Origin of the sequence: Pseudomonas sp. PA-7-1E, from assembly GCF_021605325.1 — a bacterium.
Classification (GTDB): domain Bacteria; phylum Pseudomonadota; class Gammaproteobacteria; order Pseudomonadales; family Pseudomonadaceae; genus Aquipseudomonas; species Aquipseudomonas fluorescens_BV.
On sequence record NZ_WKFA01000024.1, the window covers coordinates 1 to 81,104 of the forward strand.

Genomic DNA, 81,104 nt, shown 5'->3' on the forward strand with positions numbered 1-81,104 from the left:
AATGCAACCCCTGCGTCGCTGCGCTCCGACTGCCCGGCCGGATGGCCGTGGAACAGGTGGCCAGATGGCCGTGGAATGCCTGGCCAGATGAGAGCGGACTGGGTGGCCGGATGGCGTGGAATCCGCAACTAGAGCTGTTGGTCTTGGTTTTTGGCGTCACTGGGTTATTGTTGATCGCCTGGTTTATTCACCATCAATACGAGCTAAAGTCGCGTAGGCATGTAAAAAAACAACATGTTTCTGGCCAGCAGCGTGAAGCTCAGAGCCGCTGACTGTCCCTTCACCCGTGCCAGCCTTTACGGCTGGCTTCAGCATCCGGTTTTCAATGGACTGCAAGGTTTTCCCGAGCCCACTGCTCAGCAGTGGTGACAGGAATCGATTGTTGCTCGTTGAACGTGGCCGCCTTAGGCCAGGCCACACCTTTGCCTTGTGCGAATACAGCACGGTACTTCTTGATGTGGTGCGTGGGGTCTTTTTCCAGTGCCTGCATGAGATAGTCAACCGTCCACACGTTGCGTTTGAACGGGCGATCCAGAACGCGTTCCAGCATGCTCGCAACCTGCCCATACGTGACGGTGTCGCCGGCGAGATAGACAATCTGATTGCGCATGCGCGGTTCGAAGAACACGATTTGCGCTGTCAGCGTACCGATGTCGTCCGGTGTCGTGAGCGTCACGCTGTTCTCGAGGCTGCCCAGGGCGTTCACTGTGTTGTTGTCGAAGTCGACGACCTCGAACACCGGCTCGAACAGGAAGCTGGTGAACATGCCTGTCGAGATGATGACCCATTCAGTGTTGTCCTGGGCGCGCAGCAACTCACGCACATCCAGTTGGGCATCGAACAGATCCTGGGGGCTGCCCCGGCCAATCACTTCGAAATCCACGCCAAACTGCCAGGGGAAGTAGCGCTTCACGCCGGATTTGAGTGCGGCGGTTGCCAGCTTCATCGGGGTTTCTCGGCCCGCGATCATGCCCGCGCAGCCGATCACGGTATCGAAGCGTGCGAAGACCTTGGCAAGTTGATCGATTGAGTCGTTCACCAGATCTGCGGCGACCATCTGGATGCCCAGGCTGCGCAGCTCATCGATGTCTGCCTTTTTCTCGGGCGCTTGAGTGTTGATGGTCGATTCCCTGAGTAATACGCTGATGGTGGAACCGGGCGCGCGTTTGGCCTCCCGCGCCAGGTTGCGCAAAACCGGCAGGCCGAGTTCGCCGGCACCTAGAACGAGGATCGATTGAGGGGGAAGTGGGGTCATTTCAGGCATGATTTCTCCGCAGACCTGTTGGCGATAAGATGAGCCCATGCTGGCACGATTCGGCAGCGCTCATAAGAAGGCACACGTGTGATACCAGGGGTAGAAATGACCGATCAGGAAACGCTCAGCCAGGCAGAAGTTATCTGCCAGTCGCTCAGGGAGGAGGACGATGGCGTCAGGCGTGAAGTCCTTGCTCATGCCGGTAGCCGCTGGGCATTGGGCATCCTGCATGCCCTGGGTGTGTACGGTGCAATGCGTCATGCCGAGATAAAACGACAGATGACGGGTGTGACTCAGCGCATGTTGACCAAGACGCTTCGTGCCATGGAGCGCGATGGTTTGTTGGTTCGGCGCGAGTTCGGTGAAATTCCTCCCCGCGTCGAGTACGAGCTGACGCCGCTGGGCAGGGAGCTTTTGATTCGCATGTCGCCTATCTGGACCTGGGTGGTGGAAAACGTGGAGGACTTTCGCAAGGCTCGGCGTATTTTCGACAGTCAGGAAGGCAAAAAACCGGCATGGCAGGTTCCCACACCGGTTCCCGATGCGCCTCGGTAAGCGCTACTTCTCGATGAAGGCTTTGCAAGTGTATGCCTCGATCCATCCCTAGCTGTACGGGGCGCAGCGCGCCATAACCCCCTACTGTCGCAGGCACATCACCCCCGCTTGGATGCCGCGCCATGATCATGTCTACCAGCCTGTTATCAGCTTTCGTGCTGTTCGCTTTTGTCTCTTCGATCACCCCTGGGCCCAACAACACCATGTTGCTGGCCTCAGGCGTGAATTTCGGCTTTCGCCGTTCGATGCCCCATGCGCTGGGGATCAGCATCGGCTTCATGCTGTTGGTGATTTGTGTGGGGATTGGCTTGGGCGAGGTGTTCAAGCTGTTCCCGTGGGCCTACACGCTGTTGCGTTATGTCGGCGCCGCGTATTTGTTGTATCTGGCGTGGAAGATTGCCAATGCCGGCGGCATGTCTGATAACCCGGATGAACATGGCAAGCCGATGACCTTCCTCGGTGCGGCGGCCTTCCAGTGGGTCAACCCCAAGGCGTGGATCATGGCGCTGGGGGCGATCACTACCTACACGCCGGCCGAGGGTTATGTCACCAATGTGCTGGTGATCGCCCTGGTGTTTGCGGTGGTCAATTTGCCGAGCGTGTGTGTATGGGTGGGGTGTGGCAGCGGCTTGCGCAACTTGCTGCGTAAGCCGCGCTGGTTGCGGTTGTTCAACTGGTCCATGGCCGGGCTGTTGGTGCTGTCGCTGTATCCGATGCTGTTTGTGGGCTGAGGTGGCGTAGGTAACGCGTTGATTGTCAGGCCGTCATCGCAGCATAGGTATCTACATAACTTCGGCACGACGCTAAATCTGTGGCGAGGGAGCTTGCTCCCGCGACGGCCTGGCAGCCGACACAGATATAACTGACGCGCCGCGATCCAATGTGGGAGCTGGCTTGCCTGCGATGACCATAGGTATCTACACAGCTTTGCAAAGCACCCGTAGCAGCCGACGGTAACCACGATGCGAAGCGAGTCGCTCTTGATCTGCTTTTGATCTTAGGCGCCCCGTCAAACCACGCTGGCCGGAATCAAAAGTGAGCCGCTGTAAAAGCGGAACCCTAAGTGGCCGCTACCGCAGGAATGGATATGTACACGGTCCAACTGAGTTGACCGTCAGGCCGTCATCGCAGGCAAGCCAGCTCCCACATTTAGGTCTCGGGGCGTCAGGTAGATCACCGTCGGTTGGCAGGCCGTCACGGGAGCAAGCTCCCTCGCCACGATGCGGGATTAGACCGGCGAGATGGTCGCCAACATGCCGATGCCAATGGTCAATACCAAAAAGCCGAACAGGAAAATTGCCATCTTGGTCATAAGGCCTCCGAGGGGAAGGGGACGACAGGAGTGTCGGGATGGGGCTATTGTCCGCCTCAAGCGGTTTTCAATACAGGCGCAGATCGAAAAGAAAAAACCGTATCAGATCACCGCGCAGCGCCTGGGCCGTGGCTTTTCAAGCGAACAGTTTTTATCAAGATCAGTGCAATGGCCGCTGCCAGCCTCGAGCGTCACCTGAGACAGGCACTGCATTTGCCCCTAAGATAGCCCCCACTGCACAACAATAAGCGTGGGCCGACCCTCGATGGAAAGACGCCAGTTCAGCGGTGGCATGCAAGGCAAGAACCTGCGCTACCTCAGTGATAATCCCCAGCAATCGACGTCGGTCACCCGTGTCGGTTTTTTGCTGCTCGAACACTTCTCCTTGCCGGCCTTTACCCAGACCCTCGACACGCTGGTGACCGCCAACCTGTTGCGCCCTGATCTGTTCGCTACGCGCACTTTCGGGTGGGGCGAGGGCGAAGTCATCAGCGACTTGGGCCTGATCATTCGCCCGGATGCGAACCTGATGCTGGCGAGCTTGCAGGACTTGGACCTGTTGGTGATCTGCGGTGGTTTTCGCACCGAACTCAAGGCCAGCGAGCCATTTATCCAATGGCTGCGCAGTGCGGGTGAAGCGGGCGTGCGCCTCGCCGGTTTGTGGAACGGCTCGTGGTTCCTCGGGCGTGCGGGGCTGTTGCAGGGTTACCGCTGCGCCATCCATCCCGAACATCGGCCGGCACTGGCCGAAGTGTCCAAGGCGGCGCAGGTCACCAGCGAACCCTATGTGATCGACCGCGACCGCCTCACCGCGTCCAGCCCCTCGGGGGCTTTCCATATGGCCCTGGACTGGATCAAGAGCCTGCATGGCAAAGCCTTGGTCGAAGGCATCGAAGATATTCTGGCGTTCGAAGAATCGCGCTACCGCCGCATCAAACCCACCGAAAACATGTGTGTCAGCGCGCCGCTGCGCGAGGTGGTGAAGTTGATGGACGCCAACCTCGAAGAACCCCTGGAACTCGATCAACTCGCCGTCTACGCCGGCCGTTCCCGCCGTCAGCTGGAGCGTCTGTTCAAAGAACAGCTGGGCACCACGCCGCAACGCTACTACATGGAACTGCGCGTCACTGAAGCGCGACGCCTGTTGCAGCACACCGAGTTGTCACAGGTGGATGTGCTGGTGGCGTGCGGGTTTGTCTCGCCGAGCCATTTCAGCAAATGCTACAGCGCGTATTTCGGCTATCGCCCCTCCAAGGAGAAGCGGTTGGTCAAGTAGCCTGGCGGGCTTAGAAAGATTTTCAAAAGGAGTGGCAATGGATATCACGCTTTTGGATCGTTATCGCGGCAGCCTACTTGGGCTGGCGTGTGGCGATGCGGTAGGGACGACGGTTGAATTCATGCCCCGCGGCAGCTTTTCTCCCGTGACGGATATGCTAGGCGGCGGACCGTTTAGCCTCAAGCCTGGCCAATGGACTGACGATACCTCCATGGCTCTGTGTCTGGCCGAAAGCCTGTTGCGCAAAGGCGGTTTTGACGCGATGGACCAGATGGGACGTTATCTGAATTGGTGGAAGTGGGGTTACTTGAGTTCTACCGGAGAGTGCTTTGATATCGGCATGACGGTTCGCGAAGCGTTGGAGCAATTTCAGCAAAGTGGCAACGCTTTTGCGGGCTCAACGCATCCGTATTCGGCCGGCAATGGTTCAATGATGCGTCTCGCACCTGTCGTGTTGTTTTACTTTCCAGATAGGGCGGACATCCACCTGTTTGCCGAGCAAAGCTCGCGAACTACGCATGCCGCGCATGAGGCTATCGAGTGCTGCCTGCTGCTGGCCGAGGCTATCAGCAATGCCCTGAGCGGCGTGCCAAAGAAACAGGTGCTGAGTTTTTCCCACACCGCGCTGTCGGCTCCTAAGGTCAAGGCTATCGCCTCTGGCGACTATCGCGATAAAACCTCTGCTCAAATCGTTGGCTCAGGTTATGCGGTGGCTTCGCTGGAGGCCGCATTCTGGTGTTTCGATCAGACCTCCAACTTTGCTGAAGCGATACTGGCCGCCGCCAACCTTGGGGATGACGCAGACACTACTGCCGCAATCGTTGGGCAACTGGCGGGGGCGTATTACGGCGTCCAGGCTATCCCTGTCGGTTGGTTGAACAAGCTATGGATGCGCGATGAAATCCAAGAAACGGCTGATGCGTTATTCAGCACTTCGCGCCTACCACAGTAAGGTTCAGAAACGATCCAGCCGATAAGGCTGTAGTTCTGGCACCCGCTCACCCGCGGCAAGCTGCCCAACCCTCTCGGCCGTCACCGCCGCTTGTGTCAGTCCCAAATGCTGGTGACCAAATGCAAGCAGCACTTTGCCCTCGCACACCCGGTCAATGATCGGCAGCGAGTCGGGCAGGGAAGGGCGAAACCCCATCCAGGGCGTGGCTTCGCTGTCGCTCAAGTCGTGTTGGAACAGCCCTTTGCTCAACCGGTGCAACTGCCAGGCCCGTTGCATATTGGCTGGGCGGTCGAGGCCGGCGAATTCGACCGTGCCGGCCAGGCGCAGGCCGCCGGTCATGGGCGTCATGATGAATTTGCGCTCCAGTGAAGTGACCGCGAAGGGCAGGCGCTGTTGTTCGTGGGGCAGCATCAGGTGGTAACCGCGTTCGGTGTCCAGCGGCACTTGTTTGCCGGTGAGAGCTGCGGTGAGTTTGGCCGAGTGGGCACCGCAGGCAATCAGCACTTGCTGCGCTGTCAGTACGCCTTGGTCGGTCATCAGGGAAACGCCACTACCCTCCAGGCGTCCGTCCAGAACGCGCTGCTGAAGAAATTGCACCCCCTCAGCCTTGGCCGCGTTCACCAGTTCGCCAACCACCGTGTACGGGTCCAGAAAGTGTCCGGTAGCGGGGAAGAACAACCCGCCTTGTATAGCGTCGCTCAGTTGCGGCGCAGCCTTGCGCACCGCATCGCCGCTCCAGAAGTCCACTGCGACACCTTGCTGGGTCATGCGGTGCTGCACTGCATCCAGTGCAGCGCGGGATTCGGCGCGCTCATACACCAATAGCGAACCTTCTTCACGCAGCAATTGCGTTTGACCCATCGATTGCAGCAAGCGCTGCCATGCGCCCAGGCTGCCTTCGTTCAGCGCGCGAAGGCCTGCCACGGTGCGCTGGTAACGCGCTGGCCGCAGGTTGAGCAACAGGCGGATAAACCAGGGCAGGGCGCGGGGCAGGTAGGTCCAGTCCAGGCGCAGCGGGCCCATGGGGTCCAGGAGCATGGCGGGCAAGCGCTTGAGGATCGACAGGTCGGCGATGGGAAACACCTGTTCCGTCGCCAGGTGGCCGGCGTTGCCGTAGGAGGCGCCCATGCCGGGTGCCTGCGCGTCTACCACGACGACTCGCCGGCCTTGGCGTGCCAACTGCAAGGCGCAGGCGACGCCGATAATGCCGGCGCCGACCACCACGAGGTCTGCTTGCTTGGGATCGGCCATGATTATGCTTCTCGCTGGCCGTCGAGCAGGCGCCGCAACCGCAGCGGGTTGTCGTGCTGCAGCGCGGTGGGAAGTAAGGTGTCCGGGAAGTCCTGGTAACACACCGGGCGCAGGAACCGCAAAATCGCCGCCGTGCCCACCGACGTACTGCGCGCATCCGAAGTCGCCGGAAAGGGCCCGCCATGCACCATGGCGTCGCACACTTCTACGCCAGTCGGCCAGCCGTTCACCAGCAGGCGCCCAGCCTTGCGCTCCAGCACCGGCAGCAATGCCCGCGCCTGTGGCAGGTCGTCGTCATCGATGTGCAGGGTGGCGGTGAGTTGACCTTCCAGGTGCTCGGACACCTGGCGCATTTGCTCGACATCACGGCACTGCACCACCAGCGAGGCGGCGCCGAATACTTCGGCTTGCAGGTGTTGATTGTTCAGGAACGCCTCGGCCTGGGTCACGAACAGATGGGCCTGGCCCTGGTTCGGCCCGGTCGCTGGCAAGCCCTTGGCGGCGATGTGAGCGTGCTGGGCCAGGGTCTTCAGGCCGGTTTCGTAAGCGCTGAAGATGCCCGGTGTGAGCATGGTCTGGGACGGGCAACGCGAGAGCCGCTCACTGGCAGACTGAATAAAACGGTCCAGAGCGGCGCCTTGCAGGGCAATCATCAGGCCAGGGTTGGTACAGAACTGGCCGGCGCCTTGGGTCAGCGACGCGACGAATCCTTCGGCCAAGGCTTCGCTCCGAGCTTCAAGCGCAGCAGGAAACAGGTACACCGGGTTGATCGAGCTCATTTCTGCGTACACTGGGATCGGCTCCGGGCGTGCCTGCGCCGCTTGGCACAGGGCAATACCGCCACTGCGCGACCCCGTGAAGCCCACAGCCCGGATGCGCGGGTCGCGCACCAATGCGATACCCATCTCGTTACCCGCACCATAGAGCAGTGAAAACACACCCTCCGGCAAGCCACAATCTTTGACCGCCCGGGCGATGGCGCGGCCCACCAGCTCGCTGGTGCCGGGGTGCGCGTTATGCGCCTTGACGATCACCGGGCAACCGGCGGCAAGGGCCGATGCGGTATCGCCGCCCGCCACGGAGAAGGCCAGGGGGAAGTTGCTGGCACCGAACACGGCTACCGGGCCCAGGGCGATATGGCGCTGGCGCAGGTCGGCACGGGGCAGGGGTTGGCGCTGGGGCTGTGCGGTATCGACGCGCACGTCGAGCCATTCGCCCAGGCGCACGGTGCGGGCAAAAGCGCGCAGTTGCCCGCAGGTACGGCCGCGTTCACCTTCAATGCGTGCGCGAGGCAACCCGGTTTCGGCGCAGGCGCGTTCGATCAACTCATCGCCCAAGGCTTCGATGTGGCTGGCGATGGTTTCAAGCAACGCGGCGCGATCTGCCAAGGTGGTTTCGCGGTAAGCGTCGAACGCGGCCCACGCCAGTGCGCAGGCCTGGTCGACGTGCTGCTCATCCCCGCAAGCGTAGGCGGGTTCCAGTGGGGTGTTGGTAGCGGGGTTGATCGCCCGGATCGCATCGCGATGGCCGCAAACCGATTGCTGACCGATCAGCATCTTGCCTGTCAGAGTCATGGTGAAATCCTGGTAAACAAAAGAGGTGTTGTAGGAGCGAGCTTATGTGGCGAGCAAGCTTGCTTGCGCTGGGGTGCGAAGCGCCCCCAATAAAAGCCGGAGACTGCTGCGCAGTCAGCGGGAGCAAGCTCCCTCGCCACAGCAAGCTCGCTCCTACACAAAATCAAACGACGTTCTGTTCGGCCGACCAGTTGGCATACCACTGGCGGAACAGCGCGTACTGCTGCTCGGCATACCGGCGCTGGGCAGCGCTGAGCTCGTCGGTTTCGTTGAAGTGCAGGGCGTAACCCTGGTTGCCGTTGAGCACCATCAAATGCTTGTAATACAGCACCAGGTCGCAGCCCTCGTCGAACGATGACAACACCGCCAGTGCAGCTTCCAGTTCGCGGGCCTGGCGACGCGCCTTGGCATCGCCCTTGGCGGCCTTTTTGCTCAGGGCCACCAGTTGCAGCACCTCGCGGGGCAGTGCATTGCCGATGCCGGTGATAGCGCCGGTGGCGTTGCAGTTGACGAAGCCGTGTACCACCTGGGTGTCGACGCCGACCATCAGGGTCACATCATCATCCTGGGAGGTGATGTTTTCGGCGGCGTAGCGCAGGTCGGCGGCGCCGCCGAACTCCTTGAAGCCGATCAGGTTCGGGTGTTCGCGGCGCAGTTCGAAGAACAGGTCGGCGCGGGTGGCGAAACCATAGTAGGGGCTGTTGTAGATCACCGCCGGCAGGTTGGGGGCGGCGTTGAGGATTGCTGCAAAGTGGGCCTTTTGCGCAGTGACCGAAGCCCCTCGGGACAGCACGCGGGGAATCACCATCAAACCATCGGCGCCGACTTTGGCGGCATGGGCTGCGTGGGATACGGCTTCACGGCTGTTCACCGCCCCCGTACCGACGATGGTCGGCACACCCGCAGCCACCAGGCGCGCCACGCCTTCCTGGCGCTGGGCCTCGGTGAGCAGCGGCCAGTCGCCCATGGAACCGCAATACACCACGGCACTCATGCCGATATCGATCAGCTCGCGGCCCTTGGCCACCAGTGCGTCGAAGTCCGGTTGGCGCTCGGCGGTGCAAGGGGTCATCAGGGCGGGCATGCAGCCGGTGAAGATGTTGTCGCTCATGGTGCTAACTCCGGTTTCAGTTGAATGAATAATGGGCTCAGATGCCCCAGGCAAACGGGTCTTGTTCGTCGATCAGCAAAGTGCTGTCGGCGGTCATGTAGGCGCGGCCGGTGATGAATGGGCGTACGCGTTCGCCGTCCCATTCATAGCGGCCTAGGAACTGGCTGCCGGTGATGCTGGCTTGTACCCAGGGTTCTCCGGCGGCCAGTTTTGCGTCGGCGGCCAGGCAGGCGAGCTTGGCGCTGGTGCCGGTGCCGCAGGGGGAGCGGTCATAGGCTTTGCCGGGGCACATTACGAAGTTGCGGCTGTCGGCGTGGGCGTCGTCGGCGAACAGTTCGATATGGTCGATCAGCGCACCGTCTGCGCCACGGATGCCTTGGGCTTCGAGGGCTTTGAGCATGGCCCAGGTGTAGTCGGTCAGGGCCTCCACGTTGTCCATCTGCAACTCATGGCCGTGGTCCGACACCAGGAAGAACCAGTTGCCGCCCCAGGCGATGTCGCCCAGCACCACGCCATGCCCAGGCACTTCAACCGGCACCTGCTTGCGGTAGCGGTAAGCGGGTACATTGCGCAGGGTCACGCTGCCGTCGTCGTGCAAGGTGGCCGCGACCGGGCCGACCGGCGTGTCAAGGCTGTGCACGCCCGGTTGGATCAGCCCCAGGTGGTGCAGCGAGGCAACCAGGCCGATGGTGCCGTGGCCGCACATGCCGAGGTAGCCGGCGTTGTTGAAGAAGATCACCCCGCAGGTCGCCCCCGGCGTGACTGGCGCACAGTACAGCGCGCCTACCAGTACATCGTTGCCCCGTGGCTCCAGCAGGCAGGCGCGGCGCCATTGATCGTGGTGGGTGCGCAGGTGCTCCAGTTGCTCGGCGATCGAGGCACCGACCAGTTCGGGAAAGCCGCTCATGACCAGGCGTGTAGGTTCACCGCCGGTGTGTGAGTCAATCACATGCAGCCGTTTCATAAGGCGCTCCATCAGTGGGTAGTCGGGGATAGTGGGGCGCTGTAGTGCGCGTCGCTGACGGCTTCGCTTTCGTCCTCTTCCTGCTCCAGGCGTACCCAGTGGGCGGGTACGCCGGTGGCGGCGCCCCAGTAGTAAATGCCCAGGGCGCAGGCCGCCACCACCAGGGTGTCAAACGGGTGGCTGATCACCCCGATACCGCCAAAGCTGCCGAGTTTGGAGAGCAGGATGGTCACGGCGTAGAAGCCGATCAGCCAGGCCGAGGAGCGTACTTGTTGCTTGAGGTTCAGGTGCGCGGTCGGCACCCAGCGCGCGCACAGCAGGTACACCGCAAACATTAGAATTTGCAGGCCCAGCAGCCAGGACACGGTGTTCCAGCCCGACCAGTACACGATCAACGCAGCGATGATGAATGACAGCGGGCCCAGCACCGCCATGCCCTTGACCCGAAACGGGCGCGCCATGTCCGGTGCATTGCGGCGCAGGGCGGCGACTGTCACCGGGGCCACGGCATAACTGAGGATCAGGGCGGCGGACACCACGTTGATCAGCGCTTCCCAGGACGGGAACGGCAAGGTCCAGAACACCGACAGGCCAAAGGTCAGCCACAGCGCCGGGCGCGGGATGCCGGACTTCTCATCGATGCGCGTGAATATCTTGAAAAAGGTGCCGGTCTGCGCCCATCCATACACCACGCGCGGGGTGGCGTTCATGTAGATGTTGCCGCAGCCGCTGGGGGAGATCACTGCATCGGCCACCACCAGGTAGGCCAGCCAGCCCACGCCCAGCGCCAGGGCGATATCGCGATAGGGCAGGGCCAGTTCCTTGCTGATGCCGGCCCAGCCATTGGCGAGCATTTCGGTAGGTACGCCGCCGAGGAACGCGGTTTGCAGCAGCACATAGATGGCCGTAGACAACAATACCGAGAGGATCAAGGCGATGGGGATGGTGCGCTGTGGGTTTTTCACTTCGCTGGCCACCGAAATGATCGGCGTCAGGCCCAGGTAGGCAAAGATCACCCCGCCTGCCGACACGGCCATCTCGATGCCCGACAAGCCGAACGGTGCAAAGCCATGCACCTGGAAGTTCTCCGGCTTGAAGAAGGTGAACAGCACGCCGATCACCAGCAACGGCACGATGAACTTGAATACGCTCACCAAGTTATTGGCGATGGCAAAGGTCTTCACGCTGCGGTAATTGAGCACAAAGAACAGGCACAGCAAGGCAAATTGCACCAGCCAGCCCAGGGTGGTGGGGTCGCTGGAGCCGGCCTTGGTCAGCTCTGGAAACCAGGCTGCCGCATATTGACGCGAGGCGACCACTTCAATCGCCACCAGGCTGGAAAACGCGATCAGCGTGATAAAGCCCATCAGGTAGCCCAGCAGCGGGCCATGGGAATACACCGGGTAGCGCACCACGCCGCCAGCGCGGGGTAGGGCGGCGCCCAGTTCGCAGTAGACAATGCCCAGCAACAGCACGGCGAAACCGCCCAGCAGCCAGGAAAAAATCCCCGCCGGGCCTGCGATGGCAGACACGTGACTGGCGGCGAACAACCAACCCGATCCGAAGATGGCTCCCAACCCGATAAAGGTGAGGTCCATCAGTGACAGCTGTTTCTTGAACTTGCCTTGGCCTGACATAGCGGCGCCTTCTTGTGAGTTATTGGATAGGCATGCAGTGGCGCTATCCTGAACCCATCAGGCAGGCTGACGATTGATGTTTTGCGCAGGGATGGATGACGAATTCAGCACAATTTGCCGCGCTCGACAGCGCTCGTTCCATGGCGCAATCTGCTGGCTGTCGACGAATAAAAGGGCAGATAAAGTCATGTTGCAGAGCGCGTTCGCGAGCCTTTTCCAGGGCAGCCGACCCCACAACATCGAGCAGCTATTGAGCGGGGTAGAGCAGTTGCTGCCGATGCTTGATGTACTGCCCAACGCCGCGATTTTCATCAAGGACATCGACGCTCGCTACGTGCTCGCCAACCGCACCCTGGTGCAACGCTGCGGCCTCAAGCACCTGCAACCGCTGCTGGGCAAGACCAGCGCCGAAGTGTTTCCCGCACAATTGGGCCCCGGCTATACCGAACAGGACCGTCGTGTGCTGAGGCAGGGCCTGGTGTTGGAAGATCAACTCGAATTGCACCTCTACGGCACCCGCGAACCCGGCTGGTGCCTGACCCACAAGTGGCCGCTGTACAACCAACTCGGCGCGATCATTGGCCTGGCCGGAATTTCGGTGGACTTGCAGTCTGCCAGCGAAACCCACCCGGCCTATCAGCGCCTGGCGGCGGTGGACGAACACATCCGCAGCCACTTCAACCGCCGCGTCACCCTGGGGGAATTGACCCGCATCGCCGGGATTTCCGTGGCGCAACTGGAGCGCTACTGCAAGCGCGTCTTTCACCTCACCCCCCGGCAAATGATCCAGAAAGTCCGGCTGGAACACGCCCGGCGGTTGTTGCATACCGAGCTGCCGATTACCGAGGTGGCGCTGCAATGCGGCTACACCGATCACAGCGCGTTTACCCGGCAGTTCAAATCTTCAACCGGGTTCACCCCGAGGCAGTACCGGCAAGCGACGCAAGGCGGCGGGCCAGATGAAAATCTAATGTGGGAGGGGGCTTGCCCCCGATAGCAGTGTGTCAGTCAGGATATTTTTATCTGATCCACCGCCATCGGGGGCAGGCACCCTCCCACATTTGGATGAAGTCAAGTCGATGCAACGAATGCCGCCCACGCCCCTCATATGCTTACACCGACCCTTTTCACCACGACAGGTACCGAGCTTATGACCGCGGCGAACAACGATCATGTGAACTGGCTGGTGCAACATTCCATGCTCCACGCAGCGCGGCAGCGGGCCAAGCTGTATTCGGGGCAAGGCCGCCTGTGGCAGCAGCCTTATGCACAGACCCGGCCGCGTGACGCTTCGGCCTTGTCGTCGGTGTGGTTCACGGCCTACCCCGCGTCGATTGTCACCCGCGAAGGCGGCACCGTGCTGGAGGCGCTGGGGGACGAAACCCTGTGGCATACCCTGTCGAAGATCGGCATCCAGGGCATTCACAACGGCCCGCTGAAGAAGTCCGGTGGTTTGTCTGGCACCGAGCACACCCCGACCATCGACGGCAATTTCGACCGCATCAGCTTCGACATCGACCCGCAACTGGGCACCGAGGCACAATTGCAGGCCTTGACGCGCATGGCTGCCGCGCACAATGCGGTGATCATCGACGATGTGATCCCGTCGCACACCGGCAAGGGCGCGGACTTTCGCCTGGCAGAAATGGCCTATGAGGACTATCCCGGCCTGTACCACATGGTCGAAATCCGCGAGGAAGACTGGCCGTTGCTGCCCGACGTGGCTGCCGGACGCGATGCACAAAACCTCAGCCCCTCCCAGGTAGACGCACTGCGCGACAAGCACTACATCGTCGGCCAATTGCAGCGGGTGATTTTCTTCGAGCCCGGCGTCAAAGAAACCGACTGGAGCGCCACCCCGGTGGTGCTCGGCGTAGATGGCAAGCCGCGGCGCTGGGTGTACCTGCATTACTTCAAGGAAGGCCAGCCGTCGCTCAACTGGCTCGACCCTTCGTTTGCTGCGCAGCAGATGATCATCGGTGATGCGCTGCACGCCATTGATGTGATGGGCGCGAAAATCCTGCGCCTGGATGCCAATGGCTTTCTCGGCGTGGAGCGCAAGCTCGATGGCACGGCCTGGTCCGAAAGCCATCCGCTGTCGATCACCGGCAATCAGTTACTCGGCGGCGCCATTCGCAAGGCGGGCGGGTTCAGTTTTCAGGAACTCAACCTCACCGTGGACGACATCGCGTCCATGTCCCACGGCGGCGCTGACCTGTCTTATGACTTCATCACCCGGCCGGCCTACCAGCATGCATTGCTGATGGGCGACACCGAGTTCCTGCGTCTGATGCTGCGCCAGATGCACAGCCTCGGCATCGACCCCGGCTCGCTGATTCACGCGCTACAGAACCACGATGAACTGACCCTGGAGCTGGTGCACTTCTGGACGCTGCACGCCCATGACAGCTTCCTGTTCCAGGGCCAGACCTTCCCCGGCAACATCCTGCGCGAGCATATCCGCGAACAGATGTACGAACGCCTGACCGGTGAGCATGCGCCGTATAACCTCAAGTTCGTGACCAACGGCGTGTCCTGCACCACCGCCAGCATCATCACCGCAGCCCTGGGTATTCGTGACCTGGAGGCGATCACCCCGGCGGATATCCAGCAGATTCGCCAGATCCATTTGCTGCTGGTGATGTACAACGCCATGCAACCTGGGGTGTTTGCCTTGTCCGGCTGGGACCTGGTGGGCGCGCTGCCGTTGGCGGCCGAAGAGGTGGCGCATTTGATGGCCGATGGCGACACACGCTGGATTCACCGTGGCGCCTATGATCTGGTAGACCTGAACCCCGACGCCGAACTGTCAGCTGGGCAAATGCCGCGCTCCAAAAGCCTGTATGGCAGCCTGAACAGCCAACTGCAGGACCCGGAGTCCTTTGCCTCCCAACTGCAAAAAATCCTCGCCGTACGCCGCGCCTACGACATCGCCGCCAGCCGCCAGATCCTGGTGCCGGACGTCGAGCATCCAGGCTTGCTGATCATGGTGCACGAACTACCGGCGGGTAAGGGCACGCAAATCACTGCGCTGAACTTTGGCGCCACGCCGATCACCGAAACCCTGCACCTGCCCAACATCGCACCGGGGCCGGTGGTGGATATCATCAATGAGCGGGTGGAAGGCGATTTGACCGAGGAGGGCGCGTTCACGATTACGTTGGACGCGTATGAAGGGTTGGCGTTGCGGGTGGTGAGCAGCACGCCGATGTAAAGGCGACGAAACGGTAACTGTGGCGAGGGAGCTTGCTCCCGTTGGACTGCGTAGCAGTCCCAGCCTTTTTGAACAAAAGAGCGGGGCGGCTTCGCGCCCCAACGGGAGCAAGCTCCCTCGCCACAGGTCAGTGTTTGTTGGCTAACAGCGCCGTGCCACGCGATCAGTGGTGCTTGTTCTTGTGCTTATGCTTGTTGCCTTTGTGCTTGCCGCCACCCGAACGATGACCGCTCTCGTCATCCGCCAGGTTGTTACCCAGCGCGCCACCGGCTGCGCCACCCACGCCGGCGCCGATGGTTGAACCGGTGGTGCCGCCCAGGCGATTGCCAATCAGCGAACCGCCTGCCGAGCCCAAACCTCCGCCAATCGCCGCTTCGGTCTTGTTGCCCTTCTGCGCACCCACTGCACTCCCGGCTGCGCCCCCCACGCCGGCGCCGATGGCCGCACCTGTCGAGCCACCAAGCTGCTGGCCCACCACGTTGCCCAATACACCGCCGACACCGCCTCCCAGCGCCGCCGTACCATCTCCAGCGGCCAGGGCCCCTTGGGAGATCAGAATGCCCAATGCCAGGGCCGGGAATGTCATTTTCATTTTTTTGTACCTCAAGGGCTGTCTCAGGCGCTCACGGGGTAAAGCACGCCTGGCATTTTGATTAGAGCACACGCCATAACACTTGGGCTTGGGTGATCGCCCCTTGCACAAGAAAATTTTTTTCAGCCCTCTTGAATTCCTTTTACGCGTCCATAAATTTTTGATCACGCGATGCCGAATCCGGGTCGCGTACTAAATCACTTGGAGAAACTCAGGAGATTTTAAAATGGCTACTACCCTGTCGTTGGCCCCACTGTTCCGTCAATCGGTGGGCTTTGATCGCTTCAATGACCTGTTCGAGTCGGCGCTGCGCAGCGAGGCTCCGAATTCCTATCCACCTCACAACGTGGAAAAGCACGGTGACGACGCGTACCGCATCGTGATCGCCGTGGCTGGCCTGACCGAGGAGGATCTGGATATCCAGGTCGAGAGGGGTGTATTGACGGTTTCCGGCGGAAAACGCGAAACCGACGATAAGGTCGCTTACCTGCACCAGGGCATTGCCCAACGTGCGTTCCGGTTGTCGTTCCGCTTGGCCGACCATATCGAAGTACGTGGCGCATCCCTGACCAACGGTTTGCTCAACATCGACCTGCTGCGTGAAGTGCCTGAAGAGGCCAAGCCAAAACGCATCATGATTGGTGGTGAGGCCAAACCCGAGCTGCGTCAGGTCAGCTTGCAGTAAAACAATCGGCGGTAAAAAGGCGCTCTACGGAGCGCCTTTTTTGTGCGCGCCGCAAACGCAGGCCGGCTAAGCCTGGGTATTGGGTGCAAACAACTGCCTGGCCTCGGCAAAACACTTCTCTGCAATGACCGAGCGCGGTTCGGTCTTGCGCATCACCATGCCCAGGGGCGCAAGGACGCTGGCATCCGGCAGGTGGATAAACGCCAGGTTCTCGATGGGGCTTTCCAGACCGCTGTCCAACGGCATGATCGCGCAACAGAAGCCTTCGTGGATGGCCTGGAACAGTTGAAAGGTGGAGTCGCTTTCCAGAATCGGCTGGGGATCGAGACCGCGGCTGCGGAAACTCAAGTCGATGGATTTTCGGTAGTGCATGCCATTGCTGATCATCCCAAGGGGCAGTTCGGCGGCTTCTTCCCAGCTCATCTGTGTGCCTTCGAAGTGGAAGTGGCGGGTGTCGTACAGCAGGCCGACGCGGGTTTCGCCCAGCTCGAAAAACTCCAGGTAATTGGGGCTGACGTGGTCCAGGTAGCACACGCCCAGGTCCAGTTGGTTGGTGCCCAAGGCTTCGATGATTTTGTCCGAACTCATGGAGGTGAGGCTGAACTTGAGTTCCGGGAAGCTGTGGGACAAGCCCTGGATAAAGCTGATCGGGTTGAAGCCGCTCAGGGGCACCAGGCCCAGGCGGAGGTTACCGACCAACTGGCCGCGGCACGCAGCGGCTTCGGCGAACAGGCCGTCGTGGGCGGCGAGCAGGGTCCTGGCCCAGGCCAATACGCGTTCGCCGGCCTGGGTGAAACCTTCGAAGCGTTGGCCGCGGGTTACCAGCTCCAGGCCCAGTTCCTCCTCCAGGTTGCGCAGGCGCATCGACAGGGTGGGCTGGGTGATGTTGCAGCGCGCGGCGGCCTGACCGAAATGGCGGGTCTGCTCCAGCGCGATCAGGAATTTAAGCTGCTTGATGTCCATGAAGGCACCTGCCTGGAAATAAGTGAACGGTCATGATTGGCGCAAGTGCCTGAAACCCACGGGGTGGAGCCGATGATCGCATTGTAACGACCGCCACGTCCAAGTGCCCTTGCCACCGTGCGGCTGCATTGTTCCATTTTTGAGATGGAGCGGCCCGTTTCAGCCACTACCTAACCCTGAACGCGATGCTTAAGGTGGTCCCACTGTTTTTTGGATGGGCCAACGTCTACACCCAGGCCGTGCCGCACTATCAGCTTCTCATCGAGAGCTACATCAAGGCTCAGGAAGTGGCAAACAACCACGAAGTACTAGACTCACAGCGCAAGTAAATACGCTGGGGTCTTTTGCGGCGAGCCCATGTTGGGCGCTGCCTTTTTATCAGGAGTATGAAGATGTCTACACCTTACGTTCGCTTGGACAAAGACAACGCCGCTGTGCTGTTGGTCGACCATCAGGCCGGCTTACTGTCATTGGTCCGCGACATTGACCCGGACAAATTCAAGAACAACGTGCTGGCCCTGGCTGACCTGGCCAAGTACTTCAAGTTGCCGACGATCCTGACCACCAGTTTCGAAACCGGCCCCAATGGCCCGCTGGTGCCCGAGCTCAAGGCACTGTTCCCGGATGCGCCGTACATTGCGCGCCCAGGCCAGATCAATGCCTGGGACAACGAAGACTTCGTCAAGGCCATCAAGGCCACCGGCAAGAAGCAATTGATCATTGCCGGCGTCGTGACCGAAGTGTGCGTGGCGTTCCCGGCGCTGTCGGCCCTGGCCGAAGGCTTTGAAGTGTTTGTGGTCACCGACGCCTCCGGCACTTTCAACGAACTGACCCAACAGTCCGCCTGGGCCCGCATGTCGGCCAACGGCGCGCAACTGATGACCTGGTTTGGCCTGGCCTGTGAGCTGCACCGCGACTGGCGCAACGACATCGAGGGCTTGGGGACGTTGTTCTCCAACCACATTCCGGACTACCGCAACCTGTTCACCAGCTACAACGCGTTGACTGAAGGCAAGTAAGCCTGATGGAAGGCGGCCGCTAGCCGTGGGGGGAGCGGTAGAACGCCTATTTCCCTGACACCCCTAGGTCCAAATGTGGGAGCTGGCTTGCCTGCGATGGCGGCATTGCGCCTGGCACCTATTTATCTGACACCGCGCGATCCAGCTGTGGGTGTCAAGTAAATAGGCGTTGGCTGTCAGACCGTCATCGCAGGCAAGCCAGCTCCCACAGTTGGATGGCGCAGCTTCAATGGGATCAGCTTCGACCGTCACGGGAGCAAGATCAGTACCGCTAGAGGGATGACAACACTGTAGTCGTATTTTGTTACTAACCCATGCCCTAAAAATACAGCGCTGTGGCGGCAAAGCGGGACAAAACACCCCCTCGCCATTCAATTTTCATAAAAATGTAACAACCCTGCTTCACAGTTCGGGAGCCCGTCACCACAACGAGTTCCTTTTAATGAAAAGCTTGATGAAGTCCGCAGCACTCGCCGTTACGGTATCCCTGTGTGCCTCCTCCTTGACCTTCGCCGCCGAAAACGTGCGCCTCACCGGCTCCGGCGCCAGCTTCCCTGCACCGATCTACCTCACCTGGTTCAAGGATTTCAGCAAGAAGACCGCTGGCGTCACCGTGGATTACCAGTCCAAGGGCAGCGGCGCAGGTGTGCAGGACTTCCTGAATAAAACCGTCGACTTCGCCGCCAGTGACTCGGCCATGAAAGACGAAGACATCGCCAAGGTCGCCGAAGGCGTGCAGTTGCTGCCAATGACTGCCGGTGAAATCGTGCTGGCCTATAACCTGCCGGGCAATCCCAAGGGCCTCAAGCTGCCACGCGATGTTTACTCCAACATCTTCCTGGGCAAGATCACCAAGTGGAACGACCCACAGATCGTCGCCGCCAACCCGGACCTGAAACTCACCGACACGCCGATCACCGTGGTGGTGCGCGCAGACTCCAGCGGCACCACGGCGGTATTCACCAAGCACCTGGCGACCATCAACCCTGAATTCAAAACGGCACTGGGGGAGGGCAACACCGTCAACTGGCCGGCCAGCGACAAATTCATCAAGTCGCCCAAGAACGATGGTGTGACCGCCACCGTACGCCAGACCCCAGGCGCGATTGGCTACATCGAGTACGGTTTCGCCAAACTGGCCAAGGTTGACTTCGCCCAGTTGCAGAACAAGGCCGGCCAGTACGTGGTGCCGAACGCCGAAAGCGGCGCCGAGGCCCTGGCCGCAGTGAAGATGCCGGAAAGCCTGGTGGCCTGGTTGCCTGACCCGGACGGTGCCAAGTCTTACCCGATCACCTCTTACACCTGGATGATTTTCCGCAAGGACAACGGCAACCCTGCCAAGGCCAAGGCCATGCGCGAAATGGTTGAGTACAGCCTGACCGAGGGGCAGAAAATCGCCGACTCCATGGGCTACATCCCGCTGCCGCCATCGGTGGTCGAGCAGGTTCGCAAGGCATCCGCCAACATTCAGTAACACCCGTGAGGCCGCTCTCGGTGTGGGCTGTTTGCCGCGCCGGGGGCGTTTCCCCCCTGTTCCGGAATTAGCCAATGAACAAACCTTTCGTCGTACCGGTTAACCGGGATTCTGCCTGCCAACCTCCCTCGGCCAAAGACTTCCTGGTCGATCGCACCTTCCGTGGGCTCGCGCGAATCGGGGTGGTACTGATTCTGGCGTTGGTCGCAGCCTTGGTATTCGAGGTGGGACGCAAGGCCTTGCCGGGCATGGAAAAGCACGGGTTCGATGTGCTTTTTGGCAGTGTCTGGGACGTTAACCAGGGCAAGTACGGGATCTTGCCGGCCATTTGGGGCACGCTCTACAGCGCTTTCATCGCGCTGATGATTGCAGGCTTTTTCGGTGTCAGCATGGCGATTTTCCTGACTCAGGATTTTCTGCCGGCCAAGCTGGCGGCTGTGTTTCGCACCATCGTTGAACTGCTCGCGGCTATCCCCAGCGTGGTGTACGGCCTGTGGGGCATCTACGTGGTGATCCCGGCCATTCGGCCACTGACCACCTGGTTGAACAGCGAACTGGGTTGGATACCGTTTTTCGGCACGTCCCTGAGCGGGCCGGGGTTGCTGCCTGCGGCGCTGGTGTTGGCCATCATGATTCTGCCGACGATTGCCGCCGTATCCCAGGACGCGCTCACCAGCGTGCCGATGAAGACCAAGCAGGCCGCCTACGGCATGGGCACCACCCATTGGGAGGCGATTCTCAAGGTGATGGTGCCATCCGCCGCCACCGGTATTTTCGGCTCCCTGGTACTCGGCCTCGGCCGTGCGCTGGGCGAAACCATGGCGCTGGCGATGCTGGTGGGCAACGTCAACAACATTTCCCTCTCGCTGTTCGCGCCGGCCAATACCTTGGCAGCCTTGTTGGCGCTGAACTTCCCCGAAGCCGGGCCCAACGAGGTGGAGGTATTGATGTACGCCGCTCTCGTCTTGATGTTCATCACGCTGCTGGTGAATGTCATCGGTTCCATGATCATGCTCTACGCCCAACGGGGTAACCGATGATGACGAATCTCACATCCCCTATCACCGCTGTGCCGAGCCTGCAGCGCAAGTTCGAAGGCCGCGCCTTGCGCAGTCTGGTGTTGACCACATTGGTATGGTTTGGCGCGCTGCTGGCCAGTGTGCCGCTGATTTCCGTGCTCTACATGCTGATCACCCGTGGCGGCGCACGCCTGAGCCTGGAGGTGTTCACCGAACTGCCGCCCACCGGCTTCGAAACAGGCGGCGGTTTCGGCAACGCCATGGCCGGCACCTTTGTGATGGTCGGTATCGCTGCGGCGATTGCGGTGCCGGTCGGCATCATGGCCGCGATCTTCCTGGCCGAACTGGGGCCGGACAGCAAATTGGCCAACGCTGCACGCTTTGCCGCCAAGATGCTCACCGGCTTGCCTTCGATCCTGGCCGGCGTGTTTGCCTATGCCTTGGTGGTGATGACCACCGGCACCTACTCGGCACCGGCCGGCGGCGTGGCCCTGGCGGTACTGATGCTGCCCATCGTGGTGCTGACGGCTGAAGAGTCGATGCGCATGGTGCCCAAGATCATGAAGGACGCCGCCTATGGCATGGGCTGCACCCGCTCCCAAGTGATCTGGAAGATCATCTTGCCGACCGGCCTGCCAGCGATCCTCACCGGCGTAATGCTTGCAGTGGCACGTGCCGCAGGCGAAACCGCGCCGTTGTTGTTCACCGCGCTGTTCAGCAACTACTGGATCTACCACGACGGCGACTTGGCGGTGATGAACCCCACGGCCTCCCTTGCAGTGTTGATCTACAACTTTTCCGGCATGCCCTTCGACAACCAGCTGGAGCTCGCCTGGGCGGCCTCGTTGGTGTTGGTGATGATCGTGCTGGTCGTGAATATTGTGAGCCGTATCTTCGGCAAGCCTAAGTATTAAGAACGGGAGCATCTGAATCTTGAACGTCTCAACTGCGCAAATAGCCGCTCCGTTTGTTACCCAATCGCCTGTGGTCATGGACTGCAAGCTGGACAGGATTTTCTACGGCAACTTCATGGCAGTGCGTGACAGCCATGTGCCGATCGAGAAAAACAAGATCACCGGTTTCATCGGCCCGTCCGGCTGCGGCAAAAGTACGGTACTGCGCAGCCTCAACCGAATGAACGACCTGGTGAAGGGCTTTCGCTTCGAGGGCCACGTGCATTTCCTGGGTCAGGACGTATATGGCAAGGGTGTAGACCCGGTGGTGGTGCGCCGTTACATCGGTATGGTGTTCCAGCAGCCGAACCCGTTTTCCATGAGCATCTTCGACAACGTCGCCTTCGGCCTGCGCTTGAACCGCTACAAAGGCGACCTGGGCGACCGCGTCAAGCACGCCCTGCAAGGCGCTGCGCTGTGGGATGAAGTCAAGGACAAGCTCAAGGTCAGCGGCCTGTCGCTTTCCGGTGGACAGCAGCAACGGCTGTGTATTGCCCGTGCGATTGCCACCGAGCCGGAAGTGCTGTTGCTCGATGAGCCTTGCTCGGCACTCGACCCGATTGCGACTCGCCGGGTAGAGGAACTGATGGTGGAACTGAAGAAGGATTACACCATCGCCCTGGTCACCCACAACATGCAGCAGGCGATCCGCGTGGCGGACACCACGGCGTTTTTCTCGGTGGATATTTCCCAGGGCACGCGTACCGGCTACCTGGTGGAAATGGGCCCGACCGCGCAGATTTTTGGCAGCCCGCGTGAACAGATGACCGAGGATTACATCAGCGGCAAATTCAGCTGAGTAACTCCATGTTCGATAGAAACCACACGTGCGCCACCGTCAGCCCAGGAACGCCAATGTCTGCAACGCATCGTCTTGATTTGTCAGCGATTGAACGCGCGCTCCGCAAAGTGCAGAGCCGCTTTGCCCAGCTCAGCACGCAATTTACCGAGCCGCGCGACCCCTTGACCGACGAAGTGCTGCACAACGTGCTTGAAGGCTATGCGCTGGTTGACGACTATGTCGCACGGGGCGTTGACCTGTTTGACCTTCATCATCTGGACCTGATGCTGGAGATCAACGCCACGGTGCTCTGCGGTAGCGACCCGGCGCGCCGCGTGGAATACGCCCAGCACCTGGCCGCCACCGAGGAGCACTTCTTCAACAACGTTGAAGGCGGTATCAAGGACTTGTTCAATTGGTACTGCGCGTATCGCAGTGAATCGGTGTGGAAGCGTGCGGCCGGTGTGTATGTGCGCATTCTCAGCAAGCCCCAGTTGTTTATCGAAGGCAACAACCGCAGTGGCTCGCTGATCGTCAGTTATCTGCTGATGCGTGCCGGGTTGCCACCGTTCGTGCTGACGCTGGAAAATGCCGAGGGTTACTTCAATCCTTCCTCGGTCATCCGTAACTCGGCCAAACATGGCGTCAAGGCGTTGTATGAATTGCCCAAGATCAAGAAAAAGTACGCCGCCTTCCTGGAGGAACAGGCCCCGGATCCCAAGGCGTTTTTCTTGAGCGACGTACCACAGCCTATTTATCAGGGAGGCCATTAATGCGCCGGTATCCGACACTCGCCAGCCGAGCCGTGCAAGCCATCCAGCAGGCGTTTCTCACGCGTGCCGCCAAGCGACCGCGTGTACGCATCTCCTTTGATATCGACGACACGCTGGCTTGCCAACTTGACCACGCTGATGTCGAGAGCAGTTGGCTGCCGGCCTGCGCTCATCGCTGGTGGGGAGAGCCGCTGCGTATCGGTACCCGTTCGCTGACGCGGGAGCTGCGACGCCAGGGTTGCAGTATCTGGGTCTACACCTCATCGGGCAGGGCGCCTTCCTACATCAGGCGTTGGCTGATGCTGTACGGCATTCGTGTCGACGGCGTAGTAAACAGCGTGCGGCATAACCACGCCCTCACGGTGCATGGGCTGTCGAACACCCCCTCGAAATTTCCGCCGGCCTTCGACATTGATTTGCACGTGGATGATTCCGAGGGTGTGCGCCTTGAAGGTAACGACCACGGCTTTCGCGTGGTGGTGGTCGATCCGCAGGATGAGCACTGGGCGCAACGAGTGCTTGAAGCCGTCGCGGGCGTGCAGGCGCAACTGGCCCGGCAGCAATTACCCAGGTTCAAGCAGCCTGTCTGCCAAGGTGCTGAGGTTTATTCTTCCTGAGTTCCAGAGAAACCTGAACTTCTTGAGCCCTTATTGCAGTTCACAACTTGCTATAAGGGTTTGATTTTCTTTGACTCGCCAGTCACGAACAACACAGAACTTCACCTCTTGTTCGACAAACAGCGCTTATGGCGCTTTTGTCGTCTATCTCCCCAAGTACATACCCTTGTCATCCGATAGTCGGTCACTTTAACGCGGCACTTCTAGGCTAGTGTTGACGAGCTTCCTTAATGGTCAACCTCGATATTAAGCAACGAAGCAGCCTGAACAGAATGCACAACAACAACTTCAATGCATATTGTTTAGCCCGACGCATCAGGTATTACCGTTGACTTTCGGTGTTGATCGCTGGGCTCAAGGAGTACTGACATGGCTATATTCGATTACAAGGGGCAAGATGCCCGCGTCCTGATTTCAGATGCCTGGACCCTCGCCACTTACACCAGTGGTGTCGCGACCGTCGGCGCGCTCTACAACATTCCGGGGCTTGTGCTGGGCGAGGGCAACACCTTCGCGCTGCCCAAGGGCTGGCGTGAGATCGGCGCGAGCGAACTGCAGGTTGATAGCAGCCACACCGACATCACTGGAAGTTTTACCGGCGACGGCGTCTTTGGTTCTCAAGCCAGAGTGTTTGGTCAATACGATGACAGCGGCCAATTAGTCAAAATGGGTTTTTCCATTGCCGGCACCAACTCGCCAATTGATCTGCTGGGTTGGCCGGCGATGATCGATAACTCTTATATCAACGGCTATGACTACCTGCTCAATTCAATCAAGGATTACGCCACCGACCATAACCTGAGCGGTAAAGATGTTCTGGTAACCGGCTACAGCCAAGGTGGCTCCGTTACCAACAGCATGTATATCGGCAAGGACACTTTGGCCGACGGTTTTTTCAAGGATTCGGACTACTTTGGCATGGAGTCGCCCAAGTCCAGCAACAGCGACGGCATCTTCAACTTCGGTTTTGAAAACGATGTGGTCCACCGTCTCACGGGGCAAGAGACCGACGTGGGTAGCGCAATCATCGACGCGCTTCAAGGCAGTGACGCCAGTTACACCTCGACCACCGATAACATCGTGCTGTTCGACACGATCTACGCGCTGCCTACCTGGCCCAATGGTCCGTTCTCGATTGCCAACCTGTCAGGGTGGGCCGCGCACCTGGAAGGCATTTTCATCAACCCTATCCAGCGTATCGCCCAATCGACGTTCTACGATTACATCGAACGCGACAGCACCATCATCATCAGTAACCTCGACGCCATCAGCCGCAGCTTTACCTGGGTCGGCGACAAACAGACCGCCACCTCCAACCACTACGGCACACCGGCCTTCCTGCTGGGCACCGACAGTTCGGACAAGCTGCAGGACGGTCGCAGCGATGACTTCCTGGATGGGTTCAAGGGCGACGACAGTTTCCGCGTGAGTACCGGTACCGATATCGTCGCCGGCGGTGAAGGCAACGATAAAGTCTTCCTCAAAGGCACCGCATCTTCCTACGAAGCGGTGAAACTCAACGATGGCACGTTGTTCTTGAACGACAGCAGCGGCCAATACGGCCTGAAGGAATTGCACGGCGTAGAACACGTGGAGTTCGAAACCGGCCTGGCCAACAGCCTCGGCCATGTGCCCGTGTTCGGCGGGCTCTTCGGTGGCATCGGCGAGGCCCTCACGCCGGCCTATACGGTGACCAGTGGCAAACTCGACTTCGAAGGCCTGTTCGGCGCCGATAAGGCGTATGCCAAATCCATCGAAGGCAGCCAGCTGGCCGACACCCTCAAAGGCACCGCCGCTCGCGACCTGATATTCGGCCAGAACGGCAATGACCGGCTCGACGGTGGCGCCGGCAATGACCTGCTGCACGGCGGTGAGGGCAACGACACACTGCTGGGCGGCACCGGTAACGACGCGCTGTATGGCGCCAACGGCAATGACGTCTTGATCGGCGGGCAGGGTAATGACCAACTCAGCGGTGGCGTGGGCAGCGACCTGTTTGTTTTCGACCAGCGCGGGTTCGGTCACGACGTGATCAGTGACTTCAACATTCATCAGAATGGGAAAGACCTGCTGGTGTTCGCCAAGTCGCTGTTTGCCAGCGCCGATGCTGTGCTCGGTGCGACTACCCAGCACGGCAGTGACAGCGTGATTCTGGGGGGGGACAGCAGTGTCACCCTGGTGGGGTTCAATGCGGCGCAGTTGAGTGCAGAGATGATCAGCGTGGTTTGATGCCGGATCGGTAAAGCCGGTGATAAAACCTCACAGGATCGTTGATGCTGTGGGGTTTTTTCTTGCTTATCGCTTTATAGCAATCTGTCAGTGCGAGAGGCAGCATCAGGTTTGTATTTGGTTGAGATCCAGATCTCGCAGTATTGCGCTTTCTTTACTTGCTGGTAGCCATCATGTGTTTGCTTCGCATGACTACGGCTCGATCAGGTCGTAATCGCTCCACGCTGCTTGGGCAATCCAATCCAGGTGCGATGCCCGTACGAAGGCTTTCTTCGAGGACTTCTTGCAGCATCAACAACTCCTCACGCTGCACTTTTAGCGTGGCTTCGATGTGCTGTATCTCCTCCAGGCGTACATTGATCTGTTCCAGAGTGAGGGATTTGGAGCAGCTACCGTCATGAAGGAAGAGGCCACGAATGGTGTCGAGGGAAAACCCCAACCTTTGCGCATGGATCACGACTTCCAAGCGTTTAATGGTGGTTTCGCTGTAATAGCGATAGTTGTTCACGTCACGCGTGGGAGCGTCCAGCAGGCCTTGCTCCTCGTAGTAGCGTATTGCTGAAGCAGCAAGGCCTGTGCGTCGCGAAATCTCGCCGATCTTCATTTTTTGCTTGACCTTCAAGTTGACTTTAATCCGCAGTATAAGCCGGAGCGCAATCCTGAAGGTATTCGGATTGGGCTGGATAAAGACCGTTGACCTACGTGGAATATGAAGAATGAGCAAAATAACCGAGTTACTGAATTGGCGTTATGCGACGAAAAGTTATGACCCGTCCAAGACCGTGCCGGCTGAAAAGCTGGAGCGAATTCTGGAAGCGGTACGACTGACGGCGACCTCGAGCGGCCTCCAGCCATTTGAATTGCTGGTGGTGACTAATCCGCACATTCGCGAAAAGATCAAGGCGGTCAGCTGGAATCAGTCCCAGGTGACCGACTGCTCTCATTTACTGGTGTTCGCCGCCTGGGATGACATAACGCCTGAGCGCGTCAACATGATGTTCGACCTGACCAATACTGTACGAGCTACTGTCAACCAGGGGTGGGAAGATTACCGTCAAATGCTCCTCGGCATAGTCGCCGAGTGTGGGCAGGAGGCCAATTATCAAGCGGCTGCGCGCCAAGCCTATATTGGACTAGGCTCGGCTTTAATCGCCGCGGCGTCCGAGCAAGTCGACGCAACGCCCATGGAAGGCTTCGATCCCTCGGCTGTCGATGAGATTCTGGGACTGGGGGCCAGGCATCTGCGCAGTGTGGTGCTCCTGCCGTTGGGGTATCGGGCAGCAGAGTCTGACTGGCTGGTAAACCTGAAAAAAGTACGGCGGTCTCGCGAAAACTTCGTCACTGAAATCAACTAGGGAGACCGTGCAGCCGCCCCACATTGCGGCAGTAGTGGGGTGGCGCTTCATGCGCCGAACGGATTGGGTTCGGTCGGCAGGACGCCGCTGATGAGAATTGCGGAACAGAAAAGATAAGGGCCTGCCCAGGTTTCCCTGGCAAGCCCTTGATATCTATGGTGCCCGAACCCGGAATCGAACCGGGACGCCCTTACGAGCGGGGGATTTTAAGTCCCATGCGTCTACCAGTTTCGCCATTCGGGCGGTAGCGCGGTGTAACAGGGTTGGGAATATATAGATCCAGCCGCTTCAGCGCAACCTCCCAGCCGGTTTTCCCGCATAAAGATGCGCAGAAAAAAACGTGACAGATCAGTGATCTACATGGCCTTTGTACCAAGTCCTGATGAACGCTTGCAACCCAGGAACAAGCCCCATAAATGACAGTCATAGCGATATGCCATTTCGGCATTTCGCAGGGAGTCGTTTGATGCTCAGTATCCGTAAGCAGGCTTGGATCATGGCCGCAGGTGTAGCGGGGTTGTTGGGCACTGGCGCGTTCAGCTCGGCGCAGGCGGGGAGGGCGGTGCAGTGGGGCGAATTTAGTGCGTCGTCTTCAGACAAGTTGACGGCCGGCTCGATGGACGTGGGCGGTGCCTATGTGTTGAAGCCGTCGGGTGTTTCCGTGGGGGATGTCGAGGCGCTGCAGGCTGGGCAAAAACAGAGTCAAAGCGAACTGCAAAGCTTGAAAAGCAAAGTGGAGGGCCAAGAGCGTGCGTTTGATGAGTTCAAGCGCAAGGACGGTTCGAGTGCCAGTAGCAGTGACAGTCAGCTATCGAGTCTCAAGCGTACGGTGGATGAGCAGAAGAGCACGATAGAGCGGCAGAAAAGCGAGATCGACGGTCTCAAGCGCAGCCTGGATGATTTGAAGCGCAGCGTGGAGACCTTGAGCAGCAAGGTGAAGTGACAGCACTGATGCTGTGGGCAATATAGGGCAACTGTGGGAGCTGGCTTGCCTGCGATAGCGATGTGTCAGTCACAGGTATGAACCTGTTACACCATCGCAGGCAAGCCAGCTCCCACATTGACCGTGTCGGCCTTCAGTCAATCAGTGCCAGCAAGTCGGTGACCCCCACGTCCACACCCGCCTGGCTCAGCAGTGTCGTCACCTGGCCGCAGTGATGAGTCTGGTGGTTGAAAAAGTGCACCAGCAAACCGAAGAAGGGTTTCTCGGCGGCCACGCCGCGCATGTTGTGATAACGCAGGCGTTGGTCGAGGTGGGGCTCTTGCAGGCTGTGGGCCCAATCGATGATGAGTTGATCCAGCCAGGCGCGATGGGCCGCTAGTTCGGCAAGACTGGCGAAGGCCAGTTGCTTGAGGTCGCCGGGCGTGGCAACCCCGTTCAGCGGCGCCAAGGCCGCAAAGTTGGCCGGGTGTTCGGCGAAGCGCTTGAGCCAGACGGTGTCACCCAGCATCAGGTGGTTCAAGGTGCCGAAGATCGAACCGAAAAACGCTTGGCGGTCCAGGGTCAACTGCGCGTGCGTCAGGGCGGCGGCGGCGTCGTAGACCTTGCGGTTCATCCATTGGTTATAGGTGGCCATCAGCGCAATGTGCTCGATGCGGTTCACCGCGGTTCTCCCTTCTTGGCGTGATGGCGCCATCATAAAGCTTGCCCGCCCGACGGTCATGGTGTTCCATCGCGGGAGGACTATGTTTGATCAATGCCACTATTGCGCCCCGGAGGGCGACACCATGAATACCAGCGATCTACTGGAACAACTGTTGCGTGCAGGGCAGCAAGGCGGCGGGGCTTCGGGCGGCGGCCTGGGCGGGTTGCTTGGAGGGTTGTTGAAGGGCGCCGGCACCGGCAATGCGTCTGCGGCGGGTGGCGGTTTGGGTGGTTTATTAGGTGGCCTGGGCGGCTTGTTGGGCGGCGCTCCGGCAGGTGGTACTACCCAGACGCGCAGCGGCGGTGGGATGAACTACGCGGCGCTGGCGTCCCTGGGGATGGCGGCCTTCCAGGCGTATCAAGCCTGGCAACGCCAACAGGCTTCGGCACCGCAGCAAGCTATCCAGACCGTTGACCAGCTTGAAGGGCCTGAAGCCGAAGCCCATAGCCACGGCGTACTGCGTGCGTTGATCGCGGCGGCCAAGGCCGATGGCAAAATCGATGCGCAAGAGCAGCAGATGATTTCTGCCGAGATCGGCCGTCATACCGACGACCCACAGCTGCAGCAGTGGCTCGACGCCGAAGTCGCCAAGCCCCTGGATGCCGCCGATTTTGCCGAGTATGCCAATGACCCCGCACTCGCTGCGGAGATTTACCTGGCGAGCGTGATGCTGGTCAATGATCAGCAGGACGCCGAGCGCAATTACCTCGACGACCTGGCCGGTCAGTTGCAAATCGATCCGCAATTGCAGCTGCATCTGGAGCAGCAGGCCAAAGCCTAGAACCTCAGCGTCGCCCCAGTGGTCAGCCACTGGGCGCGATCGCCAATCAGGCTGCGCCCAACCAGCAGGTCCACGTCAACAAATTCACCAATGTGCAAACGTGGCCCAGCCTGCCAGGCCTGTTCGCCGCCTTCCTGGCCATACCGCTCGCCAATCAGCGTGAGCTTCTCTGCCAACTGATATTCGAACCCCGTGCCCCAGGTCAGGCGATGTTGTTGATCACCGTCGTTGTAGGCGTGGCTCCAGCCGGCGTTCAGGTTCAGGCGCAAGGCATCCAGGGGTTGCCATGTCAGGGGGATGTTCAGGTCTGCGCCGTCAAGCCCGTGATGGCGGTCCAGCGCGACATGCGCCCCGACAGCAATCGCCAGTTCCAAGCCCAAGTCTTGCCGTGACAGCACCTGCACCTTGGCTTGCGGGCTGATCTGCGTCTCGCCTTTGCCTGCATCCACGGCCCGTGACAACGCGGCGCCCCATTGCACGGCTGGCATGGCGCTGAACGTGCAGGCGGGCGACAAGGTGCTGTTATGGGTACTGCCCGCGTGCCGCTGGGCGCTGTACCAGGCGTCGACATTGCATTCACCCGGCGTGTTGATCGCGCCGTCGTCAACCACATAAGCGCCGCCTGCGGCTTGCGCTTTTGAAATCAACGCGGCCACCAAGACAAGGCCCAGGGTCATGCCGATAAAGATCAGGTTGCGCTGCAATGCACGGCGCTTTGCTGGCGGCAGTAACAGCAGGGTGTGGCGAGAGTGGCGTGCGCGATATTTGGCAAACCCGTCGCGGCGTGCCGGCGTGTGTTTTTTGTGCATGATGCACCTCGCTTGAGTTCAGCTTTCTACGGTCAGCACCGAAATGCCGCTGGCTTTGGCCTGGCAAACCAGCTCTGAGGTATCGTCACCGCCCGGCAGGGCAATGATCAGATCGGGGCGGCTGTCGGCCAGCATGAAGTGATTGCGCTGGCGTTCCGCCTGTTTGCCATGGCGCTGCCAATTGGGTGGATAACGCACTACGTCGATACCGATTTCCCGGGCCCATTCCTCGATCTCGCTGCCCAGGAACTGGTTGCCGCCGTGGATCAGTACCTGCACCGGGCGCAGGCGGTGGTAAGCGTCCAGCACATGGCGGGACTTTTTGGTGTCGGCGTAATGACGACCTGCACAGATCAACACGCGCATGAGCAAATCCTTGTATTGCACGCAGGCGACCGGGCGGCCGCCTGCGTTTGAACGGCGGGGAGGGTCAGTACCACTGTTTGAAGCGGCGGATGTAGATCGTCTTCATCAGTTGGGCGACGCAGCAGTAAGCCAGCAAGGTGCCCACCAGCCATGGGAAGTACGCCAGCGGCAGCGGTTGCAGGCCCACCAGGGTGCCCAGCGGTGAGAACGGCACGTAGATGCCCAGGGCGATCACGATGCAGGTCATCATCAACACCGGCCAGGCGGCCGTGCTCTGGAAGAACGGGATCTTGCGGGTGCGCAGCATATGCACCACCAGGGTTTGCGAGAGCAGCCCTTCGATAAACCAGCCGGACTGGAACAGCGTCTGCATTTCCACACTGTTGGCCGAGAACACGTACCACATCAGCGCAAAGGTGGTGATGTCGAAGATCGACGAGGTCGGCCCGATCCAGATCATGAAGCGTCCGATGTTTTTCGCATCCCACTTGCGTGGCTTGGCCAGGTATTCCTTGTCCATCTTGTCCCAAGGCAGGGCCAGTTGGGAGATGTCGTACATTAGGTTCTGCAGCAGCAGATGGATCGCCAGCATCGGCATGAACGGGATGAACGCACTGGCCACCAGCACCGAGAACACGTTGCCGAAGTTGGAGCTGGCAGTCATGTTCAGGTACTTCATGATATTGCCGAAGGTTTCGCGGCCCTTGAGCACGCCTTCTTCCAGCACCATCAGGCTCTTTTCCAGCAGGATGATGTCGGCCGATTCCTTGGCGATGTCGGTGCCGCTGTCCACCGAAATACCCACATCGGCATCCCGCAGCGCAGGTGCATCGTTGATACCGTCACCGAGGAAGCCGACGGTGTGACCGTTGGTTTGCAGCGCCTTGAGCACGCGGGATTTTTGCAGCGGCGTGAGCTTGGCGAATACGGTGCGCTCTTCTACGCGGCGCAGCAGGGTGGCGTCGTCCATGGCTTCGATTTCCACGCCCAGCAGCGGCTGGCCGGGTTCCAGGCCAACCTGGCGGCAGATCTTGCTGGTGACCACGGCGTTGTCGCCGGTCAACACCTTGATCGCCACACCAATCTGTTGCAGCGCCGCAATGGCCGGGCCTGCGGTTTCCTTCGGTGGGTCCAGGAAGGTCAGGAAGCCCTGGATCATCAGGTTGCGTTCGTCGCTGGTGGTGTACTGCTGGCGTGCCAGCGCTTTAGGAATATTGCGGGTCGCTACCACCAGCACGCGGAAACCGTCTTCGTTGTAATCATTGGCGAGCGCCAGTAGCGCTTCACGACGGCGGTCATCCAGGGGCAAGGCTTCGCCGGCCTCCATGACATGGGTAGAAATGCTCAGCATCTCTTCCACCGCGCCCTTGCATACCAGCAACTGGTCACCGGCGGCATCCTTGACCACGATCGACAGGCGACGACGGACAAAGTCGAACGGCAATTCATCGACCTTGCTGTAGGCAAACGGCACCTGGAACTTGGGGTTTTGTTCCGAGAACTGCACCACCGCCTGGTCCATCAGGTTTTTCATGCCGCTCTGGTGAAAGCTGTTGAGCCAGGCCAGGGACAGCACGGCGTCATCGCGCTGGCCAAAGGCATTGACGTGATGCTCGAGGATGATCTTGTCCTGGGTGAGGGTGCCGGTCTTGTCGGTGCACAGCACGTCCATCGAACCGAAGTTCTGGATCGCATTGAGGCGCTTGACCACCACTTTGCGCTTGGCCATGGCCGTAGCACCCTTGGCCAGGTTGGCGCTGACGATCATCGGCAGCATTTCCGGGGTAAGGCCGACGGCTACCGCCAGGGCAAACAGGAAGGCATCGCCCCAATCGCCCTTGGAGAAGCCATTGAGGAAAAACACGATGGGTACCATCACCAGCATGAAGCGGATCAGCAGCCAGCTGACACTGTTCACGCCCCGGTCGAAGGCGGTTTGCACCCGCGAGCCGACAATAGCCTTGGCCAGGGAGCCAAAGTAAGTGCGCGGCCCTGTTGCCACCACCACTGCTTTGGCGCGGCCGCTGACCACGTTGGTGCCCATGAAGCAGATGTTCGGCAAGTCCAGCAGGTTGCCCTGGTCGGCGGCCAGGGTAGAGGCGGACTTTTGCGTGACATCGCCCAGGGTGTCGTACTTCTCCACCGGCAAGGCTTCGCCGGTCAGCACGGCCTGGCTGATAAACAGGTCGCGGGACTCGATCAGGCGGATATCCGCGGGGATCATGTCGCCGGCTGACAGCTGCACGATGTCGCCGGCCACCAGGTCGCGCATCGGCACTTCGCGCAAGACCGGCTGGGCGCCAACCTGCTCGCGGCGCAGCACGGTGGCGGTGGTGCGTACCATGGCCTTGAGGGCTTCTGCGGATTTGGCCGAGCGGTGTTCTTGCCAGAAACGCAGCAGGCTGCTGAGCAACACCATGGTCATGATGATGATGACTTTGGTCAGGTCGACTTCTTCACCTGCCTGAAGTGGCAACCAATAGTCGGTGACAAAGCTGATACCGCCCAGGGTCAACAGCACGTAGATGAAGGGGTTGTTCAGTGCCTGCAGGAACTGGACGATAGCGTGTGGCGGCTTGTCATGGGCCACTTCGTTATAGCCTTCGCGTTGCAGGCGCGCCGAGGCGTCCAGTTCGGTCAGGCCGTCCTGGGTGGCGCGTACATTGGCGAGGGTGGCCGCCAGGCCATTGTGGGCTTCGCGGGCGGCACGCATCGACAGCCTGGTGTCGGGGGCGGTGCCATTTTTCTTGTGCAGAGGCGTGTTTTTTACGGCGCTCATTGTCTGTACTCCTGTCGCCAATTCTCGACAAAACATACCCACTACTTACCTGCAGACAGGCGAGCGAAAGCATGCCGAGCCGCGGACTTCGCGATCGGTTCAAATAAAGTATTCACATAACTTCTGAAGGGCCCGCTAACAGCACGTTAGTTAACTAGCGTGCAGCAGGCTACTACTGGACGTGTTCATAAAGAACTCCAGGGTCATCAATAAGAAAGTTGCTGTTTCCAGCGAGGTCAGGCGGCGCGAGTACTCAGGTAGAAACCGAGCATCAAGCGCGCTTGCGCCAGGCAGGAAACCTGGGGTCTCTGCGGGTCTTGAGGGTCGGCATGATCCCAGTGCTGCACCAGGTGGCCGCTTTCAGGGCAGATACGCCAGTGCGCCAGCGGCGGGGCTGGGCGCACTTGAGGGGAGGGTGTGACAAAGGTCGAGCGGGTTGGCGAAAAGCCCGCCGGCGCTCGGCACAGCTTGGCGCGCAGGGCTGCGACCAGTGTGCGCGTATCAGGCAAAACAAGGAGTTGGAAGGTCATAACACACCTCGGGACCGGACGGGCGACCGGTGAGGCAGTTACGGTGGAGCATCAAGCTCTAGCGCAGCTTACCGGACCTGGAACGCGAGTCCTGTCATATTCTGGGTTTGGCGCCCGATGCCCGCAAAGGCGGTGCTCGGACAGCGACTAGATACTGTGTCCATTGGCTTCTTTTGTGAGGTTTAAAAAAGGCCCCAGTTGCGGGCACGGGCAATCTACTCAGGGCGTCAGTGAATGTCAACGTATGATTAATTAAATTAACCAGTGTTCAGAGTTTGTTCAGACAAGAGGCGCGCGTAAGTTGTGGATTGAATAACTTCATACACCTTGCGCGGCGAGGAGTGCCAGATAGATCAATACTAAACCGCAGGCCGCATAACTCGCACGCTGCCAAGTCGGTGATGCGTTCTTGCGTAGCAGGTTCACCAAGGCGGCGGTAAGAAAACACGAGAGTACCGACGCCAGCATGAAGCCGGCAAAAAACATCAGGGTCTGCCCGTGACTGGGGGTGGTGCCGACAATCCCCGACAGTGCGCTGCCCAAGGCGCCCCAGTAGACGATGTTTTTCGGATTAGCCAAGGAAATCGCCGCGCCCACCGCCAACGCATTTTTGCCTGAGCTGGCAGGGGCATTGTCCATTGCCGGTAGCTGCCAGGCATCAATCAGGCTGCGAATGCCCAGCCAGGCCAGGTACAGCGCGCAGACGATTGTAAGTGGAACCCGCACTGCATCATGCTGGATCAGCAGTGCGATACCGGTGAGGCCAATCACGGCCCAGACGGCGTCGCCCACCAGTGAGCCGAACTGCACCAGCAACGCCGGCGTGAAGCCATGGAGCAAGCCGCGGCGCAGAGTCTCTGCCAGCACGGCGCCAGGGGAAAGGCAAAATACAAAACCGAATACCAGCGCATAGACAAAGATCGACAGCATGCTCAGTTCCTTTCGAGAAAGTGCCAGAGCATACGTCAGTCCGAGAGAGGGATACCACGCCCTCTGTAGGAACGCCCGCGATGGCGGCGCGTCAGCGACTGAATCTTCAACTGAACCACCGCTATCGCAGGCAAGCCAGCTCCCACACTGGCCGTGTATTGCCCACAGAATCAGCGCCCCCTGTAGGAGCGAGCTTGCTCGCGAAAAGCGTCAACGATAACGCGCGTTTCCTGAATGACCGCGGTGCCTATGAGTTTTTCGCGAGCAAGCTTGCTCCTACACAGGCTGCGGCGTTGAGGCAATGCGGTGGAGTTCAGCCTTCAATTCATCCGGCGATAGACGTGCAAAGGGCAGCGCAAAAAACGCCTCGCAGCGTGCGGTGATAATGTCGAGGGTGGCCTTGAATGCAGCCTCTACTTGCGCCTCGTCACCCTGCACTTCGGAAGGGTCCTCCAGGCCCCAATGCGTCTTCACCGCTGGGCCGAAATATACGGGGCACGCTTCACCGGCTGCTTTATCGCACACGGTGATGACCACATCCGGCGGGCTGTCTTGAAAGGCCTCATTGCCCTTGCTGTACAAACCTTCGATGCTGATGCCCGCCGCCTGCAGCGTGCTCAGGCTACGGGGCAAGACCTGGCCCTTGGGAAAACTGCCGGCGCTGATCGCTTCAAAGCCCGGCGGCGCCAGGTGGTTGAACATCGCTTCGGACAAGATGCTGCGGCAGCTGTTGGCGGTACACATGAACAGCACTTTCATTGCAGTCTCCATTAGACGCTCAGGCGCAAGGCGAGGGCGGCGAGGGTGATCAGCAGGACGGGCAGGGTCAGCACGATCCCGACCTTGAAGTAGTAACCCCAGGTGATGGTGATGCCTTTGCGTGCCAGGATATGCAACCACAACAAGGTGGCCAGGCTGCCGATGGGGGTGATTTTCGGGCCCAGGTCGCTGCCGATCACATTGGCGTAGATCATCGCGTCCTTGACCACGCCCACGGCATGGCTGGACTCGATGGACAACGCGCCAATCAGCACGGTCGGCAGGTTATTCATGGCTGATGAGAGCAGCGCTGTCAGCACCCCGGTGCCCATGGCCGCGCCCCACACACCATAGGTGGCGAAGGTGTCAAGCCAGGTGGCCAGGTAGTCGGTCAGGCCGGCGTTACGCAGGCCATAGACCACCAGGTACATGCCCAGGGAAAAAATCACGATCTGCCACGGGGCTTCCTTGAGGACTTTACGCGTGGAAATTTGATGACCTTTGGCAGCAATCACCAGCAGCAGTACCGCACAGAACGCCGAGATCGCACTGATGGGAATGCCCAATGGTTCCAGAGCGAAACAGCCGACCAGCAAAATACCGAGTACCCACCAGCCGGCACGAAAGGTCGCACGGTCATGGATGGCACTGGCGGGATCTTCCAGGTCGGACGGGTTGTAGGTCTGCGGAATATCCCGGCGGAAAAACCACAGCAGCACCGCGAGCGTGGCGGCGACACTGACCAGGTTCACCGGCACCATCACCGCGGCGTATTCGTTGAAGCCAATCTTGAAATAGTCCGCCGAGACGATATTCACCAGGTTCGACACCACCAGCGGCAGGCTCGCCGTGTCGGCGATAAACCCTGCGCCCATGACGAAGGCCAGGGTCGCCGCCGGGGAAAAGCGCAAGGCCAGCAGCATCGACATCACGATAGGCGTCAGGATCAACGCCGCACCGTCGTTGGCAAACAGCGCCGATACCAGCGCACCCAGCAACACCATATAGGCAAACAACCGCCGGCCGCGGCCACGCCCCCAGCGCGCCACATGCAGCGCCGTCCAGGCGAAGAAACCGGCTTCGTCCAGCAACAGGCTGATGATGATCAGCGCGACGAAGGTGCCGGTGGCGTTCCAGATGATGTGCCACACCGCCGGGATGTCCGCCAGGCTGATCACCCCGCAGGCCAGCGCCAGAATCGCGCCCAGTGTGGCACTCCAGCCAACGCCCAGCTCCTTGGGTTGCCAGATGACCAGCACGATGGTGACGAGGAAAATCGCAATTGCGACAAGCATGAATAAACGCTCCGATGGCTCAGCAGCAGGTGCTGGCCCGTTGTGGTCTGTCGCCCATTGCATTCAGACGCAGTGCGTCATCCTGCAACCATGGCTGGTTGGCTTGTAGGGTAGTGTCGAGCACCTGGGTGACCCAGGCGGGCAGTGCCGGATTGATGCGGTAGTAGATCCATTGCCCTTGACGTCGGTCCACCAGTAGCCCGCAACTGCGCAATTGCGCGAGATGGCGGGAGATTTTTGGCTGGCTGTCGTCCAAGGCATGGATCAACTCACACACGCAAAGTTCGCCCTCGCGCAGGATCAGTAAGGTCACCCGTGCACGGGTGGCATCGGCCAGGCACTTGAACAGGGTGGGAGGAGAGAAGAGGTCTGACATGGTCAAGGACTTTTCAAGTGGATATATTCGAATATACGTATTTCCATATATGCAGGTCAAATCTTGTTTCAATTGATATGGATCAAATCCCTTTAAAAGCGCCACAACTGTTTGAAATTAAAATGAAACACAAATGTCCTAACGTGCCTGCCCATTGCTGATGAAGGAAGACCCCGCGTGACCCGAGCCACCCGCAACCTGCGCAAGACCCTGGATTCCGTCGCGGAAAATAACGAAACCGCGGCCTTCGACCTGATGCGCGCCGTGGAAAAACTCGGCGATGAAGTGCTGCGCCAGCGCCTGCTCAATACCATCCACCGGCTGAACCAGGATGCGTATGAATTGCGCGAAGCCCGGGATTCGGTGGAGCAGGTTTCGGTAAAGCTCGCCTGAGCAAGATCGTTCAAGACAAGCTTTCGTTCGTGCTGGCATGCTTGTCGACTGTCTGTCGATGAGCCGCTTCCATGCCCACTGCATTACCTCATTACGCCTTCACCCGCGGCGCCATCGCCGTCATTCCCTTATCCCTGGCCTGTGCGCCCTGGGGGTTGCTGGCCGGCTCCATGGCCATCGACGCGCAATTTACCCCGCTGCAAGCCCAAGGCTTGTCTGCCATTGTGTTTGCCGGTGCCGCACAACTGGTGGCCATCGGCATGGTCAAGAGCGGTGCCAGCCTGATTTCCATCGTGCTGACCACCTTGCTGCTCACATCCCAGCATCTGCTCTATGGCATGCACATGCGTCCTACGCTGTCTTCGCTCAACACCCGTTGGCGCATGAGCCTGGGGTTCTTGTTGACCGATGAATTCTTTGCCCTGGTCAACCACTACGACCGCGAGACCTTCAATCGCTGGTACGCCTTGGGCGTCGGCCTGACGTTTTACCTGATCTGGAACCTCTTCACCCTCGCCGGCATTGTGCTGGGCAAAAGCATTCCCGGCCTTGATCAATTGGGGCTGGAGTTCTCGATTGCCGCGACCTTTATTGCCTTGATCACCCCCGTGGTGCGCGACGTGCCCACGGTGGTATGCGTTGCCGTGGCACTGCTGAGCTCGGTCTGGTTGAGTTATCTGCACTGGGAGTCGGCGGTGGTGGTCTCGGGTGTGTTGGGGATGAGCGCGGGGTTTGCCTGTAAACGGCTGGGAGTGGGGCAACGATGATTTACCTGATGATTGTGGCCATGGGCCTGGTGGTGTTCTTCAACCGTTACCTGTTTATCGAGCCGCGCTTGCCGGTACGGCTCAATCGCGGTGCGCGTGAATTTCTGGGCTTCGCCGTGCCGGGCATGCTCACCGCGATCTGCGGGCCGATTATTTTCCTGGCTGACCATCGGCTCAACCTGAGCCCGAGCAACCCTTATCTGCTGGCCGGCATCTGCGCCGTGGCGTTGATGTACTGGACGCGCAGCGTGTTGACCACGGTGCTATTGAGCATGGCGCTGTTCTATCTGTTCCGTTGGTGGTTTTGACACCCGGGCAAAAAAAAAGCCCGCGGGGTGGCGGGCAGAAGGGAGACTTCTAAAAAATGAGCCTGGCCACTATAGGCGGCGTGTTTGCCCTTCACAGTGAAACAAAGTTCATGGGCGCGTCAGTTGGCAGACGCACAGTGGTAGAGTCACGGTTTTTCCAAGGAAGCAATGGCATGCACAAAGTGGTAATGGGCGCATTGATACTGGCGGCACTGACCGGTTGCGCCGGTTCGAAGATGAAGGAAGCGCGCGCAGGCAGCCCCTACAAGACCCTGGCATCAGACAAGGCCACTCTGGTCGTTGCCCAGTGCATCCAGTTCGGCTGGCAGGATGAAAGCGTGTTCGGCGTCGATGCTGGCGGCTTCAAGGAAGCGACCGAGGCGGGTGGTTTTACGGTGTATACCACCGCTGGCGATTACTTTGTCGATGTACTCAGCACCGGCGCGGGTTCTACGGTCAACTACTATGCAGCACAGGACAATATGCCGGCCAAACGTCGCCTGGCAGCACTGGCCACTTGTCTGTAAGTCGGTTGCCTTAGTCATATTCCGAAACGCCTGGCGGGACAGCCGCCGGGCATTGGCTTATGATTCACGTGCTCGTTCGACGTGATGGCTCTTTACCGGTACACGGATGTCGAGGCTTAAACGTCGAACGAGCTCCTCCACCCCAACCTCACCGGGGCATGAAACCCAAGTGCCAGCGTCGCGGAATCAACAGTGTCGCCACCCCCAAGGCCGCAGCCAACGCACCACTGACCCACAATGCGCGCAGGCCCATCTGCTGTTCCAGCAGTGCACCGATCACAGCGCCAATGAACATCCCGCCCCACGGAATCAATTGCACGCGCCAGCCATTGCGGCGCTCCCCCAATAACCAACGGCCGAGCCCGCGACCAAAGCGTGACAGCGCTCCGGTGACGTAGGTCAGCCCCACCGGCAGCCCGTTCACTTCCTCGACGGCCGCGTTGAGCATGCCCATGGCAATGATAGCCGCGAGCAACGCGGGCAAGGTGCCGGTCGATGGCCACAACGCCGCAGCGCAGAGCAAGGCGCCGATGCACAGTAATAAGGGCAACGCATGGCGCTTGCTGAAACGGCTGACCAGCACGCCCAAGGCATTGCCGACCACGAAGGTGGCGACCAGCAATACCAGGCGCCCGGTGAGCCCCAGGTCGCCCGCACTGATGGCCACCGCCAGGCGCGTGGTGTTACCACTCATGAACGAGACGAAATCGCCGCTGGCCATAAAACCAATCGCATCGGTCATGCCCGCCAGCACCGACAGGCAGGCCACCAGCATCAAGCCCACGCGCCCGCGCCAGCGCTGACGACGGGCGAGCGTGGCATTGGTGTAAGGCTTGCGGGACGAAGGCAGCATGGGGCTGGTTTCCTCGGTGAGATTATCCGGCCACTACCGTAGGGCGCTTTGCCTGTCCGCGCAATGACCTCAGACACGCTCCAGTTGCCAGCCGGTGGCGTGCCACGTCAGATGGTGAGTCGGCTCGATCGCCTGCAAGAATGCCTCGTCGTGTGATACGGCCAGCAGCGCGCCGGTAAACCCCTTCAAAGCCTGCTCAAACGCTAGCACTGACTCCAGGTCCAGGTGATTGGTGGGTTCATCCAACAACAGTAATTGCGCCGGTGTATCACGCCACAAGGCCAGGGCCATCGCGGCTTTCAAGCGCTCGCCGCCGCTGAGTTGCCCTGCCGGCTGCGTAACCCGCAGCGCGTCCAGCTGCAAAAACGCCAGACGTGTGCGCAGTTCGGCTTCGGCCAGCGGCGTGTCGAGCAGGTTGAGTTGCTCGACAAGGCTGCGCCGGTCGTCCAGCAGCGCCAGGTGCTGATCAATGTACGCACTGGGCACCGCTACGCTGCACTTGCCACTGACCGCCTGCCAGTGGCCGGCCAGCAGTTTGAGCAAGGTCGATTTGCCGCAACCGTTCGGCCCACGCACGGCAACGCGAGCCGGGCCCGTCAGGTTGAGCGTCAGGTAGCTGACGGGTGCCAGGGGATCAAGCCAGGGCAATTGCGCCTGCTCCAGCACCAGTACCTGGCGGCCATTGGGGACGGTCGAGCCTGATAATGCGAGCAGTGTGGGCGTCTCATCCGCCACGCGCTCGTAAGCCTGGCGCACCTGGGCGTCGAGTTGGTTTTTGCACGCATGATGGGCGCTACGCACGCTGCTGACGATCTCCTTTGCTGCGCTTTTCCAGCGCGCCTTGGTAAAACGGTCGACGTTGGCGGTCTCGGCCTGTTTACGTGCGCGTGCGGCATGGCGCTGCAGGTCGTCGTGGTCTTTTTGCAGACGCCGACGCTCACGGCTGCGGGCCAGACGCGCCTGTTCCCACGCAGCAATCGCGGCCTGCTGGTGAGTATCGCGTTGCTGGCGATAGGCGTCGTAGTTGCCGCCGTAGACCTGAATGCCAAGGGGCGAAAGCTCAATGATGCGACCCATGACGTTGAGCAACTGTCGATCATGGCTGACCACCACCAGGCCACCTCGCCAATCGCGCAACACACGCAACAGCCAATCGCGCCCGGCAGCATCAAGGTGGTTACTGGGCTCATCCAGAATCAGCAACTGCGGCGCAGCCAACAACGCCCCGATCAGCGCGACCCTGGCGAGTTGGCCACCGCTGAGTTGATCGGCCGGGGTACTGGCACTGAGGGTCTGCAAACCCGCTGCATCCAGTGCCTGGCGCAGGCGCTCGGCGAGGTCCCAGCGATCGTCGATCAGCTCCAGGTCACCGAGGCGTGCATCGCCCTGGGCCATACGTGCAAGGGCAGCCAAGGCTGCGGCAGTTGCGGTGATATCGGCGATGGTTTGCCCTGGTTGAGCCGTGATGGCCTGGGGCACATAGGCAACATGGGCCGGTTTTTTCAACGTGCCGGAGGAGGGCAGCAGCACGCCGGCCATCAACTTGGCCAGGATACTTTTGCCCCGTCCATTGCGCCCGACGATACCGGTAGGCGTTTGATCAATGGACAGGTTCACGTCGGCCAGCAAGGTTTCGCCATTGGCGAACTGGAAAGACAGGTGTTGCAGGGAAACAAGAGCGGGCAGCCGTTTGACGTCAGTCATCAGCACCTCCAAAAAAATGTCGAACAGGCCAACAAGCGCGCCAGCGGCTCGTTGCAGATACATTTTGGAAGGCTTAGATGTTCACGTCGGCGGTCATCCCGTGAGTCAGAAGGGAGGCAGAGCCTAACCCACCTTAACTTTGTGCGGCAAGTCTTCGGCCAGTTTTTCCAGGAACATCGCCAGCGCGACTTCTTCGGCTTTCAAGCCTTTGCGCACCCGCGGCTTGGGCAACTTCGACAACTCGCCGAGGCTGAAATGCTCGAGCACCGCCGGATGGATATAACACTTGCGGCACACCGCCGGCGTATTGCCCAACTGCCGGGAGACATCCTTGACCATCGCCACCACATGCCGCTTGGCGTCGGATTCGGGCTGCCACGCCAACTCGCGCAACACTGCCAGCGCCATTGCTGTACCAGCCCAGGTGCGGTAGTCCTTGGCGGTAAAGTCTTCGCCGGTCAGGCTGTGCAGGTAGTCGTTGACGTCCTGGGAGCTGACGGTATGCCGCTCACCGTCTTCGTCCAGGTACTGGAACAGGTTTTGCCCTGGCAATTCCATGCAACGCTTGACCACCCGGGCCAGGCGCCGATCCTTGACGCTGACTTGGTGCTCCACGCCACTCTTGCCACGAAACTGGAACTGGATCTCACTGCCCTTGATGTCCACATGGCGGTTGCGCAAGGTGGTCAGCCCGTAGGATTTGTTTTCACGGGCATATTGGGTATTGCCGACGCGGATCAGCGTGGCGTCCAGCAACATCACCACCGTGGCCAACACCTTTTCGCGGGTAAACCCCGGCTCGGCGATTTGAGCTTCGAGCTGTTTGCGCAATTTGGGCAACGCGGCGCCAAAAGCCTGCAAGCGCGAGTACTTGTCGCTGTCGCGCACCTCGCGCCAGCGTGGGTGGTAACGGTATTGCTTGCGGCCACGGGCGTCGCGGCCGGTGGCTTGCAGGTGGCCGCGAGGGTCGGCACAGATCCACACGTCGGTGTAGGCGGGCGGCACCGCCAAGGCGTTCAGGCGTTTTATTTCGTCCGCGTCGGTAATGCGCTCGCCCTTGGCGTTCAGATACTGGAACTTGCCTCGCACTTTTTTACGGCGGATGCCGGGCTGGGTGTCATCCACATAATGCAGGTCGCGGGGCAGGTCGGCGGGTAGCGAAGAGTCAGGCATGGGGCGGTTTCCTTGGCAACAAATCCGGCCGGTATGTCTGATTGACCGCAGCACCCTGCGGTCGTGCCAAATGGTTAAGCCAGCACCGCCACCGCCTTGATTTGCGCCCACAGTGTCTGGCCCGGATGCAGTTGCAACTGGTCGTGTGAGAAGCGCGTGATGCGTGCCAGCAAGGGCGTGCCGCCGGCGTCGAGGCGCACCAGCACGTGGGCGCTGTTGTCCGCGCCAATAGTCTGGGTGACGGTCACCGGCAAGCGGTTGAGGATGCTGCTGTGTTCCTGGGCCTGCAGGCTCAGGCTTACATCCCGTGCCTGGACCTTGACCCGCAGCGGGCTGCCCACCGCCAGCGGGACATGGGCCACGCGCATCTGCAACGGGCAATCGGGCAACTGCAGAGTGAGCAACTGATAGTGCGCGTCGTAGGCAACGACGCTGCCGGCGATCACCACGCCGGCATCGTCGCCCAGCGCCAAGGGCAGGTCGAGGCGCGCCAGGGTCTCGCCGATCGGGCCGCTGGCCAGGGCCTTGCCGTCGCTGAGCAAGACAATATGGTCGGCCAGTCGCGCCACTTCGTCCTGGGCATGGCTGACGTACAGCACCGGGATATCCAGCTCGTCGTGCAGGCGTTCCAGGTAAGGCAATATCTCGCTTTTGCGCTGGCTGTCCAGGGCCGCCAGCGGTTCATCCATCAACAACAACTTGGGGCTGGTGAGCAAGGCGCGGGCGATGCCGATGCGTTGGCGCTCGCCGCCGGACAAGTGTTGCGGGTGACGCTCAAGCAAGTGCCCGATGCCCAACAGTTCGGTGGCCTGCGCCAAGTCCACGCGCCGTTGCGGGCGCGGAATACGTTTGAGGCCGAACTCCAGATTGGCGCGCACCGACAGGTGCGCAAACAGGCTCGCCTCCTGGAACACATAGCCCAGAGCGCGTTTATGCGGCGGTACAAACATCCCTTTGCTGCTGTCTTGCCAGACCTCGCCGTTGACTTGTACAAAACCGTGTTCGGCGCGTTCCAATCCGGCGATGCAGCGCAGGCACGTGGTCTTGCCGGAGCCAGAATGCCCGTACAGCGCGCTCACGCCACGGCCGGGCAATTGCAGGTCAACATCCAGTGTGAAGGCGCAATACTTCAGGTGCAGGCGTATATCCATCATCGCGATCAGCTCCAGCCCATCTTGGTTTTACGGCTGGAATAGAGCGCCAGCAACACGAGGAAGGCGAACACCACCATGGCCCCGGCCAGCCAATGGGCCTGGGCATATTCCATGGCTTCGACGTGGTCGTAGATCTGCACCGAGACGACACGGGTCTTGTCCGGGATATTGCCGCCGATCATCAGCACCACGCCGAACTCACCGACGGTATGGGCAAAGCCCAGGATCGAGGCGGTGATAAACCCAGGGCGTGCCAGCGGCAGGATCACCGTGAAAAACGTGTCCCACGGGTTGGCGCGCAAGGTCGCGGCCACTTCCAGCGGGCGCGTGCCGATGCTAGAAAACGCATTCTGCAACGGCTGCACCACGAAGGGCATGGAGTAGATCACCGAGCCAATCACCAGCCCGGCGAAACTGAAGGTGAGGGCGCCCAGGCCCAGCCACTGGGTGAACTGGCCGACGTACCCGTTGGGCCCCATGGCCAACAGTAAATAGAAGCCGATGACCGTTGGCGGCAACACCAACGGCAGTGCGACCACTGCGCCGATGGGGCCGCGCCACTTGGAACGGGTGCGCGACAGCCACAGGGCGATCGGTGTGCCGATGATCAATAGGATCAGGGTGGTCAGTGAGGCCAGTTTGAGGGTCAACCAGATCGCAGAAAAATCAGCACTCGTCAGGGGCATTTACAGCTCGTAACCGTAGGATTTGATAACGGCAGCCGCTTTCGGGCCTTTGAGGTAGTCCACCAGAGCCTTGGCGGCGGCGCTGTCCTTGCCCTTATTGAGGATTACGGCGTCCTGTTTGATCGGGTCATGCAGGGAGGCCGGAACAATCCACGCCGAACCGCCGGTGACTTTGCCGTCTTTGTAGATCTGCGACAAGGCCACAAAACCCAGCTCGGCGTTACCGGTGGACACAAACTGATAAGCCTGGGTGATGTTCTGGCCCTCGACGAGCTTGTCCTTGACCTGGTCGCTCAAGCTTTCCCTGGCCAGCAATTGGGTGGCGGCCAGGCCGTAGGGCGCTGTTTTGGGGTTGGCGATGGACAAGTGCTTGAATTGGTTTTTCTTCAGCACATCACCCTTGGCATCCACATAGCCTTCTTTGGCCGACCACAGCGCCAGGGTGCCGACCGCGTAGGTGAAGCGTGAACCCTTGACGGTAGCGCCTTCGCTTTCGAGTTTTTGCGGGGTGGTGTCATCGGCGCTGAGGAACACCTCAAATGGCGCGCCGTTCTTGATCTGAGTGTAGAACTGCCCGGTGGCACCGTAAGCCGCGACCAGTTTATGGCCGGTGTCTTTCTCGAAGTCGGCGGCAATCGCCTGGATCGGGGCGGTGAAGTTGGCGGCCACGGCCACCTGCACTTCATCGGCATGGGCCGTACCCAAGGCAAAGGCGGCAAGCAGGGGGGCCAGGCGCGAAACGCGGGTCATCATGAAGCAACTCCTTGAAGGTGTACGGCAGGTTGTAGGTAAAGAGGCTTACCGCTATGTATGGGAATATATAGCGGTAGGCTATTGCCGGTATAGCACCAAGTTGCTGCGCAGGTCAGTCGCGGGTGAATCTGGCTAGCGCGTGCTCGGCCAATTCGCGGGTCAGGTCATAGGTGGACAGGTCTTTGCCGAGCCTCAGGGCCTGGCCTGCCCACAGGTTACTGAAACCGGCTTCATCCTTGGCCTTGAGCGGCATTAATGCGCCTCCAGCTTTGGGGAACGCCGGCGCCGCTGGATTGATTGCGCCGAGCTCACGCATCACCCGGTTGACGATGCCCCGCGCCGGGCGGCCGGTAAACAGGTTGGTCAGCGCGGTTTCGCTGGCTTGGGCATGGCGCAGCGCATGGTGATGGGAGGCGCTTACCGTAGCTTCGGGTGTGAACAGGTATGCCGTGCCGACCTGCACTGCCGAAGCGCCCAGCGCAAAGGCGGCGACGATGCCGCGCGCATCGCCGATTCCGCCCGCAGCAATCACCGGCACGCTGACCGCGTCGACAATCTGCGGTAGCAGCGCCATCAAGCCGATCTGGCTGTTGAGGTCATCGCTGAGAAACAGGCCACGATGCCCACCAGCTTCGATGCCCATGGCGATAATCGCGTCGCAGCCGTGCTGTTCCAGCCACACGGCTTCCTCGACAGTGGTGGCCGATGACAGCACCTTGGCACCGGTGGCTTTTACCCGGTCCAGCAAAGACTTCTCTGGCAGGCCAAAATGAAAGCTCACCACTTCTGGCCGAAACGCTTCCACTACCTGGCAGGCTGCGTCATTGAACGGCGCGCGGTTGGACACCGGGGTTGGCGCATCGAAGTCGGCGCCCAGCTCATGGTAGTAAGGTTGCAGCAAGGCCTTCCAAGCCTGGTCCCGCGCGTCATCGGCATCGGGCGGTTGATGGCAGAAGAAGTTGATGTTCAGCGGCGCATGACTGGCCTGGCGAATGAGAGCCAAGGCATCGCGCAGTTGCTCCAGGCTCAGCGCCGCCGCAGGCATCGAGCCCAGGGCTCCGGCTTGCTGGGCGGCGATGACCATGGCGGTGGTCGTCGCGCCAGCCATCGGCGCCTGGATGATCGGCACCTCAATGCCCAACAGGTCAAGAATGCGGGTGTATGGCCAGGTGCTCATGGGGTGCTTCTCCAGCGTTAGTAGGGCTTTTCGCTGTTTTAGCAGGGCAATCAGCACCCGGCCAGTCTGTTTTATTCACTGGACGGAAGCGGCGTTTTGTGGGGCTGGGTTTCGCGCTCGAGTAACTGGCGCTTGCGCTCTACGCCCCAGCGGTAGCCCGACAGCTCGCCATTGCTGCGCACCACGCGATGACAGGGAATCGCCACCGCCAGGTGGTTGGCACCGCAAGCCTGGGCCACGGCGCGAAAGGAGGAGGGGGCACCGATACGCTCGGCAATCTGCGCATAGCTGGCGGTGCTGCCCGCAGGGATTTCGCGCAACGCCTGCCACACCCGCTCCTGAAAGGCTGTGCCGCGCAGGTCCAAGGGCAAATCCAGGCCCAAGGCAGGGGCCTCGACAAAGCCGACGACGTGGGCCACCAGTTGTTCGAAACCCTGATCCGCGCCGATCAACTCAGCCTTGGGAAACTGGTCTTGCAGGTCGCGCACCAGTTTGTCCGGATCATCACCCAATAAAATCGCACACACGCCACGTTGGCTTTGCGCCACCAGAATCGCCCCCAGCGAGCACTGGCCAACGGCAAAGCGGATGGTGTTATTGGCGCCGCCGCCTTTGTAGTCTCCAGGTCTCATGCCGAGCACTTGGTCGGCGGCTTCATAAAAGCGGCTATTGGAATTAAAGCCCGCGTCATACAGGGTGTCCGTCACCGAATGCTGGCCCTTGAGGCCGTCGCGCACTCTGCGCGAACGCAGGGCGCTGGCGTAACCCTTGGGGGTCAACCCGGTGTTGGCTTTGAATACGCGGTGGAAGTGAAAGGGACTCAGCCCGGCGCATCGGGCCAGCACATCCAGGCTAGGCGGAGTTTCGGCCTGCTCGATTTGCCGGCAGGCCTCGGCCACCAGTTGCCCATGGTGAGCGGCCAACTGGGTCTGGTCGCCGGCAGCGCGTTTACTGGGACGATAACCGGCGGCTTCGGCCTGCGCCGGCGTGTCGAAAAACTCGACATTCTCCGGGCGCGGCAAACGCGAAGCGCTGCTGGGGCGGCAATACACGCCGGTGGTTTTCACGCCGTAGACAAACAAGGCGTCGGCCTTGGCATCACGGGCAATAATGGCAGCCCAGCGCGGATCGTGTTCGTTGTTCATGGCCTGCACTCTTGACGGTTCAGGAGCAGATTAAGCCTGCCGCTCGCAATCGACACTCCGAAGCTTGCGGTCAAATTAGCCGGCGGTGCGAAAGGTCAGGTTGATGCGCTGCGGGCCCATGACCGGATGCACGCCGTCCTTGATCGGCATCACGCCATGAAAGCGCAGGCGATCAACGCCGCCCCACACCACCACATCACCATGAAACAGCGAGACCTTTTGGGTTTTGTCGCTGCGCGCATGGCCACCGAACAGGAAAATCGCCGGCAGCCCCAGGGACACCGACACCACGGGCGCGCTGTAGCTGCGCTCGTTCTTATCCTGATGCAGGGACATCTTCGCCCCCGGTACGTAACGGTTGATCAAGCAGGCATCGGGTTGAAAACCGCCAAAGCCGGCCTCGATAGCCGCAGCCACCGCCAGTTGGCGCAATGTGTCGGGCATGACGGGCCAAGGTTGCTGGCTGCGCGGGTCGAGTGGGCTGTAGCGATAGCCACGGGCGTCGGTGGTCCAGCCCAGCTCGCCGCAACTGCTCAGCGCCGCCGACATGGTAAAGCCGCCGGGAGTGACCATCTGCCGAAACGGTGATTGAGCCAGTACACGCCGCAGCTCCGGCAATAACCGCTCGATCCAGGGCAGGGCATAGCCCCTTAGTACATAGGACTCTTCGCCAATTTGCTCGCGCCCGGCAGGCTGTTGCAGGGCCTCGTCGGCAAACAAATCGGCGGTAGGGCCAGGCATGGCTTACAGCGCCTTGCTCACGTTGATGTCGGTGATTTCGTCGCTGGGATCATGAATTTTTGCCAAGGCTTGCTTGGCTTCTTCGATGCTGTTGTTTTGCAACTGGGCAAATTCAAAGCGGCGTTCGCCGTTGAGCTTGTACTTGATGACGTATTTGGTTGTGGTGGTCACAGCTTTTTTCCTGTCAGGTGTTCGGGTCAGCTCAGCTTGCTGCTGGTACGACGAACGATACGGATCTTGTGGGACAACGCAGGTTTACGGGTCACGCTGATGGCGCGACGGGTCACCACATCCAGGGTGATGTTCCAGAACCCGGTGCTGGGCGCGGTGATCTTGGCCGGGAATTTATCAAATGCGCCGCCGTGGTAGGTATGGCGGCCGCCATTTTTGAAGCTGCGAAAGTTCGCATCGCTCATCAGGCGAATATTGCAGGTCTGCGAGCACTCGATGACGACAATGTCTCCCTCGTTGAGGTGCTCACGCTGGTGGATGAATTTCATGGGGTGTCTCCAGAAGGGCTTTTTCTGAAAAATCAGAACGATACGTAGGTTAAGATGGAGTTTATCAGCCCCAGCGCGTTTATTATCGGGCCGTCGTCGACGACTTCGACAATTTAAAACAGTTATTTACCGAGTTATCACAGATAAATCCTACGTTGGTGGGAGAAAATTACCATCCCCGCTGTCGTAGGGTCTTTATCGGAGGTTTTTGTATGAAGTGGAGTGTGTTGGTGCTGGCCTTGGCAATAGGTGGGTGTGCTTCGGTTGCAGATATCAAGCAGACCCCGCCAACATTGGTGGTCATCTCAGGGAAGAAACCGCAGGAATATGCGGCGTGTGTGGTACGCAAATTGGAGGCGACCCGTCGGCCGCCGCAAATCGAACCCCATAAAGACGGCATTCAGGTGATCGTGCCGCAGAAGTTCTCGGCAGACCCGTCGGCGATCTTTGAAATCGAAGACCGCTCCAGCGGTAGCAGCATCAAGCTTTATGAAAGCATGTCCAATGTGCCGATCCGCCCGGGCGACGTGAAGAAGGCGGGGGAAGAATGCATTTCCGGTTGAGCTCCAGACTCATCCCTCACACCCGATAAAAAAAAGCCCTTACCCTGCAGGGACGGTATGCATCCGTTAAACTGTCGGGCATTCACTATAAAGATGCCGCTCAAACCCGGGGTTTGAGCGGCATTTGTTTTTCTGGAAAGCCGGTTATGAAACGAGAACACGTCAAAGCCCGCCATGCCGAAGGGCAGATCTCGGCCACCCATGTCATCCAGAACCCCGCCGATCTGGGCGAGTGGATCGTATTTTTCAAGAAGAGCGGCGGGCGCAGCTACTTCCTGGTGGACGAACAGGATGAGGTCGAATCATTTGCTCGCCTGGATGACCTGATCGAAATCCTGCGGGGCCTGGGGATCAAGTTCGCTGAAGTGCACCTGTAGCAACGTTACTTGCAGACCACCACCACGCTGCGGCCTTTGAAGTTGCCCACGTCCTGGCCCAGGGTCTTGTCGCTTTCCTTGAGTGCCGGCGTGCCATTGGTGCCGACGATGCGGTAGCCGGTGCCCGCGCAGGAGGCGTCCGCCTTCTCGTAGCAACTGGCCCATGAATTGGCCTCGCCCGAGCAGTCGATGGTCAGGCCTTGCTCGCCATTTTTCAGCAGGGTGTCGGAGGCGGTGGTGCAGCCGGCGAGTGCCAGTACCGCGGTCAGTGCCAGGATTTTTTTCATAGAGGGGGTCGTCATCGAGGGTATTGGAAGGGCGCGCTGACACTGTCGTGGCGTTGTTGAAGATTATAGCGAACTGCCATCTAGGTACAGACAAACAAAAAAGCCCCGTTTAACGGGGCTTTCAAAGCAGTGCAAAGAGGCTTACTTGGTTTTCGGCCGCTTGCTCGATGCATGGCCTGCCTCATCCACAAACACTTCGGCGACGGCGATCGCCATGCTTTCGGACTCGAATACGCCGGCAACGCTGTCACCGTGAAAATTGATCAAGTGCCAGCCGTCTGCTCGCTTAGTGATCAGGTAGCCGTTTACACCTTTTGGTTCTGACATCTGTTGGCAATCTCGTGGTCTTGGTTCAAGGCGCCCATGATAGCGCCAAATGCCGGGGCAGGGCGCAAGTTGTTGCGGGTCAGTGTCAGGGGCGCAAAAGCGTGCTAAAACCATTGCAGCCCTTTCAAACAAGGGGTCGACGCGAGTTCTGACCAACCGTTGGTGACACCCATTGCAGGATCAGCGGAACTTACGCCGACATTTTTTCTCTATGATGACATCGCAACGCCAGCAGAACCCCATTGTAAGGTGACTGCGGCCTGATTAGACTGCGCCGAATTCCGTACGCACAGCCCTTTGTAAGGACTCATATGATCAAGAAATGCTTGTTCCCAGCAGCCGGTTACGGCACTCGCTTCTTGCCAGCGACCAAAGCCATGCCCAAAGAGATGCTGCCGGTGGTGAACAAGCCACTGATTCAGTACGGCGTGGAAGAAGCCCTGGATGCCGGCCTGAACGAAATCTCCATCGTTACCGGTCGCGGTAAGCGCGCCCTGGAAGACCACTTCGACATCAGCTATGAGCTGGAAAACCAGATCAAAGGCACCGACAAGGAAAAATACCTGGTCGGTATCCGTAAACTGCTCGATGAGTGTTCGTTCTCCTACACCCGTCAGACTCAAATGAAAGGCCTCGGCCACGCCATCCTTACCGGCCGCCCGCTGATCGGTGACGAACCGTTCGCCGTGGTGCTGGCGGATGACCTGTGTGTGAACCTGGAAGGTGATGGTGTGCTGACCCAGATGGTCAAGCTCTACCAAAAATACCGCTGCACCATCGTTGCGGTCATGGAAGTCAACCCGACCGAAACCAACAAGTACGGCGTTATCGCCGGCGACGATATTGGCGATGGTTTGATCCGCGTGCGTGACATGGTCGAAAAGCCGGCGCCGGAAGATGCTCCGTCGAACCTGGCGATCATCGGTCGTTACATCCTTACCCCGGACATCTTCAAGCTGATCGAAGAAACCGAGCCAGGCAAGGGCGGCGAAATCCAGATCACCGATGCGCTGTTGAAGCAAGCCAAAGACGGTTGCGTGATCGCCTACAAGTTCAAAGGGCAGCGTTTTGACTGCGGTGGCGCCGAAGGCTACATCGAAGCAACCAACTTCTGCTACGAGCACTTCTACAAGACCGGCAAGGCTTACTGATTCACGCTTGCCGCACTGTTTTAAGAGAAAGCCACCTTCGGGTGGCTTTTTCGTTTTTCAGCCCCATGTAAGTCGGTATGCTGGTGTACTGCCGAGGAGAGTGAAATGGCCTACGATTTTGACCTGTATGTAATTGGCGCCGGTTCCGGCGGTGTTCGCGCGGCGCGCTTTGCCGCGGGCTTTGGCGCCAAGGTGGCTGTGGCCGAGAGCCGCTACCTGGGCGGCACCTGTGTGAACGTCGGCTGCGTGCCAAAGAAGCTGTTGGTGTACGGCGCGCATTTTGCCGAAGATTTTGAACAGGCCAGCGGCTTTGGCTGGTCCCTGGGCGAGGCGAACTTTGATTGGGCGACCCTGATCGCCAACAAGGATCGTGAGATCAACCGCCTCAACGGTATCTATCGCAACCTGTTGGTAAACAGCGGCGTGACCCTGCATGAAGGACATGCACGCCTGGTCGATGCCCATCAGGTGGAGATCAACGGTGAGCGTTTCACTGCCAGGCACATCCTGATCGCCACCGGCGGCTGGCCGCAGATCCCTGAGATTCCAGGGCGCGAGCACGCCATTGGCTCGAACGAGGCGTTCTTCCTTAAAGAGCTGCCCAAGCGCGTGCTGGTAGTGGGTGGTGGTTATATCGCCGTTGAGTTCGCGGGCATCTTCCACGGCTTGGGCGCGCAAACCTCATTGCTGTATCGCGGTGACTTGTTCTTGCGCGGCTTTGACGGTTCGGTGCGCAAACACCTGCAAGAAGAGCTGACCAAGCGCGGCCTGGACTTGCAGTTCAATGCAGACATCGAGCGCATCGACAAACAGGCCGACGGCAGCCTCAAGGCCACTTTGAAGGATGGCCGCGTGCTGGAAGCCGATTGCGTGTTCTACGCCACTGGCCGCCGTCCAATGCTGGATAACCTGGGCCTGGAAAATACCGGGGTCAAACTGGACGAACGCGGTTTCGTCGCGGTGGATGATCTCTATCAGACCGCCGAGCCGTCGATCCTGGCGATTGGCGATGTGATTGGTCGTGTGCAACTGACGCCGGTGGCCCTGGCTGAAGGCATGGCCGTGGCGCGGCGGTTGTTCAAGCCCGAGCAATACCGCCCGGTGGATTACGCCAATATCGCGACGGCGGTATTCAGCCTGCCGAATATCGGCACAGTCGGCCTGACAGAAGAGGATGCACGCAAAAATGGCCACAACGTGCAGATCTTTGAAAGCCGGTTCCGGCCGATGAAGCTGACCCTGACCGATTGCCAGGAAAAGACCTTGATGAAGCTGGTGGTCGACGCCGACACCGACAAAGTACTGGGTTGCCACATGGTCGGTCCGGATGCGGGTGAGATCGTGCAAGGGCTGGCGATCGCGCTCAAGGCGGGCGCGACCAAGCAGCATTTCGATGAAACTATCGGCGTGCATCCTACGGCGGCGGAAGAATTCGTCACCATGCGCACGCCTGTAGCGGACTGATCAGGTTGGCTCTGCTGCCTCTGGCGCCGTTGCAACGACGGTCGCCAAGCGCAGGGCTTCGATGCTTGCCTGGGCCTTGACCAGGTCCAGCTCAAGCGCCTTGTTGTGCTGCTGATACTCCAGCAGTGATGCTTGGCGCGATTGGCTGTCCAGCACGGCAACCCGCAGGCGTTCCTGGAGCAGGGTGCGCTCGCTGTCGATCTGGCTGAGCTGCTCCTTGAGTTTCAGCTGTAGCGCCTGGTCCTGGCGAGCTTGCTCCTGCAGCGCTTTCAATTCCTTGGTTGTCACTCGCTGCTCACTCAGCAGGCGCTCGTTGTCGCGATGCAGTTGGGTGATTTCGTCCTGGCGCACCAGTGCGCTTTGCTGCGCCTGACGCAATTCGGCCTGTACCTGTTGCAACTGGCCCTCATGGCGACGCTGTTCCTGCTCGCGCTGCTCCTTGATGGCAGTGCGGTAATGCTCAAGCGCATCGCGGGCGTGCAGGTGTTTTTCTTCCAGTGAGCGAATCTGCTCGTCTTTGTCGTTGAGCCTCAGCTCGTAGTCGCTGCACGCCTGGCTCAACCCGGCGTTACGGGTTTGCTCGGTCTGCAGGCTGGTGCTGGCGGTTTGCAGCGCCGCGCTTTCTTCAGCGAGGGCAGCGGCCTGGATATCAAATTGCTGTTTGAGCTGGGTGTGCGCTTCTTCCAGGGTTTCTACCTGGGCGAGCAGGGCGGCTTTTTGTTGCTCGAATTGCGCCAGGGCCAGGTCGATCGGCTCTTGGGCCTTCTCTTTCAGGCGTTGGGACAGGCGGGCGACTAGCTCGCCCAGCTCATCATCAATCGGTGCTTGGGTGATGGTCTGGCGCGTCTCGCTTTCGTCCAGCTCTTTCAAATAGCGATGAATGGTGGTTTTCGAGCCGGTATTGCCCATTTCGATACGCACCGCATCGATGCTGGGGTTTTCGCCACGGGCGAGGATCGCCAGGCGTGCCGTTTGCACTACTGCTTTGTTTATGCCGCCGCGAGCCATGGGGTCTCCGTCGATTTAGTACTGTGGTACGTGGTATGTATATACATACTATATCATGATTGAAAACTGGTTGAAATTCATGATTTAACAGATGGGATATTGGCGTATTATCCCGTGTCATAAACATTTTCATCAGCCATCCACCCTTCAGCAGTACGAAAACACGCCTATGAGCGACCTCGACCGATATCTCAACGCCGCCACTCGCGACAACACGCGCCGCAGCTACCGCGCGGCGATCGAGCATTTCGAAGTCAGTTGGGGAGGGTTCCTGCCGGCCACCAGCGAGAGTGTGGCGCGCTACCTCGTGGCGCATGCCGGGGTATTGGCAGTCAACACCTTGAAATTGCGGCTCTCGGCCTTGGCGCAATGGCATACCAGCCAAGGGTTTGCCGACCCGACGAAGGCGCCGGTGGTACGCAAGGTGCTCAAGGGCATCCGCGCCGTGCACCCGGCGCGGGAGCGGCAGGCCGAGCCTTTGCAGCTCACGCAGTTGGAGCAAGTAATCGCTGCTTTGGACATTGAAGCCAAACAGGCCAGCGAGCGTCACGACCAGCCGCGCTTGCTGCGGGCCAAGCGCGACGCTGCGCTGATTCTGCTGGGCTTCTGGCGCGGCTTTCGCAGTGATGAGCTGTGCCGATTAAGCATTGAGCACGTGCAAGCCGTGCCAGGCGCAGGCATCAGCCTGTACTTGCCACGCAGCAAAAGTGACCGTGACAACCTCGGCAAAACGTACCAGACCCCAGCGTTGCTGCGGCTGTGCCCGGTGCAGGCTTATAGCGAGTGGCTCAGCGCCTCGGCGTTGGTGCGCGGCCCGGTATTCCGTGGGATTGATCGCTGGGGCAACCTGGGTGAGGAGGGCTTGCACCCCAACAGTGTGATCCCGTTATTGCGCCAGGCCCTTGAGCGCGCAGGCATCCCCGCCGATCAATACACCAGCCACTCCCTGCGTCGGGGTTTCGCCACTTGGGCGCATCGAAGTGGTTGGGATTTGAAGTCGCTGATGAGTTACGTCGGCTGGAACGACATGAAATCTGCGATGCGCTATGTTGAAGCGACGCCGTTTCTAGGCATGACCCTGGCAACACAACCGCTGATTTGAGATTTTTTCTATTAATAGCGTCACCTGATAGAGAAACCCAATCGTCAGCATCAGGTTTGCCAATGAGCCATCGACCGAGAGAGCCGGTAGGATTCACCTCATCAACTTCTTAACCCCTGACGGAGAGTCAACGATGCCTATCATCAACAGCCAAGTAAAACCGTTTAAAGCCACCGCTTTCAAAAACGGCAGCTTCGTCGATGTGACCGACGCTGACCTGAAAGGCAAGTGGTCGGTTGTCTTCTTCTACCCAGCCGATTTCACCTTCGTCTGCCCGACCGAACTGGAAGACCTGGCTGACAACTACGCCGAATTCCAGAAGCTGGGCGTCGAAATCTACAGCGTTTCCACCGACACCCACTTCGCCCACGCTGCCTGGCACAACACTTCGCCAGCCATCGGCAAAATCCAGTACACCATGATCGGCGACCCAACCCTGACCATCTCCCGCAACTTCGACGTACTGATCGAAGAAGCTGGCCTGGCAGACCGCGGCACCTTTGTGATCAACCCAGAAGGTCAGATCAAGATCGTTGAACTGAACGATGGTGGTGTAGGCCGTGACGCTTCCGAGCTGCTGCGCAAGATCAAGGCTGCTCAGTACGTTGCCGCCCACCCGGGTGAAGTGTGCCCAGCCAAGTGGAAAGAAGGCGAGGCCACTCTGGCGCCGTCTCTGGATCTGGTCGGCAAGATCTAAGTCTGTGAACGCGTATCAAGGGCGGGTATCCGCACTTAAGTAAGCTGCATCCGCCCTCAAAACGCCCGGGCGAGATTCGCTCGGGCGTTTTTTTGTCTGCAATAAACCGAATGAACAGGAAATCGCCCGTATGTTGGACGCCAATCTTAAAGCTCAGTTGAAGTCATACCTGGAACGGGTCACCCAGCCGATCGAGATCGTCGCCTCCCTCGACGACGGTGCGAAATCCCAGGAAATGCTTGCTCTTTTGCAGGACGTAACCAGCCTATCCACGCTGATTACTCTGAACACCGATGGCAATGATGCGCGCAAGCCATCGTTTTCCATCAACCGCCCGGGTGCCGAGATCAGCCTGCGTTTCGCCGGTATCCCCATGGGCCATGAATTCACTTCGCTGGTGCTGGCCCTGCTGCAAGTCGGTGGCCACCCGTCGAAGGCCAGTGTCGAAGTGATTGAACAGATCCGCGCCCTCAAAGGCGAGTTCAGCTTCGAGACTTACTTCTCGCTGTCGTGCCAGAACTGCCCGGACGTGGTTCAGGCGCTGAACCTGATGGCCGTGCTGAACCCGAACATCCGCCACGTTGCGATTGATGGCGCGCTGTTCCAGGCTGAAGTCGATGAGCGCCAGATCATGGCGGTCCCGAGTGTCTACTTGAACGGGGTCAACTTTGGCCAAGGCCGTATGGGCCTTGAAGAAATCCTCGCCAAGCTCGACACCAGCGGTATCGAGAAAGCCGCGGAGAAAATCAGCGCCAAGGATGCCTTCGACGTCCTGGTAGTTGGCGGTGGCCCGGCCGGGTCTTCGGCTGCCATCTATGCGGCACGTAAAGGTATTCGTACCGGTGTGGCGGCTGAACGCTTTGGTGGCCAGGTGCTGGACACCATGTCCATCGAGAACTTTATCTCGGTACAGGAAACCGAAGGGCCGAAACTGGCCAGCGCACTGGAAGCCCATGTGCGTCAGTACGACGTGGACATCATGAACCTGCAACGCGCCAGTAGCTTGATTCCGGCAAAAAATGCCGGTGAGCTGCACGAAATTCGCTTCGAAAGCGGTGCGACCCTCAAGTCCAAGACCGTGATCCTGGCCACAGGCGCGCGCTGGAGAGAGATGGGTGTGCCCGGTGAGCAGGAATACAAGGCCAAGGGCGTATGCTTCTGCCCGCATTGCGATGGCCCGCTGTTCAAGGGCAAGCGTGTGGCGGTGATCGGCGGCGGTAACTCCGGCGTAGAAGCGGCCATTGACCTTGCCGGTATCGTCAGCCATGTCACCTTGCTTGAATTCGACAGCAAGCTGCGCGCCGATGCCGTGTTGCAACGCAAGCTCTACAGCCTGCCGAACGTGGATGTGATCACCAGCGCGCTGACCAGTGAAGTCAAAGGCGATGGCCAGAAAGTCACCGGCCTTGCCTACAAGGACCGCGACACTGGTGAGTTCAAGACCATCGACCTGGAAGGCATCTTTGTGCAGATTGGCTTGCTGCCCAACACCGACTGGCTCAAAGGCAGCGTAGAGCTGTCGCCGCGTGGCGAGATCATTGTCGATGCCCGTGGCGAGACTTCACTGCCTGGCGTGTTCGCCGCCGGAGACGTAACGACTGTGCCGTACAAGCAGATCGTGATAGCAGTAGGCGAGGGCGCCAAGGCTTCGTTGAGCGCGTTCGATCAATTGATCCGCGCCTCTGCTCCGGCGTAATCCTGGGCTGCAAATAAAAAACCCCATGAGCGATCATGGGGTTTTTCTCGTTCCCACGCCCGGCGCGGGATTCTCGTTCCCACGCTCCGCATGGGAATGCATCCGGTGACGCTCCCCGTCACGCAGTGCTTATTACATCGGCGCCGGCTGGATGATCTCCACCCAATAAGCATCCGGGTCTTTGATGAACGCGAGGGTCTTCATACGGCCATCCGTCAGGCGTTTCTGGAAGTCGCAACCCAAGGCTTCGAAACGTTCGCACGCCGCGACAATGTCCGGCACCGAGATGCAGATATGACCAAAACCACGCGGGTCGGTGTTGCCGTTGTGGTAGGCAAAGTCGGCATCGTTTTCGGTGCCGTGGTTGTGGGTCAGTTCGAGAATGCCCGGAATCGACTTCATCCACTGAGTGCGCTCGGCCGCGTCGGCCGGGATCTGGGCCTTGTCCACCAGGGCCAGGAAGTACAGGCTGAATTCGGCTTCCGGGAAGTCACGTTTCTCGACCAGGGAGAAACCCAGGATGCGCGTGTAGAAGTCCAGCGACTTGGTGATGTCCTTGACCCGCAACATGGTGTGGTTGAACACAAAGTTCGCCGTGGCGCTGTCGGGTTGGGCAGTGACGCCCGGGAAGGTGTTCAATTCGTGCAGGCTCATGGGCCCTCCAGAAAAAATGTGAGATGAGCGGTCCATTGGCTTGCGGCCTGCGTCCATGCAGGCGGGCCATGATACGCAAGCCGCACCGGGTGCGCCAAATGAAAAAGCGCGCCCAACCCTTGCAGTCAGCGCGTGCCGGGCCGCACACTTTGCCGCTGGAACCTTGGGTGTTTTTGCAATGATCGAGTTTCGTAGGCCACTGTTGAGTGCTGTGTGCGTGTTGTTGGGCAGCCCGTTTGTGCTGGCCGCCGAGCCGGAAGTCCATTGGCCCAGCGGTTGGCAGGTCGAGGAAGTAGTGCCTGACGGCGAGCTCCTTGCCAAACCCCAAGCAGTGTCCCGGCAGCGAGCGATCAAGAATGATGAAAATGGCGCCACGTTGATGGTGATGGAGTTGACCGGAACGCCGATTGAGGCCGGCCATAAAGTTAATCTTCCCGGCGTGTTGCTGGAGATGCGCAAGTCGATCCAGAAAGACTTTGCCCGTGGTGGTTATCAAAGCGTGTGCAGCAAAATGCACCCCACGACATTGAGTCGTCTTGATGCGCTGGAAACTACCTGTGTGATTACCGAGAACGGTCGACACGTATTGTCGCAAACATTAGTCGGTGCGCTGGATGTCGACAAAGCCTATGTTTTTTCATACGCAGGCCAGGCGCAAGCGTACGAGGCGAGCAAGGAGGAAGTCAGTCTGGTGCGCAACAGTCTGAAACTTTGACAGGTTCAAGCTGAGCGAATTTGAACAATACGAACCCTGAGTTAAGTTCGATTCCGAACCGTTAGAGCAAAAAAAGCCCCGCGTATGCGGGGCTATTTTTTAGTACATGTTTCAGCCACGAAGCCAGGAGTCTACACTGGCGGCGCCGTACTGCTCTTTCCAGGCTTTGAGGCCGCGGTGGTTGCCACCTTTGGTCTCGATCAGCTCGCCGGTGTGCGGGTTGTGGTAAACCTTGACCACCCGTGCGCGGCGCTGTTTTGGCGCCGCGGCGGCCGGTGCGCCGCCTTTGCGTGGCGCTGGATCGAGGATGGCGATCACATCGCGCAGGCTTTTGTCGTATTTGCCCATCAGCGTCTTGAGCTTTTCTTCGAATTCGATTTCTTTCTTCAGGCCAGCGTCGTTCTTCAAGGATTCCAGCTGGGCAAGCTGCTCTTGAAGGGCTTTTTCTGCTGCGCGAAATTCGGCGAGTCTGGACAAAATATATACTCCAATAATGTAGTTGCTGATATCAACTGCAGACAAAGCTATAAGCCAAGAACGTTAAGCCACGTCAACGAAAAAGACCCTTCTGCGAGTTCTGCACAGGCAGAAAAAATTGTAGTAGTTAATTCATCTCGAGTAAATCATGTCTTTTAAAGAAAGACCAATCTTTCATGGTAGGTGGTACGCGGCTATTCAACGATACCCAACGATTTAATGAATTCATCGCAGGGTAATGGTCGACCAAACAGGTAACCCTGTAGGAAATCCACGCCCTGGGCAACGAGGTATTCACACTGTTGGGCTGTTTCTACGCCTTCGGCAACAATGCCTAGATCCAGCTTGACCGACAACTCTATGATGCTGTCTAGAATATGCCGCGACAGCGCATCCGCACCGATCATGGCGACAAAGCTTTGATCGATCTTCAAGTAGTCGACATTGAAATTGCGCAAATAGCCCAAGCTGGAGTGGCCGGTGCCGAAGTCATCAATGGCGATCATGACCCCCATTTGATGCAGCGCCTCGAACAGGCGGCGGGTGGTCTCGGTGGGTTCGATCAGTTCCCGCTCGGTCAACTCCAGCACCAGGGTGACCTGGCCGGGTGGGAACGCGGCGAGGAATTCCCGACAGTCCTGCACCAGCGCCATGTCCTGGCAATGGCGCGCTGTGATGTTCACGCCAATATGAAAGCCAGGGCTGAAGCGTGCGGCATGGGGCGCCAATTGCACGGCGGTCTGGCGCAGCAGGGCACGGGTCATCGGCACGATCAGGCCAGAGTCTTCGGCCAGGGGAATAAACAAGTCCGGGCGTACCAGGCCTTCTTTGGGATGCTTCCAGCGCATCAGGACCTCACAGCCGGCCCATTGGCGTGTGTCACCCCGTACCACCGGTTGGAAATACGGGATGAACTCATTGGCTCCCAAGGCGCGTTGTAACTCGTGGGTCGGCGCGGACGAGCGTTTTTGCAGCCAGTGAGCGAGCAGCCCCGCCAATATCCCGAAGAACACCACCAGGCTGAACAGCGCCGGATACCGCGCCTGCATGTAGCGCCAGACTTCACCCTCGGGCATCCCGGCCTCGACACTGTATTGATAGCGCTCGGAAGCCAGGCGTTGTGGCGCCACGGCAAATACCGGCAGCGCGCCTTGATGCACCTTGCCGTCGGCACCTAGCCAGTTCGGGCCTACGTGCAGCACCAAGTGCGCGTAACGGCTGATCAGGCGCAAGGCGTTGGTGAGGTGGTAACCGTCAACCGAGGCAAACGCGCCTTGATCGCCTTCCACCAGGCGATACACCAATAGCGCGGTATCGGGTGTAACGGGGTTGCCATTCATCAACCACAGGCGCCCATCGACATAGTCGTCCGGGTTGACGGGCGATTGGTAGCGACCGCCAAACAACGAACTGCAATAGATGTTTTTCTGCCAGGACAGCGTCGTGGCCCGCACAAACGGCCGGCGCGTGACTTGTTCACGTAGCGCCAACTTGGCGACGCTGTCACAAGGTTTACCGGCCAGCGGCAGCAAAGCTTGGGCAGCGATGGCGGTATTGTCCAGCATCAGGTCGAACTGGCGCACCGCTTCTTGAGCGGTTTGCGCTGTGCTTTGCTCGAGCGTGCGTTCGGCTTGCCAGTAAAGAATTACCACCCCCAACAGAATGGGCAGCAGCCCGCACAGGGTGCTGATGAAATAGCGTGCGGCTCGGCTTCGTGGGCCTTTGACGGTCAGGGGCATGGGAGCAGTCAATCGTGAAAAAGAGAGTGGGCTCTGCCGATGATAGATGGCATTGCACGGGGCTGCTCACTTGTTTAACGCCTACTGACCTAGCCGTTCGGTCAGTTGTGGCGGGCACTTCAACTTGGCAACATAAACTTCATTGCAAAACGTAAGAGACTCGGTAGCCCTTAATCCCTACAGCCTCTTTCATAGCCGCTCAGCCCAATTTTGGCGGGAGGGCCGCGTCTCGCCCTTCGATTGATGAGTCATGGCTTGCAACTCTTTCACTGACATTCACGAGGAAGTATCTGTAATGAAAACTATCGCATTGGCCGTTGTATTTCTGGCGGTCACCGGCGTTGCCGCTCTGCCTGTTGTCGCCGCAGACGGCAAGATCACCTTGACCGGTGAAATCACCGGCACCACTTGCAGCATCAGCGGTGGCACGGGCTCTGCGCCCGGCACCAGCCCGGACTTTTCGGTGCCACTCAACAAGGTCCAGGCCAGCGCGCTCAAGGCGCCCGGCCAGACTGCCGGGGCGAAACCCTATTACATCCATGTCGGTTCCTGCCCGAAGGATACGACCGTCGCCGTGATGTATGAGAGCAGCAGCCCCGCGATCAATCCGGCGACCGGTAACCTGGTCAACCAGGCACCCGCCAAGCCGACGCCTGCCACCCTCGTTGAGGTGCAACTTGTGGATGGCGTCACCCACCAGCCCATGGATTTGCGCCTGGGCCAGAACTCCAGCCCCGCGAAAGTCCCGGCAAGCGGCGAGGTGTCGCTGCCCTTTGCTGCCCAATACATTGCCACGGGCACTGCTACGCCAGGCCCGGTCAGTACGCAAGTGCTGTATTCGGTGACGTTCCCCTGATCGAGGCCCCGTTGCCTGGCCGTGCGCCAGGCAAGGACAGACGAAATGCTTGCCCGGACATTGCTAGTGACCCCCCTGCTGAGCGCACTGCTGACCAGTGTCGGGTTGCTGTCCGCCGCTCACGCCGGCGTAGTGATCGACGGCACGCGGCACATCTATCCGCAGCAGCGTCGAGAAATCACGCTGCGCCTGACCAATGACGATCAGCGAGCGCCGCGCCTGGTCCAAGTGTGGCTGGACCAAGGCGACCCGGCGCAAGACCCCACCGGCAGCGACGTGCCGTTCAGCCTGTCGCCACCTGTGTTTCGCATGGACGCGGGCAAAAGCCAGGTAGTGCGACTGGTGTATACCCAGGACCCACTGCCGGATGACCGCGAATCGTTGTTCTGGCTCAACGCCCTGGAGATACCGCCCAAGGTCAACGTGGCACCGGGCAGCCCGCAAGAGGCCCCTTCGAACCACCTGCAGTTCGCTTTTCGTATCCGCACCAAAGTGTTTTTCCGCCCGGCCCAATTGCCGGGCTCCGCGGACGAGGCGCCCACCCACTTACGCTGGACCCTGCACCGGAGTGCCCAGGGACCGCTACTGGAAGTGCACAACCCATCGGCTTATCACGTGACCTTCAATGAGGTTGCCTTGGCCATGGGCTCGGGCCCGGGTGCTCGCCTGTTACCGGCGGGAGAGGGCATGGTGCCCCCCGGCGGCAGCCTGAAGCTGCCCGTCAAGGATGTCGCGCAAGCAATACCCGCCGACGCCCAGGTGCATTTCAAATACATCAATGATTACGGCGCATTCTCCGTGCCGCAGCGTGCTCCCCTGAAGTTCTGATCATGTATGCCTTATTGCAAATACCCGTTCACCGCTTTACGGCCTGGCTGTTTGCCAACCCCAACTTACTGCTGTGGCTGGGCCTGCTCAGTACCTTATTGATGTCGGCAGAAGCCGCGCCACTGGTGTTTGACATCGAGGCGTTCGCCAGCGGCCTGTCCTCTTCGGCAGATATCTCACGCTTCAATACCAGCAACGTGTTGGCGCCAGGTGTTTACCGCGTAGATGTGATGCTCAACGGGCAATCGATGGGGCGCCGCGAGATCACCTTCGCCCCCCTTGCCGGACAGGACGACGCCCAGCCGTGCCTGAACGCTGCCGAGCTTGGCCAACTGGGGGTTTCTGTGCAGGCGCCGACGGATAACACCGAGCATGCCTGCCGGGATTTTGCCGAGTGGATACCCATGGCCAGCAGCCGCGTCGATATCGAGACCCTGACCCTGGATGTCAGCATCCCGCAGATCTATATCAACCGTTCCGCGCGCGGCTCCATTGACCCGTCTGAATGGGACAATGGCATTGAAGCCGCGCTGCTCAACTACAACTTCAGTGCCGCGACGGCGACAGCGGGCGCCGGTGAGGATCGTGGCTACCTGGGCCTCAACGGCGGCCTCAACCTGGGCGACTGGCGGCTGCGCCATCAGGGTGGGCAGGCGTGGGCATCCGGTAGCGGCCTGGCGCGTTATCAACACACCGCCACCTACCTGCAACGGTCCCTTGCCGCCTGGCGTTCACAACTGACCGTCGGTGACAGCTTCAGCAGTGGCCAGATCCTCGACGGTGTGCGTATACGCGGCATCACCCTGGCCACTGATGACCGCATGCTTGCCCAGTCGCAACAAGGCTATGCGCCTCAGGTGCGAGGCATTGCCGACAGCAATGCAACGGTGACAGTGCGCCAGAACGGCTACACCCTTTACGAAACCACAGTGGCCCCGGGGCCGTTTGTCATCGATGACCTGTACCCCACCGGGTATGGCGGCGACCTGCACGTCAGCGTCACCGAAGTCGACGGCCGGCGCAGCAGCTTCGTGGTGCCTTACTCCGTGGTGCCTTACCTGCTGCGTGACGGTGCCAGCCACTACAGCGTGACCTTGGGGCAGTTGCAGCAATACGGCGTCAGCGATGCCAACCCGCTGATCTTGCAGGGTACGCTGCAGCATGGCCTGGGCGATCGTATTAGCGCCTATGGTGGCAGTACGCTTTCCCAAGGCTACGGCCAGGCCAAGGCCGGCCTGGCGATGAGCACTCCGATTGGCGCGTTCTCCCTCGACAGCACCTACTCGCGCACTCAGGTTCGGGGGCTGGGCGTAGTCGGCGGGCAAAGCTGGGGCCTGGCCTATAACAAGAACCTGCCGTTCTCGGGAACGCACTTTGCGCTGGGCGCCTATCGTTTCTCCACGGCCGGGTACCTGAACCTGCCTGATGCGCTCAATGTGCGAGAACTGGCCCGCCAAGGCGGGAGTATCAACAGTTACGCCAGGCAGAAAAGCCGCCTCGACCTGACAATCAGCCAGCAGTTGGGCGCAGGCTCGCTGAGCCTGTATGGCAGCTCCATCGACTACTGGGCGGGCCGCCAAGGGCGCCAGACATCCTTCACTCTCAGTTATGCGGCTAATTGGAAGTCACTCAACTGGAACCTTTCGGCGCAGCGCTCGCGTGTCAGTGAAACCCATCAATTGAACGATCACGAGCGCAGCGACGAAATCTTTTTTGGCCGGTCGGCGCAAGCCGGGCGCGTGGATAATCACCTGGTGCTGACACTGTCCATGCCATTGGGCGCAGGAACGCGTGCGCCAACCCTGAGCAGCAGCCTGTCGCACGATGCTGGCGATTCACGCGGCAGCCAGCATCAGGTGGGAATCAATGGTTTGCTGGGTGACACCGGTGAAGCCAGCTACGGGCTGACTGGCAGCCGTGGCACGGGCCACCAGCAAGGCTCCAGCTTCAATGCCTACGCGGGCTATCGCAGCCGGGCTGCGAGCCTGCGGGCCGGCTACGCCCAGGCCCGCGACAGTTCGCAACTATCCATGAGTGCCGATGGCGGGCTGATAGCCCACGAGGGTGGCGTGACCTTCGCGCAAAACCTCGGTGAAGCCTCGGCACTGGTGTATGCGCCGGATGCACAAGGTGCCCGGCTCGGCAGCAGCGGGGCGCGTATCGATAAGCAGGGTTATGCGGTGCTGCCAGCCCTCAGGGCTTATCAGCGCAATGAAGTAGATATCGATCCCGAGGGCATGCCCATGGATGTCGAACTCAAGGAATCGAGTCACGCCGTGGTGCCGACGCTGGGAGCCGTCTCACTGGTCAGGTTCGAGACCGTCAGTGGCCGTGCCGTGGTGATCAAGGCCACTCATATGGGTGGCAAGCCGTTGCCATTTGCCGCGCAAGTGTTTGACGAGCGCGGCGTCGAAATCGGCGTGATCGGCCAGGCTGGCAAGGCTTTTGTGCGCGGGGTTGCCGACCAGGGGCGGTTGACGGTGCGCTGGAATGCAGGGGCGGCTGACCAGTGCTTCATCCATTACCGTTTGCCGCCGCGCAGGCCCGAGCAACGCCAGGAAAGCGCGGACCAGTTGGTCAGTCAATGTGCCGACCATGGTGATGCGGACGAGGAGCGCAGTTGATGACTCATCGATTGCTCCGCGCGCTGCTTGGCCTGGCCCTGGCGGTGCAGACAGTATTGGCCCATGGGGAACTCGTCATTGACCGCACGCGCATCATTTACCCGGCCAGCGCCGCTGGGGTAACGGTCAACCTGCACAATGAGGCCGACGGCCCGCGATTGGCCCAGGTGTGGATCGATGCGGGCGACCCGCAGGTCGCGCCCGAGTCCAGTGATGTGCCCTTTACGGTGACCCCGCCGATCCTGCGCCTGGATGCCGGCAAGCACCGCGCATTGCGGGTGATGTACCACGCGACCCAAGACAAGGCCATGGCCGTGCCTCAGGAGTTGGTGTACTGGCTGAATGTGCTGGGGATCCGCCCGTCTGTCGACACCGGCAACCAGCTGCAATTTGCCTTTCGCACACGGATCAAGCTCTTCCTGCGCCCGGACGCGTTGCCAGGCCAAGCGCAGCAGGCGGTGGATACGTTGCAGTGGCGCCTGGCAGGCGACGGCCCGGTCCTGCAGGTGCGCAATCCCAGTGCCTTTCATGTGACGCTTTCCAGCGTGTTGCTGACCGTCGATGGCGTCGAGTACCACAGTGAGGCCCCGCCGATGCTGTTGCCGCGCTCGGTTGCCCGCATCGTGCTGGAGGGCAGGGCGCTGTGGGGGCAGGGTACGGTCGCGCTGCGATTTACCACCCTGGATGACCATGGCATGACGCGTACGCACACAGTGTCTTTGGGGCACACGAAGGATTTGGCGATATGAACGGTGTCCGGCAATTTATGTTCAGGTTTTTACAGATTGGCGTGTGCTTGAGTATTTGCGCAGTCGCGATGGACGCACAGGCGCATTTCAATGCAGGCGTCTGCACCCCCCAAGCCCCGGTGACGCTGTTCGTCCCGCCCATCACCCTGCCTGACAACCTGCAGGTGGGCGAGGCGATTGGCTACCCAAGTGGCTATGACTTCGCCGGCAATGGCTTTGTCATGCGGTGCCGCTATACCGACTGGCCATTGTCGCAGCCGGTGTCGGCCAACCTCAGCGTGGTCAATTCGCAGGCAACCGGCATGACGTTCAACGCAAATGGGCTGACGTTGCCCGTCTATGCGACCAGCTACCCTGGCGTCGGGTTCGTCATGATGGCCGGGGATCCGTCCCAGCATTTGAAGGTCATCACCCACACCGGCGTCACGCTATTGGACACCAAGCACAACAAACCCAATGGCTGGGGCCTGCAAGGGCGCGTGTATCTGGTGGCGACGGGCCCGATCACCTCGGGCACCATCCCTGGGAACACAGTCGCCAGGTATATGCTGACCAATGTCAATATCGAAAGCCCCGGCGCTGCCTCGGTCAACTTCGCCGATACGGTGATATTGCCGCCGCAAAAGCCAACTTGCCGGGTGACCACGCCGTCGCTTGCAATGCCGCTGGGGCAGGTGCCCAGCCGTGATTTCAAGGGAGTCGGCAGCAGCGCCGGCAGCGTTAGTCGCGACATAACCCTGGACTGTGCCGGCGGCACCGGCGGCATCCTGGATGTATGGATCACCGTGACTGACCAGACGGAACCCGGCAACCGCAGTAACCAGTTGTCCTTGACCCGCAACTCGCACGCCCGCGGCGTCGCCCTGCAATTGCTCAGTGGCGATCGGTTGGTAAGCTATGGGCCCGACTCCTCCGGCGTGGGCAACCCGAACCAATGGCAGGTCGCAAACACGGGCAACGGCACCCTGACGATTCCCTTGACCGCCCGTTACGTTCAAACCGCGTCGACCATCAAGCCTGGGACCGCCAACGGCCTGGCCTCGTTTACCCTGAGTTACCGGTGAGCCCCGGGATCAGGGTACAGCGTTTGCGCCAGTGCGATAAACGCCAGGGTTGCGGGAGAGGCCTGGCGGCGATCCAGCACCGCCAGGCCTATGCGGCGCGGTACGCCCGGCGACAACGGGCGGGCAACGTAGCGCTGGTCGGCATCGGCCGGCAGTGAGCCCTGGGCCACGATACTCAGGCCGTCGCCGCGGCTGACAGCTTCCAGGGTAGTGAGTAGCTGAGTGCAGCGATAACGCACTTTAGGTTGCAACTGCGCGTCACCAAACAAACGCGTGACCAGCTCTGCTGAGCCTGCCTCGGTCAGGATGAACGGGTCATCGCACAACGCTTTCAAAGGTACCGCCCTGCTTGCCGCCAAGGCATGGCCGACCGGTATCAGCGCCACCAGTTGGTCTTCGAGCAGGGCCACGGTGTCGAAGCGTTCCTGCTCCAGTACCACGAAGCCCACATCCACCCGGCGCTGATCCAGCCATTGAATGACCTGCCGGTCCGGCCCTTCGTCTACATGCACCTCGATACCCGGATAGTCCCTTCGAAATTGGCTGAGAATGGTCGGTAGCAAACGGTTCGAAGCGGTGGGGCCGAACGACCCTATACGCAATGTCCCGCGCTTCATCCCGCGGGCATCGGCGGCTTCCTGCTGCAAGGTGTTGGCCAGGCCCAGCATGCCCCGTGCGCGCCCAAGTAACTGCGCGCCGATATCGCTCAGTTCCACCAGGGTCTGGTGCCGGCGAAACAACTCTACCCCCAGTTCCTGCTCCAGGGCCTTGATCGCATGGGACACCGCCGATTGGCTGATGCCCAGGCGATGCGCCGCACTGGTGAAGCCTCGGAGTTCGGCGACCAAGGAGAAGATTTCCAGCTGAGTCAGGGTCATGAGTAAAGCCTTGTTTTACGATGACAAATCATTAGTAAAAGAATAGTCCCATCCTTTCTCACGTTGAGCACATTCTTATGCATGCCCGCGAAGGCCTCACTTACCTGAAGCTGGCCGCTGTCACCATGATCTGGGGCGGGACCTTCGTCGCCGGGCGCTTTCTGGCCGATCACGTGGACCCGCTGCTCGCGGCCTGCCTGCGGTTTATCCTGGCCAGCCTCGCGTTGCTGCTGTTCCTGGCCTGCGCGCGCATCCCACTGGCGCGCCCAACTACAGGGCAAATGGCGCGGCTGGTACTGCTGGGCCTATGCGGCATCTTTTTCTACAACCTGTGTTTTTTCTATGGCCTTCACTACATCAATGCGTCGCGGGCGTCCTTGATCGTGGCATTGAACCCGGCAGTGATCGGCCTGGCGTCCTGGTTGTTGTTCAAGGAGCGCCTGGGCCGGGCCAAGTGGCTGGGTATCGGGCTGTGCCTGGTGGGGGCGGCTGTGGTGATCGTGAGCCGCAATCCCAACCTCATGCAGGGGGCCCGCAACGCTTGGATCGGTGACCTGTTGATCCTGGGCTGCGTAATGGCCTGGGGGGCCTATTCGCTGCTGTCTCGGGAACTCAACCAGACGTTGGGGCCGGTGCAAACCGTCACTTGGTCGGTGCTGTGGGGTACGCTGATGTTGACCCTTGCCACCCTCGCCACCGGTCGGCTGACGCTGCAAGGTTTCAGCGCGCTGCAGCTGGCGCAGTGGTACAGCCTGCTGTACCTGGGTGTGCTGGGTTCGGCCCTGGCCTATATTGGTTACTACGACGGCATCCGGCGAATCGGCGCGACCCGCTCCGGGGTGTTCATCGCCCTCAACCCGCTGACAGCGGTGATATGTAGCGCGTTGCTGCTGGACGAAGCCTTGACGGTGCCGATGCTGGCGGGTGGCGCGGTCATCCTGTTGGGCATCTACCTGTGCAACAACCCCCTTGCGCGGGGCAGGGCAATGGGGATTTGATAAGAGTACGGACAAACCTGGTTACGCTGTGTAGAATCAGTTTACGCATACAAGAATATGGACTTGCGCTCACGCAAGCCTCGGCCGTCAGAGACTGATGACACCATGAAGCTACTTGGCTCCCCCCTCATCTTTGGTGACTTCCTCGCCCGCAGCGTGCGAGGCCTTTCTTGTGCGCCACCCTCCAGCCTCATCCTTGCTTGCAACTAAACAATTGCTACCCACAAGAATGATGAGGCACCGAACATGACCGACCAACTCGACAACCCAATGGGCCTGATGGGCTTTGAATTCATCGAATTTGCATCGCCCACCCCAGGCACGCTGGAGCCGATCTTCGAGATCATGGGTTTCACCAAAGTGGCGACCAACCGTTCCAAGAACGTGCACCTGTATCGCCAGGGCGAGATCAACCTGATCCTCAACAACGAACCCGATAGCCTCGCTTCTTACTTCGCGGCCGAGCATGGCCCGTCGGTGTGCGGCATGGCGTTCCGCGTCAAGGACTCGCAACAGGCCTACAAACGTGCCCTGGAGCTGGGCGCCCAGCCGATCCACATCGACACCGGCCCGATGGAGCTGAACCTGCCGGCGATCAAAGGCATTGGCGGTTCGCCGTTGTACCTGATCGACCGGTTCGGCGAAGGCAACTCGATCTACGACATCGACTTCGTCTACCTCGAAGGGGTTGATCGCAACCCGGTAGGCGCTGGCCTGAAGGTCATCGACCACCTGACCCACAACGTCTATCGCGGGCGCATGATGTATTGGGCCAACTTCTACGAGAAGCTGTTCAACTTCCGCGAAGCGCGTTATTTCGATATCAAGGGCGAGTACACCGGCCTGACCTCCAAGGCCATGAGCGCGCCGGACGGCAAGATCCGTATCCCGTTGAACGAGGAGTCGTCCAAGGGTGCCGGGCAGATCGAAGAGTTCCTGATGCAGTTCAACGGTGAGGGTATCCAGCACGTCGCGTTCCTCACTGACGACTTGGTCAAGACCTGGGATGCACTGAAGAAGATCGGCATGCGCTTCATGACGGCGCCGCCAGACACGTATTACGAAATGCTCGAAGGCCGCCTGCCGAACCACGGTGAACCAGTGGACCAGTTGCAATCGCGCGGCATCCTGCTGGACGGCTCGTCGATTGCCGGTGACAAGCGTCTTCTGTTGCAGATCTTCTCGGAAACCCTGATGGGCCCGGTGTTCTTCGAGTTCATCCAGCGCAAAGGCGACGATGGGTTTGGCGAGGGCAACTTCAAGGCACTGTTCGAGTCGATTGAGCGCGACCAGGTGCGTCGTGGCGTATTGACCGCCGACTGATCCATGTGAGGCCGGGCAGGCTGTTCCGGCGCTTCAAGCACAGGCTCCGTATCGAAAGGTACGGAGCCTTTTTTTGCCTGCCAAACAGGTCCGACCGATCTTGTAACAGACAAATCCTCGGGGCAGGGGAACGGCGTCGTCATGGCTTCCACTCAGGAGTGACGCAAGAGCTGATCTTCTCCTGTGTCGCAACCTTGCGTTTCGCGAACCCCAATTGTGAGGAAAGACTGATTATGACAAAACAAACTCTGGCGGCTGCAGTGCTCGCTTTGTGCGGCTTCGCTGCCAGCTCCGCGCATGCGGCAGACGGTACCATCACGATCACCGGCTCGGTCAGTGGCACCACCTGCACCATCAGCGGCGGTACCGGGGCCTCGCCAGGCTCAGGCGCTAACTTTCCGGTAGTGCTTGACCGCGTACAAACCTCGGCTCTCAAGGCAGCAGGCGATACGGCAGGCGCCAAGCGCTACTTTGTGTATGTGGGCGGCTCGGGCGGGTGCCCGGACGGTACCAAGGTCGCCGTACGTTATGAACCGACCAGCCCTGGCATCAACCCGGCAACCGGCAACCTGCGTAACACGGCAACGGCGACACCCGCCTCCCGGGTAGAGGTACAAATTCTCGATGGGGCTTCCAACACGCCAATGGACTTGCGCACAGGTAATAACTCGACCGTTGCCACCGTTACCAGTGGTCTGGCGACCTTGCCGTTTTACGCACGCTACATCGCCAACGGCGGAGCGGCAGGCGCGGGCAATGTCACCAGCAGCGTGCAGTACTCGGTCACCTTTCCTTGATGCAGCCAAGCTGATGACCACTGCGTTTGTTGCCTGAGATCCTCGCTCGACCCAGTGGTCGGGCGCAGGACAACCGTTTTCAAGGATTACCTGATGCAGGATTTACTGATGATCTTGAGTCGTCGTGTGGTGCGGGTCGCGCTGAGCCTGGCCTTGGGGATGGCATCGCACACGGTACACGCGGGAGTGGTTATCGACGGTACGCGACAGATTTACCCCGAGCCGCGACGTGAGGTCACCGTGCGAGTAACCAATGATGACAAACACGCGCCCCGCCTGGTCCAGGCGTGGCTGGACGCGGGTGATGCGCAGGAAGCGCCGACACTGAGCGATGTGCCTTTCGTCCTGTCTCCTCCGGTATTTCGCCTGGACGCCGGCAAAAGTCAGTCCATGCGCCTGTCCTACACCAAGGCACCGCTGCCGACGGATAGAGAGTCGCTGTTCTGGTTGAACGTACTTGAAGTGCCTGGCGCTACCAGTGAGTTTGACCCCACGCTTGAAGACAGCCAGCGGAATCACTTCAAGTTCGCGTTTCGTATCCGCACCAAAGTGTTTTTTCGTCCGACGCAGTTACCTGGAACACCCGAGGAGGCGCCTGGGCTGTTGCGCTGGTCCGTGGAACGGGGCGCCCAAGGCAGCGTGATACAGGTGCATAACCCCTCGGCGTATCACGTCACCTTCAACGACATTGTCCTGCTCATGGGCTCTGGTCCCGAAGCGGAAAAACTGTCCCTGACGGAGGGCATGGTGGAGCCAGGAGGCACGTTGAAGGTGCCGGTGCCGAAAGCCGCGAAGGTAATACCCGCCGATGCGCGGGTGGATTTCACTTACATCAACGATTTCGGCGGCTTTTCATCCGCGCAACCTGCTGTATTGCACCGCTGAACGCGGCCCCGAAACGTTGCTGATGGCAAGCAAACGTACATTTCTCAGCGTCCACTGAAGTCATAACTATGCCTAGTCACATCCAAGTACGGGTGCATCGCTGCGCCCCGATTTTGCCATTCCAGCATCGCACGATAATGCTGGGCGGTTTGATGAGTGCGGCCGTGATCGCCAGCGATGTCGCGCTTGCGTCTGAGTTGAGCTTTGATCTGAACGCATTCTCCAGTGGCCTGGCGTCGTCGGTTGACACGTCACGGTTCAATACCAGCAACCAGATGAGCCCTGGCATATACCGCGTAGATATCGTAGTCAACGGCCAGACCCTGGGGCGCAGGGAGGTGGAGTTTGTTGCAGCCCATGCAAAGACCGGGGCGCAGCCGTGCTTGAGTCGTGAAGTATTGGAAAAAATCGGTATCGCGATGGATAAAGTCGATACTGATGCCCATGGGCGCGAACTCTCGAACCCTGCCGCCGCCGGCCAGTACTGCGGCGACCTGGGGCAGTGGATTCCGATGGCATCCAGCACGTTCGATCCGGGTGCACTCGAGTTGGCGGCCAGCGTGCCGCAGGCCTACATGAAGCGTTCCATGCGCGGCTACATTGACCCCGAGTTGTTGGATGAGGGCATTGCCGCCGGGCTGCTCAATTACAACTTCAGTACCAATACGGTCACCGCAGGTGAAGGTGACGGTCGTACTTACCTGGGCCTCAATGCCGGTATCAACCTGGGTGCATGGCGCTTGCGACATCAGGGCGCCCAGGCCTGGGGCAACCGCACTGGCTTTGAGACTTATCAGAACACGTCCACTTATGTACAGCGCAGCATCATCCCCTGGCAGTCACAACTGACCCTCGGAGACACCTTCAGCAACGGACAGATTGTCGACGGGGTGCGCGTGCGGGGCGTCACTCTGGCCACCGACGACCGGATGCGCCCGCAGACGCAGCAAGGTTACGCACCGCAGGTTCGGGGGACGGCCGACAGTAATGCAACGGTCACGGTCAGCCAGAACGGCTACACCATTTATGAGACCACGGTGCCGCCCGGCCCCTTTGTTATCAGTGACCTGCATGCCACCGGCTACGGTGGTGATTTGATCGTCAGCGTGACCGAAGTCGACGGGCGTCGGAACACCTTCGTCGTGCCGTACTCGGTGGCCCCGCAGTTATTGCGCGCCGACGCGACAAAGTACAGCGCCACCTTGGGTAAGGTGCAGCAAAAGGGCGTTGATGCGAAGGGCGCCAACGTCTTTCAAGGCACTTTGCAGCACGGTTTGACCGATGATCTGACGGTCTACGGTGGCGGTAGTGTTTCCAAAGGCTATGAACAGGGAAAGCTCGGTATCGCGTTGAATACGTCCTTCGGTGCGTTCTCTCTGGACACTGCCACCTCCCATACCGAGGTGCCCGATCATGGGCGCCAGTCCGGGCAAAGCCTGGGGCTGGGTTACAACAAAAGCCTGCCGGCCTCGGGTACGCATTTTGCGCTGGGTGCGTATCGGTTCTCCACCGAGGGTTACCTGAACCTGCAGGATGCACTGAATGTGCGCGAAATCGCGAGCCGGGCAGGTGACATCAACAGCTATGCCCGGCAAAAAAGCCGGCTCGACATGACAGTCAGCCAGCAGTTGGGTATCGGCACCTTGAGCTTGTACGGCAGCTCCGTCGACTATTGGGGAGGACAGGAAGGGCGCCAGGTTTCATTCACCGCCAGCTATGGCTCGACCTGGAACAAGGTCAACTGGAACCTGTCGGCACAGCGTTCCAGGGTCCAGGACACGCGACAACTGACCCAAAGCGAGCTCAGCGACGATGTGTTTTTCGGGCGTATCGGCCAACCCGGGCGTATCGATAACCGCTACATGCTCACACTGTCGATGCCGCTGGGGGGCGAATCGCGAGCGCCGACGATCAATACTTCGTTCTCCCGGGACACCGGTGATACACGGGGCAGCCAGCAGCAGGTGGGCATCAACGGGTTCCTGGGCGAGGACACCGCGCTCAACTACGGTGTTTCAGCCAGCCGCGCAACCAGTGAAAGCACGCACACCGGCCAGTTCAACACCTATGCCGGCTATCGCACGGATGCCACCCAACTGCGTGCCGGATATAGCCAGAGCCGCGATAGCTCGCAGCTTTCGTTTGGCGCCGATGGTGGGGTGGTCGTTCATGCCGAAGGTATCGCGTTCTCGCAAAGCCTAGGCGAAGCCTCGGCGCTGGTGCATGTGCCAGGTGCAGAAGGGGCCAGGCTCGGGGGGAGCAGCGGTGCACGGGTCAACAGCAGCGGGTTCGCTGTCGTGCCCAATCTGACGGCGTTCCAGAATAATACGGTGGAAATCGATCCGGAAGGCATGTCGATGGATGTAGAGCTCCAGGAGTCGACGCGCAACGTCGTACCGACCTCGGGCGCAGTATCGCTGGTCAAGTTCGACACGCTCAGTGGTCGGGCGGTACTGGTCAAGGGCGTCCACGAGAATGGCAGCCCGCTGCCATTTGCAGCACAGGTATTTGATGCGCAAGGGCGTGAGGTAGGCGTGGTGGGGCAGGCCAGTAAAGCCTTCGTCCGAGACATCCCGCAGGAAGGTCGTCTGACCGTCAAGTGGGGCAGCAAAATCGCCGAGCAGTGCGATATCTACTACCACATGCCGCCAATCACCGAGGGCCAACGACAGGCCACTACCGATTACCTTCAGGGGGTGTGCGTGGCAAGCCAAGGGCGCCAGGTTGCGGGGCAGCTATGAGTGAGTGCCGATGGATGACTGTTGCGGCGCATGACTTATTCGATATGACAGAGGTGTTGTTTTCATGACTAGGTTTTCACTTGCCAGCGTGGTGCTGGGAGGATGGATGGTGGCGCTGGAAGCTCAAGCGATCACCTGTGCCCCCGGCCCGGCGGTGAATATTTCCATTCCCCCGATCACGGTTGCGGCCGGGCAGCAAATCGGGCAGGTGGTCGGGTCCGCCAATGGCTATCGCTTCGACAGTCCTCCATCGTCCGCGCTTCGGTGTACCACACGAATTGCTTTAGGGGCACAGGCCAGGCTGGCACTGGTCAATAGCACGCCGACGGGCCGGACATTTTTCGCTAGCGGGCTTTCAATGCCAGTGTATGCCACCAATGTGCCTGGGGTGGGGTTTGCCCTGATGGCGAGGGACCCGAACCGGCCGTTCATGGCCATCAACACGGCAGGTGTCACACTCATTGTTGGAGATGCCAGAGCAAGGCCCATCGTCCTTGGGCTTGATACCCGAATTTATTTTGTCGCCACAGGCGCCATAACGGGTGGCACGATCACCGCCAGAAACATTGCAAGGTATACGATCACCGGCACGCCCATCACCGGCGCTGGCTATTACGCAGTGAACTTCTCCAACGTCACCATCAATGCGCCACGAAAACCCACCTGCAGGGTCTCAACACCTTCGGTCGCCATGCCTATGCCGGCCGTGGCTGCTCGTGATTTTCGCGGCGTGGGCAGCTTCGCCGGCAGCGTGACCCGCAATATCACACTGTCATGTGCGGGTGGCATCGGCGGGGCAACGCGTGACGTATTTGTGACGGTGACAGACCAGACCGTGCCGGCTAATCGCAGCGATGTACTGTCCTTGACCCGTACCTCTATGGCCAGTGGCGTTGCTCTGCAATTACTACGGGGGAACACGCTGGTGCGCTACGGGGCTGACTCCACGACGATTGGGAACCCTAATCAGTGGCTGGTCGGCAGTACTGGCAATGCGACTGTCCAGATCCCTTTGACCGCACGTTATATCCAGACCGCCTCCTCGATCCGTCCCGGCAGCGCGAACGGGTTGGCGTCATTCACAATGAGCTATCGATGAGCAGCGCGCTTTGGCGCGGGGGCCTGGGCGTGCTGATGAGCTTGCAGGCAATCGCGGTGCAGGGCGAAATCGTGATTGACCGCACGCGTGTCATCTACCCGGTTACCGCGCGCACGGTGGTGGTCAATCTGCACAATGAGGCTGACGGTCCGCGCCTAGTGCAAGCGTGGATCGATGATGGCGATGCGATGGCGGCACCCGAGAACAGTGATGTGCCGTTCACGATTACGCCACCCATCGCCCGTATGAACGCGGGTACCGGGCGCGCCTTGCGGATCATGCATGATCAAACGCCAAAACAGGTGGCAGACCGGGAGTCGGTGTACTGGCTGAACGTACTGGCAATCAGACCGAGCGTTGAGGCATCCGATGAAACCAACGCCCTGCAATTTGCCTTTCGTACGCGGATCAAGCTTTTCCTCCGGCCCGCCCAATTGCCGGGAAAGGTACAGGACGTGGTTCATGCGCTTCAATGGTGCCTAAGCCGAGGGGACGACGTGGGGTTGGAGGTGCTCAACCCCACGGCGTATCACGTGACCTTGTCTGGTGTGGTTCTGACACTCGGTGGTGTGGAGCATCACAGCGAAGATCCGCCGATGGTTGCACCTTATGCTACTGCACGGGTTGCGATACCTGAGTTGCCTAGCGGCGACCTATCCGGCCCGCAATTACAGTTCACCACCTTGGATGATGATGGGGCTACTCAACATCATCAAGCACAGTTGCAGTTTGTCGACTGTTCGTCGGTCAAACCCTACGCTGCCGCACCAGATGCTTGAACCCTTCGAACACCAGCACCATGACCGCGATCCAGATCGGGATGTAGGTCAGCCATTGGCCTGCCTTGATCCCTTCACCCAGCAGCAGCGCCACCACCAGCAACAGCACTGGCTCGACATAACTGAGCAGCCCGAACAGGCTGAACGCAAGCAGCCGGCTGGCGATGATATAGCTCACCAACGCCGAAGCGCTGATCAGACCCAGTATCGGGATCAGCGCATACAAATTGGGGTGGGCATCCATCACTGCAAAGCCCTGTTCGCCGCTTTGCACAAACCACCATGCCACCGGCAGCATCAGCGCCATGTCCAGCCACAGGCCGCCCAGGTGGTCGGTCTTGAGGTATTTACGCACGATAAAGTACAGCGGGTAACCGATGATCACCACCAGCGTCGCCCAGGAGAACCCACCGGCCTGGTATAACTCGTTGAGTACCCCGAGCCCGGCAAAAAACACCGCGATCTTTTGCAGGTAGGAAAGCTGTTCGCCCCACACCAGGCGCCCGGTGAGCACCATGGTCAGCGGCAGCAGGAAGTAACCGACCGACACATCCAGGCTGCGCCCGTTCAGTGGCGCCCACATGAACAACCACAGCTGCACGCCGAGCAAGGCCGACGACACCAGCACACCGCCGATCAGCCGTGGCTTGGCCGCGAGCATGCGCAGCAGTTCCCAGACCCGGCGCCACTCGCCGCTGACAAGCATGAACACCGTCATGCAGGGCACGGTGAGCAACATGCGCCAGCCGAAAATCTCCAGGCCACTCAAGGGCGTTAGCAGTGATGTGAAGTAATACATCACGGCAAACAACACCGAAGCCAAGACCGATAACACCACACCTTTAGACACGTTGTCCTCGCGAAAGCCAATTATTGCGCGGGTAGTCTACAGGCGTGCCAATCGACCGGATACAAAATGCCCGACATCGTTGAAGCCGGGCGAGGACGAATGCCCCGGCGTGACCAGCGAATCAATGAACGCCTCGTCTTCAGCGCTGATCTTCACCGCCAGCGCCCCGGTGTAGGCGTCCCACTGCGCCTCGGTCCGTGGCCCGACAATCGCCGAGCTTACCGCCGCATTGTTCAGCACCCAGGCGATTGCGAACTCGACGATCCCCACGCCACGCCCTTGGGTGTATTGCTGGATCTGCTGGGCAATGCGCAGTGATTCAATTCGCCACTCGGTTTCCAGGATGCGTTTATCCTGGCGCGCGGCACGGCTGCCGGGCTCGGGCGTGACATCCGGTGCGTACTTGCCGCTGAGGACCCCTCGGGCCAGTGGACTGTACGGCACCACTCCCAGGCCGTAGGCCGCTGCAGCGGTGATCTGCTCGGCCTCGGCCTGGCGATTGACGATGTTATACAGCGGCTGGCTGATGATGGGTTTATCGACGCCCAGGCGTTCGGCCACGCGAATCACTTCAGCGATGCGCCAACCCCGGTAGTTGGACAGGCCCCAATAGCGGACCTTGCCCTGGCGGATCAGGTCACCCATGGCGGACACGGTGACCTCCAACGGCGTGTCGTGGTCTTCGCGGTGCAGGTAGTAGATGTCCAGGTAGTCGGTATCCAGGCGTGCCAGGCTGGCGTCCAGCGCGTTGAACAGACGCTTGCGGCTCAAACCGCTGCGGTTGGGCACGCCGTCGGTAGTGCCGAAGCCGACCTTGGAGGCCACCACCCAGTCCTGGCGGTTGCGTGCAATCGCCTCGCCGACGATTTCCTCGGAGCGCCCGCCTGTATACAGGTCCGCCGTGTCGATGAAATTGATGCCCTGGTCCCAGGCCTTGTCGATGATGCGCAGCGAATCTTCGGTGCTGGTCTGTTCGCCAAACATCATGGTGCCGAGGGTCAGAGCGCTGACCTTTAACCCGGACTGGCCCAATGTGCGGTAATTCATGCAAAGCTCCTCACGCAAATGTAAGTGATGCAATACCAGACCCGAGCGCTCTGGAACAAGCCCTGGGGGCATTTCTTCATGTGCGTAGCAAAGTCAGGCAGCGGGCCTGTAAAAAACGGTGCAGCACTTTCACGCGTTCCGACACTTGCAGGCGGTGCGGGCACATCAGGTTGAACGGCGCGGGTTCGCCTTGCCAGTCGGGTAGCAAGGGCACCAACCGCCCAGCCTGAATATCACGGGCCACATCCAGGTTGGCCTTATAGGCAATGCCATGCCCCGCCAACGCCCAGCGGCGGACAATCTCGCCGTCATCGCTGAGGTAGTCACCGCTCACCTCGACTTCTTGAAGCAACGCCCCCTGGCGGAAATACCAGGTGCTATTGGCCTGGCCCCGGCGCATATAGCGCAGCGTGCTGTGGTGGGCCAAATCTTCGGGCGTATGCGGAGTACCGTGGCGCGCCAGGTAGTCGGGGCTGGCGCAGGCAATGCGATGGTGATCGGGCACCACCGGCAGGGCCACCAGGCTGGAGTCTCTAGGCACGCCAAAGCGCAAGGCGATGTCGACCGTGTCGCGAAACAAGTCGGCATTGCTGTCGTTGAGCAACAGTTGCAGACGGATGGTGGGGTGCTCCAGCTTGAACTCATCCAGCCAGCCCAGCAGCACATTGCGACCAAAGTCCGAGGGCGCGGCCAACTGCAATAAACCACTGAGGCTCTGGCCCTGTTGCTTGATGGCGTGCTCGCCGTCCGACAGCGCCTCCAGTGCCACCCGCACACTGTCCAGGTAACGCCGGCCTTCTTCGGTCAGGCGCATGCTGCGGGTGGAGCGGGCGAGCAGGCGGATGCCGAGGCGGGTTTCAAGGCGCTTGAGGGCAATGCTGGCCGCCGCCGGCGTGAGGCCAAGGCCACGGGCGGCGGCCGTCAGGCTGCCGGTGTCGGCGCTGCGCACGAAGACTTCAAGGTCGAGAATGGAGCTCATTGATAAAAATCCTTTAAAGATCTTGTCGTTTTACCCGGATTTTTCATCGATTGCCAAGCTGGGAAGATGAACGCTCACTTTCTGACCCAGGTAGTTTTCTCATGACCTCTTCTCTGAGCGGTAAAACCATCATCGTCATCGGCGGCAGCAGCGGTATCGGCGCGGCAGTGGCCCAGGCAGCCTTGGCGCGAGGCGCGCATGTGATCGTGGCCGGGCGCCGCTTGGCGCCAGGTTCCGACAGCGGGCTGCGCAGCGAGCCGGTGGACGTCACCGACAGCGCCTCGTTAACGCAACTGTTCGAAACCGTGGGGCGCTTTGACCATCTGGTCTACACCTCGGGGCCTTCGGTGCGGGCCAAGCCTTTGATTGAAACAGACCTGGATGAAGCCCAGGACAACTTCGATGTGAAGCTCTGGGGCGCACTACGCGCCATTCAACACGCGCTGCCCTTTTTGCACGAACAGGGCAGCATCACCCTGACCTCGGGCCAGTTGGGGCGCAAGTTGGCGGCAGGGCAGTTCATCAAGACGGGCATTAACGCTGCGACCGAGGCCTTGGGCAAACAACTGGCCAAAGAACTGGCGCCGCGTCGAGTCAATGTGATCAGCCCTGGGGTGATAGACACACCGGCCTATGC

At 60.0% G+C, this 81,104-nt stretch carries 84 protein-coding genes, 1 tRNA gene and 1 pseudogene; 46 read left to right on the top strand and 40 right to left on the bottom strand.

The genetic code is table 11. The annotated features are described in order from the left end of the window. On the top strand, nt 1-272 hold a 272-nt coding region (locus GIW79_RS16730; RefSeq protein ID WP_236456598.1), incomplete at its 5' end, for a hypothetical protein. A gap of 50 nt (nt 273-322) precedes the next feature. Here GIW79_RS16730 and GIW79_RS16735 read toward each other — a convergent pair. Then, nucleotides 323-1,264 carry an aromatic alcohol reductase gene (locus tag GIW79_RS16735; protein WP_034127534.1) on the bottom strand — a complete coding sequence of 314 codons (942 nt, stop codon included), beginning with the start codon at nt 1,262-1,264 and terminating at the stop codon, nt 323-325. Between the two features lie 96 nt (nt 1,265-1,360). Here GIW79_RS16735 and GIW79_RS16740 point away from each other — a divergent pair, with 96 nt between their 5' ends. The 5 genes from GIW79_RS16740 to GIW79_RS16760 all read left to right on the top strand — a co-directional run bounded on the left by GIW79_RS16740 (nt 1,361) and on the right by GIW79_RS16760 (nt 5,350). Then, nucleotides 1,361-1,810, top strand: a complete 450-nt coding sequence (locus tag GIW79_RS16740) for a winged helix-turn-helix transcriptional regulator (RefSeq protein ID WP_034127533.1) — start codon at nt 1,361-1,363, stop codon at nt 1,808-1,810. Between the two features lie 122 nt (nt 1,811-1,932). Beyond that, nucleotides 1,933-2,541, top strand: a complete 609-nt coding sequence (locus tag GIW79_RS16745) for a LysE family translocator (RefSeq protein ID WP_197900211.1) — start codon at nt 1,933-1,935, stop codon at nt 2,539-2,541. Between the two features lie 522 nt (nt 2,542-3,063). After that, nucleotides 3,064-3,321, top strand: coding sequence for a hypothetical protein (locus GIW79_RS16750; protein ID WP_236477389.1), 258 nt, complete (start codon nt 3,064-3,066; stop codon nt 3,319-3,321). 93 nt (nt 3,322-3,414) lie between these two features. Beyond that, nucleotides 3,415-4,398 (top strand): GlxA family transcriptional regulator, encoded by a 984-nt coding sequence (locus GIW79_RS16755; RefSeq protein WP_072446538.1) that lies wholly within the window; start codon nt 3,415-3,417, stop codon nt 4,396-4,398. Nucleotides 4,399-4,435: 37 nt separating this feature from the next. After that, complete coding sequence (locus GIW79_RS16760) at nt 4,436-5,350, top strand: ADP-ribosylglycohydrolase family protein (RefSeq protein ID WP_089041771.1); 915 nt, start codon at nt 4,436-4,438, stop codon at nt 5,348-5,350. A 3-nt stretch (nt 5,351-5,353) separates the two neighbouring features. On the opposite strand, the gene GIW79_RS16765 is transcribed toward GIW79_RS16760, so the two are convergent. The 5 genes from GIW79_RS16765 to GIW79_RS16785 all read right to left on the bottom strand — a co-directional run bounded on the left by GIW79_RS16765 (nt 5,354) and on the right by GIW79_RS16785 (nt 11,887). Beyond that, nucleotides 5,354-6,601 (bottom strand): NAD(P)/FAD-dependent oxidoreductase, encoded by a 1,248-nt coding sequence (locus tag GIW79_RS16765; RefSeq protein ID WP_197900212.1) that lies wholly within the window; start codon nt 6,599-6,601, stop codon nt 5,354-5,356. Nucleotides 6,602-6,603: 2 nt separating this feature from the next. Further along, nucleotides 6,604-8,175: an aldehyde dehydrogenase (NADP(+)) gene (locus GIW79_RS16770; protein ID WP_236453503.1), complete on the bottom strand. Its 1,572-nt coding sequence runs from the start codon at nt 8,173-8,175 to the stop codon at nt 6,604-6,606. Between the two features lie 163 nt (nt 8,176-8,338). Further along, a complete protein-coding gene (locus GIW79_RS16775; protein ID WP_054898121.1) occupies nt 8,339-9,286 on the bottom strand; it encodes a dihydrodipicolinate synthase family protein in 948 nt (315 codons plus the stop codon). A 37-nt stretch (nt 9,287-9,323) separates the two neighbouring features. Continuing rightward, nucleotides 9,324-10,250, bottom strand: a complete 927-nt coding sequence (locus GIW79_RS16780; protein WP_198791315.1) for a 4-hydroxyproline epimerase — start codon at nt 10,248-10,250, stop codon at nt 9,324-9,326. 11 nt (nt 10,251-10,261) lie between these two features. Beyond that, nucleotides 10,262-11,887, bottom strand: coding sequence for an APC family permease (locus tag GIW79_RS16785; protein WP_060765130.1), 1,626 nt, complete (start codon nt 11,885-11,887; stop codon nt 10,262-10,264). A 187-nt stretch (nt 11,888-12,074) separates the two neighbouring features. Here GIW79_RS16785 and GIW79_RS16790 point away from each other — a divergent pair, with 187 nt between their 5' ends. Then, nucleotides 12,075-12,884, top strand: a complete 810-nt coding sequence (locus GIW79_RS16790) for an AraC family transcriptional regulator (RefSeq protein ID WP_102666556.1) — start codon at nt 12,075-12,077, stop codon at nt 12,882-12,884. Nucleotides 12,885-13,037: 153 nt separating this feature from the next. Next, a complete protein-coding gene (gene treS / locus GIW79_RS16795) occupies nt 13,038-15,101 on the top strand; it encodes a maltose alpha-D-glucosyltransferase (RefSeq protein ID WP_054898125.1) in 2,064 nt (687 codons plus the stop codon). 163 nt (nt 15,102-15,264) lie between these two features. Here the strand turns inward: treS and GIW79_RS16800 are convergent, their stop codons facing one another. Further along, nucleotides 15,265-15,693 carry a glycine zipper domain-containing protein gene (locus GIW79_RS16800; RefSeq protein WP_034127523.1) on the bottom strand — a complete coding sequence of 143 codons (429 nt, stop codon included), beginning with the start codon at nt 15,691-15,693 and terminating at the stop codon, nt 15,265-15,267. 226 nt (nt 15,694-15,919) lie between these two features. Between GIW79_RS16800 and GIW79_RS16805 the strand changes: the two genes are divergently transcribed. Continuing rightward, complete coding sequence (locus GIW79_RS16805; RefSeq protein WP_003191546.1) at nt 15,920-16,378, top strand: Hsp20 family protein; 459 nt, start codon at nt 15,920-15,922, stop codon at nt 16,376-16,378. Between the two features lie 66 nt (nt 16,379-16,444). On the opposite strand, the gene GIW79_RS16810 is transcribed toward GIW79_RS16805, so the two are convergent. Then, a complete protein-coding gene (locus tag GIW79_RS16810; RefSeq protein WP_096144607.1) occupies nt 16,445-17,341 on the bottom strand; it encodes a LysR family transcriptional regulator in 897 nt (298 codons plus the stop codon). Nucleotides 17,342-17,556: 215 nt separating this feature from the next. On the opposite strand from GIW79_RS16810, the pseudogene GIW79_RS16815 reads away from it, so the two are divergent. The 9 genes and pseudogenes from GIW79_RS16815 to GIW79_RS16855 form a co-directional block, all read left to right on the top strand. Beyond that, nucleotides 17,557-17,670 (top strand): annotated as a pseudogene (locus GIW79_RS16815) (hydrolase); the annotation flags it as partial. Nucleotides 17,671-17,733: 63 nt separating this feature from the next. Next, nucleotides 17,734-18,360, top strand: coding sequence for an isochorismate family cysteine hydrolase YcaC (gene ycaC, locus GIW79_RS16820; protein ID WP_003191542.1), 627 nt, complete (start codon nt 17,734-17,736; stop codon nt 18,358-18,360). Between the two features lie 442 nt (nt 18,361-18,802). Further along, a complete protein-coding gene (gene pstS / locus GIW79_RS16825) occupies nt 18,803-19,834 on the top strand; it encodes a phosphate ABC transporter substrate-binding protein PstS (RefSeq protein WP_054919120.1) in 1,032 nt (343 codons plus the stop codon). A 74-nt stretch (nt 19,835-19,908) separates the two neighbouring features. After that, complete coding sequence (pstC, locus tag GIW79_RS16830; RefSeq protein ID WP_236453505.1) at nt 19,909-20,874, top strand: phosphate ABC transporter permease subunit PstC; 966 nt, start codon at nt 19,909-19,911, stop codon at nt 20,872-20,874. Beyond that, entirely contained in the window at nt 20,874-21,767 is an 894-nt protein-coding gene (gene pstA / locus GIW79_RS16835; protein WP_014718563.1) for a phosphate ABC transporter permease PstA, read from the top strand. Before pstC ends, pstA begins: the two co-directional genes overlap by 1 nt. A 76-nt stretch (nt 21,768-21,843) precedes the next feature. Then, nucleotides 21,844-22,605 (top strand): phosphate ABC transporter ATP-binding protein PstB, encoded by a 762-nt coding sequence (gene pstB / locus GIW79_RS16840; RefSeq protein ID WP_019817112.1) that lies wholly within the window; start codon nt 21,844-21,846, stop codon nt 22,603-22,605. A gap of 56 nt (nt 22,606-22,661) precedes the next feature. Next, nucleotides 22,662-23,360, top strand: a complete 699-nt coding sequence (locus tag GIW79_RS16845) for a hypothetical protein (RefSeq protein WP_057975821.1) — start codon at nt 22,662-22,664, stop codon at nt 23,358-23,360. Continuing rightward, nucleotides 23,360-23,977, top strand: coding sequence for a hypothetical protein (locus GIW79_RS16850; protein WP_057975823.1), 618 nt, complete (start codon nt 23,360-23,362; stop codon nt 23,975-23,977). Before GIW79_RS16845 ends, GIW79_RS16850 begins: the two co-directional genes overlap by 1 nt. Before the next feature lie 369 nt (nt 23,978-24,346). Next, nucleotides 24,347-26,206, top strand: a complete 1,860-nt coding sequence (locus GIW79_RS16855; RefSeq protein ID WP_236453507.1) for a calcium-binding protein — start codon at nt 24,347-24,349, stop codon at nt 26,204-26,206. A gap of 154 nt (nt 26,207-26,360) precedes the next feature. Here GIW79_RS16855 and GIW79_RS16860 read toward each other — a convergent pair whose 3' ends face one another. Next, nucleotides 26,361-26,828, bottom strand: a complete 468-nt coding sequence (locus GIW79_RS16860) for a MerR family transcriptional regulator (RefSeq protein WP_229999364.1) — start codon at nt 26,826-26,828, stop codon at nt 26,361-26,363. A gap of 94 nt (nt 26,829-26,922) precedes the next feature. On the opposite strand from GIW79_RS16860, the gene GIW79_RS16865 reads away from it, so the two are divergent. Then, on the top strand, nt 26,923-27,561 hold the full coding sequence (locus GIW79_RS16865) for an NAD(P)H-dependent oxidoreductase (RefSeq protein WP_236453509.1): 639 nt from the start codon (nt 26,923-26,925) through the stop codon (nt 27,559-27,561). A gap of 156 nt (nt 27,562-27,717) precedes the next feature. Here GIW79_RS16865 and GIW79_RS16870 read toward each other — a convergent pair. Further along, nucleotides 27,718-27,804 (bottom strand) — tRNA-Leu (locus GIW79_RS16870). A 223-nt stretch (nt 27,805-28,027) separates the two neighbouring features. On the opposite strand from GIW79_RS16870, the gene GIW79_RS16875 reads away from it, so the two are divergent. Then, nucleotides 28,028-28,504: a hypothetical protein gene (locus tag GIW79_RS16875; RefSeq protein ID WP_054919104.1), complete on the top strand. Its 477-nt coding sequence runs from the start codon at nt 28,028-28,030 to the stop codon at nt 28,502-28,504. Nucleotides 28,505-28,637: 133 nt separating this feature from the next. Here the strand turns inward: GIW79_RS16875 and GIW79_RS16880 are convergent, their stop codons facing one another. Then, nucleotides 28,638-29,165: a DinB family protein gene (locus tag GIW79_RS16880; RefSeq protein ID WP_236453511.1), complete on the bottom strand. Its 528-nt coding sequence runs from the start codon at nt 29,163-29,165 to the stop codon at nt 28,638-28,640. A 124-nt stretch (nt 29,166-29,289) separates the two neighbouring features. On the opposite strand from GIW79_RS16880, the gene GIW79_RS16885 reads away from it, so the two are divergent. Beyond that, nucleotides 29,290-29,988, top strand: a complete 699-nt coding sequence (locus tag GIW79_RS16885; protein ID WP_034127613.1) for a tellurite resistance TerB family protein — start codon at nt 29,290-29,292, stop codon at nt 29,986-29,988. Here the strand turns inward: GIW79_RS16885 and GIW79_RS16890 are convergent. The 8 genes from GIW79_RS16890 to GIW79_RS16925 all read right to left on the bottom strand — a co-directional run bounded on the left by GIW79_RS16890 (nt 29,985) and on the right by GIW79_RS16925 (nt 37,832). Then, nucleotides 29,985-30,797 carry a hypothetical protein gene (locus GIW79_RS16890; protein ID WP_127881566.1) on the bottom strand — a complete coding sequence of 271 codons (813 nt, stop codon included), beginning with the start codon at nt 30,795-30,797 and terminating at the stop codon, nt 29,985-29,987. The genes GIW79_RS16885 and GIW79_RS16890 overlap by 4 nt on opposite strands. 18 nt (nt 30,798-30,815) lie before the next feature. Beyond that, a complete protein-coding gene (locus GIW79_RS16895) occupies nt 30,816-31,163 on the bottom strand; it encodes a DUF2493 domain-containing protein (RefSeq protein ID WP_003191350.1) in 348 nt (115 codons plus the stop codon). A 64-nt stretch (nt 31,164-31,227) separates the two neighbouring features. Next, nucleotides 31,228-33,942 carry a magnesium-translocating P-type ATPase gene (gene mgtA, locus GIW79_RS16900; RefSeq protein ID WP_236477390.1) on the bottom strand — a complete coding sequence of 905 codons (2,715 nt, stop codon included), beginning with the start codon at nt 33,940-33,942 and terminating at the stop codon, nt 31,228-31,230. 236 nt (nt 33,943-34,178) lie between these two features. Beyond that, the gene (locus GIW79_RS16905) at nt 34,179-34,472 is read right to left on the bottom strand and encodes a hypothetical protein (protein WP_054919099.1); all 294 of its coding nucleotides are present in this window, start codon (nt 34,470-34,472) and stop codon (nt 34,179-34,181) included. A 318-nt stretch (nt 34,473-34,790) separates the two neighbouring features. Then, nucleotides 34,791-35,402: a LysE family transporter gene (locus GIW79_RS16910; protein WP_054919097.1), complete on the bottom strand. Its 612-nt coding sequence runs from the start codon at nt 35,400-35,402 to the stop codon at nt 34,791-34,793. A 276-nt stretch (nt 35,403-35,678) separates the two neighbouring features. After that, complete coding sequence (locus GIW79_RS16915) at nt 35,679-36,161, bottom strand: arsenate reductase ArsC (RefSeq protein WP_072446565.1); 483 nt, start codon at nt 36,159-36,161, stop codon at nt 35,679-35,681. An 11-nt stretch (nt 36,162-36,172) separates the two neighbouring features. After that, nucleotides 36,173-37,456, bottom strand: coding sequence for an arsenic transporter (locus GIW79_RS16920; protein ID WP_236453516.1), 1,284 nt, complete (start codon nt 37,454-37,456; stop codon nt 36,173-36,175). Nucleotides 37,457-37,475: 19 nt separating this feature from the next. Beyond that, a complete protein-coding gene (locus GIW79_RS16925) occupies nt 37,476-37,832 on the bottom strand; it encodes a metalloregulator ArsR/SmtB family transcription factor (RefSeq protein ID WP_034127507.1) in 357 nt (118 codons plus the stop codon). 177 nt (nt 37,833-38,009) lie between these two features. Here GIW79_RS16925 and GIW79_RS16930 point away from each other — a divergent pair, with 177 nt between their 5' ends. From GIW79_RS16930 to GIW79_RS16945, 4 genes are all read left to right on the top strand, one after another. After that, complete coding sequence (locus tag GIW79_RS16930) at nt 38,010-38,225, top strand: hypothetical protein (RefSeq protein WP_003191339.1); 216 nt, start codon at nt 38,010-38,012, stop codon at nt 38,223-38,225. 71 nt (nt 38,226-38,296) lie between these two features. Next, a complete protein-coding gene (locus GIW79_RS16935) occupies nt 38,297-38,992 on the top strand; it encodes an AzlC family ABC transporter permease (RefSeq protein ID WP_047710922.1) in 696 nt (231 codons plus the stop codon). After that, the gene (locus GIW79_RS16940) at nt 38,989-39,300 is read left to right on the top strand and encodes an AzlD domain-containing protein (protein WP_014718527.1); all 312 of its coding nucleotides are present in this window, start codon (nt 38,989-38,991) and stop codon (nt 39,298-39,300) included. Before GIW79_RS16935 ends, GIW79_RS16940 begins: the two co-directional genes overlap by 4 nt. 173 nt (nt 39,301-39,473) lie before the next feature. Next, complete coding sequence (locus tag GIW79_RS16945) at nt 39,474-39,827, top strand: hypothetical protein (protein WP_072446567.1); 354 nt, start codon at nt 39,474-39,476, stop codon at nt 39,825-39,827. A 148-nt stretch (nt 39,828-39,975) separates the two neighbouring features. On the opposite strand, the gene GIW79_RS16950 is transcribed toward GIW79_RS16945, so the two are convergent. The 11 genes from GIW79_RS16950 to GIW79_RS17000 form a co-directional block, all read right to left on the bottom strand. Further along, entirely contained in the window at nt 39,976-40,680 is a 705-nt protein-coding gene (locus tag GIW79_RS16950) for a YoaK family protein (protein WP_127881562.1), read from the bottom strand. A gap of 69 nt (nt 40,681-40,749) precedes the next feature. Then, the gene (locus tag GIW79_RS16955; RefSeq protein ID WP_054897336.1) at nt 40,750-42,384 is read right to left on the bottom strand and encodes an ABC-F family ATP-binding cassette domain-containing protein; all 1,635 of its coding nucleotides are present in this window, start codon (nt 42,382-42,384) and stop codon (nt 40,750-40,752) included. Nucleotides 42,385-42,507: 123 nt separating this feature from the next. Continuing rightward, nucleotides 42,508-43,557, bottom strand: coding sequence for a DNA topoisomerase IB (locus tag GIW79_RS16960; RefSeq protein WP_034127504.1), 1,050 nt, complete (start codon nt 43,555-43,557; stop codon nt 42,508-42,510). Between the two features lie 74 nt (nt 43,558-43,631). Then, complete coding sequence (modC, locus tag GIW79_RS16965) at nt 43,632-44,711, bottom strand: molybdenum ABC transporter ATP-binding protein (RefSeq protein WP_103299632.1); 1,080 nt, start codon at nt 44,709-44,711, stop codon at nt 43,632-43,634. 5 nt (nt 44,712-44,716) lie between these two features. Further along, nucleotides 44,717-45,397: a molybdate ABC transporter permease subunit gene (gene modB / locus GIW79_RS16970; protein ID WP_236453519.1), complete on the bottom strand. Its 681-nt coding sequence runs from the start codon at nt 45,395-45,397 to the stop codon at nt 44,717-44,719. Continuing rightward, nucleotides 45,398-46,150 (bottom strand): molybdate ABC transporter substrate-binding protein, encoded by a 753-nt coding sequence (gene modA / locus GIW79_RS16975; RefSeq protein ID WP_181124292.1) that lies wholly within the window; start codon nt 46,148-46,150, stop codon nt 45,398-45,400. 112 nt (nt 46,151-46,262) lie between these two features. After that, nucleotides 46,263-47,327 carry an NAD(P)H-dependent flavin oxidoreductase gene (locus GIW79_RS16980; RefSeq protein ID WP_181124294.1) on the bottom strand — a complete coding sequence of 355 codons (1,065 nt, stop codon included), beginning with the start codon at nt 47,325-47,327 and terminating at the stop codon, nt 46,263-46,265. A gap of 71 nt (nt 47,328-47,398) precedes the next feature. After that, nucleotides 47,399-48,472 carry a bifunctional DNA-binding transcriptional regulator/O6-methylguanine-DNA methyltransferase Ada gene (gene ada / locus GIW79_RS16985; RefSeq protein ID WP_186527351.1) on the bottom strand — a complete coding sequence of 358 codons (1,074 nt, stop codon included), beginning with the start codon at nt 48,470-48,472 and terminating at the stop codon, nt 47,399-47,401. Nucleotides 48,473-48,547: 75 nt separating this feature from the next. Then, entirely contained in the window at nt 48,548-49,213 is a 666-nt protein-coding gene (gene alkB, locus GIW79_RS16990) for a DNA oxidative demethylase AlkB (RefSeq protein ID WP_236453522.1), read from the bottom strand. Between the two features lie 3 nt (nt 49,214-49,216). Continuing rightward, a complete protein-coding gene (locus tag GIW79_RS16995) occupies nt 49,217-49,384 on the bottom strand; it encodes a hypothetical protein (RefSeq protein WP_089041756.1) in 168 nt (55 codons plus the stop codon). A 26-nt stretch (nt 49,385-49,410) separates the two neighbouring features. Then, nucleotides 49,411-49,713: a DUF1883 domain-containing protein gene (locus GIW79_RS17000; RefSeq protein ID WP_003191319.1), complete on the bottom strand. Its 303-nt coding sequence runs from the start codon at nt 49,711-49,713 to the stop codon at nt 49,411-49,413. A 212-nt stretch (nt 49,714-49,925) separates the two neighbouring features. Between GIW79_RS17000 and GIW79_RS17005 the strand changes: the two genes are divergently transcribed. Both GIW79_RS17005 and GIW79_RS17010 read left to right on the top strand, forming a co-directional pair. Then, entirely contained in the window at nt 49,926-50,276 is a 351-nt protein-coding gene (locus GIW79_RS17005) for a hypothetical protein (protein WP_003191317.1), read from the top strand. A 146-nt stretch (nt 50,277-50,422) separates the two neighbouring features. Further along, nucleotides 50,423-50,653, top strand: a complete 231-nt coding sequence (locus GIW79_RS17010) for a hypothetical protein (RefSeq protein WP_034127497.1) — start codon at nt 50,423-50,425, stop codon at nt 50,651-50,653. A gap of 5 nt (nt 50,654-50,658) precedes the next feature. Here the strand turns inward: GIW79_RS17010 and GIW79_RS17015 are convergent, their stop codons facing one another. Together GIW79_RS17015 and GIW79_RS17020 are read right to left on the bottom strand one after the other, a co-directional pair. Then, nucleotides 50,659-50,940, bottom strand: a complete 282-nt coding sequence (locus GIW79_RS17015) for a hypothetical protein (protein ID WP_003191312.1) — start codon at nt 50,938-50,940, stop codon at nt 50,659-50,661. 141 nt (nt 50,941-51,081) lie between these two features. Beyond that, complete coding sequence (locus GIW79_RS17020) at nt 51,082-51,267, bottom strand: hypothetical protein (RefSeq protein WP_034127495.1); 186 nt, start codon at nt 51,265-51,267, stop codon at nt 51,082-51,084. A 311-nt stretch (nt 51,268-51,578) separates the two neighbouring features. Between GIW79_RS17020 and galU the strand changes: the two genes are divergently transcribed. Together galU and gorA are read left to right on the top strand one after the other, a co-directional pair. Beyond that, nucleotides 51,579-52,418: a UTP--glucose-1-phosphate uridylyltransferase GalU gene (galU, locus tag GIW79_RS17025; RefSeq protein WP_003173830.1), complete on the top strand. Its 840-nt coding sequence runs from the start codon at nt 51,579-51,581 to the stop codon at nt 52,416-52,418. A 105-nt stretch (nt 52,419-52,523) separates the two neighbouring features. Next, nucleotides 52,524-53,882, top strand: a complete 1,359-nt coding sequence (gorA, locus tag GIW79_RS17030; protein ID WP_054898428.1) for a glutathione-disulfide reductase — start codon at nt 52,524-52,526, stop codon at nt 53,880-53,882. Here the strand turns inward: gorA and GIW79_RS17035 are convergent, their stop codons facing one another. Next, nucleotides 53,883-54,890 carry a DNA-binding protein gene (locus GIW79_RS17035; RefSeq protein ID WP_054898429.1) on the bottom strand — a complete coding sequence of 336 codons (1,008 nt, stop codon included), beginning with the start codon at nt 54,888-54,890 and terminating at the stop codon, nt 53,883-53,885. A gap of 169 nt (nt 54,891-55,059) precedes the next feature. Here GIW79_RS17035 and GIW79_RS17040 point away from each other — a divergent pair, with 169 nt between their 5' ends. From GIW79_RS17040 to ahpF, 3 genes are all read left to right on the top strand, one after another. Further along, nucleotides 55,060-55,992 (top strand): site-specific integrase, encoded by a 933-nt coding sequence (locus GIW79_RS17040; protein WP_072446581.1) that lies wholly within the window; start codon nt 55,060-55,062, stop codon nt 55,990-55,992. A 133-nt stretch (nt 55,993-56,125) separates the two neighbouring features. Beyond that, entirely contained in the window at nt 56,126-56,689 is a 564-nt protein-coding gene (ahpC, locus tag GIW79_RS17045) for an alkyl hydroperoxide reductase subunit C (protein WP_003191303.1), read from the top strand. A gap of 130 nt (nt 56,690-56,819) precedes the next feature. Next, entirely contained in the window at nt 56,820-58,385 is a 1,566-nt protein-coding gene (ahpF, locus tag GIW79_RS17050; RefSeq protein ID WP_236453525.1) for an alkyl hydroperoxide reductase subunit F, read from the top strand. Between the two features lie 132 nt (nt 58,386-58,517). On the opposite strand, the gene gloA is transcribed toward ahpF, so the two are convergent. Next, on the bottom strand, nt 58,518-59,039 hold the full coding sequence (gene gloA / locus GIW79_RS17055; RefSeq protein WP_236453528.1) for a lactoylglutathione lyase: 522 nt from the start codon (nt 59,037-59,039) through the stop codon (nt 58,518-58,520). A gap of 178 nt (nt 59,040-59,217) precedes the next feature. Between gloA and GIW79_RS17060 the strand changes: the two genes are divergently transcribed. Further along, the gene (locus tag GIW79_RS17060; RefSeq protein WP_054919069.1) at nt 59,218-59,754 is read left to right on the top strand and encodes a DUF4946 domain-containing protein; all 537 of its coding nucleotides are present in this window, start codon (nt 59,218-59,220) and stop codon (nt 59,752-59,754) included. A gap of 111 nt (nt 59,755-59,865) precedes the next feature. On the opposite strand, the gene GIW79_RS17065 is transcribed toward GIW79_RS17060, so the two are convergent. Both GIW79_RS17065 and GIW79_RS17070 read right to left on the bottom strand, forming a co-directional pair. Beyond that, on the bottom strand, nt 59,866-60,231 hold the full coding sequence (locus GIW79_RS17065) for a histone-like nucleoid-structuring protein, MvaT/MvaU family (RefSeq protein ID WP_236453530.1): 366 nt from the start codon (nt 60,229-60,231) through the stop codon (nt 59,866-59,868). Nucleotides 60,232-60,425: 194 nt separating this feature from the next. Then, nucleotides 60,426-61,970 (bottom strand): EAL domain-containing protein, encoded by a 1,545-nt coding sequence (locus GIW79_RS17070; protein ID WP_034127489.1) that lies wholly within the window; start codon nt 61,968-61,970, stop codon nt 60,426-60,428. 295 nt (nt 61,971-62,265) lie between these two features. Here GIW79_RS17070 and GIW79_RS17075 point away from each other — a divergent pair, with 295 nt between their 5' ends. The 5 genes from GIW79_RS17075 to GIW79_RS17095 are packed head-to-tail and all read left to right on the top strand — an operon-like array spanning nt 62,266 to nt 68,091. Then, nucleotides 62,266-62,826, top strand: coding sequence for a fimbrial protein (locus GIW79_RS17075; RefSeq protein ID WP_054898434.1), 561 nt, complete (start codon nt 62,266-62,268; stop codon nt 62,824-62,826). A gap of 45 nt (nt 62,827-62,871) precedes the next feature. Beyond that, complete coding sequence (locus GIW79_RS17080; protein ID WP_034127487.1) at nt 62,872-63,654, top strand: fimbrial biogenesis chaperone; 783 nt, start codon at nt 62,872-62,874, stop codon at nt 63,652-63,654. Between the two features lie 2 nt (nt 63,655-63,656). After that, the gene (locus GIW79_RS17085) at nt 63,657-66,278 is read left to right on the top strand and encodes a fimbria/pilus outer membrane usher protein (RefSeq protein WP_236453533.1); all 2,622 of its coding nucleotides are present in this window, start codon (nt 63,657-63,659) and stop codon (nt 66,276-66,278) included. Beyond that, nucleotides 66,278-67,027, top strand: a complete 750-nt coding sequence (locus GIW79_RS17090) for a fimbrial biogenesis chaperone (protein ID WP_236453536.1) — start codon at nt 66,278-66,280, stop codon at nt 67,025-67,027. Before GIW79_RS17085 ends, GIW79_RS17090 begins: the two co-directional genes overlap by 1 nt. Nucleotides 67,028-67,044: 17 nt before the next feature. After that, nucleotides 67,045-68,091, top strand: coding sequence for a fimbrial protein (locus tag GIW79_RS17095; RefSeq protein ID WP_139271495.1), 1,047 nt, complete (start codon nt 67,045-67,047; stop codon nt 68,089-68,091). Here GIW79_RS17095 and GIW79_RS17100 read toward each other — a convergent pair. Further along, nucleotides 68,082-68,969, bottom strand: coding sequence for a LysR family transcriptional regulator (locus tag GIW79_RS17100; RefSeq protein ID WP_236453539.1), 888 nt, complete (start codon nt 68,967-68,969; stop codon nt 68,082-68,084). The genes GIW79_RS17095 and GIW79_RS17100 overlap by 10 nt on opposite strands. Nucleotides 68,970-69,046: 77 nt before the next feature. Between GIW79_RS17100 and GIW79_RS17105 the strand changes: the two genes are divergently transcribed. The 7 genes from GIW79_RS17105 to GIW79_RS17135 all read left to right on the top strand — a co-directional run bounded on the left by GIW79_RS17105 (nt 69,047) and on the right by GIW79_RS17135 (nt 77,591). Next, entirely contained in the window at nt 69,047-69,967 is a 921-nt protein-coding gene (locus GIW79_RS17105; protein WP_236453542.1) for a DMT family transporter, read from the top strand. A gap of 246 nt (nt 69,968-70,213) precedes the next feature. Further along, a complete protein-coding gene (hppD, locus tag GIW79_RS17110; RefSeq protein ID WP_236455540.1) occupies nt 70,214-71,290 on the top strand; it encodes a 4-hydroxyphenylpyruvate dioxygenase in 1,077 nt (358 codons plus the stop codon). Between the two features lie 233 nt (nt 71,291-71,523). Further along, nucleotides 71,524-72,087, top strand: a complete 564-nt coding sequence (locus tag GIW79_RS17115; RefSeq protein WP_034127482.1) for a fimbrial protein — start codon at nt 71,524-71,526, stop codon at nt 72,085-72,087. Nucleotides 72,088-72,180: 93 nt separating this feature from the next. Next, entirely contained in the window at nt 72,181-72,972 is a 792-nt protein-coding gene (locus tag GIW79_RS17120) for a fimbrial biogenesis chaperone (RefSeq protein WP_236455538.1), read from the top strand. Nucleotides 72,973-73,040: 68 nt separating this feature from the next. Continuing rightward, nucleotides 73,041-75,713, top strand: coding sequence for a fimbria/pilus outer membrane usher protein (locus GIW79_RS17125; RefSeq protein WP_236455536.1), 2,673 nt, complete (start codon nt 73,041-73,043; stop codon nt 75,711-75,713). Between the two features lie 64 nt (nt 75,714-75,777). After that, nucleotides 75,778-76,812: a fimbrial protein gene (locus GIW79_RS17130; protein WP_080757688.1), complete on the top strand. Its 1,035-nt coding sequence runs from the start codon at nt 75,778-75,780 to the stop codon at nt 76,810-76,812. Beyond that, nucleotides 76,809-77,591, top strand: a complete 783-nt coding sequence (locus GIW79_RS17135; RefSeq protein ID WP_052199965.1) for a fimbrial biogenesis chaperone — start codon at nt 76,809-76,811, stop codon at nt 77,589-77,591. Before GIW79_RS17130 ends, GIW79_RS17135 begins: the two co-directional genes overlap by 4 nt. Here the strand turns inward: GIW79_RS17135 and rarD are convergent. From rarD to GIW79_RS17150, 3 genes are all read right to left on the bottom strand, one after another. Next, nucleotides 77,560-78,441 (bottom strand): EamA family transporter RarD, encoded by an 882-nt coding sequence (gene rarD / locus GIW79_RS17140; RefSeq protein ID WP_034127481.1) that lies wholly within the window; start codon nt 78,439-78,441, stop codon nt 77,560-77,562. The two genes, GIW79_RS17135 and rarD, sit on opposite strands and share 32 nt — an antisense overlap. Nucleotides 78,442-78,477: 36 nt before the next feature. Then, nucleotides 78,478-79,488: an aldo/keto reductase gene (locus tag GIW79_RS17145; protein WP_236455534.1), complete on the bottom strand. Its 1,011-nt coding sequence runs from the start codon at nt 79,486-79,488 to the stop codon at nt 78,478-78,480. A 76-nt stretch (nt 79,489-79,564) separates the two neighbouring features. Next, nucleotides 79,565-80,467, bottom strand: a complete 903-nt coding sequence (locus GIW79_RS17150) for a LysR family transcriptional regulator (RefSeq protein WP_054898442.1) — start codon at nt 80,465-80,467, stop codon at nt 79,565-79,567. A 101-nt stretch (nt 80,468-80,568) separates the two neighbouring features. On the opposite strand from GIW79_RS17150, the gene GIW79_RS17155 reads away from it, so the two are divergent. Continuing rightward, the coding region (locus GIW79_RS17155; RefSeq protein WP_236477391.1) for an SDR family oxidoreductase at nt 80,569-81,104 on the top strand (536 nt) is incomplete at its 3' end.

Coding starts and splice junctions, on each gene's coding strand:
- GIW79_RS16735 (WP_034127534.1), bottom strand. CDS start 1,264: ATGCCTGAAATGACCCCACTTCCCCCTCAATCGATCCTCGTTCTAGGT.
- GIW79_RS16740 (WP_034127533.1), top strand. CDS start 1,361: ATGACCGATCAGGAAACGCTCAGCCAGGCAGAAGTTATCTGCCAGTCG.
- GIW79_RS16745 (WP_197900211.1), top strand. CDS start 1,933: ATGATCATGTCTACCAGCCTGTTATCAGCTTTCGTGCTGTTCGCTTTT.
- GIW79_RS16750 (WP_236477389.1), top strand. CDS start 3,064: ATGCCGATGCCAATGGTCAATACCAAAAAGCCGAACAGGAAAATTGCC.
- GIW79_RS16755 (WP_072446538.1), top strand. CDS start 3,415: ATGCAAGGCAAGAACCTGCGCTACCTCAGTGATAATCCCCAGCAATCG.
- GIW79_RS16760 (WP_089041771.1), top strand. CDS start 4,436: ATGGATATCACGCTTTTGGATCGTTATCGCGGCAGCCTACTTGGGCTG.
- GIW79_RS16765 (WP_197900212.1), bottom strand. CDS start 6,601: ATGGCCGATCCCAAGCAAGCAGACCTCGTGGTGGTCGGCGCCGGCATT.
- GIW79_RS16770 (WP_236453503.1), bottom strand. CDS start 8,175: ATGACTCTGACAGGCAAGATGCTGATCGGTCAGCAATCGGTTTGCGGC.
- GIW79_RS16775 (WP_054898121.1), bottom strand. CDS start 9,286: ATGAGCGACAACATCTTCACCGGCTGCATGCCCGCCCTGATGACCCCT.
- GIW79_RS16780 (WP_198791315.1), bottom strand. CDS start 10,250: ATGAAACGGCTGCATGTGATTGACTCACACACCGGCGGTGAACCTACA.
- GIW79_RS16785 (WP_060765130.1), bottom strand. CDS start 11,887: ATGTCAGGCCAAGGCAAGTTCAAGAAACAGCTGTCACTGATGGACCTC.
- GIW79_RS16790 (WP_102666556.1), top strand. CDS start 12,075: ATGTTGCAGAGCGCGTTCGCGAGCCTTTTCCAGGGCAGCCGACCCCAC.
- treS (WP_054898125.1), top strand. CDS start 13,038: ATGACCGCGGCGAACAACGATCATGTGAACTGGCTGGTGCAACATTCC.
- GIW79_RS16800 (WP_034127523.1), bottom strand. CDS start 15,693: ATGAAAATGACATTCCCGGCCCTGGCATTGGGCATTCTGATCTCCCAA.
- GIW79_RS16805 (WP_003191546.1), top strand. CDS start 15,920: ATGGCTACTACCCTGTCGTTGGCCCCACTGTTCCGTCAATCGGTGGGC.
- GIW79_RS16810 (WP_096144607.1), bottom strand. CDS start 17,341: ATGGACATCAAGCAGCTTAAATTCCTGATCGCGCTGGAGCAGACCCGC.
- ycaC (WP_003191542.1), top strand. CDS start 17,734: ATGTCTACACCTTACGTTCGCTTGGACAAAGACAACGCCGCTGTGCTG.
- pstS (WP_054919120.1), top strand. CDS start 18,803: ATGAAAAGCTTGATGAAGTCCGCAGCACTCGCCGTTACGGTATCCCTG.
- pstC (WP_236453505.1), top strand. CDS start 19,909: ATGAACAAACCTTTCGTCGTACCGGTTAACCGGGATTCTGCCTGCCAA.
- pstA (WP_014718563.1), top strand. CDS start 20,874: ATGACGAATCTCACATCCCCTATCACCGCTGTGCCGAGCCTGCAGCGC.
- pstB (WP_019817112.1), top strand. CDS start 21,844: ATGGACTGCAAGCTGGACAGGATTTTCTACGGCAACTTCATGGCAGTG.
- GIW79_RS16845 (WP_057975821.1), top strand. CDS start 22,662: ATGTCTGCAACGCATCGTCTTGATTTGTCAGCGATTGAACGCGCGCTC.
- GIW79_RS16850 (WP_057975823.1), top strand. CDS start 23,360: ATGCGCCGGTATCCGACACTCGCCAGCCGAGCCGTGCAAGCCATCCAG.
- GIW79_RS16855 (WP_236453507.1), top strand. CDS start 24,347: ATGGCTATATTCGATTACAAGGGGCAAGATGCCCGCGTCCTGATTTCA.
- GIW79_RS16865 (WP_236453509.1), top strand. CDS start 26,923: ATGAGCAAAATAACCGAGTTACTGAATTGGCGTTATGCGACGAAAAGT.
- GIW79_RS16875 (WP_054919104.1), top strand. CDS start 28,028: ATGCTCAGTATCCGTAAGCAGGCTTGGATCATGGCCGCAGGTGTAGCG.
- GIW79_RS16885 (WP_034127613.1), top strand. CDS start 29,290: ATGAATACCAGCGATCTACTGGAACAACTGTTGCGTGCAGGGCAGCAA.
- GIW79_RS16890 (WP_127881566.1), bottom strand. CDS start 30,797: ATGCACAAAAAACACACGCCGGCACGCCGCGACGGGTTTGCCAAATAT.
- GIW79_RS16895 (WP_003191350.1), bottom strand. CDS start 31,163: ATGCGCGTGTTGATCTGTGCAGGTCGTCATTACGCCGACACCAAAAAG.
- mgtA (WP_236477390.1), bottom strand. CDS start 33,942: ATGAGCGCCGTAAAAAACACGCCTCTGCACAAGAAAAATGGCACCGCC.
- GIW79_RS16905 (WP_054919099.1), bottom strand. CDS start 34,472: ATGACCTTCCAACTCCTTGTTTTGCCTGATACGCGCACACTGGTCGCA.
- GIW79_RS16910 (WP_054919097.1), bottom strand. CDS start 35,402: ATGCTGTCGATCTTTGTCTATGCGCTGGTATTCGGTTTTGTATTTTGC.
- GIW79_RS16915 (WP_072446565.1), bottom strand. CDS start 36,161: ATGAAAGTGCTGTTCATGTGTACCGCCAACAGCTGCCGCAGCATCTTG.
- GIW79_RS16920 (WP_236453516.1), bottom strand. CDS start 37,456: ATGCTTGTCGCAATTGCGATTTTCCTCGTCACCATCGTGCTGGTCATC.
- GIW79_RS16925 (WP_034127507.1), bottom strand. CDS start 37,832: ATGTCAGACCTCTTCTCTCCTCCCACCCTGTTCAAGTGCCTGGCCGAT.
- GIW79_RS16935 (WP_047710922.1), top strand. CDS start 38,297: ATGCCCACTGCATTACCTCATTACGCCTTCACCCGCGGCGCCATCGCC.
- GIW79_RS16940 (WP_014718527.1), top strand. CDS start 38,989: ATGATTTACCTGATGATTGTGGCCATGGGCCTGGTGGTGTTCTTCAAC.
- GIW79_RS16945 (WP_072446567.1), top strand. CDS start 39,474: ATGCACAAAGTGGTAATGGGCGCATTGATACTGGCGGCACTGACCGGT.
- GIW79_RS16950 (WP_127881562.1), bottom strand. CDS start 40,680: ATGCTGCCTTCGTCCCGCAAGCCTTACACCAATGCCACGCTCGCCCGT.
- GIW79_RS16955 (WP_054897336.1), bottom strand. CDS start 42,384: ATGACTGACGTCAAACGGCTGCCCGCTCTTGTTTCCCTGCAACACCTG.
- GIW79_RS16960 (WP_034127504.1), bottom strand. CDS start 43,557: ATGCCTGACTCTTCGCTACCCGCCGACCTGCCCCGCGACCTGCATTAT.
- modC (WP_103299632.1), bottom strand. CDS start 44,711: ATGATGGATATACGCCTGCACCTGAAGTATTGCGCCTTCACACTGGAT.
- modB (WP_236453519.1), bottom strand. CDS start 45,397: ATGCCCCTGACGAGTGCTGATTTTTCTGCGATCTGGTTGACCCTCAAA.
- modA (WP_181124292.1), bottom strand. CDS start 46,150: ATGATGACCCGCGTTTCGCGCCTGGCCCCCCTGCTTGCCGCCTTTGCC.
- GIW79_RS16980 (WP_181124294.1), bottom strand. CDS start 47,327: ATGAGCACCTGGCCATACACCCGCATTCTTGACCTGTTGGGCATTGAG.
- ada (WP_186527351.1), bottom strand. CDS start 48,472: ATGAACAACGAACACGATCCGCGCTGGGCTGCCATTATTGCCCGTGAT.
- alkB (WP_236453522.1), bottom strand. CDS start 49,213: ATGCCTGGCCCTACCGCCGATTTGTTTGCCGACGAGGCCCTGCAACAG.
- GIW79_RS17000 (WP_003191319.1), bottom strand. CDS start 49,713: ATGAAATTCATCCACCAGCGTGAGCACCTCAACGAGGGAGACATTGTC.
- GIW79_RS17005 (WP_003191317.1), top strand. CDS start 49,926: ATGAAGTGGAGTGTGTTGGTGCTGGCCTTGGCAATAGGTGGGTGTGCT.
- GIW79_RS17010 (WP_034127497.1), top strand. CDS start 50,423: ATGAAACGAGAACACGTCAAAGCCCGCCATGCCGAAGGGCAGATCTCG.
- GIW79_RS17015 (WP_003191312.1), bottom strand. CDS start 50,940: ATGAAAAAAATCCTGGCACTGACCGCGGTACTGGCACTCGCCGGCTGC.
- GIW79_RS17020 (WP_034127495.1), bottom strand. CDS start 51,267: ATGTCAGAACCAAAAGGTGTAAACGGCTACCTGATCACTAAGCGAGCA.
- galU (WP_003173830.1), top strand. CDS start 51,579: ATGATCAAGAAATGCTTGTTCCCAGCAGCCGGTTACGGCACTCGCTTC.
- gorA (WP_054898428.1), top strand. CDS start 52,524: ATGGCCTACGATTTTGACCTGTATGTAATTGGCGCCGGTTCCGGCGGT.
- GIW79_RS17035 (WP_054898429.1), bottom strand. CDS start 54,890: ATGGCTCGCGGCGGCATAAACAAAGCAGTAGTGCAAACGGCACGCCTG.
- GIW79_RS17040 (WP_072446581.1), top strand. CDS start 55,060: ATGAGCGACCTCGACCGATATCTCAACGCCGCCACTCGCGACAACACG.
- ahpC (WP_003191303.1), top strand. CDS start 56,126: ATGCCTATCATCAACAGCCAAGTAAAACCGTTTAAAGCCACCGCTTTC.
- ahpF (WP_236453525.1), top strand. CDS start 56,820: ATGTTGGACGCCAATCTTAAAGCTCAGTTGAAGTCATACCTGGAACGG.
- gloA (WP_236453528.1), bottom strand. CDS start 59,039: ATGAGCCTGCACGAATTGAACACCTTCCCGGGCGTCACTGCCCAACCC.
- GIW79_RS17060 (WP_054919069.1), top strand. CDS start 59,218: ATGATCGAGTTTCGTAGGCCACTGTTGAGTGCTGTGTGCGTGTTGTTG.
- GIW79_RS17070 (WP_034127489.1), bottom strand. CDS start 61,970: ATGCCCCTGACCGTCAAAGGCCCACGAAGCCGAGCCGCACGCTATTTC.
- GIW79_RS17075 (WP_054898434.1), top strand. CDS start 62,266: ATGAAAACTATCGCATTGGCCGTTGTATTTCTGGCGGTCACCGGCGTT.
- GIW79_RS17080 (WP_034127487.1), top strand. CDS start 62,872: ATGCTTGCCCGGACATTGCTAGTGACCCCCCTGCTGAGCGCACTGCTG.
- GIW79_RS17085 (WP_236453533.1), top strand. CDS start 63,657: ATGTATGCCTTATTGCAAATACCCGTTCACCGCTTTACGGCCTGGCTG.
- GIW79_RS17090 (WP_236453536.1), top strand. CDS start 66,278: ATGACTCATCGATTGCTCCGCGCGCTGCTTGGCCTGGCCCTGGCGGTG.
- GIW79_RS17095 (WP_139271495.1), top strand. CDS start 67,045: ATGTTCAGGTTTTTACAGATTGGCGTGTGCTTGAGTATTTGCGCAGTC.
- GIW79_RS17100 (WP_236453539.1), bottom strand. CDS start 68,969: ATGACCCTGACTCAGCTGGAAATCTTCTCCTTGGTCGCCGAACTCCGA.
- GIW79_RS17105 (WP_236453542.1), top strand. CDS start 69,047: ATGCATGCCCGCGAAGGCCTCACTTACCTGAAGCTGGCCGCTGTCACC.
- hppD (WP_236455540.1), top strand. CDS start 70,214: ATGACCGACCAACTCGACAACCCAATGGGCCTGATGGGCTTTGAATTC.
- GIW79_RS17115 (WP_034127482.1), top strand. CDS start 71,524: ATGACAAAACAAACTCTGGCGGCTGCAGTGCTCGCTTTGTGCGGCTTC.
- GIW79_RS17120 (WP_236455538.1), top strand. CDS start 72,181: ATGCAGGATTTACTGATGATCTTGAGTCGTCGTGTGGTGCGGGTCGCG.
- GIW79_RS17125 (WP_236455536.1), top strand. CDS start 73,041: ATGCCTAGTCACATCCAAGTACGGGTGCATCGCTGCGCCCCGATTTTG.
- GIW79_RS17130 (WP_080757688.1), top strand. CDS start 75,778: ATGACTAGGTTTTCACTTGCCAGCGTGGTGCTGGGAGGATGGATGGTG.
- GIW79_RS17135 (WP_052199965.1), top strand. CDS start 76,809: ATGAGCAGCGCGCTTTGGCGCGGGGGCCTGGGCGTGCTGATGAGCTTG.
- GIW79_RS17145 (WP_236455534.1), bottom strand. CDS start 79,488: ATGAATTACCGCACATTGGGCCAGTCCGGGTTAAAGGTCAGCGCTCTG.
- GIW79_RS17150 (WP_054898442.1), bottom strand. CDS start 80,467: ATGAGCTCCATTCTCGACCTTGAAGTCTTCGTGCGCAGCGCCGACACC.